Source organism: Micromonospora sp. LOL_013, from assembly GCF_048060315.1.
Lineage (GTDB): Bacteria > Actinomycetota > Actinomycetes > Mycobacteriales > Micromonosporaceae > Micromonospora_E.
On the sequence record NZ_JBHMIQ010000008.1, the window covers coordinates 1 to 115,343 of the forward strand.

At 71.7% G+C, this 115,343-nt stretch carries 98 protein-coding genes and 2 pseudogenes (1 of these 100 running past the window's edge); 72 read left to right on the forward strand and 28 right to left on the reverse strand.

Annotation, left to right across the window (positions count from 1 at the left end; genetic code table 11):
* Positions 1 to 341: 341 nt before the first annotated feature.
* Positions 342 to 1,604, reverse strand: a complete 1,263-nt coding sequence (locus ACFHWS_RS07250) for an APC family permease (protein WP_416552434.1) — start codon at positions 1,602 to 1,604, stop codon at positions 342 to 344.
* Entirely contained in the window at positions 1,601 to 2,440 is an 840-nt protein-coding gene (locus ACFHWS_RS07255) for an SURF1 family protein (protein WP_416567865.1), read from the reverse strand. Before ACFHWS_RS07255 ends, ACFHWS_RS07250 begins: the two co-directional genes overlap by 4 nt.
* A gap of 127 nt (positions 2,441 to 2,567) precedes the next feature.
* Here ACFHWS_RS07255 and ACFHWS_RS07260 point away from each other — a divergent pair, with 127 nt between their 5' ends.
* The gene (locus ACFHWS_RS07260) at positions 2,568 to 4,130 is read left to right on the forward strand and encodes a cobyrinate a,c-diamide synthase (protein ID WP_416567866.1); all 1,563 of its coding nucleotides are present in this window, start codon (positions 2,568 to 2,570) and stop codon (positions 4,128 to 4,130) included.
* Here ACFHWS_RS07260 and ACFHWS_RS07265 read toward each other — a convergent pair.
* On the reverse strand, positions 4,110 to 6,173 hold the full coding sequence (locus ACFHWS_RS07265; RefSeq protein ID WP_416567910.1) for a transglycosylase domain-containing protein: 2,064 nt from the start codon (positions 6,171 to 6,173) through the stop codon (positions 4,110 to 4,112). The genes ACFHWS_RS07260 and ACFHWS_RS07265 overlap by 21 nt on opposite strands.
* Before the next feature lie 182 nt (positions 6,174 to 6,355).
* Here ACFHWS_RS07265 and cobC point away from each other — a divergent pair.
* The 3 genes and pseudogenes from cobC to cobA form a co-directional block, all read left to right on the forward strand.
* Positions 6,356 to 7,447 (forward strand): annotated as a pseudogene (gene cobC, locus ACFHWS_RS07270) (Rv2231c family pyridoxal phosphate-dependent protein CobC); the annotation flags it as partial.
* A 71-nt stretch (positions 7,448 to 7,518) separates the two neighbouring features.
* Positions 7,519 to 8,568, forward strand: a complete 1,050-nt coding sequence (gene cobT, locus ACFHWS_RS07275) for a nicotinate-nucleotide--dimethylbenzimidazole phosphoribosyltransferase (RefSeq protein WP_416567911.1) — start codon at positions 7,519 to 7,521, stop codon at positions 8,566 to 8,568.
* Positions 8,565 to 9,824: a uroporphyrinogen-III C-methyltransferase gene (gene cobA / locus ACFHWS_RS07280; RefSeq protein ID WP_416552440.1), complete on the forward strand. Its 1,260-nt coding sequence runs from the start codon at positions 8,565 to 8,567 to the stop codon at positions 9,822 to 9,824. The genes cobT and cobA overlap by 4 nt, the downstream gene beginning before the upstream one ends.
* A gap of 44 nt (positions 9,825 to 9,868) precedes the next feature.
* On the opposite strand, the gene otsB is transcribed toward cobA, so the two are convergent.
* Entirely contained in the window at positions 9,869 to 12,478 is a 2,610-nt protein-coding gene (gene otsB, locus ACFHWS_RS07285; RefSeq protein ID WP_416567867.1) for a trehalose-phosphatase, read from the reverse strand.
* On the reverse strand, positions 12,479 to 13,876 hold the full coding sequence (locus tag ACFHWS_RS07290) for an alpha,alpha-trehalose-phosphate synthase (UDP-forming) (RefSeq protein WP_416552444.1): 1,398 nt from the start codon (positions 13,874 to 13,876) through the stop codon (positions 12,479 to 12,481).
* 360 nt (positions 13,877 to 14,236) lie between these two features.
* Here ACFHWS_RS07290 and ettA point away from each other — a divergent pair, with 360 nt between their 5' ends.
* The 4 genes from ettA (at position 14,237) to ACFHWS_RS07310 (ending at position 17,947) form a co-directional block, all read left to right on the forward strand.
* The gene (gene ettA / locus ACFHWS_RS07295; RefSeq protein WP_416552446.1) at positions 14,237 to 15,913 is read left to right on the forward strand and encodes an energy-dependent translational throttle protein EttA; all 1,677 of its coding nucleotides are present in this window, start codon (positions 14,237 to 14,239) and stop codon (positions 15,911 to 15,913) included.
* Positions 15,914 to 15,995: 82 nt separating this feature from the next.
* Positions 15,996 to 16,415 (forward strand): acyl-CoA thioesterase, encoded by a 420-nt coding sequence (locus ACFHWS_RS07300; protein ID WP_416567912.1) that lies wholly within the window; start codon positions 15,996 to 15,998, stop codon positions 16,413 to 16,415.
* The gene (locus ACFHWS_RS07305; RefSeq protein ID WP_416567868.1) at positions 16,412 to 17,185 is read left to right on the forward strand and encodes a hypothetical protein; all 774 of its coding nucleotides are present in this window, start codon (positions 16,412 to 16,414) and stop codon (positions 17,183 to 17,185) included. Before ACFHWS_RS07300 ends, ACFHWS_RS07305 begins: the two co-directional genes overlap by 4 nt.
* Before the next feature lie 129 nt (positions 17,186 to 17,314).
* A complete protein-coding gene (locus ACFHWS_RS07310) occupies positions 17,315 to 17,947 on the forward strand; it encodes a YbjN domain-containing protein (protein ID WP_416552450.1) in 633 nt (210 codons plus the stop codon).
* Positions 17,948 to 17,954: 7 nt separating this feature from the next.
* On the opposite strand, the gene ACFHWS_RS07315 is transcribed toward ACFHWS_RS07310, so the two are convergent.
* The 3 genes from ACFHWS_RS07315 to ACFHWS_RS07325 form a co-directional block, all read right to left on the reverse strand.
* Entirely contained in the window at positions 17,955 to 18,485 is a 531-nt protein-coding gene (locus ACFHWS_RS07315) for a globin (RefSeq protein ID WP_416552452.1), read from the reverse strand.
* Between the two features lie 19 nt (positions 18,486 to 18,504).
* A complete protein-coding gene (locus tag ACFHWS_RS07320) occupies positions 18,505 to 19,953 on the reverse strand; it encodes an MFS transporter (protein ID WP_416552453.1) in 1,449 nt (482 codons plus the stop codon).
* Positions 19,954 to 20,219: 266 nt separating this feature from the next.
* Positions 20,220 to 21,320: a mechanosensitive ion channel family protein gene (locus ACFHWS_RS07325; protein WP_416552455.1), complete on the reverse strand. Its 1,101-nt coding sequence runs from the start codon at positions 21,318 to 21,320 to the stop codon at positions 20,220 to 20,222.
* Positions 21,321 to 21,587: 267 nt separating this feature from the next.
* Between ACFHWS_RS07325 and ACFHWS_RS07330 the strand changes: the two genes are divergently transcribed.
* On the forward strand, positions 21,588 to 22,124 hold the full coding sequence (locus tag ACFHWS_RS07330) for an HNH endonuclease (RefSeq protein WP_416552457.1): 537 nt from the start codon (positions 21,588 to 21,590) through the stop codon (positions 22,122 to 22,124).
* A 56-nt stretch (positions 22,125 to 22,180) separates the two neighbouring features.
* Here ACFHWS_RS07330 and ACFHWS_RS07335 read toward each other — a convergent pair whose 3' ends face one another.
* Positions 22,181 to 23,083 (reverse strand): class F sortase, encoded by a 903-nt coding sequence (locus tag ACFHWS_RS07335; protein WP_416552459.1) that lies wholly within the window; start codon positions 23,081 to 23,083, stop codon positions 22,181 to 22,183.
* A 174-nt stretch (positions 23,084 to 23,257) separates the two neighbouring features.
* Positions 23,258 to 23,776, reverse strand: coding sequence for a hypothetical protein (locus ACFHWS_RS07340; protein ID WP_416552461.1), 519 nt, complete (start codon positions 23,774 to 23,776; stop codon positions 23,258 to 23,260).
* Between the two features lie 214 nt (positions 23,777 to 23,990).
* Here ACFHWS_RS07340 and ACFHWS_RS07345 point away from each other — a divergent pair, with 214 nt between their 5' ends.
* From ACFHWS_RS07345 to ACFHWS_RS07355, 3 genes are read left to right on the forward strand one after another with little or no spacing between them, the layout of a single operon-like run.
* The gene (locus tag ACFHWS_RS07345) at positions 23,991 to 25,499 is read left to right on the forward strand and encodes an amidase (RefSeq protein WP_416567869.1); all 1,509 of its coding nucleotides are present in this window, start codon (positions 23,991 to 23,993) and stop codon (positions 25,497 to 25,499) included.
* A 26-nt stretch (positions 25,500 to 25,525) separates the two neighbouring features.
* The gene (locus ACFHWS_RS07350) at positions 25,526 to 25,822 is read left to right on the forward strand and encodes a hypothetical protein (RefSeq protein ID WP_416567870.1); all 297 of its coding nucleotides are present in this window, start codon (positions 25,526 to 25,528) and stop codon (positions 25,820 to 25,822) included.
* Positions 25,809 to 26,228, forward strand: coding sequence for a DUF5130 family protein (locus ACFHWS_RS07355; protein ID WP_416552465.1), 420 nt, complete (start codon positions 25,809 to 25,811; stop codon positions 26,226 to 26,228). The genes ACFHWS_RS07350 and ACFHWS_RS07355 overlap by 14 nt, the downstream gene beginning before the upstream one ends.
* Positions 26,229 to 26,268: 40 nt before the next feature.
* Here ACFHWS_RS07355 and ACFHWS_RS07360 read toward each other — a convergent pair whose 3' ends face one another.
* Positions 26,269 to 27,303: an NAD(P)-dependent alcohol dehydrogenase gene (locus ACFHWS_RS07360; RefSeq protein ID WP_416552467.1), complete on the reverse strand. Its 1,035-nt coding sequence runs from the start codon at positions 27,301 to 27,303 to the stop codon at positions 26,269 to 26,271.
* 786 nt (positions 27,304 to 28,089) lie between these two features.
* Here ACFHWS_RS07360 and ACFHWS_RS07365 point away from each other — a divergent pair.
* Entirely contained in the window at positions 28,090 to 28,350 is a 261-nt protein-coding gene (locus ACFHWS_RS07365; protein ID WP_416567871.1) for a hypothetical protein, read from the forward strand.
* Between the two features lie 341 nt (positions 28,351 to 28,691).
* Here the strand turns inward: ACFHWS_RS07365 and ACFHWS_RS07370 are convergent, their stop codons facing one another.
* Complete coding sequence (locus ACFHWS_RS07370; protein ID WP_416552470.1) at positions 28,692 to 29,165, reverse strand: hypothetical protein; 474 nt, start codon at positions 29,163 to 29,165, stop codon at positions 28,692 to 28,694.
* Position 29,166: 1 nt separating this feature from the next.
* Positions 29,167 to 30,423 (reverse strand): helix-turn-helix domain-containing protein, encoded by a 1,257-nt coding sequence (locus ACFHWS_RS07375; RefSeq protein WP_416567872.1) that lies wholly within the window; start codon positions 30,421 to 30,423, stop codon positions 29,167 to 29,169.
* 548 nt (positions 30,424 to 30,971) lie between these two features.
* Between ACFHWS_RS07375 and ACFHWS_RS07380 the strand changes: the two genes are divergently transcribed.
* Positions 30,972 to 31,337, forward strand: a complete 366-nt coding sequence (locus tag ACFHWS_RS07380; RefSeq protein WP_416567873.1) for a hypothetical protein — start codon at positions 30,972 to 30,974, stop codon at positions 31,335 to 31,337.
* Positions 31,331 to 31,954: a GNAT family N-acetyltransferase gene (locus ACFHWS_RS07385; protein WP_416552758.1), complete on the forward strand. Its 624-nt coding sequence runs from the start codon at positions 31,331 to 31,333 to the stop codon at positions 31,952 to 31,954. Before ACFHWS_RS07380 ends, ACFHWS_RS07385 begins: the two co-directional genes overlap by 7 nt.
* 103 nt (positions 31,955 to 32,057) lie before the next feature.
* Here ACFHWS_RS07385 and pepN read toward each other — a convergent pair whose 3' ends face one another.
* Positions 32,058 to 34,610 (reverse strand): aminopeptidase N, encoded by a 2,553-nt coding sequence (gene pepN / locus ACFHWS_RS07390; RefSeq protein WP_416567874.1) that lies wholly within the window; start codon positions 34,608 to 34,610, stop codon positions 32,058 to 32,060.
* A 220-nt stretch (positions 34,611 to 34,830) separates the two neighbouring features.
* Here pepN and ACFHWS_RS07395 point away from each other — a divergent pair, with 220 nt between their 5' ends.
* The 4 genes from ACFHWS_RS07395 (at position 34,831) to ACFHWS_RS07410 (ending at position 37,806) form a co-directional block, all read left to right on the forward strand.
* The gene (locus tag ACFHWS_RS07395) at positions 34,831 to 35,457 is read left to right on the forward strand and encodes a DsbA family protein (protein WP_416552477.1); all 627 of its coding nucleotides are present in this window, start codon (positions 34,831 to 34,833) and stop codon (positions 35,455 to 35,457) included.
* Positions 35,458 to 35,607: 150 nt separating this feature from the next.
* A complete protein-coding gene (locus ACFHWS_RS07400; RefSeq protein ID WP_416552479.1) occupies positions 35,608 to 35,841 on the forward strand; it encodes a hypothetical protein in 234 nt (77 codons plus the stop codon).
* A 232-nt stretch (positions 35,842 to 36,073) separates the two neighbouring features.
* Complete coding sequence (locus ACFHWS_RS07405) at positions 36,074 to 37,273, forward strand: DUF1015 family protein (protein WP_416552481.1); 1,200 nt, start codon at positions 36,074 to 36,076, stop codon at positions 37,271 to 37,273.
* Positions 37,274 to 37,338: 65 nt separating this feature from the next.
* Positions 37,339 to 37,806, forward strand: coding sequence for a ribose-5-phosphate isomerase (locus ACFHWS_RS07410; RefSeq protein ID WP_416552483.1), 468 nt, complete (start codon positions 37,339 to 37,341; stop codon positions 37,804 to 37,806).
* Positions 37,807 to 37,863: 57 nt separating this feature from the next.
* On the opposite strand, the gene ACFHWS_RS07415 is transcribed toward ACFHWS_RS07410, so the two are convergent.
* Both ACFHWS_RS07415 and ACFHWS_RS07420 read right to left on the reverse strand, forming a co-directional pair.
* Positions 37,864 to 38,166: a hypothetical protein gene (locus ACFHWS_RS07415; RefSeq protein WP_416567913.1), complete on the reverse strand. Its 303-nt coding sequence runs from the start codon at positions 38,164 to 38,166 to the stop codon at positions 37,864 to 37,866.
* A 221-nt stretch (positions 38,167 to 38,387) separates the two neighbouring features.
* Positions 38,388 to 39,647: a GNAT family N-acetyltransferase gene (locus ACFHWS_RS07420; RefSeq protein WP_416567875.1), complete on the reverse strand. Its 1,260-nt coding sequence runs from the start codon at positions 39,645 to 39,647 to the stop codon at positions 38,388 to 38,390.
* A gap of 114 nt (positions 39,648 to 39,761) precedes the next feature.
* Between ACFHWS_RS07420 and ACFHWS_RS07425 the strand changes: the two genes are divergently transcribed.
* The 3 genes from ACFHWS_RS07425 (at position 39,762) to ACFHWS_RS07435 (ending at position 42,326) form a co-directional block, all read left to right on the forward strand.
* Positions 39,762 to 40,388 carry a hypothetical protein gene (locus tag ACFHWS_RS07425; RefSeq protein ID WP_416552488.1) on the forward strand — a complete coding sequence of 209 codons (627 nt, stop codon included), beginning with the start codon at positions 39,762 to 39,764 and terminating at the stop codon, positions 40,386 to 40,388.
* 90 nt (positions 40,389 to 40,478) lie between these two features.
* Positions 40,479 to 41,387 carry a phosphatase PAP2 family protein gene (locus ACFHWS_RS07430; protein WP_416567876.1) on the forward strand — a complete coding sequence of 303 codons (909 nt, stop codon included), beginning with the start codon at positions 40,479 to 40,481 and terminating at the stop codon, positions 41,385 to 41,387.
* A gap of 48 nt (positions 41,388 to 41,435) precedes the next feature.
* Positions 41,436 to 42,326 (forward strand): hypothetical protein, encoded by an 891-nt coding sequence (locus ACFHWS_RS07435; protein WP_416567877.1) that lies wholly within the window; start codon positions 41,436 to 41,438, stop codon positions 42,324 to 42,326.
* Between the two features lie 27 nt (positions 42,327 to 42,353).
* Here the strand turns inward: ACFHWS_RS07435 and metH are convergent, their stop codons facing one another.
* Entirely contained in the window at positions 42,354 to 46,001 is a 3,648-nt protein-coding gene (metH, locus tag ACFHWS_RS07440) for a methionine synthase (protein WP_416567914.1), read from the reverse strand.
* Positions 46,002 to 46,347: 346 nt separating this feature from the next.
* Between metH and ACFHWS_RS07445 the strand changes: the two genes are divergently transcribed.
* From ACFHWS_RS07445 to ACFHWS_RS07465, 5 genes are all read left to right on the forward strand, one after another.
* On the forward strand, positions 46,348 to 46,878 hold the full coding sequence (locus ACFHWS_RS07445) for a hypothetical protein (protein ID WP_416552494.1): 531 nt from the start codon (positions 46,348 to 46,350) through the stop codon (positions 46,876 to 46,878).
* A gap of 114 nt (positions 46,879 to 46,992) precedes the next feature.
* Positions 46,993 to 48,093 (forward strand): exo-alpha-sialidase, encoded by a 1,101-nt coding sequence (locus ACFHWS_RS07450; protein ID WP_416552496.1) that lies wholly within the window; start codon positions 46,993 to 46,995, stop codon positions 48,091 to 48,093.
* Between the two features lies 1 nt (position 48,094).
* Positions 48,095 to 48,370 carry a ubiquitin-like small modifier protein 1 gene (locus ACFHWS_RS07455; RefSeq protein ID WP_416552498.1) on the forward strand — a complete coding sequence of 92 codons (276 nt, stop codon included), beginning with the start codon at positions 48,095 to 48,097 and terminating at the stop codon, positions 48,368 to 48,370.
* Positions 48,371 to 48,416: 46 nt separating this feature from the next.
* Positions 48,417 to 49,691, forward strand: coding sequence for an MFS transporter (locus ACFHWS_RS07460; protein WP_416552500.1), 1,275 nt, complete (start codon positions 48,417 to 48,419; stop codon positions 49,689 to 49,691).
* A gap of 100 nt (positions 49,692 to 49,791) precedes the next feature.
* The gene (locus tag ACFHWS_RS07465; protein ID WP_416552502.1) at positions 49,792 to 50,550 is read left to right on the forward strand and encodes a beta-ketoacyl-ACP reductase; all 759 of its coding nucleotides are present in this window, start codon (positions 49,792 to 49,794) and stop codon (positions 50,548 to 50,550) included.
* Positions 50,551 to 50,563: 13 nt separating this feature from the next.
* Here ACFHWS_RS07465 and ACFHWS_RS07470 read toward each other — a convergent pair whose 3' ends face one another.
* A complete protein-coding gene (locus ACFHWS_RS07470) occupies positions 50,564 to 52,189 on the reverse strand; it encodes a glycoside hydrolase family 43 protein (protein WP_416552504.1) in 1,626 nt (541 codons plus the stop codon).
* Positions 52,190 to 52,449: 260 nt separating this feature from the next.
* Here ACFHWS_RS07470 and ACFHWS_RS07475 point away from each other — a divergent pair, with 260 nt between their 5' ends.
* Genes ACFHWS_RS07475 through ACFHWS_RS07485 form a run of 3 tightly spaced genes read left to right on the forward strand, consistent with a single transcriptional unit; the run spans position 52,450 to position 55,565 of the window.
* A complete protein-coding gene (locus ACFHWS_RS07475) occupies positions 52,450 to 53,733 on the forward strand; it encodes an extracellular solute-binding protein (RefSeq protein ID WP_416552506.1) in 1,284 nt (427 codons plus the stop codon).
* A gap of 9 nt (positions 53,734 to 53,742) precedes the next feature.
* Complete coding sequence (locus ACFHWS_RS07480; RefSeq protein WP_416552508.1) at positions 53,743 to 54,672, forward strand: carbohydrate ABC transporter permease; 930 nt, start codon at positions 53,743 to 53,745, stop codon at positions 54,670 to 54,672.
* Positions 54,669 to 55,565, forward strand: a complete 897-nt coding sequence (locus tag ACFHWS_RS07485) for a carbohydrate ABC transporter permease (protein ID WP_416552510.1) — start codon at positions 54,669 to 54,671, stop codon at positions 55,563 to 55,565. Before ACFHWS_RS07480 ends, ACFHWS_RS07485 begins: the two co-directional genes overlap by 4 nt.
* Before the next feature lie 356 nt (positions 55,566 to 55,921).
* Here the strand turns inward: ACFHWS_RS07485 and ACFHWS_RS07490 are convergent, their stop codons facing one another.
* A complete protein-coding gene (locus ACFHWS_RS07490; RefSeq protein ID WP_416567878.1) occupies positions 55,922 to 56,929 on the reverse strand; it encodes a sigma-70 family RNA polymerase sigma factor in 1,008 nt (335 codons plus the stop codon).
* Positions 56,930 to 57,052: 123 nt separating this feature from the next.
* Between ACFHWS_RS07490 and ACFHWS_RS07495 the strand changes: the two genes are divergently transcribed.
* The 6 genes from ACFHWS_RS07495 (at position 57,053) to ACFHWS_RS07520 (ending at position 66,388) form a co-directional block, all read left to right on the forward strand.
* A complete protein-coding gene (locus ACFHWS_RS07495; protein WP_416552514.1) occupies positions 57,053 to 57,697 on the forward strand; it encodes a maleylpyruvate isomerase family mycothiol-dependent enzyme in 645 nt (214 codons plus the stop codon).
* Between the two features lie 450 nt (positions 57,698 to 58,147).
* Entirely contained in the window at positions 58,148 to 58,930 is a 783-nt protein-coding gene (locus ACFHWS_RS07500) for a hypothetical protein (RefSeq protein WP_416552516.1), read from the forward strand.
* A 456-nt stretch (positions 58,931 to 59,386) separates the two neighbouring features.
* Positions 59,387 to 60,748, forward strand: coding sequence for a Rieske 2Fe-2S domain-containing protein (locus tag ACFHWS_RS07505; protein ID WP_416552518.1), 1,362 nt, complete (start codon positions 59,387 to 59,389; stop codon positions 60,746 to 60,748).
* Positions 60,741 to 62,273: a glutamine synthetase family protein gene (locus ACFHWS_RS07510; protein WP_416567879.1), complete on the forward strand. Its 1,533-nt coding sequence runs from the start codon at positions 60,741 to 60,743 to the stop codon at positions 62,271 to 62,273. Before ACFHWS_RS07505 ends, ACFHWS_RS07510 begins: the two co-directional genes overlap by 8 nt.
* A gap of 12 nt (positions 62,274 to 62,285) precedes the next feature.
* The gene (locus ACFHWS_RS07515; protein WP_416552522.1) at positions 62,286 to 63,740 is read left to right on the forward strand and encodes an aldehyde dehydrogenase family protein; all 1,455 of its coding nucleotides are present in this window, start codon (positions 62,286 to 62,288) and stop codon (positions 63,738 to 63,740) included.
* 101 nt (positions 63,741 to 63,841) lie between these two features.
* Positions 63,842 to 66,388: an aminotransferase class V-fold PLP-dependent enzyme gene (locus tag ACFHWS_RS07520; protein WP_416552524.1), complete on the forward strand. Its 2,547-nt coding sequence runs from the start codon at positions 63,842 to 63,844 to the stop codon at positions 66,386 to 66,388.
* Here ACFHWS_RS07520 and ACFHWS_RS07525 read toward each other — a convergent pair.
* Complete coding sequence (locus ACFHWS_RS07525) at positions 66,324 to 67,079, reverse strand: GntR family transcriptional regulator (RefSeq protein ID WP_416552526.1); 756 nt, start codon at positions 67,077 to 67,079, stop codon at positions 66,324 to 66,326. The two genes, ACFHWS_RS07520 and ACFHWS_RS07525, sit on opposite strands and share 65 nt — an antisense overlap.
* A 308-nt stretch (positions 67,080 to 67,387) precedes the next feature.
* On the opposite strand from ACFHWS_RS07525, the gene ACFHWS_RS07530 reads away from it, so the two are divergent.
* The 14 genes from ACFHWS_RS07530 to ACFHWS_RS07595 all read left to right on the forward strand — a co-directional run bounded on the left by ACFHWS_RS07530 (position 67,388) and on the right by ACFHWS_RS07595 (position 83,873).
* Entirely contained in the window at positions 67,388 to 69,409 is a 2,022-nt protein-coding gene (locus tag ACFHWS_RS07530; RefSeq protein WP_416567880.1) for a primary-amine oxidase, read from the forward strand.
* A 181-nt stretch (positions 69,410 to 69,590) separates the two neighbouring features.
* Positions 69,591 to 71,237: an ABC transporter substrate-binding protein gene (locus tag ACFHWS_RS07535; protein ID WP_282231900.1), complete on the forward strand. Its 1,647-nt coding sequence runs from the start codon at positions 69,591 to 69,593 to the stop codon at positions 71,235 to 71,237.
* 30 nt (positions 71,238 to 71,267) lie between these two features.
* Positions 71,268 to 72,137, forward strand: coding sequence for an ABC transporter permease (locus tag ACFHWS_RS07540; protein ID WP_416552530.1), 870 nt, complete (start codon positions 71,268 to 71,270; stop codon positions 72,135 to 72,137).
* On the forward strand, positions 72,134 to 73,186 hold the full coding sequence (locus ACFHWS_RS07545) for an ABC transporter permease (RefSeq protein WP_282231899.1): 1,053 nt from the start codon (positions 72,134 to 72,136) through the stop codon (positions 73,184 to 73,186). Before ACFHWS_RS07540 ends, ACFHWS_RS07545 begins: the two co-directional genes overlap by 4 nt.
* A 7-nt stretch (positions 73,187 to 73,193) precedes the next feature.
* The gene (locus ACFHWS_RS07550) at positions 73,194 to 73,886 is read left to right on the forward strand and encodes an alpha/beta hydrolase (protein WP_282231898.1); all 693 of its coding nucleotides are present in this window, start codon (positions 73,194 to 73,196) and stop codon (positions 73,884 to 73,886) included.
* Entirely contained in the window at positions 73,883 to 74,956 is a 1,074-nt protein-coding gene (locus ACFHWS_RS07555; protein ID WP_416567881.1) for an ABC transporter ATP-binding protein, read from the forward strand. Before ACFHWS_RS07550 ends, ACFHWS_RS07555 begins: the two co-directional genes overlap by 4 nt.
* Positions 74,953 to 75,960 carry an ABC transporter ATP-binding protein gene (locus ACFHWS_RS07560; RefSeq protein ID WP_416552535.1) on the forward strand — a complete coding sequence of 336 codons (1,008 nt, stop codon included), beginning with the start codon at positions 74,953 to 74,955 and terminating at the stop codon, positions 75,958 to 75,960. The genes ACFHWS_RS07555 and ACFHWS_RS07560 overlap by 4 nt, the downstream gene beginning before the upstream one ends.
* On the forward strand, positions 75,957 to 76,721 hold the full coding sequence (locus tag ACFHWS_RS07565) for an amidohydrolase family protein (protein ID WP_416552537.1): 765 nt from the start codon (positions 75,957 to 75,959) through the stop codon (positions 76,719 to 76,721). Before ACFHWS_RS07560 ends, ACFHWS_RS07565 begins: the two co-directional genes overlap by 4 nt.
* A complete protein-coding gene (locus tag ACFHWS_RS07570; RefSeq protein ID WP_416552539.1) occupies positions 76,718 to 77,173 on the forward strand; it encodes a hypothetical protein in 456 nt (151 codons plus the stop codon). Before ACFHWS_RS07565 ends, ACFHWS_RS07570 begins: the two co-directional genes overlap by 4 nt.
* A gap of 56 nt (positions 77,174 to 77,229) precedes the next feature.
* Positions 77,230 to 78,042 carry a creatininase family protein gene (locus ACFHWS_RS07575; RefSeq protein ID WP_416552541.1) on the forward strand — a complete coding sequence of 271 codons (813 nt, stop codon included), beginning with the start codon at positions 77,230 to 77,232 and terminating at the stop codon, positions 78,040 to 78,042.
* Positions 78,043 to 78,086: 44 nt separating this feature from the next.
* A complete protein-coding gene (locus tag ACFHWS_RS07580; RefSeq protein WP_416552543.1) occupies positions 78,087 to 78,719 on the forward strand; it encodes a cyclase family protein in 633 nt (210 codons plus the stop codon).
* Between the two features lie 5 nt (positions 78,720 to 78,724).
* The gene (locus ACFHWS_RS07585) at positions 78,725 to 80,290 is read left to right on the forward strand and encodes a gamma-glutamyltransferase (RefSeq protein WP_416567882.1); all 1,566 of its coding nucleotides are present in this window, start codon (positions 78,725 to 78,727) and stop codon (positions 80,288 to 80,290) included.
* Positions 80,290 to 82,251, forward strand: a complete 1,962-nt coding sequence (locus tag ACFHWS_RS07590; protein ID WP_416552547.1) for an FAD-dependent oxidoreductase — start codon at positions 80,290 to 80,292, stop codon at positions 82,249 to 82,251. The genes ACFHWS_RS07585 and ACFHWS_RS07590 overlap by 1 nt, the downstream gene beginning before the upstream one ends.
* Positions 82,248 to 83,873, forward strand: coding sequence for an amidohydrolase (locus ACFHWS_RS07595; protein WP_416567883.1), 1,626 nt, complete (start codon positions 82,248 to 82,250; stop codon positions 83,871 to 83,873). Before ACFHWS_RS07590 ends, ACFHWS_RS07595 begins: the two co-directional genes overlap by 4 nt.
* A 76-nt stretch (positions 83,874 to 83,949) precedes the next feature.
* On the opposite strand, the gene ACFHWS_RS07600 is transcribed toward ACFHWS_RS07595, so the two are convergent.
* Entirely contained in the window at positions 83,950 to 85,983 is a 2,034-nt protein-coding gene (locus ACFHWS_RS07600; protein ID WP_416552551.1) for a cellulose binding domain-containing protein, read from the reverse strand.
* A gap of 395 nt (positions 85,984 to 86,378) precedes the next feature.
* Here ACFHWS_RS07600 and ACFHWS_RS07605 point away from each other — a divergent pair, with 395 nt between their 5' ends.
* The 3 genes from ACFHWS_RS07605 to ACFHWS_RS07615 all read left to right on the forward strand — a co-directional run bounded on the left by ACFHWS_RS07605 (position 86,379) and on the right by ACFHWS_RS07615 (position 88,256).
* A complete protein-coding gene (locus ACFHWS_RS07605) occupies positions 86,379 to 86,504 on the forward strand; it encodes a hypothetical protein (RefSeq protein ID WP_255500449.1) in 126 nt (41 codons plus the stop codon).
* A gap of 169 nt (positions 86,505 to 86,673) precedes the next feature.
* Positions 86,674 to 87,744: a TauD/TfdA family dioxygenase gene (locus ACFHWS_RS07610; protein WP_416552553.1), complete on the forward strand. Its 1,071-nt coding sequence runs from the start codon at positions 86,674 to 86,676 to the stop codon at positions 87,742 to 87,744.
* Positions 87,745 to 87,842: 98 nt separating this feature from the next.
* Positions 87,843 to 88,256 carry a hypothetical protein gene (locus tag ACFHWS_RS07615; RefSeq protein ID WP_416552555.1) on the forward strand — a complete coding sequence of 138 codons (414 nt, stop codon included), beginning with the start codon at positions 87,843 to 87,845 and terminating at the stop codon, positions 88,254 to 88,256.
* 60 nt (positions 88,257 to 88,316) lie between these two features.
* Here ACFHWS_RS07615 and ACFHWS_RS07620 read toward each other — a convergent pair whose 3' ends face one another.
* Positions 88,317 to 90,563: a cytochrome P450 gene (locus tag ACFHWS_RS07620; RefSeq protein WP_416567884.1), complete on the reverse strand. Its 2,247-nt coding sequence runs from the start codon at positions 90,561 to 90,563 to the stop codon at positions 88,317 to 88,319.
* Positions 90,564 to 90,688: 125 nt separating this feature from the next.
* Positions 90,689 to 91,771 carry an NAD(P)-dependent alcohol dehydrogenase gene (locus ACFHWS_RS07625; protein ID WP_416552559.1) on the reverse strand — a complete coding sequence of 361 codons (1,083 nt, stop codon included), beginning with the start codon at positions 91,769 to 91,771 and terminating at the stop codon, positions 90,689 to 90,691.
* Between the two features lie 75 nt (positions 91,772 to 91,846).
* Here ACFHWS_RS07625 and ACFHWS_RS07630 point away from each other — a divergent pair, with 75 nt between their 5' ends.
* The 8 genes from ACFHWS_RS07630 to ACFHWS_RS07665 all read left to right on the forward strand — a co-directional run bounded on the left by ACFHWS_RS07630 (position 91,847) and on the right by ACFHWS_RS07665 (position 102,124).
* The gene (locus ACFHWS_RS07630; RefSeq protein ID WP_416567885.1) at positions 91,847 to 93,316 is read left to right on the forward strand and encodes an aldehyde dehydrogenase family protein; all 1,470 of its coding nucleotides are present in this window, start codon (positions 91,847 to 91,849) and stop codon (positions 93,314 to 93,316) included.
* Positions 93,313 to 94,491 (forward strand): PucR family transcriptional regulator, encoded by a 1,179-nt coding sequence (locus ACFHWS_RS07635; RefSeq protein ID WP_416567886.1) that lies wholly within the window; start codon positions 93,313 to 93,315, stop codon positions 94,489 to 94,491. The genes ACFHWS_RS07630 and ACFHWS_RS07635 overlap by 4 nt, the downstream gene beginning before the upstream one ends.
* Positions 94,492 to 94,681: 190 nt before the next feature.
* A complete protein-coding gene (locus ACFHWS_RS07640) occupies positions 94,682 to 95,701 on the forward strand; it encodes a zinc-binding dehydrogenase (RefSeq protein ID WP_416567887.1) in 1,020 nt (339 codons plus the stop codon).
* Positions 95,698 to 97,176: an amidohydrolase family protein gene (locus ACFHWS_RS07645; RefSeq protein WP_416552567.1), complete on the forward strand. Its 1,479-nt coding sequence runs from the start codon at positions 95,698 to 95,700 to the stop codon at positions 97,174 to 97,176. The genes ACFHWS_RS07640 and ACFHWS_RS07645 overlap by 4 nt, the downstream gene beginning before the upstream one ends.
* Positions 97,177 to 97,187: 11 nt before the next feature.
* A complete protein-coding gene (locus ACFHWS_RS07650; RefSeq protein ID WP_416552569.1) occupies positions 97,188 to 98,267 on the forward strand; it encodes a BMP family ABC transporter substrate-binding protein in 1,080 nt (359 codons plus the stop codon).
* Positions 98,268 to 98,316: 49 nt separating this feature from the next.
* Entirely contained in the window at positions 98,317 to 99,915 is a 1,599-nt protein-coding gene (locus ACFHWS_RS07655) for an ABC transporter ATP-binding protein (protein ID WP_416552571.1), read from the forward strand.
* The gene (locus ACFHWS_RS07660; RefSeq protein ID WP_416552573.1) at positions 99,915 to 101,213 is read left to right on the forward strand and encodes an ABC transporter permease; all 1,299 of its coding nucleotides are present in this window, start codon (positions 99,915 to 99,917) and stop codon (positions 101,211 to 101,213) included. Before ACFHWS_RS07655 ends, ACFHWS_RS07660 begins: the two co-directional genes overlap by 1 nt.
* The gene (locus ACFHWS_RS07665) at positions 101,210 to 102,124 is read left to right on the forward strand and encodes an ABC transporter permease (RefSeq protein WP_416552575.1); all 915 of its coding nucleotides are present in this window, start codon (positions 101,210 to 101,212) and stop codon (positions 102,122 to 102,124) included. Before ACFHWS_RS07660 ends, ACFHWS_RS07665 begins: the two co-directional genes overlap by 4 nt.
* Before the next feature lie 43 nt (positions 102,125 to 102,167).
* Here the strand turns inward: ACFHWS_RS07665 and ACFHWS_RS07670 are convergent, their stop codons facing one another.
* Entirely contained in the window at positions 102,168 to 102,686 is a 519-nt protein-coding gene (locus ACFHWS_RS07670) for a DUF421 domain-containing protein (protein ID WP_416552762.1), read from the reverse strand.
* 174 nt (positions 102,687 to 102,860) lie between these two features.
* Here ACFHWS_RS07670 and ACFHWS_RS07675 point away from each other — a divergent pair, with 174 nt between their 5' ends.
* Entirely contained in the window at positions 102,861 to 103,898 is a 1,038-nt protein-coding gene (locus ACFHWS_RS07675; RefSeq protein WP_416552577.1) for a sodium:calcium antiporter, read from the forward strand.
* A gap of 21 nt (positions 103,899 to 103,919) precedes the next feature.
* On the opposite strand, the pseudogene ACFHWS_RS07680 reads toward ACFHWS_RS07675, so the two are convergent.
* A pseudogene (locus tag ACFHWS_RS07680) lies at positions 103,920 to 104,942 on the reverse strand (aldo/keto reductase); the annotation flags it as partial.
* 167 nt (positions 104,943 to 105,109) lie between these two features.
* Here ACFHWS_RS07680 and ACFHWS_RS07685 point away from each other — a divergent pair.
* The 3 genes from ACFHWS_RS07685 to ACFHWS_RS07695 are packed head-to-tail and all read left to right on the forward strand — an operon-like array spanning position 105,110 to position 106,773.
* Positions 105,110 to 105,559, forward strand: coding sequence for a VOC family protein (locus tag ACFHWS_RS07685; protein WP_278170800.1), 450 nt, complete (start codon positions 105,110 to 105,112; stop codon positions 105,557 to 105,559).
* Complete coding sequence (locus ACFHWS_RS07690; RefSeq protein WP_416552581.1) at positions 105,547 to 105,957, forward strand: ester cyclase; 411 nt, start codon at positions 105,547 to 105,549, stop codon at positions 105,955 to 105,957. Before ACFHWS_RS07685 ends, ACFHWS_RS07690 begins: the two co-directional genes overlap by 13 nt.
* Positions 105,958 to 105,993: 36 nt before the next feature.
* A complete protein-coding gene (locus tag ACFHWS_RS07695; protein WP_416552583.1) occupies positions 105,994 to 106,773 on the forward strand; it encodes an IclR family transcriptional regulator in 780 nt (259 codons plus the stop codon).
* Here ACFHWS_RS07695 and ACFHWS_RS07700 read toward each other — a convergent pair.
* Positions 106,770 to 107,630: an IclR family transcriptional regulator gene (locus ACFHWS_RS07700; RefSeq protein ID WP_416552585.1), complete on the reverse strand. Its 861-nt coding sequence runs from the start codon at positions 107,628 to 107,630 to the stop codon at positions 106,770 to 106,772. The two genes, ACFHWS_RS07695 and ACFHWS_RS07700, sit on opposite strands and share 4 nt — an antisense overlap.
* A 101-nt stretch (positions 107,631 to 107,731) precedes the next feature.
* A complete protein-coding gene (locus ACFHWS_RS07705) occupies positions 107,732 to 109,045 on the reverse strand; it encodes a hypothetical protein (RefSeq protein WP_416552587.1) in 1,314 nt (437 codons plus the stop codon).
* 183 nt (positions 109,046 to 109,228) lie between these two features.
* Between ACFHWS_RS07705 and fdxA the strand changes: the two genes are divergently transcribed.
* The 7 genes from fdxA to ACFHWS_RS07740 are packed head-to-tail and all read left to right on the forward strand — an operon-like array spanning position 109,229 to position 114,771.
* Complete coding sequence (fdxA, locus tag ACFHWS_RS07710; protein WP_416552589.1) at positions 109,229 to 109,543, forward strand: ferredoxin; 315 nt, start codon at positions 109,229 to 109,231, stop codon at positions 109,541 to 109,543.
* The gene (locus ACFHWS_RS07715) at positions 109,540 to 110,520 is read left to right on the forward strand and encodes an NAD(P)/FAD-dependent oxidoreductase (protein WP_416552591.1); all 981 of its coding nucleotides are present in this window, start codon (positions 109,540 to 109,542) and stop codon (positions 110,518 to 110,520) included. Before fdxA ends, ACFHWS_RS07715 begins: the two co-directional genes overlap by 4 nt.
* Positions 110,517 to 111,449: a fumarylacetoacetate hydrolase family protein gene (locus ACFHWS_RS07720; RefSeq protein ID WP_416567888.1), complete on the forward strand. Its 933-nt coding sequence runs from the start codon at positions 110,517 to 110,519 to the stop codon at positions 111,447 to 111,449. Before ACFHWS_RS07715 ends, ACFHWS_RS07720 begins: the two co-directional genes overlap by 4 nt.
* Positions 111,449 to 112,636, forward strand: a complete 1,188-nt coding sequence (locus tag ACFHWS_RS07725; protein WP_416567889.1) for a hypothetical protein — start codon at positions 111,449 to 111,451, stop codon at positions 112,634 to 112,636. Before ACFHWS_RS07720 ends, ACFHWS_RS07725 begins: the two co-directional genes overlap by 1 nt.
* 12 nt (positions 112,637 to 112,648) lie before the next feature.
* Positions 112,649 to 113,446: an aldolase/citrate lyase family protein gene (locus tag ACFHWS_RS07730; protein WP_416552597.1), complete on the forward strand. Its 798-nt coding sequence runs from the start codon at positions 112,649 to 112,651 to the stop codon at positions 113,444 to 113,446.
* A 25-nt stretch (positions 113,447 to 113,471) separates the two neighbouring features.
* Entirely contained in the window at positions 113,472 to 113,849 is a 378-nt protein-coding gene (locus tag ACFHWS_RS07735; protein ID WP_416552599.1) for a cupin domain-containing protein, read from the forward strand.
* A gap of 7 nt (positions 113,850 to 113,856) precedes the next feature.
* On the forward strand, positions 113,857 to 114,771 hold the full coding sequence (locus ACFHWS_RS07740; RefSeq protein WP_416552601.1) for a ribokinase: 915 nt from the start codon (positions 113,857 to 113,859) through the stop codon (positions 114,769 to 114,771).
* Positions 114,772 to 114,896: 125 nt separating this feature from the next.
* Here the strand turns inward: ACFHWS_RS07740 and ACFHWS_RS07745 are convergent, their stop codons facing one another.
* Positions 114,897 to 115,343, reverse strand: partial view of an acetamidase/formamidase family protein gene (locus ACFHWS_RS07745; RefSeq protein WP_416552603.1) — the 3' end only. Its footprint extends 660 nt past the window's final position; the window shows 447 of its 1,107 coding nt (coding positions 661–1,107); the start codon falls outside the window, past its right edge — the gene reads right to left on this strand; the stop codon is at positions 114,897 to 114,899.

The following is a 115,343-nucleotide window of genomic DNA, read 5'->3' on the forward strand; positions in this document are numbered from 1 at the left end:
GGTCGTCGAACAGGTCATCGCGAACCTGAAGACCTGGAGAATCCTACACACCGACTACCGCAGACCGCTCGCGACCTTTACGGAAACGATCTCCTGTGTCATCGGGCTGCACTTCTACAGGATCGCCTGTGAATAGACCTCCAGGTTCTGCTCGGCATCTCTCTGCTCACCGTGGCATTTTCGCTACTGATGAGCGCTTTCTTGCTCTCGGTGGACCGTCCGGAACCAAGCGTCACGGTCGTCCCGAAACCATGACCATGGCCTCAATCTCTCGACTGGATAGAGCCTGATCCGGGTAAGCCAGGTAGCCTAACCCGCGACGTCCACGCGCAGGTTGTCGGTCAGCCTCGGGCGCGGACGCCGCGGCCGGCCCACCAGACGCCGACGCCGACAGCGAACACCATCAGCCCGGTGAGCACTGCCGTGCCGGGCAGGGTGGCGGCCAGCAGCAGGCAGCCGGCGATCCCGACGACCGGTACGGCCTTCGGCAGCGCGCCCTCGTCGCGGCGCAGGGTCAACGCGGCGGCGTTGGCCACCGCGTAGTAGACCAGTACCCCGAACGACGAGAAGCCGATCGCCTCGCGCAGGTCGGCGACGCAGACCAGGGCGACCACCGCGACCCCGACCGCGATCTCCGCCCGGTGCGGCACCTGACGGCGCGGATGTACGGCGTCCAGCCCGGCCGGCAGATGCCGGCCCCGGGACATCGCGAACACGGTCCGGGACACCCCGAGGATCAATGCCAGCAGCGCCCCGAGCGCCGCCGTGGCCGCGCCGACGCGTACCACCGGGGTCAACCAGCCGGCACCGGCCTGCGACACGGCGGCGGCCAGCGGTGCCGGCGCGTCGGCCAGCCCGGCCGGGCCCAGGGCCCGCAGCGCCGCGACCGCAGCCAGCGCGTAGACCGCCAGGGTGATGCCCAGTGCGATCGGGATCGCCCGCGGGATGGTGCGCCGCGGGTCGCGGACCTCCTCGCCGAGGGTGGCGATCCGGGCGTAGCCGGCGAAGGCGAAGAAGAGCAGCCCGGCGCCCTGCAGCACCCCCCAGCCGTCGACGGGTACGCCGCCTGCCCCGCCGACGACCGGCCCGGTGCCGCCGATCAGCCCGGCCACGACCACCGCCGCCAGCACCACCAGCACGACACCGACGATGATCCGGGTGGCCAGCGCCGACCGGTGCACGCCGAACAGGTTCAGCGCGGTGAGCGCGACCACCGCCGCGACCGCGACCGGCCGGGCGTATCCCGGGGCCAGGTAGCTGCCGACGGTGAGCGCCATCGCCGCACACGAGGCGGTCTTGCCGACCACGAACCCCCAGCCGGCGAGGTGGCCCCAGAAGTCGCCGAGCCGGCGTCGGCCGTACACGTAGGTGCCGCCGGACTCCGGGTAGCGGGCGGCCAGCCGCGCCGACGACATCGCGTTGCAGTAGGCCACCACGGCGGCGACGCCGAGCGCGGCGAGCAGCCAGCCGCCGGCGGCGGCCGCCGCCGGGGCGAACGCGGCGAACACCCCGGCGCCGATCATCGCACCGAGACCGACGACCACCGCGTCGCCGGTGCCCAGCCGGCGGGCCAGACCGCCGGGCGACGGGTCGGTCGGGCTCACCGTACGGCAGGCGAACGCCGGTCGACCGGGTCGGCATCGCCTCCGGTGGCATCGGCCCGGTCACCGTCACCGGCCGGCCGCCGCCGGTTGTGTGCCTCGCGCCGGGCCAGCCAGCCGAAGCCGACCAGGGTCATCGCCGCGAAGATCCACCACTGGGCCACGTAGCCGCCGTTCTGCCAGCTGTTCTCGTGCCGGATCGGTACGGCGACGAAGACCGGGTCGGCCGGCGGGTCCTGCTCCTGCAGCAGCACGTAGCCGCCGTAGATCGGATAGGGCAACTCTGTGGCGAGCACCGGGGTGGCGATCCGCCGGGTCTGCAGCGTGCCGTCCTGGCGGGTCACCGAGCCGGACATCGGCTCCGGCTGGCGCAGCAGCCCGGTCACGGTCACCTCGCCGGTCGGTGCCGGCGGCACCGGCGGCGCGACGGCGAGCCCGCTGTCGTCCGGCGGGATCCACCCCCGGTCGACCAGCACCGCGGAACCGTCCGCCAGCACCAGCGGGGTGAGCACCTCGTAGCCGACCCGGCTGTTCACCGTACGGCTGCGGACCAGCACGTCGTTGCCGCTGTCGTAGCGTCCGACGGCGGTCACCCTGGTCCAGGTCGCCGACTCCGGTGGCGCGTCGCCGGCCTGGCCGGGTGCCGGGCCGGGGCGGCCGGCGGCCCGGGTCAGCTCGACCGGGGTCTGCTGCCCGGCGGTGTCGATCCGGTCGTTGACCGCACTGCGTTGGTGGTAGCGGTCGAGCTGCCAGTTTCCCAGCTGAACCATCACCGCCGCAGCGGCCAGGGCCACCACGAGGTAGCCCAGCCACCGGGGCGTCAGCAGGAACCGGTACACATGGCGGAGACTACCGGGTATCGTCTTGCGGCTGTTCCACCGATGCCGCCGGTGGCGGTCCGGCCGACCCCACCTGGCGTCCGTCGCCCGGAACCGCCCGCCACCCGTACGTAAAGAGGAGTCGCAGATGCCGTCCCTGCCCCGCCTGGTGGTGAGCGCCCCCGCGTCCGGCCACGGCAAGTCGTCGGTGGCGATCGGCCTGCTGGCCGCGCTGCGGCACCGAGGGCTGAGCACTGCCGGGCTGAAGGTCGGGCCGGAACACACCGACGCCGCGTATCTGGGTGCCGCCGCCGGGCGGCCGGGCCGCAACCTGGACCCGATGCTGGTGGGCTCCGGGCGGATCGGTCCGCTGCTGGTGCACGGTGCGGCCGGAGCCGACATCGCCGTGGTCACCGGGACGATGGGGCTGTTCGACGGTCTCGGCAGCCGGCCGGACAGCCCGTCCACGGCGACCGTCGCCACCGCCGTGCGCGCCCCGGTGCTGCTGGCGGTGGACGCGGCGACGATGGGCCAGTCGGTGGGTGCGCTGGTGCACGGCTTCCGGGCGTACGACGAACTGCTCTGGCTTGGCGGGGTGATCCTCAACCGGGTCAGCTCGGCGCGGCACGAACAGGTGCTCCGTACCGCCTTGGACGAGATCGGCGTGCCGGTGCTCGGCGCGCTGCACCGGGGCGAACTGCCGGCGGGGGTCCCGCGCCCGGCCGGGGTGGTGCCGGTCGCGCATCACAACATCGACACGGTACGGCTGATCCGCCGGCTGGGTGAGGCGGTGGACGCGGCCGTCGACCTGGACCTGGTGCTGGCGATGGCCCGGTCAGCGCCGCCGCTGCCGGTGCCGGAGTGGACCGCCGGCGACGCGTTGGCCGCCGAGGCCGAGGCGGCCGGGGTGCCGCCGGCGCCGCCGCCGGCCCGGCGTCCGGTGATCGCGGTCGCCGGCACGGCTGAGCTGATCTACGGCTACGCGGAGACGGTCGAACTGCTCACCGCCGCCGGTGCCGCGGTGGTGCCGGTGGATCCGCTGCGGGACGAGTCGTTGCCGGAGGCGACGGCGGCGCTGGTGCTGCCCGGCGGGCTGCCGGAGACCTACCTGCCGGAGTTGTCGGCGAACCGTGCGTTGACCCTCGCGGTGGCCGACCTGGCCCGGTCCGGTCGGCCGGTGCTGGCCGAGGGGACCGGGCTGCTCTGGCTGGTCCGGGAGTGTGACGGGCGGCCGATGGGTGAGGTGTTCGACGCGGCGGCGTCGACCACCGACCGGATGATCGTCGGCTACCGGGAGGCGACGTCGCGGGCGGCCACCCCGGTCGCGCCGCTCGGTGGTCGACTGATCGGCTACAAGCAGCACCAGACGGTGGTTTCCCCGCGTGCCGGCCACACCCCCGCGTGGACGTGGGGCAACGGAGTGCCGGAGGGCTTCGTCTGGCGTCGGGTGCACGCCTCCCAGTTGACGCTGCACTGGGCGGGGGCACCGGAGATCGCCCGGCGATTGGTGGTCGCCGCCGCCGACGGCCGGCCGGGGGCGGGCGACGGCCGGGTCGGCCCGCCGCCCGGTGAGCCCGGCCCGCCGGTGCCGCCGCACCCGGCCGCACCGCACCCGGCCGCACCGCACCCGCCCGGGCCGCGGCCGCCGTCGGTCGGCGACGACGAGGACACCGAGCCGGTGCTGGTGGCCTCAGCCGACGATCTCGGCTGACGGCGGGGTGAACTGGCGTGGCGGCTTGCCCTTGAGGGCATTCTTCAACGTACCGGCGGCCGAGTCCACCGGCTTCTGCGACTGCCAGTCGCCGACCGCGTTGAACGGGTTGTCCGGGTCGGCGATGAAGCTGGCCACCGCGAGTTCCGGGGTGTATCCGGTGAACCAGGCGGACCGGGTGCTGTCGGTGGTACCGGTCTTGCCGGCAACCGGTCGCCCGACCGCCTTGGCGACCCCTTCGGCGGTGGCCCAGCCGCCACAGCCGCCAGCGGCCGGGCGGTCACCGACCGGGCAGCGGGCGGCGTCGGTGGCGGCTCGGGCCACGTCCGGCGAGAAGGCCGCCCGGCAGCGCGGGGCTGCCACCTCGACGTCGACCCCGGTCAACGCCCGGTAGGTGACCGGGGTGCCGTCCGGGTTCTCCACCGCCAACACCGGGGAGTCCTCGCAGTGGCTGCCGTCGGCGGCGATGGTGGCGTACGCGTTCGCCATTTCCAGCGGGGTCACGTCGGATACGCCGAGGGTGAAGGCACCCCACTTGCTGGCGTACTCGGGTGAGGCGTTGCGCCGGTCGACGTCGGTGCGCCAACGCAGCCCGAGCCGCTCGGCCATCTGCACCGCCTTCTCCGCGCCGACCTGCTGCAGCAGCCAGACGAAGTAGGTGTTGACCGACTTACCGAACCCGGACCACATGTAGTGGAAGCCGGCCATTGACCCGTCGGCGTTGCTCGGGCACCACCGTCCGCCGCAGCTGCTGCTGCCCTGGCCGCCGTCGTAGATGGAGTTGATCCGGTGCGGCGCGTTGAATCCGGAGCGCAACGGCATGCCGGCGTCCAGCGCGGCCAGCATGGTGAACATCTTGAAGGTCGAGCCGGCCTGGTACCCGGGCAGGTCGCCGCCGCCGAGCAGCGGTGTCACCGTGTTCGGGTAGTTGCCTTTGACCTTCTCCCGCAGGTTGGGGTTGGAGTGCTGGCCGTTGTCGGTCTGGTCGAGCGAGTAGACCCGGTTGACCGCCATCGCCTTGACCTGTCCGGTGCCGGGTTCGACCGCCACCAGGCCGTGCGCGAACGGACTGCCGATCGACTCCCGGGAAGTGACCTGTTCCTGGGCGACCTTCTGAATGCCGGGGTCGAGGCTGGTGACGATCCGGTACCCGCCGGTACGCAGGTTTGCCAGCCGCTCGGACGGGCTGTCGCCGAACGCCTTCTGACTCATCCACCAGGACTTGAGGTAGTCGCAGAAGAAGCCCCAGTCGTTGTGCTCCTGCGGCACCGACACGCACTCGTTCGGCGGGGTGCTCAGGTTGAGCCGGATCGGTTCGGCCTTGGCCTGCTCGGCCGCGACCGGGGAGAGGTAGCCCAGGTCGGCCATTCGGTCGATGACGTAGTTGCGCCGCTCGGTGGCTGCGGCCTGGTCCGATGTCGCCGGGTCGTACTCCGACGGTGCTTTGACCAGTCCGGCGATCAGCGCGGCCTCGCTGGCGGTCAGCGCCTTCGGGTGCTTGGAGAAGAAGATCTCTGCGGCGGCGTAGATGCCGTACGCCCGGTGACCGAAGTAGGCGGCGTTGAGGTACCGCTCCAGGATCTCCGGTTTGGACATCTGCTTCTCGAGCTCCATGGCGATCCGGATCTCCCGGATCTTGCGGCCGGGGGTCTGCGCCGTGGCCGCCTGCAGCTCCAGCGGGTTCTGGGCGGTCTGCTGCAGGGCGAGCCGGACGTACTGCATGGTCAGGGTGGAGCCGCCCTGGGACACCCCGCCGGCCTGCTGGTTGGCGACGAACGCCCGGGCGACGCCCTTCGGGTCGACGCCGGAGTGCTGGTAGAACCGGTTGTCCTCGGAAGCGACGATGGCCTGCTGGATGAACGGCGACATCTCGGTCAGCGGTACGTACCTGCGGTGCTCCTCGTAGAACATCGTCACCAGGGTCTTGCCGTCGGCGGCGTAGACGTACGACGTCTGGGCGGGCTGGGCGTCGCGCAGCTCGCTGGGAATCTGGTCGATCGCCCTGGTGCTGGCGATGACGCCGAGACCGGCGGCGGCGGCCATCGGGTACGCGGCGGCGGCGACCACGACACCGGCGATCAGACCGGCCCGGAGCAGTTGGACGAGGCGGCCACTGCGAGCTGGGTGGCGGGTGCGTTTCCTCACGGCCCAAAGCTAAGCCGAACATCCACATAAAGTGACCAAAAGGATTAAAATCATAAGACGAATCGTGTCACAAGCGTCACCCTTCGTCGATTTCGTCTCGCCCGCCCGGCATGATCGCCACCATGCAGGAGTACGATCTCGGGCACCACGGCGACGTCGAGGCCACCCCCGGCCTGATCGACCTGGCGGTCAACGTCCGGGTCGGCGAACCGCCGCGCTGGCTGACCGAACCGGTCTCTGCCAGCCTGCGCGATCTCGCCCGCTACCCCGACCAGCGGGCCGCTGTCACGGCCGTCGCCGACCGGCATTGCCGGCCCGCCAGCGAGGTGCTGCTCACCGCCGGTGCCGCCCAGGGCTTCGTCCTGATCGCCCAGGCGCTGCGCGACGCCCGCCACCCGGTGGTGGTGCACCCGCAGTTCACCGAGCCGGAAGCCGCCCTGCGCAACGCCGGGCACCGGGTCGACCGGGTGTTGTTGTCCGCCGACACCGGGTTCACCCTTGACCCCGGCCTCGTTCCGGCCGACGCGGACCTGGTGCTCATCGGCAACCCGACCAACCCGACGTCGGTGCTGCACCCCGCCGAGACGGTCGCCGCGCTCACCCGACCGGGCCGGGTCGTCGTCGTCGACGAGGCGTTCGCCGACACCACCTGCGCCGCCGGCGTACCGGGCGAACCGCAGTCGCTGGCCGACCGGCGGGACCTGCCCGGACTCGTCGTGGTGCGCAGCCTGACCAAGACCTGGGGACTGGCCGGGTTGCGGATCGGCTACCTGCTCGGCCCGGAGCCGCTGCTGCGCCGGCTCGCCACCGCAGCGCCGCTGTGGCCGGTCGCCACTCCGGCGCTGGTCGCCGCCGAGGTGTGCGCCAGCCGCCGGGCGGTAGGCGCCGAACGCCGGTTCGCCGCCGCGCTCGCCACCGAGCGTGCCCACCTGGTCCGACGGCTCGCCGAACTGCCCGGGGTCACCGTGGCCGGCACCCCGGCCAGCGCGTTCGTCCTGATCCACGTCGCCGGTGCGCAGCGGGTGCGGCACCGGCTGCGTGCGCAGGGCTACGCGGTACGCCGCGGCGACACGTTCCCCGGGCTGGGTGTCGACTGGCTGCGGATCGCGGTACGGGACACTGCCACCACCGACGCCTTCGTCTCCGTGTTGTCGACCACCCTGGAGGACTGATGCCCGATGGTCGTGGAGTACCGATGCCCGACGGTCCTGGCGGACTTGTGCCCGATCACCCGACCGGCTCGCTGATCGAGGCGACCCTGGCGCGGATCCAGCCCCCCGACGGCGACGCGATGACTCAGGCCCGGGCACTGCACGCCCGGCTGACCAAGCCGGCCGGCTCGCTCGGCGCGCTGGAGGAGCTGTCGGTGCGGCTCGCCGGCCTCGCCGCGGCCTGCCCGCCACCGCTGCCCGAGCCCGGCGCGGTGGCCGTCTTCGCCGCCGACCACGGGGTGCACCGGCAGCGGGTCACCCCCTGGCCGCAGGAGGTCACCGCGCAGATGGTGGCCAACTTTCTGGCCGGCGGCGCGGTGGTGAACGCCTTCGCCCGGCAGATGGGGGCCAGCGTCACCGTGGTCGACGTGGGCGTGGCCGCGCCGCTGGAGCCCGCCGACGGGCTGGTGTCGGCCCGGGTACGCCCCGGCACCGCCGACCTGTCCAGCGGGCCGGCGATGACCGTCGACGAGGCCCGTACCGCCGTCGAGGTGGGTATCCGGGTCGCCGGCGACCTGCACGACGGTGGCGCCGCCAGCCTGCTCACCGGGGACATGGGGATCGCCAACACCACCGCGGCGGCGGCCCTGATCGCCGGCTTCACCGGTGCGGCGGCGGCTGACGTCACCGGCCGGGGCACCGGGGTCGACGAGCCGACGTACCAGCGGAAAATGTCCGTGGTGGACGCCGCGCTGCGCCGGCACCGGCCGGACCCGGCCGACCCGGTCGGCGTGCTGGCCGCGCTCGGCGGGCTGGAACACGCAGCGCTCTGCGGCTTCCTGCTCGGCGCCGCCGCCCGGCGGATCCCGGTGATCCTGGACGGGGTCAGCGCGGTGGCCGCCGCGCTGGCCGCGGCGGCCCTGGCCCCGCACGCCACCGCCGCGATGGTGGCCGGGCACCGTTCGGTGGAGCCGGGGGCTACCGTTGGGCTGCGCCAGCTCGGCCTGCACCCCCTGGTCGACCTGGAGCTGCGCCTCGGAGAGGGCACCGGCGCCCTGCTCGCCTGGCCGATGGTGGCCAGCGCGGTCCGGGTCCTGCATGAGGTGGCCACCTTCGACGCGGCGGGAGTTTCCGAGAAGTGAATCTCTACCCACTGGGGCTGCGGCTTCACGGCCGGCGGGTGCTGGTGGTCGGCGGCGGCGCGGTCGCCACCCGGCGGGTGCCGGCGTTGCTGGACGCCGGAGCCGACGTGCTCGTCGTGTCACCCGAGCTGACCCCGGCTTTGCACGGCCTGGTCACCGCCGGGCGGCTGGGCTGGCGGCAGCGGCGGTTCCAGCCCGGTGACCTCGACGGGGTCTGGCTGGTCCAGGTCGCCGTCGACGACCCGGCGGCGGCGGCCGAAGTCAGCGCCGCCGCCGAGCCCCGGCGGGTGTTCTGCGTACGGGCCGACGACCGGACCGAGGCGACCGCCTGGACCCCGGCGGTGACCCGGCACGGCCCGGTGACCGTGGCGGTGCTCGGCGGCGGGGACCCGCAGCGGGCGGTCCGGGTCCGGGACGCGATCAACCAGCGGCTGTCCGACGGCACCATCCCGGTCGCCGACACCGCCGGGACGGCGTCGGCCACCGCCGGCCCCGCACCGACCGGCCGGGTGGTTCTGGTCGGTGCCGGCCCCGGCGACCCGGAACTGATCACCGTGAAGGGCCGCCGCGCGCTCGCCGAAGCCGACGTGGTGGTCGCCGACCGGCTGGTGCCCGGGCTGCTGCTGGACGAGCTGCCCGCCCGGGTCGAGCTGGTCGACGCCGCGAAGATCCCGTACGGCCCGGCTGCCGCCCAGGAGGAGATCAACCGGATCCTGGTGGACCGGGCCCGGGCCGGATCCGTCGTGGTCCGCCTCAAGGGCGGTGACCCGTACGTCTTCGGCCGGGGCGGTGAGGAGCTGCTGGCCTGCGTCGAGGCGGGCGTGCCGGTGTCGGTGGTGCCCGGCGTGAGCAGTTCGGTCGCGGCACCCGCCGCCGCCGGTATCCCGGTCACCCACCGGGGGGTGGCCCACGAGTTCTCCGTGGTCTCCGGCCACCTGCCGCCGGGGCACCGGCTGTCGCTCGTCGACTGGCCGGCGCTCGCCCGGCTGCGCGGCACCCTGGTGGTGCTGATGGGGCTGAAGAACCTGCCGGCGATCGCCGAGACGCTGCTCGCCAACGGCCGTGGCGCGGACACCCCGGCGGCGGTGGTGCAGGAGGCGACCACCGGCGCCCAGCGGGCGCTGACGTCGACCCTGGGTGCCGTGGCCGGCGAGGCCGCCGCCGCCGGGCTGCGGCCGCCGGCCGTGGTTGTCTTCGGCGACGTGGTCGGCACGCTGGACGTGCCGACCGATCGAGCCGACCGGACCGAGGACTGAGCGGTCTGGCGCGCCGGGGGAGCGGCGCGCCGGACCGACCCGGTTCAGAGCTTGAGCATGTCGTCCAGCAGCAGGGCGCACCGGATCAGCCCCAGATGGCTGTACGCCTGGGGATGGTTGCCCAGCCCGCGTTCGGCGAGCGGATCGTACTGCTCGGGCAGCAGGCCGGTCGGGCCGGCGGTGTCGATCATCTGCTCGAACAGCTCCTCGGCGTCACCGCGCCGCCCGGTGCGCAGGTACGCCTCGATCAGCCAGGCGGTGCAGATGTGGAATCCGCCCTCCCGGCCGGGCAACCCGTCGTCCCACCGGTAGCGGTAGACCACCGGGCCGCTGCGCAGGTCCGCCTCCACCTTGAGCACGGTGGCGAGGAACCGCGGGTCGTCGTCGGGCAGCAGCCCGGACAGCCCGATCCACAACGAGGAGGCGTCCATCTCCTCGTCGCCGTAGGCGACCGTGTATGCGCCAGCCTTGGCGTGCCAGCCGTGTTCCAGCACGTTGCGGCCGATCCGGTCGCGCAGCTCGACCCAGTCCGGCCGTTCGCCGCCGCCGTGCCGGCCCGCCATCCGCAGCGCCCGGTCCACCGTCATCCAGCACATGACCTTGGAGAAGACATGGTGCCGGGGAGCGAGCCGGGCCTCCCACAGGCCGTGGTCCGGCTCGTGCCAGCGGCGTTCGACCGCCTGCACCATCGCCTCCAGCACCCGCCACTCGTCGTCGTGCACGGCACCGCGGGCGTCGGCGACCACCGCGAGCAGGTCGGCGATCGGCCCGAACACGTCGAGCTGCAGCTGGTGGTTGGCCAGGTTGCCGACCCGCACCGGGCGGGAGCCGGCGTAGCCGGGGAGGGTGTCGATGACCGCCTCAGCGCCCAGTTCCAGACCCTCCACCGTGTAGAGCGGGTGCAACCGCTCCGGGTGGCCGCCGGTGCGCTCGACGCAGCCGTCCACCCAGCGCAGGAACGCCTCGGCCTCGGCCAGCGAGCCGAGGTCGACCAACGCCCGGGCGCTCATCGCCGCGTCCCGCAGCCAGCAGTACCGGTAGTCCCAGTTGCGTACCCCGCCGAGCTCTTCGGGCAGCGAGGTGGTCGCGGCGGCGAGGATCGAGCCGGTCGCCTCGTGGCACAGTCCCCGCAGGGTGAGCGCGCTGCGGGCGACCAGCTCCCGGCCGGTGTTCGGCAGCTGCAGCTGCCGGACCCACTCCCGCCACGGCTGTTCCGCGGTGGACTGGCGCTGCTGCACGGTGACGGTGTGGTGTTCCAGGCTGTGCGAGCCGAACCGCAGCTCCATGGTGAGCATGCCGTCGAGCGCGGCCAGGTCGACCAGGGCGCGGCCGGTTTCCCGACCGCCGTCGTCGATGACCTTCCACACCACCCCGGGGGAGTAGAGCGCCACCGGCTCGTTGGAGCCGAGCACCAGCAGCCCGTCACCGAGCGGCTGCAACTGCACGGCCACCTGGCCGAACTCTGGGCGCGGTGCGAACTCCAGCTGTGCCTGCCCGGTGCCGGTGAGCACCCGGACCAGGGTGGAGTCGGCGCCCGGTAGCACCGTGTCGCCGGCGGAGGACTCGGCCGGCGGGCGGTCCAGCCAGTCGGTGACGGTCAGCCCCGACCAGCGGGTCTCCACGGTCATCGTGCCGGGCCGGTAGCGCTGCCCCAGCGGGAACCCGCCGCGGGCCGGTGCGACGGCGAAGTGCCCGGCCGGTGCGCCGCCGAGCAGATCGGCGAAGATCGCCGACGAGTCCGGCTTGGGATGGCACAGCCAGGTCACCTTGGCGTCCGGGGTGAGCAGTGCGATGGTCCGACCGTTGGCCAGCATCGAGTGGCGCTCGATCGGCACCGCGTGCTCGCCGTAGAGCCAGTTGCGCCGGGTCTCCAACAGCACGCCGAGCACCCGCGCGGCGTCGATCGGTTCGGCGACCCGGAACGCTGCCCGGGTGTCGCCGTCGCCGATCTTGATGCCGACGTCCGGGCCGTGCAGGTTGGCGAAGGCGCTCTCGTCGGTGATCGAGTCGCCGATGAACAGCACGCCGCTGGCCGACGTCTGGGTGCGGATCTGGTCCAGGGCGGTGCCCTTGTCGGTGGCGACCACTGACAGTTCGACGACTTCCTTGCCCTGGGTGACGGTGACGTCGGGCCAGGCGGCCGGTCCAGTGTTGACCGCCGCGACGACCGCTTCGGCGACTGCCGGATCGGCGCCCCGGGTGTGCACCGCGACGCTGGCCGGTTTGACCTCCAGCCGTACCCCGGCCTGGTCCTTGATCAGCTGCCGTAGCTCCCGCTTGAGCTGGGAGTGCACCTGCAGTTGCTCAGGGGCCAGCCGTTCGACGAAGCCGATGTCGAACTCGGACCCGTGGCTGCCGACCAGATGGACCTCGCTGGGCAGCCGGGAGAGCGCGGCGAGATCGCGCAGCGCCCGGCTGGAGACCACCGCGACGGTGGTCTGTGGAAGCGCGGCCAGCGCCCGCACCGCCGCGACCGACTCCGGTAGCGGTACGGCCCTGGTCGGGTCCTCGACGATCGGTGCGAGGGTGCCGTCGTAGTCGCAGGCCACCAGCAGTATCGGCATCCGGGCGATCCGCCCGATCGCCGCGCGCAGCTCGGGATCGATCTGATCCGCGGCCGCGCGTACGTCCCCGTCAAGGACGGACGTTCTCATTCATTCCTCCGTCTCGGGCACACCGAGTTCTGTGAGGAAGGAGCGGGCCCAGTGGCCGACGTCATGGGTCCGCAGATGGCGCTGCATGATCCGCATCCGCCGCCGGGCCTCGGAACTGTCGACGTGCACCGCCCGCAACAGGGCATCCTTGACGCCGTCCGGGTCGTGCGGGTTGCACAGGAACGCTTGACGCAGCTCCGTTGCCGCGCCGGCGAACTCACTGAGCACGAGGGCACCGCCGGTGTCGGCGCGGGCCGCGACGTACTCCTTGGCCACCAGGTTCATTCCGTCTCGCAGTGGTGTCACCATCATCACATCGGCCGCGCGGTAGAGCGCGGCGAGTTCACTGCGACTGTACGACTGGTGCAGGTAGTGCACGGCGGGCACACCAACCCGGCCGAATTCACCATTAATCCGGCCAACTTCGCGCTCAACCTTGACCCGAAGTGCCTGGTAGTGCTCGACCCGCTCGCGACTGGGGGTGGCAACTTGCACCATAACCGCATCCGGAACTGTCAGCTTTCCGTCAGCAAGAAGTTCCCGGAACGCTTTCAGCCTGAGTTCGATCCCCTTGGTGTAGTCGAGCCGGTCCACCCCGAGGATCACCGTCTTCGGATCCCCCAGCTCGGCGCGGATTTGCTTGGCCCGCGCCTCCACCGACGCGTCGTGGGCCATCCGCTCCATCTCCGGAACGTCGATCGAGATCGGGAAGGCACCCGCCTTGACCTTACGGCCGTCGACCTGGATCATCTGGCCCTCGTACCGCAGCCCGAGCAGGTGGCGGGCCAGCCGGACGAAGTTCTGCGCGGCCAGCCGCTGCTGGAAGCCGACCAGGTCGGCACCGAGCAACCCGCGCAGGATCTCGGCGCGCTGCGGCATCTGCATGAACAGCTCGATCGGCGGGAACGGGATGTGCAGGAAGAAGCCGATCCGCAGGTCCGGGCGGATCTCCCGGAGCATGGCCGGCACCAGCTGCAGCTGGTAGTCCTGCACCCACACCGTCGCGCCCTCGTCGGCGACCTCCGCTGCCGCCTCGGCGAACCGGGCGTTGACCACCCGGTAGGCCTCCCGCCAGCGGCGCTTGAACGCCGGCGTCTCGACCGCGTCGTGGTACAGCGGCCAGATGGTGGCGTTGGACTGACCTTCGTAGTAGCGTTCCAGCTCTTCGGCGCTCAGCGGGACGGGGTGCAACCGGATGCCTTCGAGGTCGAAGGGCTCCGGTGCCGCACCGGCGCCACCGGCCCAGCCGACCCAGGTGCCCTGGTGCGCGGCGAGCACCGGGTGCAGGGCGGTCACCAGACCGCCGGGGCTGCGCCGCCACTGGCGACCTTCCGGCGTGGTCACCTCGTCCACCGGCAGGCGGTTGGCGACCACTACGAACGAGCTCCGAACCGTCACGTTCCGTACACCTCCGGTGATTACGGGACCGCCATGAGCGTACTGTGCGGGCCAGGCGGGCGGACTCCCGTCCCCCTCTTGGTGCCCAGCTGATCAGGACATCGAAACCCGGCCGGGCGCAATGAGGCAGGTAACACCGGCGCGAAGATCCCGGCCGTCCGGTGGGGTGAGGTGCGGCTGGGGCGTCGGACCTGTCAGGATTGACAACGGCGTACGCACCGATCGGACCGTCGTACCGAGCACGACCGCGTACCGCGTACCACCCGCAGCCGCTCCGGTCGGTGCCGGCGGCCGGTGCGCGGAGGTCGTGACCTGCCCGTACCGACGGGTCCCACGAGAGTTCTGGAGGTAGGCCGCACCGTGGCCCAGTTCATCTACGTCCTGGAGAAGGCGCGCAAGGCGCACGGCGACAAGGTCGTGCTGGACAACGTGACGCTCAACTTCCTGCCGGGCGCCAAGATCGGTGTGGTCGGCCCGAACGGCGCCGGTAAGTCCAGCCTGCTCAAGATCATGGCGGGCTTGGACCGGCCGAGCAACGGCGACGCCCGGCTGATGCCCGGCTACACCGTCGGCATGCTCGCCCAGGAACCACCGCTCAACGACGCGAAGACGGTGCTCGGCAACATCGAGGAGGCGGTCGCCGAGACCAAGGCGAAGCTGGAGCGGTTCAACAAGATCGCCGAGCAGATGGCCACCGACTACTCCGACGAGCTGATGACCAAGATGGGTCAGCTGCAGGAGGAGCTGGACCACGCCGACGCCTGGGACATCGACTCCAAACTCGAACTCGCGATGGACGCGCTGCGCTGTCCGCCGCCGGACGCCGAGGTGACCCAGCTCTCCGGCGGTGAACGCCGCCGCGTTGCGCTGTGCAAACTGTTGCTGGAGGCGCCGGACCTGCTGCTGCTCGACGAGCCCACCAACCACCTGGACGCGGAGAGCGTGCACTGGCTGGAGCAGCACCTGGCCAAGTACGCCGGCACCGTGATGGCGATCACCCACGACCGCTACTTCCTGGACAACGTCGCCAACTGGATCCTCGAGCTGGACCGTGGCCGGACCTATCCGTACGAGGGTAACTACTCCACGTACCTGGAAAAGAAGGCCGCCCGGCTGGCGGTCGAGGGTCGTCGCGACGCCAAGCTGAAGAAGCGCCTCGGCGAGGAACTGGAATGGGTCCGGTCCAACGCCAAGGCGCGCCAGACCAAGTCCCGGGCCCGGCTGGACCGCTACGAGGAGATGGCCAGCGAAGCGGAGAAGACCCGCAAGCTGGACTTCGAGGAGATCCAGATCCCGCCGGGGCCGCGGCTGGGCAACACCGTCATCGAGGCGGTGAACCTGAAAAAGGGCTTCGGCGACCGGGTCCTGATCGACGACCTGAGCTTCTCGCTGCCGCGCAACGGCATCGTCGGCATCATCGGTCCGAACGGCGTCGGTAAGACCACCCTGTTCAAGACGATCGTCGGGCTGGAGCAGCCGGACAGCGGCCAGGTCCGGGTCGGCGAGACGGTGCAGCTGTCGTACGTCGACCAGAACCGCTCCGGCCTGGACAGCAGCAAGACGGTCTGGGAGGTGGTCTCCGACGGGCTGGACCACCTGATGGTTGGCAAGGTCGAGATGCCGTCCCGGGCGTACGTGGCCGCGTTCGGCTTCAAGGGCCCCGACCAGCAGAAGCCGACCAAGGTGCTGTCCGGTGGTGAACGTAACCGGCTCAACCTGGCGCTAACCCTGAAGATCGGCGGCAACGTCATCCTGCTCGACGAGCCGACCAACGACCTCGACGTGGAGACGCTGTCCAGCCTGGAGAACGCGTTGCTGGAGTTCCCCGGCTGCGCCGTGGTCATCTCCCACGACCGGATGTTCCTGGACCGGGTCGCCACGCACATCCTGGCCTGGGAGGGCGACGACACCAACCCGGCGAAGTGGTTCTGGTTCGAGGGCAACTTCGAGGCGTACGAGAAGAACAAGATCGACCGGCTCGGCGCGGAAGCGGCCCGGCCGCACCGGGTGACCTACCGCAAGCTGACCCGTGACTGATGCGGCACTGGCCGGGGGCTCGTCGACGACCGGCGAGGTCCCGGCCGCCGGCGGTGGTCAGCGCTACACGTTCCACGCCGCGCTGCGCTGGTCCGACCTCGACGCGTACGGGCACGTCAACAACGCCCGATTCCTGACGCTGTACGAGGAGGCCCGGGTCGCGTTGATGTTCTCCGGCGGGCGGGCCTGGGGCGTCGGTTCGTTCGCCGACGGGGTGCTGATCCACCGGCACGAGGTCGACTACCTGCGCCCGGTCGACTACCGGATGGGCCGGTCGACTGCCGACCAGGCACCGGCCGTCCGGATCGAACTCTGGATCGAACAGGTCCGGCCGTCGCGGTTCACGGTCGCCTACGAGATGTTCGTCGGCGACCTGCTGGTCAGCCGGGCCCGTTCGGTGCTGGTGCCGTTCGACCTGGAGCAGGGGCGGCCGCGCCGGCTGACCGAGGCGGAGCGGGCCTTCCTGCTGCCGTACGTCCGACCGGCCGCCACCGAGGCATGATGGCCGGCCGTACACCCCGGGCTGACCCGGCGTCGGGGGGTCACCGGCTGACCGGGCTGACCGACGCCGGCGCGTTCCTGGCCCGGCTGGTCCGGCTGGACCCCGACGCACCGGTGCGGCTGCGGTCGGCCGGCCGGGACCGCACCGAGCTCTGGGCCCGCCTGCCGTGGGCGGTCCTGGTGCAGCGGACCGTGGCGGGGCCTGGCCCGGGGGACGCCACGGTGTCCGCGGCAGAGCTGCTGGCCCGGCTGACGGCGGTCTCCACCGCGTTGCCGCCGCGCCGGGACAGCGTGTGGCGGTGGCCGTTGCCGCCCGGGCCGTCGCGGGCCGTCGAGGTGGTGCCGGCGGCCGATCTGCGCCGGGTCGCGGTGGCGGCGGCCGGCACCCTGCGGGCAGCCGAGACGCAGGGCGTCGGTGGCCGGGCGGTGGGCCAGCGGGCGGTACGGGACGCCCTGCTCGACCACGTGGCCGTAGTGGTGACCGACGACGGTCCGACCGGCGGGCGGATCGAGATCCGCCAAGGGCTGGTGCAGGCGGTGGCCCGGATGGGCTTCCTCGGCACGACCGAGGGGCCGGTCGGTCGGCCGGAGCCGGTCGACTGTCGGGACCGGACTGACCTGCCGGGCCGCCCTGCGGATCCACCTCAATCGGTGGTACGGGTCAGGACAGTAGGTAATTGGGTAGCGCTTGACGCGCCGTTCGGGGTTGCCTGGACGAAAAAAGTTAACGATCTTGCGCTCACGCCTACGATCACTCAGCCGAAAGTATGATGCTCCCTCATCCCTCTGGTTCAGGGGGTCCGTTGGGGGGGTGCTTAGGAACGGCTATCCGGGTACCGTCGGGCCTCGGATCCGACGCAACGTAGGCACCCGGATCCGCTGGGGAGTGAGGTGCGGATAATGCCATGGTGGTCGTGGCGCTCCGGTCACGTAGATGGCGGCGAGCCGGATGCCCGAAGCAGGACCGGAGTGGACAGCGGTGTCCGGCTTGGCCCGCCTGCGCCACGAACGCCGGAGCAGACGCCCCGGTCGTCGACCGAACTCGGGCCGACCAGGCCTGTGGGGCCGTCCTGCCCGATGCCGTCGGCGGCTGCGGGCAAGGAGCTCTCGCCGCAGGTGGTGCCGGTGACCCTCCGTCGCATCGGCACCGCACTGGACATGTTGGACATTCGGTATCTCGCGGACGGTGACGGCAGCCTGCTGGCGATGTGGGAGCGGCACGCTGTCCTGTTCACCCTCGAAGGGCCGGAGGACGAGATCCTGGTGGTCCGCGCCCGACCGCACTCCACCGTGCCGCCCGACTGGGCCGACCGTGCCTACCGGGTGGTCAACGAGTGGAACCACACCAGACGGTTCTGCAAGGCGTACGTCGGCGACCCTACCGACCGGGGCCAGTTGCCCATCTACGCCGAGCTGCAGGTCCCGCTCGCTGCCGGAGCCAACGACGCGCTGCTGGTCGAGCTGCTGGACTGCGGAGCGGCCGTGGCGACCGGTTTCGTCGACTGGCTGCACGACGAGGGCGCCCTGCTCTGACGGCCGGTCAGCCGCTGGCCAGGTCGCGCCGGGGCGGATCGGACGGGTCCATCTCGTTCACCATGAAGTAGGCGGCACGCTCCAGGTAGTCCCAGAGCATCCCGGCGAGCTCCGGATGCAGATCCAGCCGGTCGACCGCCCGGCGCATGTGGGTCAACCAGGCGTCCCGCTCCGCCGGACCGATCCGGAACGGTGCGTGCCGCATCCGCAGCCGGGGGTGCCCACGCTGCTCGGAGTACGTGCCGGGGCCGCCCCAGTACTGCATCAGGAACAGTGTCAGTCGCTCCGCAGCCGGCCCCAGATCCTGCTCCGGGTACATCGGGCGGAGCAGCGGATCGGTGGCGACGCCGGCATAGAACTCGTCAACGAGCCGGCGGAAGGCGGGTTCGCCGCCGATGGCGGCGAAGAAGGTCGGGGCGGGACCGCCGGCTGCGGGCGCCGCGCCGGCCGAGTCGTTGGCAGGATCTGACGCTGTCACCACTCCATCCTGCCAGCCGGTCCGCGCCCGGCGGTCCCCGGTGCGGCATGGTGCGGGCATGGTGGGCGCCAGCGCGGGCTCAGGCGCTGCCGACCTCGTCGGCCTGCTGCGTGTCACGGGCCTGCGGTACGGGGTTGCCGTTGCTGGCCGCCGCGCCAGTGGAAGAGCCGGCGGAAGTGCCCGGTGTCTCCGTTGTGGCGGCGGTCCCTGTGCCGGCTGTGCTGGAACCACCGCCGGTCGCGACACCGGGAGCGGCTGCGACGGCGGCGATCGCCGCGTCGAAGCGCTCCTCGGCCGGCCACCGCAGCAGCGCCAGGGAGATCACCACCGCACCGGTCATGCTCCACACCCCGACCACCGTCGGGATGTCGAACCGGTCGGCGAGCAGGCCGGTGGCCAGCACCGCGGCTCCCTGGCCGACCTGGATGCCGGTTGCGATCACGCCGAACGCGCGGGCCCGGTAACCGTGCGGCAACGCCTGGACGAACAGCCCGTTGGTCACCGGCAGCAGACCGGCCACCGCGAAGCCGCAGACCCCGGCGAGCACCGCCACCACCGGCGGAGACGGGTCGAGCAGAGTGGGGACCAGCGCCAGCGGGGCGATCACCGCGAATGGCCGGATCAGTCTGCGTCGGCGGCCCGGACGGACCAGCCGGCCGATCAGCAGCCCGCCGACGATGTAGCCGGTCGGACTCGCCGCCATGATCATCGCCTGGGCGAGACCCCGCTCGGAGTCGGTCACTCCCGGCTCGGCCGCCCAAGCGGCGGCCAACCCCTCTGGCACGATGGCGAACAGCGGGACCGTCCAGACCAGGATCGCGATGGCCCGCAGCACGTCGGTACGCCACACCAGTTGGAAGCCCTCGGCGGTCTCGCGGAGCAGGTGTTGGCGGCGGTCCGGGGTGGTGGCCGCCGGCCGGGCCCGGACCCCGAGCCGGATCACCAGGGCCGAGACGGCGAAGGTGGTCGCGTTCAACAGCAACGCCGCCCGTGGGTTGACGGAGGCGATTGCCGCGCCGGCGATGTAGCCGCCGACCTGGGCGAGCTGGCCGGTGCTGGCGATCAGCGACAGCCCCACGATCAGCCGGTCACCGGTCAGCACGGTGGGCATCAGCGCGGACCGGGCGGCCTGGTTCGGCGGATTCGCCAGGGTGGTGCAGAACAGCAGACTGATCATCGCCCAGACCGGCAGACCGGGGGTGGCGACCACGGCGATCAGGGCCATCCGGATCAGATCGGTGGTGATCATTACCCGGTGGTACGGGTGCCGCTCGGCGACCGTGGTGAGCAGCGGGCCGCCGATCAACCAGGGCAGGAAGCTGACCGCGAAGGCGGCGGCCGACAGGGCCACCGACTCCGTCTCCCGGTAGACCAGGACGGTGACCGCTGCCTTCGCGATGTAGTCGCCGATCCAGGACAGCGCCACCGAGACGAAAAGAAAGCGGAACTCACCCGCCGCGAACACCTCACGGAAGGTCGCCGGACTCCCGGCGGTTTGTGCCTCGTCGGACACGGACGGCGCCTCCATCGTTCTCGGCGGCACCCGCTCGTGGCGGGTGCTACCGGGGAACGTCCCGGACGTACGGCTGAGCGAAGTGGTGGTGACACTCCGATGACACTCGTCCCGGATCATGCCCGATCGGGTGACATCTGGCTAGTGTGAACGGCTGGTTTGTCGTCACTCCGACTAAACATTCGGATGACAACCAGACCGCCATACGGTGCATAGTCCCTGCTAGTCGGCCGAGGTGTACACGTCGTCCCGGTACTCGGACACGCCGTCCCGGTGATCGGTCAAGTCGTTCCGCCCTGGCCGGGCTCCTCCTGCCCACCTCCCGACCCGCGGGTGACGAACATCCGCCCGGCTACGATCTGTGCCGAGATCCCGGAGGTGTGCAGTGCCGCGGCCAGTTGACGGCGCAACTCGCGGCCCACCACGAACTGCCCCTCGGAGGTGGTCTTGGCGACGGTACGGATCACCGCGCCGTCGACCGTGACCTGCTCGACGCCGAGCACGTCCGGCGGCTCCACGAAGTGACCGGCCATCTCCTCGTCGGCGGCCACCCCCAGGGCAGCGGTACGCAGCACCGCAGTGGCCTGCTCGGTGTCGGCGAAGCCGACCGGCATGTCGACCACCACCATGGCCCAGCCCTGGCTCTTGTTGCCGACCCGGATGATTTCCCCGTTGCGGATGTACCAGAGCACGCCCCGGGCGTCCCGGACCGTGGTGATCCGCAGACCCACCGCCTCGACCACGCCGGTGGCCTCGCCCAGGTCGACGAGGTCGCCGACGCCGTACTGATCCTCCAGCAGCATGAACAGCCCGGCGAGCAAGTCCTTAACCAGGGTCTGCGCCCCGAAACCCAGCGCGATACCGGCGATGCCGGCGCTGGCCAGCAGCGGTGCCAGGTTGAAGCTCAGTTCGCCAAGCACCAGCAGTACGGCGATCCCGAATACGGTCGCGCTCACCGTGCTGCGCAGCACCGAGCCGATCGCCTCGGCGCGTTGCCGCCGCCGTTCCGGCATCACCACCGTCCCAGCCGGCGGTGTCCGTTCCCGCAACGGCCGCAGGATGGTCGGCCCGGCGACCGTCGAGGTGCTGGTCACCAACCGGCGGATGGCCCGATGCAGCAGGTACCGCAGCACCACCGCCACCACGACGATCAGCACGATCCGCAGGGGTTTGACCAGTAGCCAGAAGCTTCCCTCCGCCAGCCACGGCAGCCCGGTCCAATCGAGCACCTGGCTGCAGACCGGGTCGTCGTCGGGGCACACCGGGCTCACCGAGGGCTGCGGCTCCGGTTGAGCCCACTGGTACGGCGGGTCGGTCGCCGCTGCCCCGGTCGCCGGGTCGGGAGGCTCGGGGTCAGCGCGGGCGGGCAATCGTGCGGTCACCGTCAATTCGTACCGTACCGCCCTGCCCGGTCGGCGGCCGACCTACACCGTCGGCCTGACCAGGCGAAACAGGTCAGCGACCAGCCCTCGGCCGAACGCCCGAGGGGTCAGGCCCGAATAGTACGTGCATTTGGGTCATCTATCGGGGACTATTGGCGCACGGGCGCTGGCGATTCGCCAGCGCCGGTCGCGGTCCGACCGTCGGTCCGCGTCGAGTCGTAGTCGGCACTAGGAGCGGGCGGGAACACGACCGAGAGGGTGAGCGGGATGCCTGACATACGACCCGCGGTGGGCTCCGGTTCGTTGGTGCTCAACGCGACGTATGAGCCGCTGTGTGTCGTATCCGTACGCCGGGCCGCGATCCTGGTCCTGTCCGCCAAGGCGGTCTGCGTCGCCGACGGCGAGGGCATGCTGCACAGTGCCCGGCACTGTCTGCCGGTGCCGTCGGTGGTGCGGCTCACCCGCTACGTGCGGGTGCCCTACCGGACGCACGTCGGCCTTTCCCGCCGGGCGATCTTCGCCCGCGATGGCTGGCGGTGCGCGTACTGTCGGGGCCCGGCGGAGACCATCGACCACGTCTTTCCCCGCAGCCGTGGTGGCCGGCACATCTGGGAGAACGTCGTCGCCGCGTGCGCCCGCTGCAACCACAGCAAGGGCGACCGGACCCCGGCCGAGCTGGGCTGGCGGCTGCCATCCCCGCCGGCCGCCCCGAGGGGCACCGCCTGGCGGGTGCTCGGGCACCGTGCGCCGGATCCGCGCTGGGCCGACTGGCTCGACCTGTCCGAGTCCGAAGCCGCCGCCTGAGCCGGCTGGGCGCTGTCTTGAGCAGGCCGGTCCGCCGCCCGAGCCGGCTGCGGAGGTCAGCCGTGCTGGGCGCCGATCAGTGACGCGAAGACGACGACGTTGTCCGCGTACCCGGTGGAACCCCCGACCCACTGGCCACCGCAGGTGATCAGCCGCAGCCCGGGGTGACTGAAGTCGTCGTACACCCGATCCACCGGCAGGGACGACTTGTCGAACTGCTCTACCGAGGTGACCTCGAACAGCGCCACCGACCGGTCCATCCGGCGGACCTGGATCTGCGCGCCCGAGTGCAGCGTGGCGGCCCGGTGGAACACCGACGGACCGGTACTGGTGTCGACGTGGCCGACGATGACCGCCGGGCCGTTCTCGCCCGGCGTCGGGCTGGCCACGTACCACCCGGCCTCGTTGTGCCGGTTCAGTTCCGGAACCGCGATCGTGCCGTCCTCGGCCAACCCGACGTCGTGCACCGCGGCCTGCAGGTTCAACGCCGGGATGGCGAGGCTGACCGGGTCGCTGGCACCCAACGGCGGGTGCGTCTCGGGCGTCGCGCGGTGCGCTCCGGGCAGCCACTGCCCGAGCGGGGTGCCGGTCACCCGTTCGAAGCCGAACCCGGCGACGAAGACGCCCGCCACGATCAGCACCAGCGCGACCGGACTCCACCGTGACGGCGCGTCCGGACGCCCCCGGTAGCCACCCACCGCCACCCGCTGGGCGGCAGCCGTCTCGGCCCGGCGTCGACCCGGGCGCAGCGACCCGAACCCGGGCCAGCCCCGCCGTTGCCGGGGTGGGCCGTGCGGTGCACGACGGTTGGCGGCGGGCCCGTTGACGCCACGGTGACCGGCGACACCCGGCACCGCGGCCACCCCGCGCAGCGGGGCACGGGCCACCCCGCGGGCCGTGCCGGGGATCGCCGGGTACGCTGCTGCGTCCGTCGGCTCATCCGCCGGCGGATCCCCCACTTCGTCCGTCGGCCAATCTGGCGGTGTCGGCCTCGGCTGACCGTAGGTCGAAACCCGGGGTGCCACCGTGTGCGCCGTGGTACCCGCCGCCGTTACCTGGGTCAGGAACGGAAGCACCCAGCCGCCCGGGCGGCCGCCAGCCGGGGTAGGACGGACCATCTGGCCGCCCGCTGGTCACGCGCCGGAGTCGGCGCGTCGACGGCGCATCGCGAACAGCCCGATCCCGGCGCCCAGCCCGATCGCGACGATACCGCCGACCAGCAGGGCCGAGCCGCCGGAGCCGGTGCTGGCCGACGCGGTGCCGCCGCCTCCGGCGTCCGGGCCTCTGGTCGGGTGCGCCGTGCCGGTCACGGTCAGGGTGGTTGTCGCCGTGTTTCCGTTCTGACACTGCAGGTCCACCGGGTAGCGCCCGGGCCGCTTGCTGCCGGGCACCGTCACTTGAGCGGTCAGCAGATCCTGGTCCGGCATCACGATCACCCGCCCGAACGCGTCCGACTCGACTGTTGCCTGGCTGGTGTTGTCGTCCCCGCAGCTGGCCCGGATGGTCACCCGGCCACCGGCGTTCACGGTGCTCGGATCGGCCTCCACGTAGGTGCTGCCCGCGTACGCCGGCGACGCGTCGACCCCGGCCGCCACCGTGCCGATCAGCACGGCGGCGGCGAGCCCGGCCAGCGTGCGGACCGGATGGCTCACTCCTGGCATGATCTCCCCCCGACTACGCTCCGGCCGGCCGGCGATGCCGGCTGTGTCGGCGGCGACCGGTGTGCCGTGCCGACGGCCGGAGCCCGCTCGCCCGACTTCCCGTCCCGACGCCGGCTATGCCTCCCCCTCCCGGGTGAACCAGCGCCCGGTCAGGTCACCCGTACCTGGCCGCTGCGGCCGGCTAGTGACCTGCCAAAATCGGTCAATGTCGCAGATCCATGATCTGACCGCGTTGGAGCAGGCCGCCGCGATCCGCCGGGGCGAGCTGAGCGGCAGCGAGATCATTGAGTACTACCTGGCGCGGATCGAAGCCCTCTCGGACACCGTCGGGGCGTTCGTCACGGTCACCGCCGACCACGCCCGGGAACAGGCCCACGCCCTCGACCGGGTCCCGCCGGGCACCCGGACCCGGCAGCACCCCGGCCCGCTGTACGGCGTACCGGTGGCCATCAAGGACCTCACCCTCACCGCCGGGGTCCGCACCACCTTCGGCTCGGCGGCGTTCGCCGACTACGTGCCGAGCGTCGACGCGGACGTGGTCCGCCTGCTGCGTGCCGCCGGCACCGTCAGCCTCGGCAAGACCACCGCCGCCGAGCTGGGCTGTTCGCTCTACACCGAGGGGGAGGTGGCACCGCCGGCGCGTAACCCGTGGGACCTGGCCAGCACCGCCGGCGGCTCCAGCGGGGGAGCGGCGGCGGCGGTGGCCGCCGGGCTGGTGCCGTTCGCCCAGGGCTCCGACGGCGGCGGTTCGTGCCGGATCCCGGCCGCCCTCTGCGGCCTGGTCGGCTACAAACCGACCCGGGGGGTCGTCTCCGGCGGCCCGCTCGGCGCCGGCGGGTTCGGCCTGCCCAGCCACGGACCGATCGCCCGGACCATCGCCGACGCGGCCGCGATGCTCGACGCGATGGCGGTGCCGGTGCCCGGCGAGCCGTACCTGGCGCCGCCCCCGCCGCCCGGCGGCTACCTGGCGGCGGCCCGTCGAGCGGACCCCGGACGGCTGCGGATCGGCCGGTTCACCACCCCGATGCTCGCCGACGAGCCGGTGCACCCGGACTGCCGGGCGGCGGTGGACACGGCGGCCGCGCTGCTCGCCGACGCCGGCCACGAGGTGGTCGACGTCCCGGCGCCACTCGGCCCGGACCTGTGGCCACTGTTCGAGACCGTCTGGTACGTGCTCGCGCTGGCCCCGGTGCCGCCGGAACGGGAGGCGCGGCTGCTGCCGTTGACCCGGCTGCTGCGTCGCCGGGGCAACGCGGTCAGCGCCGCGACGCTGGTCGCCACCCTGGCCGAGCTGCAGGTCCAGGTGCGCCGGGCGATGCACGCGGTGGTCGGGCTGGACCTGCTGCTGTGCCCGACGCTGAGTGCCCCGCAGGCACCGGTCGGCTGGTTCACCGAAACGGGTGACCCGGCCGAGGACTTCGACCGGCAGCGGCGCTTCTCGCCGTACTGTGCGGTGTTCAACGTCACTGGGCAACCGTCGGTGTCCGTCCCGGTGGCGCAGAGTGCGGCCGGGCAGCCGGTGGGAGTCCTGCTGACCGGCCGCAGTGGCGCGGACGCCACCGTGCTGGCCACGGCCGCTCAGCTGGAGGAGCGGACCGGCTGGCCCGGTCGGCACCCGGAGATCTGGCGGGCCGGGCCCTCCGCTACCGTGAAGGCGTCTGAGCCGGAACGGGCTGGCGGTGTGGCCAGGTCCACCACTCCAGACATCCGCTGAGTCCCTTGAACCGATGCCGGGGGGCGTTGAGATTGTCTGTTACCAACACGGTGCTCTTCTTCGTCGTGATCCCGGCGGTCATCGTGCTCGTGGTGGCCGGTCTGGCGATGATCGGCGGGCGCGGCGGCGCGGACCGCCGCTACCGGCCCGGCCGGCAGTTCGACTTCAGCCCGGTCTGGTACGTCTCGTCCGGCGACCGGTCGACCGGGACCCCGGCGGCGGCGCTGCCGGCCGGCACCGAGCCGGCGGCGATCGAGGCGGCCACCCCCGGCGGCGGGCAGCCCCGCCCGGGCGCGACGGGAGGCGCAAGTGACCGTTGGTGAGCAGGCCCACGAGCAGTCCAGCGAGTCCACCCGGACGAGCGCGACCCTGCCGGGACCGTTCGGCACCCGACAGTTGCTCCGGCTCGACGAGGCATTGCGGCTGGCCGACTCGGCCACCGGTCTCGCGTTCAGCATCTACGTCGGTGAGCTGGAGGAGCCGACCCGGGAGTACGCGGTGACGCTGCACCGGCAGCTGGCTGACCCGGACGACGCTGTGCTCATCGCCGTGTCGCCGAACCAGCGGGTGCTGGAGGTCGTGACCGGTGCCGAGGCCCGTAAGCGGATCCCGGACCGGGACGCGAAGCTCGCCGCGCTGTCCATGGTGGCCTCATTCGGCGGCGGTGACCTGGCCGGCGGCCTGGTCAGCGGGATCGACCAGCTGGCGTCCCGGGCCGGCCGCGCCTGACAGATCCAGCCTTACGGGACCTCCCAGTCACCCTCGCCGGTCAGGGGACCAGCACGGCACGGCCGTGGATCTTCCCGTCCCGCAACTGCTGGTACGCCTGCACCGCCTCGGTCAGCGGGAAGGTCTGCACCTCGGCGCGGAGCAGGCCCTGGCGGCCGAGCGCGATCACCTCGGTCAGGTCGGCGCGGGTGCCCCAGAACGGGATGACCGCGCTGGTCTCCATCGGCACCGGCGGCGGGCCTTCGACGGTCGCCTCGATCCGCAGCGTACCGCCGCCGAGGCCGACCATCGTCAGATGACCGCCGGTCGACACCACCTGTCGGGCGGTGTCCAGGGTGGCGTCCACGCAGACGAAGTCGAGCACCACGTCGGCGCCGTCCGGGGCCGGGCCGGTGAGCTCGCGGATCTGGTCGACCGCTGTCGGGCCGGCCTGCACGGTGTGGTGTGCGCCCATCCGTTTGGCCAGCCGCAGCGCGGCGTCGCTGGTGTCCACCGCGATGATCGTGACGGCGGTGGTCACCGCCAGGATCTGCACCGCCATGTGGCCGAGGCCGCCGACCCCGATCACCACCGCGTGGGTGCCGGGCCGCAGCGCGTCCCGGCCGAGGGAGATCGCGTGGTACGGGGTGAGCCCGGCGTCGGTCAGCGGTGCCGCCTGCACCGGGTCCAGCCCGCCGAGCGGCAGCAGCCGGTCCGCCGGCACCACCACGTGGTCGGCGAGCCCACCGTCGCGGCTGATGCCGACCCCGCCGACCGGTACGGTGCGGCACTGGTTCTCCAGCCCGCGCAGGCAGGCCCGGCAGCGACCACAGCCGATGATCCCGTACACCGCCGCAGTGTCCCCTTCGGCCCATCCGGTCACCCCCGGACCGAGCTGGGCGACCCGGCCGGCGATCTCGTGGCCGATGGTCATCGGGGTCGGGAAGACCCCGGCGGGGGAGTCGAGGATGTGCAGGTCCGAGTGGCAGGCGCCGACCGCCGCCGTGGCCAGCAGGATTTCGCCCGGGCCGGGCTTCGGTGTCGGCACGTCGACGAGTTCGAGGGTGCCGGGCGCGGTGAGTTGGATGGCACGCATACCCACAGCGTCGGCCCGGCCCGCGCACTGCGTCCGCCGAACCGCCCCGGGTCACCCGCCGAGGCTGAGCCGCCCCCGTCCCGCCTGCAGGCAGCTGCGGTTTGGGTCGGTAGAAGTTCTCGGAGGTGCTGGGAGCGCTGGGAGCTTCAAGATCACCTAACGGCCCCACCCGCCTTACTCGTCGTAAATCGGGCTGCCGCCGGTGCAGCCCAGTTCGCCGGACTACTCACTGACTGCGCAAGGCCGGTGGGCAGAGATGTTCACCAGGATGTTGACGTGGGTGCAGCTGCAACCTGCAGTAGCTGCAGGCGATGCCGGAGGATAGGTATTCGATGGGTACAGGAATAAGTGAGGGCGAAGGGAATTGTCAGCGGAGGCGGCGCTAGTGGTAACAAGATGGTCTTTCAGGATTGGCACGATGTAATCCGTCTCTTTGGCGCATATCCAAGAACGCCGTGATTCCTTGGAACTTCCACGTCGGGTCACGCATCCTAATGTATACTGAATCCTAGTTGCTCGGAAAGGTGTCATATGGTAGCCGGAGGGCGAATGAGGCTCGCAGCGACAGTAGGTCTATCTGCGGCAGGGCTGGTGGCCGTCGCCACCTTCTGGGCGCAAGACGGGGGCGATGCGGCAGAACTCCCTCCGCCTGTCACTGCGGGTCCAGCCCACTGCCCTCCGACCAGAGACGTTTCCTGGAGGCCCGCGCTGTCATCGACTAGGGGTGGGGATTTACTTCCGCTCGCGCCTAGGAGAGCTTTGCTTTGTGTCTATCCTGCTCCGGGCGTGGACGCGGTCTCTCAGTTGTCGGAGACTCATGTGATCGAGGGAGCGGCCGCACGAGAGGCTGTTGCCTATCTCAATAGCCTGCCATCCGATACTGGTGATGAGGTCTTTTGCTTTGGGGCGGAAACAGCCATGTACACGACGGTTTTCGATTATGCCGAAGGTCACGCAAGCGTGTCGATCGGTTGCGGCGTCGAGTACGCCGGGGGGGGTGCGCCCGGAAGTGAATATCAAGAAGCTGGTTCGCTATTGGTTCGCTGAATAGTGTAGATTCAATCCAAATCTACCAGTTGTGTGACGGCGAGTCGATCCCTCGGCTCTGCGACCGATTGACCCCGCCGTTCAATCCGTTACCAGGGGAGTAGGCTGCGTTTGTAGAAGAGTTGGCCAGCGGCTCGGTCGTCGAAAGAAGTATGGCCAGCCAGGCGAAGGTGCTGGCCGCCTTACAGGGGTATGGCCGGCTTTTCCGCAGGCGAGGCGGTGTTGGCCCTGCCGGGGATGTCGTTGGGTTGGTTCCGGTGATCACTGCAGCTCGCTGGCGAACCGAGGCCACGCCGATACCCACCGCCGTTTCCTGGCCACACGCCCGCTGCCAGCGAGACTCAGTCACGATGGGTACCGGGTGGCCAGATGACTGTCACTGGGACGCCGTTGTTTTCGGCGTAGGCGACGACGTCGGCGGTTCCGCCGTAGCTTCGGGCGGGCATGCCGTCCCAAACGGCGAAGAGCTGATCCGATTGGTCGACCATCAACTCGCTTGCGGCCATGTGGGCAGTCGAGTCGGAGATGTGGTAGTCGCAGCGGTGGACAGCTACGGCCTGGCTGATCAACTTGTCGTACGCAGCATGGGCGTGCTCGGGTAGTCCGTCGCGGTACTCCTGGGCGGGGACGACGACTTCAAGCTGACCGCCGTGCCGGAGCACCGCCTCGGCAAAGAGTTGATCGGCTCCGTCGGCGAGGCAGGTTAGGCCGACGATTTCCTCCTTGACTTCGGACAGCCTCATGTTCAAGGTTTCGGTGACCTTGGCTGTGACTTCGTCGTTCAGTCCGCGATGTCCGGTGATGGCAATCCGCAACTTAGCGATCCTCCTGGTATCTTCCGTAGAGTCGTTCGTCCAGATCGAGCGTCAGTTTTCCGGCCCGTCCTCCGAGGGATTCGCGGAACCGCGAGACTGATTGGAGGATCTTCTCTGACTCGTACTTCTTGCCTGCGTCGAAAGCCTCACAGGCGATGTTGCATGCCTCGTCGAGGCGTCCAGACTTCGCCAGGATCTGGGCTCGTAGGACGTCTGATAGGGCTTTGGTCTTCGGACTCTGGGCTGGACCGCTGGCTGCTATAGAGAGCGCCCGGCTGGCCAGGCTTGGTTGATCCAGCTTGCTTGCGACTTGCGCTCGAAACGACGCCAGTTTTTGGTGATCGAAGCGGAAGATCCAAGGCCAGACAGGTTCATCGTTCCGGGCCTTCGCTAGGCGATCCTCGGCGTGGTTCAAGAGGTGCAGCGACTTTTTGTCGCCAGCCTCAGCGAGCGCGAGTGATTCGATCGCGTCCATCCAGACTGTGGAGATGGCGGGCGCTGAGCGGGGAAGGGCGCGGCGAGCGGATGCGACGATCTGGACGGCTTCGCGTGCGTCGCCGCAGTTCGCTGCGAACTGGCCCAGGCCAGCCTGCATGTATGCGAGTAGCAGCGGGTGTCCAGACCGATCTGCCGCGTGGACCGCGAGTTGGTAGTGTCGGCGGGCGTTGGCTCGGTCGTCGACATCCACGTACAGCCAGGCGGTCAGCCCGGCGGTTTCGCTGAGCACCGAGTAGAGCTGGCGGGTGTGCACAGGTGAGCGTTCGTTCCGCGATGCGAGTTGGCGGATGAGCGCGAGGTGTGCGCTCACCGGCGGAAGCAGGCTACGCGCAGGCATGCGCTGCTCCAGCCTGCGGTAGGTGGTCGAGGGGATGGTCAGTAGTTGCTCGTCGTCGCGTGATTCGAGGGGAACGCCTCCAGCAGCTGTGCCGACCAGGGCAACCCGCGTGGCTGCTGCGGCTGCGGCGACGAATTGGCGGCGGTTCGTGTCACTCTCCTGTTCATCCAGCAAGCCGGCCAGAGATCGAGGTATCCCCAGGCCGTCGCAAAGTGCCCGCACGGTGCGAAGCCCCGGATCTCGGCTCCGTCCGGTGAGCAGGCGGGAAACGTGTGGCTGCGATATGCCAACGGCTTGCGCGATCTCCGTCTGCGACACCCGAGTTTGGGTCGTGACGACCTGAAGGACGGTAGCCCAGTCGCCGGCCTTCAACGCCTGGCGGACATCTACTCGCTCCAGGATCTCGGGTGGCAGCTTGATCATTTGCTCATGCCTGCGCAGCTCGGCGTTGGTTCCTGCTCTTGCATCTGTCCCTCCTGCGGTGCTGCGCGTCCGTCCGCTAGGAAAGCGAACCGGACCTCCTCTACTATGCCGCTTCCGTGTCGGAGGCGTATGCCTGAAGGTATAGATCTTGATTCCTATGCCGCTGGGAGTGGCGCTGACTATCTGTGATCGTCAAGCTGCGTGTCGTCGCGATCCGCGACAGGACAACTCAGACGATCAGGAGCACGCCGATTGGCCACGGCCGCACCGGCGTGGTGGGGAGGATCAAGAGTGTTGACCTTGGTAGGAGTCGTGTTGGCGGCGCTGGGCGGGTTGTGCGTCGGCTTCTTCACGTTCCGGGTGAAGCAGCGGTGGTGTCCGGTGTGTGGGGCGACGTTGCGGTGTCCGGAGTGTGCGCCTCGGCATTCGATGCGGTTCAGCCCGACGGGCCCGTCCGGCGTGCCTGGTTCGGCGGGTGCTGGTCGGGCTGGTGCTGTGGGGCGGGCGGCGGTGGATGCGGCTCGGGTGAACCGTGGCCGGTGGTCGCGGTGAGGGCAGAGTTGCGGGAGTTGGCCGCCGCTGGTGGTGGGGTGCTGGTGGTCCGGCATGACGGGCGACCTGGGGTCGGCCGGGGCGCGGGTGCGGCGTACCGCGATGTGCCCGGCGCGGAGCCGGCGGCCGACAGCGGCGGTGGTGGTGGTCATGTGGCGGTGCGGCCGTCGTGGTCGTGTGCCGGTTGCGGCGAATCGTGGCCGTGTCTGGTGGCGCGGGTCGAGTTGGCGGGGGTGTTCGGGCCGGTCGCGTTGGCGACGTACATGGTTGAGCGGATGACCGAGGCGGCGTTCGACCTGCCCGACGTCACCGCGGCCGAGTTGTTCGACCGGTTCCTGGTGTGGACGTGGCGGCCATGCTGACCGTACGGCCGGCGACGGCCGCCGACGTGGAGCCGTTGGCGGAGTTGTTGGCGCAGTCGTGTGTGCTGGACCCGGTGGTGTCCTGGCTGATCGGCGACCATGCGCTGCGCTATCTGACGATGCACCGGTTCTTCACCGCCGAGCTGGAGTTCGCCGTCCGGCACGGGATCGTCGACGTGGTCGGGCACTGCGACGGGGTAGCGATCTGGTACCCGCACCCGTTCGACCGGCTGCTCGGTGCGGAGCATCAGCGGCGGCGGTTGCGCGCCTGCGGCGACCGGCACGGCCCGTACGCGCACTACACCTTCACCGCCGGCCGCGTGGAAGCGACCGGCCGACACCACCACCTGGCGTTCCTGGCGGCGGCACCCTGGCTGAGACGGCAGGGGATCGGGTCGGCGCTGCTGGCCGCGCACCACACCCGGTTGGACCGGATCGGCATGCCGGCGGTGGTCGAGGCGAGCAGCCCACGCTCCCAGGCGTTCCACCTGCGCAACGGCTACCGGATCGTCCGGGTGGCGCACCTGCCGGCCGGCGGACCGCCGCTGTGGGCGATGCGCCGGGGCGGCGCACCACCCGACCAACCACCCCTGGCCGCCGCACTGCGCGTCGGCTGACCAGGTGACCCGAGGTCCTGCATCGAGGTGAGGCTGAGACACCTCAAATCTGCGTCGTAAGGTGTCTCAGCCTCACCTCGATGATGCCCGGGACGGGAGTCGCTCAGCGGGCGGCGGCCGTGTCGGTGGCCCGTGCGGTCAACGCCCGGACCACCCCGTCGCGGCCCTCGGCGACCAGCCGGCGCAGCGGAGCCGGGTGACCCTCGCCGGCCAGCCATTCGTCCGTCGCCGCGACGGTTTCCTCGGAGACCAGGTACGCCGGGTAGGCGAGCGTGACGAACTCCTGCGCCGGCTCGCTGTCCCGGGTGGCCCAGATCCGGCCCACCACGTCGAAGTACGCCGTCCGGTACGGCTCGGTCAGCTCCACCTGCGTCGAGTGCTGGAAGCCTTGCAGCAACGCCCGGTGCTGCCAGTTCGGCAGGCTGTCCGGCCCGGTCAGCTTGGCCCAGATGGCGGCCTTGTTGGCCGGGTCCGGCAGCAGGGCGCGGGCCAGCGCTGCCTCCCGCTCACCGCTGGCGGTCCGGTCCCGGGCCAGCTCCGCGTCGATCTGCTCGCCGGTGGCGGCACCGTTGGCGGCCAACGACTGCAGCACCGTCCAGCGCAGCTCGGTGTCGATGGTCAGCCCCGGCACCACATCTGCCCCGTCGAGCCAGCCACGCAGCACCGCCAGGTCGCCGTCGGAGCGGGCCGCCGTGGCGTAGCTGCGCGCCCAGGCCAGCTGGAAACCGCTGCCCGGCTCCGCCGCCTGCAGCGCCGTCCGGGCGGTACGGGCCAGGTCGGCCCAGCCCTGCGCCGCCCAGCCCGGCTCGGCGTAGAACGTCAGCGTGTTGGTGGCCTGCCGCAGGGTCGCGGTCACCAGGTTGATGTCGGTCTCGTTGGGCAGCCCGGTGAGCACCAGGGCGACGTAGTCGCGCGCGGCGAGTTCCCCGTCCCGGACCATGTCCCAGGCCGCCGCCCAGCACAGTGCCCGCGCCAGCGACGACTCGAACGCGCTGATGTGCTGCACCACGTTGGCCATTGACGCCGGGTCGAGCCGCAGCTTGGTGTAGCTCAGGTCGTCGTCGTTGAGCAGCAGCACGTCGGCGGCGGGCAGCCCGGCCAGCCCGGTCAGCTCGGTGCGCTCACCGCTGATGTCGACCTCGACCCGGTGCCGGCGGACCAGCCGGCCGTCGGTCAGGTCGTAGAGACCGACCCCGATCCGGTGGGTACGCAGCGTCGGGTGCCCGGCCGGTGCCTCCTGAAGCACCGTGACCTGCTGGTAGGTGCCGTCCGGGCCGACCGACAACTCCGGCCGCAGCGTGTTGACCTGGGCGGTCTCCAACCACTGGGCGGCGAATTTGCGCAGCTCCCGGCCGGAGGCGGCCTCCAGCTCGGAGAGCAGGTCGTCGAAGGTGGCGTTGCCCCAGGCGTGCCGCTGGAAGTAGGTGCGCAGACCGGCGAGGAAGGGCTCCAGACCGACGTACGCGACGAGCTGCTTGAGCACGCTGGCGCCCTTGGCGTACGTGATGCCGTCGAAGTTGACCTCGACCGCCTCCAGGTCCGGCATCTCGCAGTAGACCGGATGGGTGGAGGAGAGCTGGTCCTGCCGGTAGCCCCAGTTCTTGCGGACCGACAGGAAGGTGGTCCAGGCGTCGGTGAACCGGGTCGCCTCCGAGTTGCACCAGTGGCTGGCCCATTCGGCGAACGACTCGTTCAACCACAGGTCGTTCCACCAGCGCATGGTCACCAGGTTGCCGAACCACATGTGGGCCAGCTCGTGCAGCACGGTGTTGGCCCGCTGCTCGTACTCGAAGTCGGTCACCTGGGAACGGAAGATGTAGTGCGCCTCGGCGTGGGTGACCGCGCCGAAGTTCTCCATCGCACCGGCGTTGAAGTCCGGCACCCAGATCTGGTCGTACTTGGGCAGCGGGTAGCGGACCCCGAACTGGGCCTGGAAGAAGTCGAAACCCTGCGCGGTGATCAGGTGCAGGTCGTCGACGTCGAGGTGCTCGGCCATGCTGGCCCGGCAGAAGTAGCCCAGGTCGACGCCGTCGTGGCTGCGTCGCACCTCGTGGTACGGGCCGGCGCACAGCGCGGTGATGTAGGTGCTCATCCGGGCCGACTCGGCGAAGTGGACGGTCTTGGTGTCCGGCCCGGCCGGCTCCTCGGTGGCCACCGGCATGTTCGAGATGACCCGCCAGTGGGCCGGCACGACAGCGTGCCAGGTGTAGACGCTCTTCAGGTCGGGCTGGTCGAAGCAGGCGAACACCCGCTGCGCGTCCGCGGTCTCGAACTGGCTGTACAGGTACGTCTCGCCGTCGACCGGGTCGAGGCTGCGGTGCAGCCCCTGCCCACTGGCCGAGTAGATGAAGTCGGCCTCGACGACCAGCGTGTTCTCCGCAGCCAGGCCCGGCAGGGCCAGCCCGGACTCGGCCGACCAGCCGGACGGGTCGAGTCGCTGGCCGTTCAGCGTCGCCGAGTGTAGCTGGTCCGCCGCCACCTCGATGAACGTGCTGGCTCCGGGCTCGGTGCAACGGAAGGTGACCGTTGTCGTCGAGCGGAACACCCGGTTGTCCGTTGCGCTGCCGGCGGCGGACAGGTCGAGGTGGATGTCATACCCGGTCACGTCGAGCAGGCGGGCGCGTTCGGCCGCCTCGACCTGGGTCAGATTGCGCACTCCAGCCACCGTGTGCCTCCGTCCAATCGTTCAACCGCCGACGTCGACGTCGGCGGCGTCGGGGACAGCTGGGAATGACCCCGTTCGGCCAAGTCTTTCACGTCGTGGGGGCCTGGCGAGGCCGGCCCAGATCCTGGACTTGGTGGGTTGGGGCGCCGTCTGGCGAGGTGACCCGGACAATGGCGGCGGACAGCCGCCGGACAAAAAGAAGGAGAGTCTGATGTCGGACCGTCAGACCGTGGACATGTACTTCGATCCGTTGTGCCCGTGGGCCTGGATCACCTCACGTTGGTTGTTGGAGGTCGAACAGGTCCGGCCGGTCGACGTGCGGTTCCGGGTGATGAGCCTGGCCGTGCTCAACGAGGGCCGTGACCTGCCGGAGAGCTACCGGAAGCTGCTCGACGGGGCCTGGGGGGCGGTCCGGGTCGCCGTCGCGGTCCAGCAGGACCACGACGACGCTGCGGTACGGGCGCTCTACACCGCGCTGGGCAACCGGATCCACCTGGAGAAGCAGCCGACCGCACCGGAGCTTTACACCGCCGCGTTGACCGAGGCCGGGCTGGACCCGGCGCTGGCCGCCGCCGCCGACGATCCGGCCTGGGACGGCCCGCTGCGGGCCAGCCACGCCGCCGGGATGGCCCCGGTCGGGATGGACGTCGGTACGCCGGTGATCCACGCCCCGGGCCCGGAGGGTGCCGGCCCGGTCGCGTTCTTCGGCCCGGTGATCACCCCGGTGCCGCGCGGGGAGGCCGCAGGGCGGCTCTGGGACGGTGTGCTGCTGGTCGCCGGGACGCCGGGATTCTACGAGCTGAAGCGGTCCCGCGAGGTGGATCCCACGTTCGACTGACCAATTTGTCGGTGTCGGCGACGAGTTCCACGTCGCCCGGCGTGTCGCTGCGCGGCGCACGTGACGCGTCCCAGGCCACGTCGTTGCCCAGGATGTTCACCCCGCCGGCCCGGTAGGAGACCGGGCCACACCGACGCATCGGAGGTCAACATGCTGGTCGACATCGACTCCGACTACTGGGATCTGCCCGTGCTGCGCGAGGCGATCGCAGCCCAGGTCTGGGGCGCGCCGAGTGACGGCAGCCGGCACCGGCGGGAACCGTCGGTCCACGAGGCGGAGCGGGTGCCGGTCGCCGTACCGTCGGGGCTGCCGGCGTCGACGGTCGGCACGGTCCCAGCGGCCCGGTCCGGCGGCCGGCACCGGCGCCCGACCCCGGTCGGGTGATCCGGTCCGGCCGGTCACTGCGACCACCGCCGTCGACAGCGGCCCGGGCGACCGGGCCGCTGTCCGTTCCACTTGCCGGGGCCCCCGGGCCCCCGGGCCCCCGGGGCCCCCGGGCCCCGGGCCCCCGGGCCCGCGTCCGTCGGGCCGGTCCGGCGACCAGGTCGGCGTCCATCCGGTGGACACGGCCGATGTATCGGTCGTCACAGCGGACCCCGCCGGTAGCGTCCGCGCCATGACGGTCGTTCACCCGATTCCCCGCGCCTGGATCACCACCGGTGAGACTGGTGCGCAGAACTACGACGAGTTCGCCGACGACGCCGAGATCACCGCGATCATCGGGGCGAATCCCCGTAGCGCGCTGGCAGTGGAGATGCCGCACCGGGCGCCGGACAGCCTCGGCCGGTCGTTTCTCGACTGCCTGCCGTCGGCCGCCCGACGGCTCGCCGAGGCCCGCGCCGACGGTAGCTACACGCCGGCCGAGCAGGTCGCCGTGCTCTACCGGATCACCGAGCCGGCCAGCGACGCGGCTGCGTACGGCCTGTTCGTTATGGTCGACACCGACCAGATCTCCACCAGCGCCGACGAACCGGGCCTGGTGATCCGCAACGAGGACGTGTTCATCGCCAAGGTCCGGGAGCGGGTGGCGCTCGCCGAGGCGGTCGGACATCTGCTCTCCCCGGTGCTGCTGCTGCAGACCGGGCGCGGCGACGAGCTGCACGCCGCGCTCGCCGAGGCGGCGGAGGCCGCCGGCGCTCCGGCCGCGACCGATCTGGACCAGGCCGGCCGTACCCATGCAATCTGGCCGGTCGGTCCGGGAGAGCTGCAGCAGCGGCTCTGTGCCCTGGCCGGTGGCGGTGAGCTGGTCGTCGCCGACGGCAACCACCGCAGTCTGGCCGCGCAGACCGGCGGCCTGTCCCGGTTCCTGGCCGTGGTCACCACTCCCGCGTCGGTGGCCATCCAGCCGTACAACCGGCTGGTCAGCGAACTGACCCTGAGCCCGGACGAGACGCTGGCCGGGCTGCGGGCCGCCGGTGCGGCGGTGGCCGCGCTCGACGGCGCGCCGACGGTTCCGGATGTCGGCGGCGAGGTACGGCTCTACCTGGCCGGAGGCGGCTACCAGGTCACCCTGCCTACCAGCGGCGGTGACCGGGTGGACAACCTCGACCACGCCCTGGTGGAGCGGGTGCTGCTGCGCGGTGTGCTCGGCCTCGACCCGGGCGACAAGCGGATCACCTACGTCGGCGGCGACTACCCGGCCAGCTGGCTCACCGGCGAGGTCGACGCCGGTCGGGCCGAGCTGGCCGTGCTGATCGCCCCGGTCACCGTCGACGATTTCGTCGCGGTGAACCTGGCCCGGCAGAAGCTGCCCCGCAAGAGCACCTGGTTCACCCCGAAGGCGCGCGGCGGCCTGGTGCTGGCCGAGATCGGCTGAGCCGTTACGCGGGACCGGCTGACCCGGCTGTACGGCCTACCTGCCGGCGCTGAGAGACTGCGGGTATGCGCGTCTACCTGGCAGCCGACCACGCCGGCTACGAGCTCAAGGTGCATCTGGTCAACCACCTCGTCAAGCAGGGGTACGAGGTGACCGACGTCGGGCCGCACGAGTTCGACCCGGACGACGACTACCCGGCGTTCTGCCTGCACGCCGGAACCCGGGTGGTCGCCGACCCGGGCAGCCTCGCAGTGGTGATCGGCGGCTCCGGCAATGGCGAGCAGATCGCCGCCAACAAGGTGCCCGGGGTGCGGGCGGCCCTGGCCTGGAACCTGGAGACCGCGCAGCTGGCGCGCACCCACAACGACGCCAACGTCGTCGCGATCGGCGCCCGTCAGCACACCCTCGACGAGGCGACCACGCTGGTGGAGGCGTTCCTGGCCACCGGTTTCTCCGGCAACGACCGGCACGCCCGCCGGATCGCCCAGGTCGCCGCGTACGAGGTCGACCGGGAGTTGCCCGCGCTGCCCTGACCAGGGACGCCACGCGCTGCGTTCCAACGTCCGGTGGTTCGCGGGGAACCGGCCGGTTCACCGCTCCCGGCGGGGCAGTTCCTCCCGGGGTACCCAGTGCCGGCGGACGATGGTCAGGGTCTCCTCGGCCCGGGCGAGGTCGTCCTCACTGGGGCGGGACGCGTCCCGCGCCCGCAGCGCTGCCGAGGTGCTGACCTGCGAGGTGCCGGAACCGACCAGTCCGCGCAGGCCACGGTCGGCTTCCCGGTCGTCGCCGCCGGACCCGCCGCCGGCGGAACGGCCCGACGTCTGCCGGCGCTGACGGTGCGTCGGCGGTGGCTCCGGGACGCGCTGCGACGGCTCCGGAGCACGCGGTCCCAGTGGCTGCGGGCGCGGCCCCGGCCCTGGTACCGGCCTGCCGTCCGGCTCCGGAGTGCTCGGAGTGCTGCCCGGCTCCGGCGTACCGTCCTGCTCCGGGTCGTGCACCTCAGCGGTGCTGGCGCTGGCCGGTCCGCTGTCGGGGCGTCGCGGCGGGCCGCCGTGCCGGTGCCGTCGCCTGCGCCGTTCGAAGTCCGCCATCCGCCGACCGTACCGCGACCGGCTCAGAAGATCTCGATGCCGGCGGGGGCACGGTCCCAGCCGAACGCGGTGTTGGCCTCGGCCACCGCACCGTGGCGCAGCTCGCGCACCCGGCCGGCGTCGGCCAGCGACCGCAGCGACGGGCCGCCCAGGTACACCGCCGCCAGATCGGCGACCCCGCAGGCGAGGTCCGCCGGTTCGTCGGTGGGTACGCAGCGGGCCTGTTCCCGGCCGCCGGTCAGCCGCCAGCGGCCGGAGTTCTCCGGCAGCAGCGGATCGGTGACGTCGACGACCACGTCGACTCCGGTGGCGTACCGACGGGCGGACAGCGCCGCCGCGACGTCGACCAGCCGCACCCAGAGGCTGTCGGCGAGCGCTGCACCGAGTTGCCGGGGCTCGTCGACCAGTTGGAACAGCGGCTCGTCCAGCGCCGCGAACCGGAAGGAGAGCGTCCGGCTGAGGTCGATGCCGGTGAGGAACCGCCACAGGGCCCGGTATCCGTCGACGCTGCCGGCCACCGCCTCGGTCACCCGTACCCGGCCCTTCGGCCCACGGGCGTCCCAGTCGCTCACCGTGCGCCACAGGGCGTAGCCGTCCGGGCCGGTCGGACCGTCGTGCAGCACCACCCGCAGCGCGGTCTGGCCGGATCGGCGGGCCGGGCCGTCGGCCAGCACGTACCGCCACCACCGGTCGTCCCGGCCGGACCAGCCGGGACGATTGGGGCGCAGCCGTTCGTACACCGCCGCCAGCTCGGGCCGCAGCTGCCCGGGGTCGCCGACGCGCAGCGACCCGACGCCAGGGCCAGCGGACAGGTCGGCACCCGCGCCCGGGCCGGTCGGGTCGAGCACCCGGGTCTCCCGCAGGTCGACATCCAGTTCCAGCCGCTGTGCGGCCATCCCGTAACCGTACCGCGGGTAGATGCGGCCCTCGCTGGCCCACAGCACCGCGACCGATTCGCCGCCGTCGCGTAGTTGGCGCAGCTGGCGGTGCATCAGCCGGGTCAGCAGCCCGCGCCGACGGTCGGTCGGGGCGACCACGACCATGGAGACGTGGGCGGCGGGCAGCATCGCGCCGGGCACGGTCAACTCCCTGGTGTACGCCCCCGCGTGCCCGACCATCCGGTCGCCGTCGGTGACCACCAGCGACCGGTCCGACTCGAAGACGTCCCGCTCGACGTGGTGCAGGTCCGGGTCCGGGTTCTGGTGGAAGGCCGCCAGCAGCAGCTCCATCACTGGGTCGAAGTCCTGCGGCACGCCGGCCCGGATCGGAAACGGTGCATCCATCTGCTCTGTCTAACCGATCGGTGGCGGGGTCGGCGAGTCATTTGCCGGCTCGCTACTCTCGGATGTGAGCGTCTAAATGGTACGGGGGTCCGCCCGCACCCGTGGGGAGGAAAGATGGCAGATCGGCATACACCCTGGGCCGAGCGGACCGTGGAGGTGCCGCCGCAGCGTACGGTCCCCGGCGCAGCGGACGCGGACCAGCCGACGACACCGGACGCGGACCAGCCGACGACACCGGGTGTCGCCGGCCTTTTCCGGCGTGGGGTGGCGCAGGTCGGCCGGGGCGGGCCGCCGCCGACCGCCGAGTTCACCGCGTCGCACGAGCCGACCGGCACAGGCTGGCCGTCGGAGGTCGGGCCGGGCTGGTCGGACGGCCGGATCCGGCCGCCCCGGCCACCGCTGAGTCAGCAGCTCGCCCAGCTCCGTCGTGGCGGCGAGTGGAGCGTGCTGGGTGGCTTGTTCGCCTTCGTCTGTTGGGGGGTCTGGGCCATCTCCGCCCGGGGGGACCTGGCCAGCCCGGTGCTGACCTTCGCGCTGACGATGCTGGTCGGGGCGGGTCTGTTCGCGCTGTGCCGGGTGATCGGCCGGGTGGTGCTGGAACGCCAGCTGGGTCGGGTCCGGCACGGTGCCCGTGCCTCGCACATGGTGACCGGGGCGTACCTGATCGTCGTCGGGTTCGCCTACCTGCGGCAGACCGAGTGGGTGGTCAGCGTCTGGAACTGGTTCGCTGGTTGGTTCTGAGGTGCTGAGCTTCCGGGTTCCTGCGTTGTGACCGAGCGCGGGACGTTCTGACCGAGCGCGGGAGCCGGGCCGGGCGGCTACCGTGACGGCATGCGCAGTCGCGGCGCGGTGTTCCTGGGCGTCTGGTGCCTTCTGCTGGCCGCCGGCCAGACCGCGGCCTTCGGCGTGGTCTGGTGGGTCTTCGTGCGGACCTGGCGCGGCCAGTGGCTGGACACCATCGCGCTGACCGGCAACTCGATTGGCCAGGACGAGGCGTACGGGCCGGCGAACACCGTGCTCGGTGTGGTCTCGGTGGCCTCGCTCGCCCTGGCCACCGGGGTGATCGGGTTCATCGCGCTGATCCGGGGCCGGGTCCTGCTGGCGGTGGTCGCCACCGGGGTGATCGCCGGCTCCAACCTGACCACCCAGTGGGTCAAGTACGCCGTCGCCCGGCCGTCGCTCGGGGTCGATCCGGTCGACGCGAACTCGGCCAACAGCCTGCCCAGCGGGCACACCACGGTAGCCGCCTCGGTCGCGGTGGCGCTGGTCCTGGTACTGCCGGCGGCGCTGCGCGGCATCGGGGCCCTCGCCGGTGCCGGCTACGCGGCGGCCGCCGGGGTCGCCACCCTGTCCGCGGGCTGGCACCGGCCCAGCGACGCGGTGGCGGCGCTGCTGGTCGTCGGGGGGTGGGCGGCGGCCGGGATGCTCGCACTCACGCTGGCCCGGTCGCCGGACGACGAGCTGCGCCCGAGCGGACACCACCCGATGTCGCTGGCGCTGCTGCTGCTCGCCGGGGTCGGACTGCTGGCGGCGGCCGGGGCCGCGATGGCGGTGACCGACCAGGTGACCGGGCTGCCGCTGGAGGCGCTGAGCCGTCGGCGGCTGTTCGTGGCGTACGCGGGCAGCGCGGCGGGGATCGCCGGCACGGCAGCGGTCACCATGGCCCTGGTGCTGGGGACGGCCGGCTACGCCGTACCGGCCTCGGCGTCCACCGGCCCGGATCCGGCGGGTGGGAATTGAACCGGGTTGGGGTGGAACCGATCGGGAACAAGTGACGTCTCAGCAGACATGACGATTCTTCGAGGCGTACGGGCGGCGGCCACCGCCGCCTCCCTGTTGCTGCTCACCGCCGCGTGCGGACAGAACCCGGGCACCGACTCGTCCACCGGCGGCACCGCCGGCGGGTCGTCGCTGCCGGCCGACACGCTGGTCCTGCGGGTGGACCACACCGGCGGTTTCACCATGCCGGCGGCGTTGCTGACCCGGCTACCGGTGGTCAGCGTGTACGCCGACGGCCGAGTGATCACCCAGGGCCCCACTATCCTGGTCTACCCCGGTCCGGCCATGCCGAACCTGCAGGTGCAGACAATCAGCGCGGAGCAGGTCGACGAGCTGGTCAAGCAGGCGCTGGCCGCCGGGGTCGGCACCGAGCAGGACCTGGGCCGGCCGCCGGTGGCCGACGCGACGTCGACCCGGTTCACGGTGCTGACCGACAACGGCGTCGAACAACTCGAGGTCTACGCGTTGTCCGACGACGCCTCGGGTGACGCCGGGCTGACCGACGAGCAGATCGCCGCCCGGGACAGGCTGCGGGACTTCGCCGACTCGCTCACCGAGCTGTCCGGCGGTGTCGGCGCGGCACCGGAGGACTCCGAGCCGTACGTCGCGCACGCGATCGCCGCGGTCGCCGAGCCGTGGGTGGCGGTTGACGAGCCCGTCGACGCCAGCCAGCCGGAGGTGGCCTGGCCCGGCCCGGAACTGCCCGGCGAATCGCTGTCCGAGACGCTCGATCTCGGCTGCGTGACGGTCACCGGTGAGGCGTTGGAGGAGTTGCGGTCCGCAGCGGCGGACGCGACGACCGCCACCCCGTGGACGTCGGCGGGGAAGCGGTGGACGGTGACCCTGCGCCCGCTGCTGCCGGACGAGACGGACTGCTCGGACCTCACTGCCGCGGGCTGACTCCTCCCCAGCCCGCGCGGTGCGGTTTCAGTCGGTCTCGTAGCCGAGGTTGGGGCGCAGCCAGCGCTCCACCTCGGCGAGCGGCATCCCACGCCGGGCCGCGTAGTCCTCGGCCTGGTCCCGGCCGATCCGCCCGACGGTGAAGTACCGCGACGCCGGGTGGGCGAAGAGCAGGCCGCTGACGCTGGCCGCCGGGGTCATCGCTCCGGACTCGGTCAGCTCGATGCCGGCCCGCCCGGCGTCCAGCAGGTCGAACAACTGCGACTTCTCGCTGTGGTCCGGGCTGGCCGGGTAGCCCAGCGCCGGCCGGATTCCCCGGAACCGCTCGGCGTGCAGGTCGGCCACGTCCGGGTCGGCGTCCGGCTCGTACCAGTCCCGTCGGGCCCGCAGGTGCAGGTGCTCGGCGAACGCCTCGGCCAGCCGGTCTGCCAACGCCTTCACCATGATCGCCCGGTAGTCGTCCTGAGCGGCCTCGTATCCGGCGGCCAGCTCCTCCGCGCCGTGCACGGCCACCGCGAAGCCACCGAGGTGGTCCCCGGCCGGGGCCACGTAGTCGGCGAGGCAGCGGTTCGGCCGCCCGGCGGGTTTGGTGGTCTGCTGGCGCAGCATCGGGATCCGTACCGGCTGGTCGGTGTCGGTGCCGCCGCCCGGCGGGTCGGCCTGTCCGGCGGCGATGACCAGGTCGTCGCCCTCGGAGTGGGCCGGCCAGAAGCCGTAGACGCCGTGGGCCCGCAACGAACCGTCGGCGATGATCTGGTCGAGCATCGCGTTGGCGTCGTCGAACAGTTCACGGGCGACCGGCTGCTCCAGGATCGCCGGGTACTTGCCCTTGAGCTCCCAGGCGAGGAAGAGGAACTGCCAGTCGATCATCGGCCGCAGCTCGTCGAGGCCGGGCTCGACGTACCGTACGCCGGTGAACGCCGGCACCGGCAGATCCTCGAAGGACACCGGCTCCGCGTTGGCCCGGGCCTGGGCTAGGGTGAGCAGCGGCTGCCGTCGGTTGGTGTGCTGCTCGCGCAGCCGGTCCTGCTCGGCCCGGTTGTCCCTGTCGAACTGCTCCACCCGGTCGGCGCTGAGCAGGTCGGAGACCACCCCGACCACCCGGGACGCGTCGAGCACGTGCACGGTGCTCCCGTCGTACGCCGGTGCGATTCGCACCGCGGTGTGCTGCCGGGAGGTGGTGGCCCCGCCGATCAGCAGCGGTAGTTTCAGCCCACGCCGCTGCATCTCCCCGGCGACGGTGACCATCTCGTCCAGCGACGGGGTGATCAGGCCGGACAGCCCGACCGCGTCGGCGTTCTCAGCGACCGCGGTGTCCAGGATCTTCGCGGCCGGCACCATCACCCCGAGGTCGATGACCCGGTAGTTGTTGCAGCCCAGCACCACCCCGACGATGTTCTTGCCGATGTCGTGCACGTCGCCCTTGACGGTGGCCAGCACCACGGTGCCCGGCCCGCGTTCCCCACCGCCCTCGGCAGTGGTCTCCTGCCCGGCCGGTGCGTTCTCGGCGTCCTGCCGGGCCTGTTCCTTCTCTGCTTCCAGGAACGGTTCCAGGTAGGCCACCGACCGTTTCATCACCCGGGCGCTCTTGACCACCTGCGGCAGGAACATCTTGCCCGAGCCGAACAGGTCACCGACGACCTTCATGCCGTCCATCAACGGCCCCTCGATCACGTCGAGCGGCCGGGCCGCCAGTTGGCGGGCCTCCTCGGTGTCGGCCTCGATGAAGTCGACGATGCCGTGCACCAGCGCGTGCGACAGCCGGCCGGCGACCGGGGCGTCCCGCCAGGACAGGTCGACGGCGCGCTTCGTGCCGGAGCCGGAGACGGTGCCGGCGAAGGTCACCAGCCGGTCGGTGGCGTCCGGGCGGCGGTCGAACAGTACGTCCTCGACCAGCTCCAGCAGGTCGGCCGGGATGTCCTGGTAGACGGTGAGCTGCCCGGCGTTGACGATGCCCATGTCCAGCCCGGCCCGCACGGCGTGCAGCAGAAACGCCGAGTGCATAGCCTCGCGGACCACGTCGTTGCCCCGGAACGAGAACGACAGGTTGGAGATGCCGCCGCTGGTGCGGGCACCCGGGCAGCGCTGCTTGATCAGCGGCAGCGCGTCGATGAACGCCTTGGCGTACCCGTTGTGTTCGCTGATCCCGGTGGCGACGGCCAGCACGTTCGGGTCGAAGATGATGTCGGTGGGGTCGAACCCGGCTTCCCCGGTGAGCAGGTCGTACGCGCGGGCGCAGATGTCGACCTTGCGTTCGGTGGTGTCGGCCTGGCCCAGCTCGTCGAAGGCCATCACCACCACCCCGGCCCCGTACTCGCGGATTTTGCGGGCCTGGTCGAGGAAGACCTCCTCGCCCTCCTTCAGGCTGATCGAGTTGACCACGGCCTTGCCCTGTACGCACTTGAGGCCGGCCTCCAGCACGCTCCACCGCGAGCTGTCGATCATGATCGGGATCCGGGCCACCTCGGGCTCGGTCGCGATCAGATTGAGGAAGGTCACCATCGCCTGCTCGCTGTCGAGCAGGTCGGCGTCCATGTTGACGTCGAGCAGGTTCGCCCCGCCCCGGACCTGGTCCAGCGCCACGTCTACGGCGGCCTGGAAGTCGCCGGCCTCGATCAGCCGGCGGAACTTCGCCGACCCGGTCACGTTGGTCCGCTCACCGATCATCACGAACCCGGTGTCCGGGCCGATCTCGAACGGCTCCAGCCCGCTGAACCGGCTGGTCCGCGCCGGCTGCGGCACCGGCCGCGGTGCCTTCCCGGCGACCGCCTCGGCGATCCGGGTGATGTGCGCCGGCGTGGTGCCGCAGCACCCGCCGACCAGGTTGACCATTCCGCTGTCGGCGAAGTCGGCCAGCATCGCGCCGGTCTCGTCGGGGGTCTGGTCGTACCCGCCGAACGCGTTCGGCAGACCGGCGTTCGGGTGGGAGGCGACATAGCTGTCGGAAATGCGGGCCAACTCGGCCACGTGCGGGCGCATCTCCTCCGCGCCGAGCGAGCAGTTCACCCCGACGACCAGCGGCCGGGCGTGCTCGACGGAGCGCCAGAACGCCTCGACGGTCTGCCCGGACAGGGTCCGCCCGGACAGGTCGACGATGGTCACCGAGATCCACAGCGGCAGCTGCGGCACCACCTCGCGGGCCGCCGCGATCGCCGCCTTCGCGTTCAACGTGTCGAAGATCGTCTCGATGAGCAGCAGGTCGACGCCGCCCTCGGCGAGCGCCGCCAGCTGCTCGGCGTACGTTGCCTTCACCCGGTCGAAGGTGACGGCGCGGTAGGCCGGATCCTCCACCCGGGGCGACAGCGACAGCGTGACGTTGAGCGGGCCGACCGAGCCGGCCACGAACCGGCCGCCGAACTCGTCGGCTGCCTGCCGGGCCAGCTGCGCGCCGCGCAGGTTCATCTCCGGCACGTACGCCTCCAGACCGTAGTCGGCCTGGGCGATGCTGGTCGCGGTGAAGGTGTTGGTGGTGGTGATGTCCGCGCCGGCGGCCAGATACTGCCGGTGAACGTCGAGGATCACGTCCGGGCGGGTCAGGTTGAGCAGGTCCGGGTCGCCGGTGACGTCGCGGGGGTGGTCGCCGAACCGGTCGCCACGGTAGTCGGCCGGGGTGAGACCGGCACCCTGCAACATGGTGCCCCAGGCACCGTCGAGCACCGCGATCCGCTGACTCAGCAACTCCCGCAGCGCCCGCTCGCTGTCGCTGGTGCGTGACAAATGCTTCACCTGACACCTCCGCTGGTAGCTCGGAGGCGCCCTTGTCTGGTGGTCACGCCCAATCAGGGGCCGTGATCGTGGCCGAGCGTGGCGGGCTTCTCGCGGCCCGTCGCAGCGCCTCTCGACCTCGTGATGATCCTACCCGTGGCCCGGTCCGGTCACCCGGCTGATTCTAGCCGGCCCGGTCGGACACAACAGTGACCAGGCTGTTGCGGTCTTCGCACACCTGTCGGGTAGCTTCGGTGACCGGCTCCGCCGCCAGCGGACGCCGGCAGCCATCCGGACCGACGGGAGATCTATCGACATGGGCAGGAAGACGGTGTACGTCTCCGATTTCAGCGGTGCCGTGCTGGACTCGGCGGACGAGCTGGTACGGATCGTCGTCCTCGAACATCCCGACCTGGTCGCCGGTCCGGTGCGGCTGGAGGCCCGGCCGGACGAGGTGGAGAGCATTGACGACGCGGCGCTCGACGTCGCCGTCGTGGAGATCCACGACGGACAGGGCGATGGCGAACCGCGTCGGGTGGTACTGACCGCCAGCGAGTTCGACTCGCTCGCCACCGACGCGCCGATGGCCCAGCTGCTGCGTACCGCAGAGCGGGTCAAACCGGCTAAGACCAGCCGCAAGGCCGTCGAGCGGGTGGACTACGCGACCCTGGAGCACGCCGGCAAACCACACCGAGGCAAGACCACCGATGAGGAGGCCCGGCTGGTCCGCGACCACCTCGACGAGATCAACAAGCGGTTGGCCGACGAAGGGCTGCGCCAGATCGACCCGGCCGATCCCGACCACGCCGAGCGGTACGGCTTCGCCCGCTCGGCCGATCCCGACTGACGCCGGGCTCGCCACCCCAGCTGACCTGACCTGAATTGTCGGTCCGCCTCGGCATACTCCGGTTCCGGCCGGCGACGTCGCCGGCCGGTTACCAGAGGTGACCAGGAGGAATCGATGGGGACACCGCATACCGGGGCGCTGCTCGCGATCGGCACGGAGAAGGGTCTGTTCCTCGCGACCAGCACCGACGACCGGCGCGGCTGGCAGGTCAGCGGCCCGCACTTCCCGATGACCGCGGTGTACGCGGTGGCGATCGACAAACGCCGGGCGGCGCCCCGGCTGCTCGCCTCGGTCGCCAGCTCGCACTACGGGCCCAGCGTCGCGACCAGCGACGACCTCGGGCACACCTGGTCCGAGCCGGAGCAGCCGCCGGTCGCCTTCCCGGCCGGCACCGGGGCCACCCTGGAACGGGTCTGGCAGCTCACGCCGGCGTCGGCCGCCGAACCCGACGTGGTGTACGCCGGCAGCCAACCCTCGGCGCTGTTCCGGTCGACCGACGGCGGGGCCAGCTTCGAGCTGGTCCGGCCGTTGTGGGAGCACCCGCACCGGCCGCAGTGGGAGGCCGGCTTCGGCGGCCAGGCGATCCACACCGTCCTGCCCGACCCGCGGGACCCGGCGGCCATGCTGGTCGCCATGTCCACCGGCGGCGTCTACCGTTCCGCCGACGCCGGGGCGAGCTGGGCACCCGGCAACACCGGCATCCGCGCGTACTTCCTGCCCGACGAGTGGCCCGAGTTCGGCCAGTGTGTGCACAAGGTGGCCCGGGACGCCGTCGACCCGGACCGGCTGTACGCGCAGAACCACCACGGCGTCTACCGCTCCGACGACGCCGGCGCCACCTGGTCGTCGATCGCCGACGGCCTGCCCAGCGACTTCGGCTTCCCGATCGCCGCCCACCCGCACCGGTCCGGGGTGATCTACACGTTTCCGCTGGTCGCCGACTCGCGGCGGTTCCCGGTCGACGACCGGTGCCGGGTGTTCCGGTCCGCCGACGCCGGCGCCACCTGGCAGCCGCTCACCGTCGGGCTGCCGCAGCATCCGTACTATCCGGCGGTGCTGCGCGACGCGCTGACCACCGACGACGCGCCGACCGCCGGGGTCTACTTCGGCACCCGTAGCGGGGACGTGTTCGCCAGCCGTGACGAGGGCGACTCCTGGCAGCCGGTCGCCACCGGCCTGCCGGACGTGCTCTGTGTCCGGGCCGCGGTGGTGTGACATGGTGGTGCTGCTGGTGCCGGGCGCGCTGCGGGCGGACAGTGGTGGGCAGGCCCGGCTCACCATCGACGCGGACGGCACGCTGCGGGCGGTCCTCGACGAGGTGACCCGCCGTTGGCCGCGACTCGCCCGCCGGATCCGCGACGAGCAGGGCCAGATCCGGCGGTACGTGAACATCTACGTCGACGGTGCGGACCACCGGCACAGCGGCGGCCTGGACACCCCGGTCTCGGCCGGTGCCCAGGTACAGGTGGTCCCGTCGGTCGCTGGCGGGTGACCCGGCACACGTCACTGCGGGCGGCGGCACGGGGCATGATCCACGGGTGCCCAGTCTCCTGATCGACCTCGGCCCGTTGCGGGCCAGCGCGCCGTACCGCCGGATGTGGCTCGGTGCCTCGCTGTCCGGCATCGGCACCAGCCTGACCACGGTGGCGGTCGGTCTGCAGGTCTACGACCTCACCGGCACCACGTTCCACGTCGGCCTGGTCGGGCTTTTCGCGCTGGTGCCGCTGGTGGCGTTGGGCCTGTACGGCGGCGCGGTGGTCGACGCGCACGACCGGCGGCGGGTGGTGGTCGCCACCTCCACCGGCCTGCTCCTGGTCGGGGTGGGTTTCTCCGGGCAGGCGCTGTTCGACGTCGGCAGCGTCGGGCTGCTGTACGGCCTGGTCGCGGCGCAGAACGGACTGTTCGCGATCAACAATCCGGCCCGTACCGCGATCGTGCCGAGGCTGCTGCCGATCGGCTTGCTGCCGGCGGCGAACGCCTTGTCCAACCTGTCCATGGGTGTGGCATACACGGCGGGGCCGCTGCTGGCCGGGGTGCTGGTCGGCTGGTGGGGCTACCCCGGGACCTACCTGATCGAGGTGGCGTTGGTCGCGGTGGCCCTGGCCACCCTGGTGGCGTTGCCGTCGATCCCACCGGAAGGCGAGGTCCGCCGGGCCGGGCTCGCCTCGGTCTGGGAAGGCCTGCGGTTCCTCGGCACCCGGCCGAACGTGCGGATGACGTTTCTGGTCGACCTGGCGGCGATGGTGCTGGCCATGCCCCGAGTGCTGTTCCCGGCGATCGGCGCGACCGCGCTCGGCGGCGGGGCCACCACGGTGGGGCTGCTCACCGCCGGCATCGCCGGCGGCACCATGGCGGCGAGCCTGCTCTCCGGGCCGCTGGATGCGGTGCGCCGGCAGGGCCTGGCGGTGCTGGTGTCGGTGGCCGGCTGGGCGGTGGCGATCACCGTGTTCGGGTTGATCGTCGTGGCGGCGCCAGGGCCGGGGCCGGGCGGTGGCGCGCATCCGCTGCTCTGGGCGGCGGTGGCGGTGCTGCTGCTGGCCGGCGCGGCGGACGCGGTCAGTTCGGTGTTCCGGATGACGATCCTGCAGGCGGCGACGCCGGACGCGTTGCGCGGCCGGCTGCAGGGGGTGTTCATCGTGGTGGTCGCCGGTGGCCCGCAGCTGGGCCAGCTGGTGCTCGGCACCACCGCGCAGCTGACCGGTGAGGCGGTCGCGGCGGTCGCCGGTGGCCTGGCCTGCCTGGTGGTGCTGGCGGCGCTGGCCCGCCACCAGCCGACGTTCGCCCACTACGACGCCCGGGATCCCACCCCGTGAGCGGACCCCCGGCACCGGGCACAATGGTCTGCGCCGACCCGAGGGTCCGCACCGGCGAACACCCCCGCCGGTTCACCCCAGCGCCGAAGGAGCCGCTTCAATGGACAGATTCGCCGACCGGGTCGCCCTGGTCACCGGAGCCGCGCAGGGTATCGGGGCAGCCACCGCCCGGCGGTTGGCCGCCGAGAGCGCCACGGTGGCGGTGGTCGACCTGACCGCCGAGCGGGCCGGTCCGGTGGTCGACGAGATCGTCGCGGCCGGCGGCAGCGCGGTCGCGGTCGGCTGTGACGTGACCGACCCGGTCGCCGTCGACGCGATGGTCGACCAGACGGTCGACGCGCACGGGCGGCTCGACATCCTGGTCAACAACGCCGGGATCACCCGGGACAACCTGTTGTTCCGGATGCCGGCCGACGACTGGGACGCAGTGCTGCGCACCAATTTGTCCAGCATGTTCCACTGCTGCCGGGCGGCGCAGCGGCACATGGTGCCGGCCCGCTACGGCAAGATCGTTAACCTGAGCAGCCGGTCGGCGCTGGGCAACCGTGGCCAGGTCAACTACGCCGCCGCCAAGGCCGGCGTGCAGGGGCTCACCGCCACCCTGGCGATCGAACTGGGGCCGTACGGGATCAACGTGAACGCGGTCGCACCCGGCTTCGTGGCGACGTCGATGACCGCGGCGGTGGCCGCCCGGATCGGGGTCGACCCGGACGAGCACCGCCGGCAGGTCGCGGAGCAGACGCCGCTGCGCCGAGTCGGCCAGCCGGCCGAGATCGCCTCGGTGATCGCCTTCCTGGCCAGCGAGGACGCGTCCTACGTCAGCGGGCAGACGCTGTACGTCAACGGTGGTGCCCGGTAAACCGGCCCGCCGCTCACAGCTCCCGGTAGGTGGCGTGGTCGAAGTCGGCGTACCCGCCGTCGTTGCCGATGTCCTGCACCCAGAGCCCGACGAACGCGCCGGTGAAGCCCCATGCCTCCGGCTCGCCGTCGGTCATCCGGGCGGCGTACTCGTCGGACAGGATGGTGGCGTCCAGCTCGACCGGCAGCTCGCGCCAGTGGTCGCCCCGGTGGTAGCCGAACCGCAGCACCGGGCCGCCGAACACCACCCGCAGCCCGAGCCGCGCGATGTCGGTGACGTCGACGCTGACCTGCGGGTGGGACTGTCGGCGGCCGCTGTCGCAGCTGAGCAGCTGCAGCACCTGGCGACCGTCGTCGGCGCGGGTCAGGTAGGCGTAGTGCCAGTTCTCGGTGTTGTAGTAGCCGGTGACCCCGGCGAGCTGGCGGGGGGTGGCCGCGCGGAACTCGACGAGCGTCTCAAAGACGCAGTTCGGTGCGGTCACCCGGCGGGCGACCAGGCTGGGACGTTGCCGTCCGACCGGGGACTGGCCGCCGACGATCCGCAGGTGTGACGGGCGGCTGGTCAGGTCGGTCCAGTCCGGCCCGGCCGGTCGGCGCAGGGTCGACCAGCGCGGGCCGAGGGTCGCGGTGTCGAAGTGGTCGGTGGACGGCTCGGCAGGCCAGGGGTGCGCCGGCAGGTCAGGGGCGGGCACCTGCTCGGCCGGGATCTGGCCGGCGACCCGCGGCCAGCCGTCGGCGGACCAGTAGATCCGCTGGATCGCGGTTTCCCGGCCGAGGACGCACCGCCCGAGTGGGGTGTAGGGCCGACCGACCAGGTGGGCGAGGTACCACTCGCCGCGCTGGGTCTGCACCAGGCTGCCGTGCCCGGCCTTCTGCAGGGTCAGTTCGGGGCGACCGGCCGAGGTGAGCATCGGTCCGGCCGGGTCGGCCTCGTACGGCCCGAGCAGGGCGCGGGACCGGGCGACCGTCACTTGGTGCTCCCAGCTGGTGCCGCCCTCCGCGGTGACCAGGTAGTACCACCCGCCGTGCCGGTAGATGTGCGGGCCTTCGGTGAGCCCGGTCGGCGTACCGGTGAAGATGGTGACCGGGTCGCCGACCAGCCGCCGGGCGTCGCGGTCGTAGCGCTGGATCTCGATGCCGCCGAACCGGTCGCGCCCCGGCCGCCAGTCGGCGGTCATCGCCAGCAGCCAGGTGCTGCCATCGTCGTCGTGGAACAGCGACGCGTCGAAGCCGTGGGCGTGCAGCGGCACCGGGTCGGACCACGGGCCGCCGATCGACGGGGCGGTGATCAGGTAGTTCTGCGGGTCCCAGTAGCCACTGGCGAAGCTGGCAACGTCGCTGTAGACCAGGTGGAACAGTCCGTGTGCGTACGTCAGGTCGGGTGCCCACACCCCGCACGAATCCCCGGCACCGGTCAGGTCCAGCAGCCGTCGTTCGGTGAGGATCCCGTCGAGCGGGCGCCAGTGCACCAGGTCCCGAGAGTGGTGCAGGGTCACTCCCGGGTACCACTCGAAGGTCGACGTGGCCAGGTAGTAGTTGTCGCCGACGCGCAGCACCGACGGGTCGGGGTAGAACCCGCGCAGCACGGGATTGGTGATAACCCGGGCCGAGGTGGCCACGTCGGTCGTGTCGGTCGGCATCGGTGGTCCTCCGGGCTCGGCTCTCGGAAGCTTCGGCAGGTTTCCGGAAAGTATGCCACCCGTAGAGGCTTCTGTGGTCCGTTGGCGACGGTCGCTGTTTGGAGATCGGGTCTTGACCGGGCGGTAACGCCGTCGTAGCGTGCGCAACGTCACCAGTTCATTGGCGTTACGCAGGTGAAATTTTCGGTGACACTGGTCGATTGCTCGGCATCCAGCGGTGGGTGGGGACCAGGCCCGCTGCTTACCTGAGGGGACGGCACATGGCGACACCGATCCACCTTTCCCGCCGTACGCTGCTGAGCCTCGCCGGCCTCGGAGCCGGCGCGGTCGCGCTCGGCGGGTGCGGCGACTCCGGAAGCGACAGTGCGGGCATCGAGTGGTGGCACATCCAGAACACCGACCCGATGCTGCCCGTCTGGGCGGCGTTCGCCGAGGAGTTCCAGGCGCAGAACGAAGGCGTCGGCATCACCATCACCCCGCTGGAGAACGAGGCGTTCAAGGCCAGGCTGACCACGGTCACCCAGGCCGGCGACCCGCCGGACATCTACCACACCTGGGGCGGTGGCGTGCTTCGGCAGCAGGTCGAGGCCGGGCTGTGCCAGGACATCACCGACGCGGTCGCCCCCTGGCGGGATATCCTGCAGCCGGCCTCGACGCTGCCGTACGAGATCGACGGACGACTTCACGGCGTCCCGTTCGACATCGGCATGGTCGGCTTCTGGTACAACAAGGCACTGTTCGCCGACGCCGGCATCACCGCGCCGCCGCAGACCTGGGCCGAGTACCTCGAGGTCGTCGGCCGGCTCAAGTCCGCCGGGATCACACCGATCGCGCTGGCCGGCGGCGAGAAGTGGCCCGGCCACTACTACTGGGCCTATCTCGCGATGCGCATCGGTGGCATCGAGGCGCTGAGTCAGGCCGCCGAGGACGACGATTTCACCACCCCGGCGTTTATCGGCGCCGGCGAACGGTTGGCCGAACTGGTCGCCCTCGAACCGTTCCAGCAGGGTTTCCTCGGCGCGTCGTACGGGGAACCCGACGGCCAGGCCGCCGCGATGGGCAATGGCGACGTCGCGATGGAGCTGATGGGCCAGTGGGCCCCCGTCGTCCAGGAAGAAGCATCAGGTGTGGAGGGCGGGCTCGGAACCGACCTCGGTTTCTTCCCGTTCCCGGCGGTCGACGGCGGTCAAGGATCGGCGTCCGACGCGTTCGGTGGCGGCGGCGGGTTCACCATCGGCCGCGACGCCTCGCCGGACGCGATCCGGTTCCTGGAGTTCATCAGCCAGGTGGACAAGCAGCGCCGGGCCGCCGCAACCGGCGCGATCCTGCCGGTCACTATCGGTGCCGAGGACGCGATCGAGGACCCCAACCTCGCTGCCGTCGCCGATACCCTGGCCAACGCCAGCAACTTCCAGCTCTACCTGGACCAGGCGTACGCCCCGGCGGTCGGCCAGGAGGTCAACGACCGGGTCGCCGAGCTGATCGCCGGGCAGATGACCCCGGAGCAGGTCGCCGAGGCCGTCACCGTTGTCGCGCAGCGCTGACCGGCGACGATGGACCGCAGCCTGAGACGTCGCCGGATCAGCGACCGGATCACCATCGCCCTGTTCCTGCTGCCGGCGCTGGTGCTGTTCGGCGCGCTGGTCGTCGCCCCGATCCTGGTCGCGGCGTACACCAGCATGTATCGCTGGAACGGGTTCGGCGGCGTACCTACCGACTTCATCGGACTGGACAACTTCGTCCGGCTGCTCGACGACCCGGTCTTCATCGGAGACCTGCGACGCGGAGCCCTGCTGGTGGTGCTGTCGGTCACCGTCCAGTTGCCGCTGGCGTTGGGGCTGGCCCTGCTGCTGAACCAGAAGCTGCGCGGCCGGGCGGTCTACCGGGTACTGTTCTTCGCCCCGTACGTGCTGTCCGAGGTCATCACCGCGGTCCTGTTCACCATGGTCTTCAGCCCGAACCGGGGCCTGGCCAACCACGTGCTGGGCCTGATCGGGCTGGAGAGCCTGAGCTCGACATGGCTGTCCGACCCGTCGACCGTGCTGTACTCGGTGTTCCTGGTGATGACCTGGAAGTACTTCGGCTTCCACATGATCCTGCTGCTCGCCGGCAGACAGAACATCCCCCGGGAACTACACGAGGCGGCAGCGACCGACGGTGCCGGCGGCTGGCAGATCTTCCGGCATGTCACGCTGCCGCTGCTGGCCCCGACCATCCGGATCTCGATGTTCCTGGCCGTGATCGGCAGCATCCAGCTGTTCGACCTGGTTTGGGTGCTCACTGGCGGCGGCCCGCTGAACGCGTCCGAGACCATGGCGGTGACCATGTTCCAGTACGGGTTCCGGCGCTTCGAAGTGGGCTACGCCAGCGCGATCAGCATCGCGATGTTCCTGATCAGCCTGACCTTCGCGGTCCTGTACCAACGCTTCGTCCTGCGCCGCGATCTCGAAGGAGCGATGACCACCATGGGGGACCAGCGATGAGCGCCCCGACTCGGACCCCGCGGACCCGGCCGGAACGGGGAAACCAGGGTGGCAGCCCGACGTCGCGGCCGCCCGGCCCCGCGCGGGTCCTGTCGCTGCACGCCGTCTCGATCATCGTGGGGCTGATCATCGTCGTCCCGATCGCCTTCGCGCTGCTCGGCGGGTTCAAGGACAACCGCCAGCTGTCCACCGACCCGTTCGGTCTGCCGTCGCCGTGGATTCCGGACAACTACCTCGAAATTCTCATCTCCGGATCGTTCTGGCGGCAGTTGTTCAACAGCACGCTGATCGCGCTGGCCACTGCGGTGATCGTGGTCGGGGTGGCGGCGCTGGCGTCGTTCGTCTTCGCCCGGTACGCGTTCCGGGGTCGCGAACTGCTGTTCCTGTTCTTCACGATCGGGCTGATGTTCCCGTTCGCGGTCGCCATCCTGCCGCTGTTCATCCTGCTGCGCACCATGGGTCTGCTGGACCATCCGCTCGGGGTGATCCTGCCGCAGGCCGCGTTCGGCCTGCCAGTGACGATCATCATCCTGCGGTCGTTCTTCCGGGCGATACCGGGTGAACTGGAGGAGTCGGCGATCCTCGACGGCTGTACACCGTTCGGCTTCTTCTGGCGGATCCTGCTGCCGATGGCCCGGCCGGCGATCGCCACCGTGTCGGTGCTCGCCATCGTGACCAGCTGGAACAACTTCATGCTCCCGCTGGTGGTGTTCAACGACCCGAACTGGTGGACCATCCCGGTGGGTGTGCAGCAGTTCCAGGGCCAGTACGCCGACGACAGTGCCAAGGTACTGGCGTACGTCGTGCTGGCGATGGTCCCGGCGCTGGCCTTCTACTCGATCGCCGAACGTCAGCTGATCGGCGGCCTCACCGCCGGTGCCACCAAAGGCTGACCGGGCGACCCGGATGACCGCCGCGCAGGCGGCCCTGGCGCTGCAACGCGGAATCAACGCCAACCGGTACGTGCCGGAATCGCCGGCATCCTGTCCGTACCGCCGCGGTTGGAGTGCCGCTACCAGGCCCTGCCGGTCCGGGTCGAGCTGGACAACTCCGTCCCCGGCCTGGAGATCTGTGCGACCTCCCACCCCGACCGCGACCGGCATCTAAGCGCCGACGCTCAACCAGCCGAGGCACTCACCCTCTCCGGCCCGCAGGGCGAGCGTGCCCACCTGTCTTCCGTTTCCGCGATCCGTCGGCGGAACTCACGACCGTTGGCTCCCGGTACAGGTACTCCGTCTCGCGTCAGTCGTCATCGTCTGGCTTGACCGACCCGCGCCACCGGACCGTGAGTGTCCCGCGACGGTCGCTGCCGGAACAGCGTCAACAGTCGATCGGCGTCGAGGTACGTGGTGATACCAGTGACCTGGCCGTCCAGCACGTCGAGCAGGACCAGGGCGAACGGTGCGTGCCCGGTCGAGCCAGGCCGGGTCTGCCAGAACGCCGGGGAGCCGTTCGCGGCGGTCGGCAGCAGCCGTGCACCGGCACAGCCCGACCGGGGGTCGAGCAACGCGGTCCGGATGTGCTCGCGACCCCGCAGCGACCACCGGAACGGCGGCATGGACATCGTGGCGTCCTCGCGCAGCAGGGCGACGAGGGCCGAGACATCATGCTGCTCGAACGCCGTGCAGTAGCGGGTGAGCAGGTCGCGTTGCCGGCTGTCGGACGGTCGCAGCGGTTCCCCCGGGTCGGGGGCGGCGGTGCGCAGCGTCGCCCGCGCCCGTTGCAGCGCGCTGGTCACCGACGCGACGCTGCTGTCCAGCAGCTGCGCGACCTCGTCGGCCCGCCAGCAGAGCACGTCGCGCAGGATCAGCACCGCCCGCTGCCGGGGCGGCAGGTGCTGCAGCGCGGCGACGAACGCCAGCCGCAGCGACTCCCGCTGCAGCACCACGCTCTCCGGGGACGCGTCGACTGGCACGACCAGGTCGTCCGGGACCGGCAGCACCCAGGCCCGCTCCGGTACGGGCGGGCCGAGGCCGCCACCGGCCTGCGCTGCCGGGTCGATTTCCATGGTCAACGCCCGCCGCTGCGCGCTGCGCAGCATGTCGACGCAGACGTTGGTCGCGATTGAGTAGAGCCAGGTGCGCAGCGAGCCGCGCCGCCCGTCGTACCGGTCGAACGAACGCCAGGCGCGGACCAACGTCTCCTGGACCGCGTCCTCGGCCTCGAAACCGGAGCCGAGCATCCGGTAGCAGAAGCCGGTCAACTCGACGCGGAACGGCTCCAGCCGTTCCGCGTCGCTGGTCGAGGTCGGTGCCACCCGCCCGACGATACGGGCCACCGCCAGGCCGGGCAGATCCGGCGACGACCGATGAGTTCCGCCGGCCCACGCCGTACACCCTCGGAGGGCGCGATTGTCGCGTCGGTCACGGAGGGACGAATCATGGAATACACCGACGAGGTACGGGCAGCGGTCGTCGCGCACCGCCGCGACCTGGTGACGCTGCTCGCCGAACTTGACCCGGGTCAGTGGGACGGGCCGACGCTGTGCGCCGGCTGGCGGGTACGTGAGGTGGTCGCCCACATCACCATGGCCTTCCGTACCTCACCGGGCCGGATGATGCTGGACCTGGTCCGCGCCGGTGGCCGGTTCGACCGGATGGCCGACCGCAGCGCACGACGCGACGCTGCCGCCATGTCGCCCGAGCAGTTGCTGGCCGCGTTGCGGGACAACGTCACCCACCCGTGGACACCGCCCGGCGGCGGCCCGGCCGGGGCGCTCGCCCACGAGGTCATCCACGGTCTGGACATCACCGTGGGACTCGGGCTCGGCCACCGGGTGCCGCTCGACCGGCTGTCCCTGGTGCTGGTCGGGCTGCGGCCCCGCAGCATCGCCTACTTCGGCACCGACCTGACCGGCGTCCAGTTGCAGGCCACCGATCTCGACTGGCGGCACGGCACTGGAACGCCGGTGCGTGGGACGGCGCAGGACCTGCTGCTGGTCTTGTCCGGCCGTCGCCTCCCGCCGGGCCGACTCGTCGGCGACGCCGCCGACCGGTTCACCGGCCGGTCGGCAAACCGGCGCTGACCTGGTCGGCCCCCGGCCTTCGGCGAAGACGCCGGGACGGCGTAGCGCCTGCTTGAAGACGCGGGCGCTGACCGGGATGCCGTCCCGGTCAGGGCGGTCGCTGGCTTCGGCGCCGAGCGCCACCGTCTGCCACGCCAGGTCCGGTGTTGTCGCGGGAGTGCCGGTCGTCGGGGCGGGCGGCGACGAAGGTCCGGCCGGTAACAGCGGACCGGCTCACCGGGCCCGCCCTCGGCGCGCTGGGGGTGCTCGCGTTCAGCATGTCGCTACCCGCCACCAGGGTCGCCGTTCAACGACTCGACCCGTGGTTCGTCGCCCTCGGCGTCGTCGTCGGGTTCCCGCTGTTCACCTCGCTGGCGTTGACCACCCAGCCGTCGGCGCACGCATCTAGCGCCTGGTCTCGGCCCTCGACGAGGTCGGCTGCTGCTGGTCAGGTGGTGCCACAATGCGTCCATGAGCGACGGTATACGCGGGCTGGCGATGGTGCGTGCCGTTCCGTGGTGGACGGTGCTGCGGCTGGTGCTCGTCCTGCTGTGGCTGGTCGCTGCGACGACCGCCTGGTGGACAGCGCCCCGGCAGCACGACTACGACCAGGCGAAGGCGGACGTTGCAGCGGGTCGGGTGGTGGCGTACCAGTGGGGTGACAGCTGGGGCCAGAGTCGACGCGGATGGTTCGACGTCGCCGAGCTGCGGTCGTCCGGTCAGCTCGGCCCGCTGTTCGGCTGGCGTACCGCCGACGGCCGGGTGCGCTGGACCAACACCGCGACCTTCGGTGCGGTGACCGCTGCCGCTGCCGCTGCCGACGGCGGCAGCAGCTACGCCGGCCCGGGTGCCGCCGCCCTGGCCCGCGACCTGCGCGCCGCCGGCCTGGAAGAGCGGGTCGGCGGCGTGCAGACCTCGGTCAGGATCGGTACCCAGATCGGTTTCGTGCTGCTCGTGACCTTCCTGGTGGTGCTGGTCGGTGGGCCGGCTCCGGCGCTGGGCACCCGGTGGTACTGGTTCTGGCTGGTCTTCCTGGCCCCGTTCGGGCTCGGTCTGCTGTGGTGGCTGGGTCTGGAGCGTCCGTGGTCGGGCAGGGCGGCGGCGTTGCCTGGCGTGGTCGGCGTCGACCGGCGTCGGTACCCCGGCGTTCTCGGCTTCGCGTTCGGGCTGCTCGCGGCCCTCGGGATCAGCCTGCTGACCATGGTGCTGCACATTGTGCTCGGCGACTGGTGGGCGCCTCGGCCCGGCGGTTAGCGGCGGAGTGATTTCGCCGGTAGCGGTCAGGGAGTCAGGACGACCGGCGACGGTGCCGGACTCGGCAAGCCGCAGCGCGGCGAGGACCTGGGCCAGGTCGGCCCCGCAGCCGGGTTCGGAGCCGATCCTTGACCTCTAGGCGAGGAGGATGTCAACCAGGACGCTCTCCGGCAACTGTCGCCGAGCCGCTTCCGGTGAGGTTCCTGCGGTAGTGCATGGTGCGCTGTCGTGCGTAGGCAGGTACTGCGCTCGATGCTGGGATGCTGGCCGAGGCGTCGGGCGTCCCGCGCGCCGGAAGCGGCGGTCGCCGCCGGCGTGAGTGACCTCGCGGTACGACGGGGCAGAAGCGCTGATCGTCGGTGGAAACCGGGATGCTGCATCTATCGCTCTGCCGACATCTGTGCCAGGATTGGATCCAATGCACGCTTGATAGGATGCCTAGCTGGGAGGGGTGCCATGCTGCGGCGCGAGGAGAACGAGCGAATCACCCGCTCCGGGCCGGGCACGCCGCTCGGTCGGCTGATGCGCGCGTACTGGCAGCCGGCGGCGCTGGTGTCGGAGATGGACCCGCAGCGGCCGGTCAAACCGGTCCGGCTGCTCGGCGAGGACCTGGTGCTGTTCAAGCAGGCCGACGGCGGCTGGGCGCTGGTCGGGCGGTTCTGCGCGCACCGGGGCGTCGACCTGGCGTACGGCCGGCACGAGGACGGCGGGCTGCGCTGCCTCTACCACGGTTGGCTGTACGGGCCGGACGGGCGCTGCCTGGAGCAGCCGGCCGAGCCGCCGCACAGCACCTTCGCCAGCAAGGTGCGCATCCCCAGCTACCCATGCGTCGAGCGCAACGGGATCATCTTCGCCTACCTCGGCGAGGGCGACCCGCCGCCGATGCCGCACTACGACTGCTTCCAGGCCCCCGACGAGTACACCTTCGCCTTCAAGGGGCTGTGGGAGTGCAACTGGCTGCAGGGCGTCGAGGGCGGCATCGACCCCAGCCACGTCTCGTTCCTGCACCGGTTCATCGACGAGGATCCGCGCGACGTCTACGGCCAGCAGTTCAGCGAGGAGGTCGCCGGCACCGGGCAGAAGCTGTCCAAGCTGGTCGGCGACGCCTACCGGCCGGACATCGAGGTCGAGCAGGCCGAGCACGGCCTGCGGGTGTACGCGCTGCGCCAGCTCACCGACGAGATCCGGCACGTACGCATCACGAACCTGGTCTTCCCCAACGCGTTCGTGGTGCCGTTCGGCAACGACAAGGTCTTCTGCCAGTGGCACGTGCCGATCGACGACCACCACCACTACTGGTACATGATCTTCTACGACTTCGCCGAGCCGACCGACAAGCAGACCCTGCTCGCCCAGCGGCTCGACGAGGTCTCCCTGCCGGACTATCGGCCGCTGCGCAACCGGGCCAACAACTGGGGCTTCGACCCGGCCGAGCAGCGTGACCTGACCTACACCGGGATGGGCCTGGACATCAACGTCCACGACCAGTGGGCGGTGGAGAGCATGGGCCCGATCCAGGACCGCACCGTGGAGCGACTCGGTGTCTCCGACCGGGCGGTCACCGCCAACCGCCGGCTGCTGCTGCGCGCGATCGACGCGTTCGAGGCCGGTAACCCGGTCCCGGCCCGCCCAGCCGACGAGGCCGCCGCCGCCGAGCTGACCGGCCCGCTCGCCGTCGACACCGTCGCCCCGACCGACAGTTGGGAACAGACCTGGCGTGAGCGCGAGGCACAGCGGCGGGCCGGCTCCCCGTGGGCCAGCGATTCGGCCCGGTCGGCGGTCGGCGGTCCGACGCGGTCGGCGGCCGGCGATGCGTAGCCTCGACGAACGGCCCGTCGCCGACGGTGGGGACGGCCGCCGCGCCGTGCCGATGCTCGCCGCCGACCGGGGCGGCTTCATCGATCGTCACGGACTGTGGACCGACACCCAGTACGCCGCCGCCGGCCAGCTGCGCCGGGTCGTCGACGAGCTCGGGATCGAGCTGATCCGGTTCTCCTTCGCCGACCAGCACGGCGTGCTGCGCGGCAAGACGTTGACCCGCGAAGCGGCCGCCACGGCACTGCGGTCCGGGGTGACCGCGCCGTCGTCGCTGCTGCTCAAGGACCCGTCGGGTGCGTCGGTATTCCCGGTCTTCGCCGCCGACACCGGCGTCGGGGTGGACGGGTTCGCCGGTGCCGGGGACATCGTGCTGGTGCCCGACCCGACCACGTTCCGGGTGCTGCCGTGGGCGCACCGGACCGGCTGGGTGCTGTGCGACCTGCGGTTCCCCGACGGTGCCACGGTGCCGTTCTGCACCCGTGGCCTGCTGCGCACGCAGCTCGACCGGCTGGCCGCCGCCGGGTACGCGATGACCGTCGGCGCCGAGCTGGAGTTCCACGTCTTCGCCACCGACGGTCCTACCGACGGCGGGCTCGACGACGACCAGGTGGGCCGGCCCGGCGCCCCTGGCCAGGCCAGCGGCACCCGGCCGCTGAGCCGGGGTGCGCAGCTGCTGCACGAGGACGGGCTGGACCGCGCCGACGAGGTGGTCCAACTGCTGCACCACGGGCTCACCCGGCTCGACCTGCCGCTGCGATCCCTGGAGCTGGAGTTCGGGCCGAGCCAGTTCGAGATCACCATGACCGCCGGGGACGCGGCGGTCGCCGCCGACCAGGTGCTGCTGGCCCGCTCGGCGATCCGCCAGCTCTGCCGCCGGCACGGCTACCACGCCACGTTCATGTCCCGCCCGGCTGGTGCCCAGACCGCCTCCACCGGCTGGCACCTGCACCAGTCGCTGCGTGAGCTGGCCACCGGCGCGGCGGCGTTCGACCCGACCACGCCGGGGGAGGCGCTCTCCCCGGTCGCTGGGCACTACCTCGCCGGTCTGCTGGAGCACGCCGGCGCGGCCGCCGCCTTCGCCACCCCGACGGTCAACGGCTACAAGCGCTACCTGCCGTTCTCGCTCGCCCCGGACCGGGTGGCCTGGGGCGTCGACAACAAAGGGGCCATGGTCCGCGCCGTCGGTGCCGGCTCCGACACTGGGGTACGGCTGGAGAACCGGTGCGGCGAGCCAGCCGCCAACCCGTACCTGTATATCGCGTCGCAGCTGGTCAGCGGCCTGGACGGGATCGACCGGCGGCTCGCCCCGCCACCGGCGGTGCGGGATCCGTACGCCGCCGACGCGCCCCGGCTGCCGGACTCGCTCGCCGAGGCGCTGACCGCGCTGGAGGCCGATCCGGCGTTCACCGCCGCGCTCGGCGCCCCGGTGATCTCCTGGTACGCGACGCTCAAGCGCCGCGAGTTCGCCCGCTACCTCGCGCACGTCTCCGACTGGGAGCAGCGCGAGTACTTCGATCTGATCTGAGGGAGTAGCCCGATGACGTCGTCTGTCGCCCCGCTGGCCGACCTGGAGCCGTTTCACGTCGACGGCGAGTGGATCGCCCCGGGCGGGCGCGCGCTGATCGAGGTGCGTGACCCGTCCACCGGTGCGGTGATCAGCCGGGTCGCCCAGGCCACCGCCGACGACGTGGACGCGGCGGTGGCCGCCGCCACTCGGGCGTACGCCGACCGCCGGTGGAGCGGGCTGGCCCCGCTGGAGCGCACCCGGGTGCTGCACCGGCTCGCCGACCTGATCGAGGCGCACCTCGAGGAGTTGGCGGTGCTGGAGACCCGGGACAACGGCAAGCCGATCGAACGTTCCCGGGCCGACACCGGCGCGGCGGCCCGGGCGTTCCGGCACTTCGCCGGGGCGACCAGCCGGCTGACCGGCACCGTGGTGCCGATCGACGGCGGCGGTCACCACGTCTACACGGTGCTGGAGCCGGTCGGCGTGGCGGCGCTGATCCTGCCGTGGAACTTCCCGATCATGACCGGCTGCTTCAAGATCGCCCCGGCGTTGGCCGCCGGCTGCCCGATCGTGGTCAAGCCGGCCGAGCAGACCCCGCTGACCATGTTGCGGGTGGCCGCGCTGGCCGCCGAGGCCGGCGTACCGCCGGGGGTGTTCAACGTGCTCACCGGCGACGGCGAGGTCGGCGCGGCGCTGGTCGCCCATCCTCAGGTGGCGAAGGTGTCCTTCACCGGCTCCACCGAGGTGGGTCGGCTGGTGATGGCCGGGGCGGCACCGACGATGAAGCGGCTCACCCTGGAGTTGGGCGGCAAGAGCCCGAACATCGTCTTCGCCGACGCCGACCTGGACGCCGCGGTGCTGACCGCGATGCGGGCGTCGTTCGGCCACTCCGGGCAGATGTGCACCGCCGGCAGCCGGCTGCTGGTGCAGCGGTCGATCCTGGACGAGATGACCGAGCGGCTGGCGGCGGCGACCCGCCGGGTGCCGCTGGGCAACGGACTGGACGGCGGGGTGACCGTCGGCCCGCTGGTCTCCGAGGAGCAGCGCCAGCAGGTGCTGTCGTACATCGAGACCGGCGTGCGGGAGGGCGCCACGGTCGCGGTCGGCGGCGGGGTGCCGGACCGGCCCGGCTACTTCGTCGAACCGACCCTGTTCACCGGGGTACGCAACGACATGGTGATCGCCCGGGAGGAGATCTTCGGGCCGGTGACCGGGGTGATCGCCTTCGACGACGAGGACGAGGCGGTCGCGATCGGCAATGACACGTCGTACGGGCTGGCCGCCGGGGTGTGGACCCGGGACCTGTCCCGGGCGCACCGGATGGCGGCCGCGCTGCGGGTCGGCACGGTCTGGGTGAACACGTATAACATCTTCGACCCGGCGTTGTCCTTCGGCGGGGTCGGGGACTCCGGTCTGGGCCGGGACCTGGGCGACGAAGCCCTGCATTCGTACTGCGAGCGCAAGGGCGTCGTCGTCGCGCTTTGACCGGCGGTGCCGGTCCGGTCGGTGGCACCTCGCCGGACCGGGCACCGCCCCGATCACCGATGGGATCCATCTTGAAAGACACTGCATCCCAGACTGGACCGGTGGGCGCGGTCGCGGAACCCGCCGACCCGGCGCCCGCACCGCTCGACCCGGCGGCGCTACGGGCCGTCACTCCCGGCGCGACCCTGGCCCACCACCTCAACGCCGCCGGCGCCGCACTGCCCAGCCTCGCCGTCCTCGACGCGGTCATCGACCACTTGCGGCTGGAGTCGCGGCTCGGCGGCTACGAGGCGGCCGAGGCCGCAGCCGAGCGGACCGCCGACGTCTATCACCTGGCCGGCCGGCTGATCGGCGCGACCGGGGAGGACGTCGCCCTGGTGGAGAGCGCCACCGTCGCGTGGCACCGGGCGATCGACGCGCTGCGTCTCGGCCCCGGTGACCGGATCCTCGCCTCCGCCTCCAGCTACGTCAGCTCCGCACTGCACCTGCTCGAGCTGCGCCGCACCCGGGGCATCAGCGTCGAGGTGCTGCCCACCGACGACTCGGGCGGCGTCGACCTGGACCAGTTGGAGCAGGCACTGCGGCAGCCGGCCGCGCTGGTCACCGTCGCCCACGTACCGACCTCGTCGGCGCTGATCGAACCGGTCGCGCAGATCGGCGCCCGGGTCGCCGCGGTCGGCGTGCCGTTGCTGGTCGACGCCACCCAGTCGGTCGGCCAACTGCCCGTCGACGTCGGCGCGATGCGCGCCGACATCCTGGTCGCCACCGGTCGCAAGTTCCTGCGTGGACCGCGCGGCACCGGGCTGCTCTACCTCGACCCGACGCTGCGCGAGCGCGCCCGGCCATTGACCCCGGACGTGCGTGGTGCCCGGTGGACCGGAGACGAGGAGTACGACCTGCTGCCCGGCGCCCGACGGTACGAGACCTGGGAGGCGTCGCACGCGCTGCGGCTCGGCCTGGGCGCCGCGCTTACCGAGGCGCTCGCCCTCGGCGTCGACGCCATCTCGGCGTACGTCAGCGGCCTGGCCGCCCGGTTGCGGGCCGAGCTGGCCGAGCTGCCCGGGGTGACCGTGGTCGACCCGCCGGCGGCCGGCGGCGGCATCGTCACCTTCGTCCGCGACGGCGAGGAACCGACCACCACGGTACGCACGTTGCGCGCCGCCGGACTGCACCTGGTCGCCGTGCCGGCCAGCCACGGCCAGTGGGACCTGGGCCGGCGCGGCCTGCCGGCGGTGGTCCGCGCCTCGGTGCACGTCTACAACGACGACACCGAAGTGGACGCGCTCCTGGCCCGACTGGCCCGTCCGACGGCCACCGGTGTGCCGACCCTACCGTCCGTGCCGACCCCACCGTCCGTACCGGCTGTTTCGGAGGCTGCGCCTCCGCCGTCGGCTGTGCCCACGGCGACGACGGCCGCGCCGGGCCCGGCTCCCGCGCTGCAGACCGGTGCAGACCGCCGGGCCGAGGTGATCGTCGTCGGTGCCGGCGTCCACGGTCGCAGCGCTGCCTGGGCGCTCGCCGCGCGGGGCGTCCGGGTGATTCAGCTCGACCGGCTGCCGGCCGGGCACACCGAAGGATCGTCACACGGACGGACCCGGATGATCCGCCGCGCCTACCCGTCGCCGGTCTGGGACGACCTGGTGGACCGCGCGTACACCGGTTGGCGCCAGCTGGAGCAGGCCGCTGGTCGCCGGTTGGTGAGCACCGTCGGGGGCCTGTACGCGCGACCGGCCCGGACCAGCAGCACCCTGCGTGGGCCGGATTGTGTCCTGGTCGACGCCAACCAGGCCGCCGGCATCGCGCCGGGGCTGGTGCTCGGCGCCGACATGGTGGCCGTACACGATCCGGCGGCCGGCGTGATCGACGCCGCCGCCGTGATGGACGCGCTGGCCGGGCTCGGCCGGACCGCCGGGGTGCACCGCCGCGACGGCTGCCGGGTAACCGGTTGGCATCCGGACGGTGCCGGGGTCCGGGTGCACACCGACTCCGGTGACTTCCTCGCCGACCGGCTGGTCATCTGCGCCGGACCGTGGACCGCCGACCTGGTGCCGGAGTTCGCCGGCCGGCTGACCACCGTGCGGATCGTCAACATCCACATCGGCTCGTCAACCCCGGCGTTGCTGGCCCCACCGGCGCTCGGCCCGTTCTCGGTCGAGGTCCCCGGCGTCGGTCTGCTCTACGGCATCCCGGCGTACGGTCCGGACGCCGTCAAGGTGGGGTTCGACCACGGGCCGGTTGACGACCTGAGCCGGGCACCCGGGCCGGTGACCGCCGCCGAGCGGGCCGAGCTGCTCTCTGTCGCCCGTCGGTTCCTGCCGGCCGCCGACGGCCCGGTCACCGCCGAGCTGGCCTGCCGTTACACCATGGCACCGGGCAACCGGTTCGCGGTCGGTGCGCTGCCGGCGCATTCGCAGGTGTTGATCGCGGTGGCCTGTTCCGGGCACGGGTTCAAGTTCGGGCCGGCGATCGGCACCGCGCTGGCCGACCTGGCGACCGGGGTGCCCCGGCCGGATCTGGAGTTTCTCGCTCCGGAGGCGATGGGGGTCGCCGGGGTGCCACCCGGGGACTGGGCCGCCGACCGGGTCAACCCCGGAACACCGTCGCCGATCGCCGCTCGTACCAGCGAGCCAACTGCTCACCGGCGCTGATCACATGGGCCTGCATCTCGCGCCGAGCGCGTTCGCCATCCTCCGCGGTGAGCGCGGCGATGATCCGTTCGTGCTCGTGGAAGTTGTCGTCGCGGTGCCGCGGATTGTCCTGCAGCACGAGTGCCGAGACGTTGCGCGGGAACGCCTCGTTGATCTCCTTGATCACCCTGGCCAGCCAGTCGTTGCCGGCCACCTGGTGGATGAGGGTGTGGAACCGGTCGTTGGCGGTGTTGGTGGAGCCGGCCAGGGCCACCCGGGCGCGGGCGACCCCCGGGTCGTCGTCGACCCGTCGCTGCGGGATGCTGCCCCGGGCGGCCTGCTCGGTACGCCGCAGCAGCGAATTGGCCTCCCGCAACTCGTGCAGGACGTCGTCGGTGATCCGGCTGACCGCCCGCTCGCAGGCCAGCGCCTCCAGCTCCGCACGGACCTCGTAGGCTTCCCGGACCTCCCACGGCGCCGGGACCCGGACCACTGCCCCACGGTGCGGCACCACCTCGATCAGCCCGCCGGTCTGCAGCTGCCGCAGCGCCTCCCGGACCGGGGTGCGGCTGACTCCGAGGAGCTTGGCCAGCTCGGCCTGGCGCAGTTGGGCGCCGATCGGGATCTCACCGGACATGATCTTGGCGCGGATCTTGGCCGCGGTGGCGTCGACGAGGGCACTGCTCGTGGTTTCCGTCGAGCTGACTGGCATGCCCGGTGCCCCTGTCTGATCGGTGTGCGGCCCAGCCGGCCGGGTTCCGGCCCGGCTGCCATCGTCTCCACAGTGGTGCGATGTGAGTGTCACGATAGCAAGCCGGCCGGCGACCCTGCGGGTCCCGTACATTTCGCTTTGGATCCTGGTTTTGGATCCAATGATCCTACGGTAGTATCCGAGACTACCTTGGCCAGGGAGTTCTTAGGAAGCACCGGCCCGCCGCAGCCACCACGACGCGACGCAGACCGACCCCAGACGAGCCGGACCGCATCGGAACGACTCCCGCGACGGCGACAGGAGCAATCGTGAGCGCGTGCCACCCCAGCCCGGACGGGCGCAACCACCGTAACCATCCGCTCGACCCACCCAGCCCGGCGGAGATCGCCCGGGCCGTCGCCGTCGCCCGCGCCGACGGTCGGCTCGGCGAGCGAACCCGGTTCTGGGGGGCCACGCTGGACGAGGCGCACGCCCGGGCCGTCCTGGCCGGCGCGGCCGCGGCCGGGGAGGTCCGACTCGGACTGGTGGCCATGGACCATGCCGCCGGCACCGCCTGGGAGATCGACGTCGCGCTGGCCGTCGGGAGCCGGGACGACGGTGCGGCGTCGAACCACGCTGCAGGCGACGGTGCCGCCGACCGCTGCCTGGACTGGCGTCCGCTCGACCCGCGTCGGCCCGGCATCACCTCCGAGGAGGCCCGCGCGGCCGCCCAGGCCTGCCGGCAGAGCCCGAGGTTCCGCGAGGTGCTCGCCAAGCGGGGCATCCACGACGTCTCCCTGGTGGTGGTCGACGCCGAGTCGATGGGCGGCTTCGAGCCGAAGCGGTACGCCGACCGGCGGCTCACCTGGGGCACCGTCTGGCACCGAGTCAACGAGGGCGACAACGGTTACGTGCGCCCGGTGCAGGGCGTGGTGCCGATCATCGACATGGCGACCATGGAGGTCCTGGAGGTCGAGGACCACGGCGTGGTGCCGATCTCGGACGAGGCCGGCCCGCTGGAGGCCGAGGCCTGGCCGGCCCGGCCCGGGCTGCGGCCGTTGGACGTCGTGCAGCCCGACGGTCCGAGTTTCGACGTCGACGGCTGGCAGGTCAGCTGGCAGGGCTGGCAGCTGCGGGTCGGCTTCACCCACCGCGAGGGCCTGGTCCTGTACGACCTGGAGTTCCAGGGCCGGCCGGTGGTCAAGCGGGCCGCCTGCAACGAGATGTACGTGCCGTACCTCGACCCCAACTCCACCCAGTACCGCAAGAACTTCTTCGACTGGGGTGAGTACGGGGCCGGGCCGTTGACCAACTCGCTTGCCCTCGGCTGCGACTGCCTCGGCGTCATCTACTACTTCGACACCGCCTACCTCGGCGGCGACGGCGACCCGGTGACCATCCCGAACGCGATCTGCATGCACGAGGAGGACCACAGCATCCTCTGGAAGCACAACGACCTGCGGCGCGGGGTCAGCCAGGTGCGCCGCTCGCGTCGGTTGGTCATCTCCAACTTCCAGACCGTGGCCAACTACGACTACGGCTTCTACTGGTCGCTCTACCAGGACGGCCGGATCGAGCTGGAGGTCAAGTTGACCGGGATGCTCTCCGCCTCCGGCATCGCTGACGGCGACGAGGTGCGCTACGGCCGGGTCGTCGCGCCGAACGTGCAGACGCCGACCCACCAGCACTACTTCGGGCTACGCCTGGACATGGCGGTGGACGGACCGCGCAATCGGCTGGTCGAGGAGCACGCCGAGGGCGAGACCGACCCGGCACTCGACCCGTACGGCAACGCGGTACGCAACGTGCGTACCCCGCTGCTGCGTGAGTCGCAGGCGGCGCGCCGCACCGATCCGTCGTCGGCCCGCCGCTGGCGGGTGGAGAGCACCACCCGGACCAACCGGTTCGGTGAACCGACGGCCTATCGGCTGCTGCTGCCGAACACCACCCGGTCGTTCGCCCGGCCGGACTCGGTGATGGCCCGCCGCGCACCGTTCATCCACCAGCACCTGTGGGCCACTCCGTACGACCCGCAGGAGCAGTTCCTCGGTGGCCGCTATCCCAACCACGCCGAGCCGGGCGACGACGGTGTGCAGGTCTGGCAGCGCCAGGACCGGTCGATCGACGGTGTGGAGCTGGTGCTGTGGCCGGTGCTCGGCACCCACCATTTCCCGCGTCCCGAGCAGTGGCCGGTGATGCCGGTGGACGCGATCCACATGATCCTTGAACCGGACGGCTTCTTCGACCGCAATCCGGCGATGGACGTTCCGGATCCGGCCACTGCCCGCGGCGCGGGCAGTGCCTGCTGCGCCACCGGAACAGACGGAACAGACGTGGTGCCGGCCGACTGACCCGGCCGGTACGTCGGCCACCGCGCCGGCCATGGGGGAACCTGTCCATTCTCGACATCCCGACACCAGACGTTCACAATCGCGATACGGACCCGAATCGGGTACCGCAGATGATGGTTTTGGATCCAATCCAAATGAAATTTCATCCATCTTCGTCCCATACCCTGCCGAGGAGCGCACTATGTCGGACGATCCCCGCAACCTCCCGCAGAACCTGATAACCCGTCGCGCGATGCTGCGTGGCACCGGACTGCTCGGCCTCGGCTTTGGCGCCAGCAGCCTGCTCGCCGCCTGCGGCGTCGCCTCCGACGGCAGCGAAGACGGCGACGACGGCACCAGCAGCGGCGGCACCCTCACGCTCGGCATCGACGCCACCAGCGCCGTCCACGACCCGGCCTTCTACACCTCACTGGGCGACTGGATGGCGGTCGACTGCATCTGCCGTGGGCTGACCTTCATCTCCTTCGAGACCAACGAGCCGCAGGCCGACCTCGCCGAGAGCTGGGAGATCTCCGACGACGGGCTGACCTACACCTTCACCCTCCGCCAGGGCGTCACCTTCCACGACGGCACCACCTTCACCTCGGCGGACGTGCTGGCCAGCCTCGGTCGGCAGTTCAACGAGGACGACCCGACGCTGCCCGAGGGGTCGTCCCGGCCGCTGCGCAGCCTCGGTGCCAACGTCGCCTCGCTGGACGCCCCCGACGAGTACACCGTGGTGATGGTGCTCAACAGTCCGGACGCCACCGTGCTCAACCGGCTCTCCGACATCGGCGGCCGGATCATCTCCTCCGCCGCACTCGCCGAGTACGGCGCCGACATCGGCAAGAACCTGGTCGGCACCGGCCCGTTCCAGTTCTCCTCGGCCACCGCCGGGCAGCAGGTGGTGCTGACCGCTTTCGAGGACTACCGCACCGGCCGGCCCAAGGTCGACCGGCTGGTGATGCAACAGGTCCAGGACCCCTCGACCATCGTCAGCTCGCTGCTCAGCGGCGACCTGTCCGCCACCCAGTTCACCCCGTACTCGGCGGTCGAGCAGCTGAAGGCCGACGACGCGGTGACCTTCCACGAGACGCCGTACAGCTTCGACGCGATGATGATGATCGACGCCCGGCGGATCCCGGAGCTGGAGGTGCGCCAGGCGATAAACCTGGCAGTCGACCGCGAGGCGATCATCGCCCAGGCGTTCTTCGGGATCGGCGCGCCACCCGACGGCTACACGATCCCACCGTCGCAGGACGGCCACGACCCGAGCCTGGCTGACCTGAGCCGGTTCGATCCGGACGAGGCCCGGCGGCTGATCGAGTCGGCCGGTGCCAGCGGCCGGCAGGTGGCGTTGATGGCGGCCAGCGACTCCTGGCACCCGCGGGCGGCGCAGATCGTCGCGCAGAACCTCACCGACATCGGGCTGACGGTCGTCACTGACTCGGTCGACCCGGCGACCTACTTCAGCCGGCTGCTCGACCCGGACGACGAGTTCCACGAGCTGATGATCTGGGAGCGCAACTCCTACATCCCGGACCCGGACAACATGATCGGGGCGATGGGCCTGCCATCCGGGGTGTACGGCGACTTCACCTCCGGATTCAACACGCTGCCCGGATCCGAGGCGTTCGCTGACGACCTGGCCGCCGCGAAGAACCTGCCCAACGGTCCCGAGCGCACCGCCGCGTACAGCGACATCCAGCGCCGGTTCGCCGAGCAGTACATGGTGCTGTCGATGCTGTGCTACTCGGCGAACCCGGTGGTGACCGGGGCGAACGTCGAGGGCGCCAACGTCGCCGCGCTCGGCAACCACCGCTGCTTCATGGAGAACGCCAGTGTCTGATCCGATCCGCACGGCCCGGCCGGGGGACCGGTGACGGTCGCCGGGGCGCGGCCGGTCGGGCGATGGAGAGCCGCCTTCGCGCGGCGCTCCATCGCCCGGTCCTGGCTGGCCACCGTCTCCTGGCTGGTGGTCGTCGGTTTCGTGCTGATGGCGACAATCGGGCCGCTGATGATCGGCGCCGACCCGGAGCGGCAGTCCAACGTCACCCTCGCCGGGTTCGGCACCGCCGGGCACCCGCTCGGCACCGACGATCTCGGCCGTGACTTCCTGGCCCGGCTGGTACACGGCGCCCAACCACTGCTGCTGGTCGCGTTCCTCGCCACCGTCCTGGCCGCGCTCATCGGCACCACCGTCGGCATGCTCGCCGGCTACCTCGGCGGCTGGGGTGAGCAGATCCTGATGCGGGTCACCGACGTCGGGCTGGCCTTCCCGTCGATGCTATTGATCATCCTGGTGGTGGCGGCCAGCGGACCCGGCGTACGCAGTCTGGTGGTCGGGGTCGGGGTCGCGCTGTCACCCGGCCTGGCCCGGCTGGCCCGGGCGTTGACCGCCCGGGAGGCCGCCCGCGACTACGTGCTCGCCGCCCGGCTCGGCGGCACCCGGTCGCCCCGGATCATGATCCAGGAGATCCTGCCGAACATCGCCGGCCCGCTGCTCGCCCAGATCGTGATGACCCTGTCGGTGGCCGCCGGATTTGCCGCCGGCCTGTCCTACCTGGGCCTGGGCATCCAGCCGCCCACCCCGGACTGGGGCTACATGGTGCAGGCCGGCCAGGAGTTCATCTACTCGGCACCCCGGATGGCGGTGCTGCCCGCAGCGTTGACGCTGGTCTTCGTGGTCGCCAGCAACTTCGTAGGCGACGACCTGCGCGACGCGCTGGACCCGAGGAGCCGCCGATGATCCGGCTGCTGCGCGGCAGGTCACTGCCGATGCTTACGGTCCGCCGGCTGGCCAGCGTGCCGGTGGTGCTGTTCGTCCTGGCCTCCCTGGTGTTCCTGGCCATCCGCCAGCTGCCCGGCTCACCGTCGTCGACCCTCGCGGCCAGCGGCACCCAGGGCCTCAGCGCCGAGCAGATCTCGGCCAACGAAGCCCGGATCAACGAGGCACTCGGCCTGGACCGGCCGATCTGGGAGCAGTACCTGCGCTACCTCGGCGATCTGTTCGGGCTGGATCTCGGGCGTTCCTTCTACGGCGGCAACAGCGTGCTGGACCTGCTGGGTGGTGCGTTGCCGGCGACGATCGAGTTGACCGTCGCGGCGATGCTGATCGCCATCCTCATCGGGGTCGTCACCGGGGTGATCGCCGCGCTGCGCAAGGACACCTGGGTGGACACCGCCACCCGGTCCATCGCCACGGTCAGTTTCTCGCTGCCCTGGTTCGCCCTCGGCGTACTGAGCATCGTGGTCTTCGGCGTGTGGCTGCGCTGGATGCCGGTGATCGGTCGGCTGCCCAGCCAGCTCGACTACCAGCCCACCACCAACTTCGTACTCCTCGACGCGATCCTGCAGGACCGGCCCGAACTGGTCGGGCCGTGGCTGCATTACCTGATCCTGCCGGCGACCACCCTCGCGTTGGCGATGGCCGGCTTCATCACCCGGATCGTGCGGGCCTCGGTGCTGGAGGTGCTCAGCGACGACTTCGTGCGGACCGCCCGGATGAAAGGGCTGCGGGAGCGGACCATCCTGCGCCGGCACGTGCTGCGCAACGCCGGCCTGCCCATCGTGACCGTGCTCGGTCTGCAATTCGGTTCGCTGCTCGGTGGCTCGGTGATCACCGAGACCGTCTTCTCGTACCCGGGCGTCGGCAACCTGCTGGTCAGCTCGGTGCTGCAACGCGACTACCCGGTGGTGCAGGGCGCCGCGCTGGCGATCGCGCTGCTCTTCGTGCTGGTCAACGCCGTAGTCGATCTGTTCTACCTGGTCCTGGACCCGCGCCTACGGAGAGGATGAATCCATCATGGATATCGTGCTGGTGCACGGTGCTGGCGGCACCCCGAGCACCTGGGCCCACGTGGCACCGTTGCTGCGCGCCGCCGGACACCGGGTACACCTGGTCACCAATCCGATGAACTCGCTCGTCGAGGACGTCGCCAACACCACCGCCGTGCTTGCCGACTGCACCGCACCGGTGCTGCTGGCCGGTCACTCCTACGGCGGGGCGGTGATCACCAACGTCGGCCGGGACGATCGGGTCGCGGGGCTCGTCTACGTCTGCGCCTTCGCCCCCGACGAGGACGAGTCGATCCAGGACATCATCGGCCGCTACCCGCCCGCCGAGGTCAGCCGGCACATGCGACGCGGTCCGAACGGCGAGTGGGCCTCGGAGCACAGCCCCGAGTACTGGGCGGAGATCGGCTGGGACGTGCCGGAAGCCGAACGGGACAACTTCGACGCCGACTCGCGCCCCAGCGCCGACGCCATCTTCGCGCAGCCCACCGGGGTGCCCGCCTGGCGCGACAAGCCGTCCTGGTACCTGGTCGCGGCACAGGACAAGACGCTGCGCCCGGACACCCAACGGGACATGGCGGCCCGCGCCGGCGCTGCCGTAGCCGAGATCACCGGCAGTCACTTCACCCCCCGGGTGTGGCCCCGTGAAGTGGCCGACCTGGTGGAGCAGGCCGCCGCCAGCATCACCGGAGCGCCCCGGTGACCTCCACCCCGACCGGCCCGGCCCCGACCGGCCCGGCCCCGGCCGGCCCGGCGGCGCCGGTGCTGTCCGTGCGCGGACTGCGGGTCGAGTTCGACGTACCGGCCGGTCGGCTGCCGGCCGTCGCCGGCGTCGACCTCGACCTGCACGCCGGTGAGATCCTCGCCCTGGTCGGCGAGTCCGGCTCCGGCAAGTCCGCCCTGGCGATGAGCCTGGTCGGGCTCAACCGGGCACCCGGCACGCACATCACCGGCCGGGTGGAGTTCGACGGGCGGGACCTGACCACCGCCAGCGAGGCCGACCTGCGCCGGGTCCGGGGCCGGGACATCTCGGTGGTGTTCCAGGACGCCCTCGCCGCGCTCAACCCGTTGCAGCGAGCCGGGGCCCAGGTCGCCGAGATGATCCGTACCCATCAACGGATCAGCCGGGCGCGGGCCTGGCAGCGGGCCGAGGAGCTGCTCGCCGACGTCGGCATCGCCAATCCGGCCCGCAACGCCCGCGCCTACCCTCACCAGCTCTCCGGCGGCATGCGGCAACGCGTCATGATCGCGATAGGGCTGGCGAACGACCCGACCGTACTGATCGCCGACGAGCCGACCACCGCCCTCGACGTCACCATCCAGGCCCAGGTACTGGCCACCCTCAAACGACTGCAGGCCGAGCACGGCACCTCCATCGTCCTGATCACCCACGACCTCGGAGTGGTCGCCGAGGTCGCCGACCGGGTCGCCGTCATGTACGGCGGCCGCATCGTCGAGCAGGGCACCCGCGACCAGGTGCTCTACTCGCCCCAGCACCCGTACACGATGGGGCTGCTCGACTCGGTGCCCCGGGTCGACGGGCCGGTCGCCGACCGGCTGCCGGCCATCCCCGGCAGCCCGCTCACCGGCGTCGACCGACCACCCGGCTGCGGCTTCGCCCCACGCTGCGCGTTCGCCCACGCCGACTGCGACACCGCGCCACCCGAGCTTGTCAACCGGTACGGCGAACCGGGCCATGTCGACGCGTGCCTGCTCGACGCGTCGGCCCGGCACACCGCCCGCACCCCGACAGCGGTCGGAGGTCGACCGTGACCAGCGTGCCACTGATCCAGCTGACCGGCCTGCGGGTGGAGTACCCGGGGCGCGGCGGTGATCCGGTCCGCGCCGTGCGCGACGTCGACCTGGAGATCCGCGAGGGTGAGACCCTCGGCCTGGTCGGCGAGTCCGGTTGCGGCAAGTCCACCCTCGGCCGGGCCGTCCTGCGGATCACCGAACCCACCGCCGGCAGCATCCGACTGCTCGGCCGGGAGATCACCGGCCTGCGCGGGGCCGTGTTCCGGCAGATCCGCGCGGATCTGCAGATGGTCTTCCAGGATCCGTTCAGCTCGCTCAACCCGCGGCGGCGGATCGCCGACAGCGTCGCCGAGCCGCTGCTGCGCGGCCGGGGGGCCAGCCGGGCCGACGCCAGCCGGGCCGTCGACGAACTGCTCGACCTCGTCGGGCTGGGCCGCGACGCCGGCCGACGCCGGCCGCACGAGTTCTCCGGCGGCCAGCGGCAGCGCATCGGCATCGCCCGGGCGCTCGCCCCGTCACCCCGGTTCATCGTCGCCGACGAGCCGGTGTCCGCACTCGACGTCTCCATCCAGGCCCAGGTGGTGAACCTGCTCGCCGACCTGACCCGGGAGCGCGGGCTGACCATGCTGTTCATCTCGCACGACCTTGGCGTGGTGCGGCACATCGCCGACCGGATCGCCGTCATGTACCTCGGCCAGATCATCGAGGTCGCCGACCGGGACACCTTCTTCGGCAGGCCGGCACATCCGTACAGCGAGGCACTGCTGTCGGCCGTGCCCACCCTCGACCGGAAGTCCGACCGGGAACGGATTGTGCTCGCCGGCGAGCTGCCTGATCCCGCTCACCCACCGGCCGGCTGCCTGTTCCACACGCGCTGCCGGTACGCCGTCGACCGCTGCCGCATCGAAGCGCCGGCGCTGCGACCGATCCACCCGGGCCGTACGGTCCGCTGCCATTTGCCCTTGGTGCCGGCTGACATTCCGGCACCGTCGACCGTCACCACCGGAGGCACAGCACAGTGATCATCGACGCATACAACACCACCCAGGACGTCCGGGGCAGGTCCGACTACCTGACCGGTGCCCGGCCGGGGCAGGCGCCGCCACCGTACACGCCGTTCGACCCGCGACGAATCCTGGACCGGATGGACGCCGCCGGGGTCGACATGGCAATGGTCTGCTCCCTGGCCCAGCGGATCGAGAACGACTTCATTATCGGCCTGACCAAGGCCCACCCGGACCGGCTGTTCGGCTTCGGGCAGGTCCGCCCGGCCGACGACGACGCGCTCGACGAGATCGCCCGGATCGCCGACGCCGGCCTCAAAGGGCTCAAACTGCACCCCAGCCTGCACGGCTACCACGTCGCCGACCACGGACTGCTCGACCCGGTCTTCGCCGCCTGCGCCGAACACGGCCTGATGGTGCTGATCAACGCCCTCGATGACGCGTTCTGCGCGCCGCTCGCGATTGAGGAGATCGCCAAGGGGCACCCGCAGGTGCCGACGATCATCGCCCACATGGGAGCGGTCTGGAACGTTCCCGAGGCGATCATCGTCGCCGAACGGAACCCGCACGTCTACCTGGAGACCTCAGCCACGCTGATCAGCGACGTCAAGCGGGCGTACGCTCGGCTCGGCCCGGAGCAGATCCTGCTGGGCAGCGAGTGGCCCGGCTCCGACTTCGACCTGGAACGGATGAAGATTGCCAAGGCGATCCCGGACGCCGCGGACCGGGCACTCGTCGAGGGCGGCAACATGGCCAGGCTGCTCGGGATCACCGCATGATCACCGAGGATGTCGCTCCGGTGCCGGCACCGGCCGGGATGACCCCGGGCGAGGTCGAGTTGCTCGACGTCGCCCAGCGGCTGCTGTCGAAGGTCTGGGTCGCCGGCCGGCACGAGGTCGCCACCGCGCTGCGCGCCCCGGACGGCACCATCCACACCGGCGTACACCTGGAAGGGTCCTGCCGGCGCAGCTCGATCTGTGCTGAAGGTGTCGCCCTCGGCGCGGCCCGCGCCGCGTTGCCCGCCGGGACGCCGCTCACCGTCGACAGCGTGGTCTCGGTGCAGATCAAGCCGGCCGGCCGGTTTCGGGTCATCGCCCCGTGTGGGGTGTGCCGCGAGCTGATCAGCGACTACAGCCCGCAGGCCCGGGTCTGGATCACCACCGTCGACGGCGCCGTCACCGCGATGGAGGCCATCGACCTGCTGCCGGAGAAGACTCGCCGGGCCTGGTGACCCGTCCACGTATCGCACCGCGCCCGACTCCGTCCATGTACCGAGAGAGGAACACCGTGTCTGAACCGTCCCGCACCGACCTTGACCGGGCGGCGCTCGCCGCCGAGCTCGGCGGCCCCGGCACGCCGGTCGCCTGGGCCGACCTGACCTGGCCCGAGGCCGGCCAGACGGCGACCACCGTCGACTCGGTGATCATCCCGGTCGGCGCCACCGAACAGCACGGCCCGCACCTGCCGCTCGCCGTCGACACGCTGATCTGCGACGCGGTCGCCCGTGACGTCTCCGCGCTCACCGGCGTGCCGGTGGTGCCCCCTATCGGGTACGGCGTCTCCGCCTCACACGGCGACTTCGCCGGCACCATCGCGCTGCGCCCGGAGACCCTGATCGCCGTCGTCGAGGACGTCATCGACTCACTGCACGCCAGCGGCGTCCGGCAGTTCATCCTGCTCAACGGGCACATCTGGAACAACGGCTCGCTCGACGTATCCGCCGAGAAGCTACGGGTACGCCACCGCGACTCACGGGTACGGGCGTTGGCCTACGTGACCATGTACCCCGGACCGGAGGTCGACGGCCACGTCTACCACGGGCGCGGGCTGATGCACGCCAACTACTTCGAGACCTCGGTGATGCTGCACCTGTATCCGGACCTGGTCCGGATGGACAAGGCCACCTCGCACCGCGACGTCGACTCGTTCTGGGACTACCGGATGGACCAGGTCAGTGACACCGGTGTGTGGGGCCGCGACGTCGCCGACGCCACCGCCGAGCACGGCCGGGCCGAGTTCGACCGCTGCGTGGCGACCACCGCGCGGGCTGTCGCCGCCGCCGTGCGCGAACCCTGGCCCGACCCCACTCACCGGCCCTGACTGTCCGTTCATCGGCCGACCAGTGCCGCGAAGGAGCACTCCGCGTGAAAATCTACGACATCACCCTGCCGATCCACCCGAAGATGCTGCACTGGGGCCGCAAACCTGAGGTGGAGATCGTCGAGTCGCTGGCCAACGGCGACGCCTCCAACGTCACCCGATGGCGACTCGGCGCGCACACCGGAACCCACGTCGACGCACCGGCGCACTTCGTCGACGGTGCCACCCCGATCGACGAGGTGGCGCTGGAGACCCTGGTCGGCCCGGCCGTGGTCGCCGACCTGACCGCCGTCGACGGGGACGTGTCCGTCGCCGACCTGGTCGCCGCCGGAGTTGCCGGTACCACCCGGGTGCTGCTCAAGACCAGCAACTCGGCCGGCCCGTTGCGCGAGACCGAACGCGCCGAATCCTGGGTCGGGCTCTCCCCGGAGGCCGCCCGCTGGCTGATCGACCAGCAGGTCGCGCTGATCGGCATCGACTACCTGACCATCGAGAGCCACCGGCGCACCGACACCTGGGACGCCCACCACGCGCTGCTCGGCTCCGGCGTGATCATCCTGGAGAACGCCGATCTGGACGCCGTGCCGCCAGGGGAGTACGAACTGGTCTGCCTGCCGACGAAACTGGTCGGCGCCGACGGGGCGTTCGCCCGTACCATCCTGATCCAGCGAGACTGACCTACATGTCGATCGAGATCGCGCTCGCCGCGCCACATCCGTCCGCGCTGGACGCCGCCGCCGACGTGGTGGCGGCCGGCGGCGGCGTCGTCGACGCCGCCCTCGCCGCCGCCGCGGCGCTCACCGTCGCCTACCCGCACCAGTGCTCGGCCGGCGGTGACCTGATCGCTCTGGTCCGCACCCCCGACGACCGAGTCCGGGCGGTGCTGTCGGTCGGCGCGGCTGCCGCCGGCGTCGACGTCGCGGCGCTGCGCGCAGCCGGGGACCGGATGCCTGCCGGCGGTCCGCTGACCGTCACCGTGCCCGGTGTCGTCGCCGGCTGGGCCGCGCTCGCCGATCTCGGCGGCCGGCTGCCGCTGGCCCGGGTGCTGGCACCCGCCGTCGAGTTGGCCGCCGGCGGCGTCCCGGTCAGCCTCGGCCTGGCTGCGGCGATCCTGCGCAGGCTCGATGTGGTCCGCGCCGATCCCGGCCTGGCCGCACTGCTGCTCGACGGCGACGGTACGCCGCTGCCGGCCGGGGCGGTGCTGCGCCAGCCGGCGCTGGCCCGCACCCTCGGCACCATCGGCGCCGACTGGCGCGACTACTACCAGGGCGAACTCGCCGATACGCTGACCGCCGGGCTGGCCGCACTCGGCAGCCCGCTGACCACCGCCGACCTCGCCGGGCACGCCGCCGAGCTGACTGATCCACTGCGGTACTCCGCCGCCCGTTCCCAGGTGACCTGGTCGGTCGCGCCGCCGCCCAGCCAGGGCGCCACCCTGCTGGCCATGCTCGCCGCCGCCGGCCGCACCGCCGACGGCGGCCCGGCGGCCGGCGGTGCCACCAGCGCCCGGCCCGCTGACGCCGCCGCGCTGACCACCGCGCGGACCGCCGAGCAGCGCCGCGACACCCTGCTCGGGGATCCCCGAGTCGGCCCGGTCGACCTCGACGGGCTGCTGCTGCGCACCGACCCGCCGACCGGACCGGTGCCGCCGCCCGGCCCGAAACCGGCCGGCGACACCGTCGCGGTCACCGCCGTCGGCAACGACGGCACCACCGTCACCCTGATCCAGAGCGTCTTCCAGACCTTCGGCGCCGGCATCTGCGAACCCGGCACCGGCCTGGTGCTGCACAACCGGGGGTCGGTGTTCAGCCTCGACCCGGCCCACCCCGGCCGGCTGCGCCCCGGTGCCCGGCCACCGCACACTCTCTGCCCGGCGATCGCCACCGGCCCGGACCGGGTCGTCGCGCTCGGCTGCCAGGGCGGCCGGGCCCAGCCGTGGATCCTGGCCCAGGTCGCCGCCGACGCGCTGACCACCGCCGACCCGGCCGGCCTGCTGGCCTGCCCCCGCTGGGTGATCGGTGCCCGCGACGTCGGCCAGGACCGGCCCAGCCTGCTGCTCGAACCCGACACGCCGGCCACCGACGCGCTGCGGGCCGCCGCCGCCGATCTCAACCTGCGGGTGGTGCAGTTGCCACAGCGCCACGACGACGCCGGGCACGTCCAACTGGCCCGGCTCACCCCCGCCGGCCTCGACGCGGCCAGCGACCCCCGCGCAGACGGCGCCGCCCGGGTGCTGCGGGGCCACTGATGGACTCCGCCGAAGCGGCCACTCTGCTCGCCGACCCGTACCGGCTCGGGCCGGTCACGCTGCGGTCCCGGATCGTCAAGGCACCCACCTCGACCGGTGCGGCCGACGCCGGCGGGTACGCCCAGCCGTGGCACCGGGACCACTATGCGCGGGTCGGCCGGGGGAGCGCGTTGACCATCGTCGAGTTCACCGCGATCGACGACGGGACCGCCCTTGGCTTCCCCGGCCATCTCAGCATCGCAAGTGATGACCACGCCGCCGCGTTGGCCCCGGTCGCCGAGCGGATCCGGGCCGGCGGTCGCGTCGCCGGGCTGCAAATCGCCCACGCCGGACGGCAGCGCACCCTGCCGGGGGAGGCACTTGCCGCGTCGGCGGTGCCCTGGCCCGCCATCGAACACCGGCTCGGCCTGCGCCCCCGCGCGATCACCGTCGACGAGATCGCCGCCGTCGTCGACGGATTCGGCCACGCCGCCGCCCGTGCTGCCCAGGCCGGCTTCCAGGTGGTGGAGATCCAGGCGGCCAACGGCTACCTGCTCGCCGGATTCCTCTCCCCGCACACCAACCGGCGCGACGACGACTACGGCGGCGGTCCGGCCCGGCGACGTCGCATCCTGCTGGAGGTGGTCGCCCGCTGCCGGGCCGCGCTGCCGGCCGAGGTGGCGCTCACCGTACGGCTGTCTGACCGCGACCACGAACCCGGCGGGCAGGATCTGGCCGAGACCGCCGAGTTGGTCGCCGCCCTGGCCGTCACCGGCCAGGTCGACGCGGTGCACGTGTCGTCGGGCAACCACGCCACGCGGGTACGCCAGGTGCCGCCGGCCGCCGTACCCCTCGGAGCCGCCTGGCGCTCGGCCCGGACCCTGCGGGCCGCCGGGCTGCCCACCATCGCCTGTGGTGGGATCACCGAACCGGCACAAGCCGCCATGCTGCTCCGCGACGGCACCGCCGACCTGGTCGCGCTCGGCCGGGCTTTCCTCGCCGACCCGGACTGGGCGGCCAAGGCGCTGGCCGGTGCCGCCGGACGGATCCGCCCCTGCGTACGCGGCAACGACGGCTGCCACGCCCGTGCCGCCCTGGTCGGTCGGCCGGTCGCCTGCACCGTCAACCCATCGCTGAGCCTGCCGCCAGCCACCGCGCCGCCCGCGCCAGAGTCGTCCGACCCGGTGCAACCGGACGCGCCAGTGCTCGTCGCCGGGGCCGGTCCGGCCGGCCTGGAAGCCGCGCACCGGCTCGCCGGGTCCGGACACCGGGTCCGGCTCTACACCGGCGGCCGGCTCGGCGGGGCCCTGCGGGACGCGGTGGACAGCGGGGTGCACGACAGCTTCACCCCGTACCTGCGCTGGTTGACCGACCGGCTTACGGCGAGCACCGTCGAGGTGATCGACGCCCCGTTGCACCCGACTGACCTCGGTAGACAGTGGGCCGGGCTGCTGGTCGCCACCGGCGGCGTGGCGCGGCCGCTGCCCGGCGCGGTGCCCGCGCTCGACGTGTTGCGCGGCCTGGTGCCGCTGCCCGCCGACGGTTCGGTGCTGGTGATCGGCGCCGGCCGGACCGGCACCAGCACGGCGGCGTCGCTGGCCCGGCGCGGTGCCGACGTCACGCTGCTCGGCGACACCACCCGGGTGCTCGACGACGAACCCCCCGACGACCCACCGACCTGGGCCGACCTGCTCGCCTCGGTCGGTGTGCGGACCGTGCTCGGCCACCGGGCCAGGGTTACCAACGACCAGGAGGTGCAGGTGGACGGAACGGTACTGCGGGCCGGGCTGATCGTCGCGGCGGTCGGTCGCGAACCCCACCACGACCTGTACGAGGCTGTCGTCGAGGTGGCCGCCGGCCGGCCAGTGCTGCGCTGCGGCGACGCGCTGCGCCCGGGGCGGCTGCACGACGCGGTGCACGCCGGGGCGCGGGCCGCCCGGACCGTGCACGAGGCCCTCGCCTTCCGGCAGGTGACCCGGTGACCGGCGGTGACCTGCTCGTTGTCGGCGACGTGCGGACGATGGATCCGGCCGGCCCGCGGGCCGAGTCGGTGGCCGTGCGTGCCGGGCGGATCGCGGCCGTCGGTGACCTGCGCGCCGCCCGCGCCGCCGTCCCCACCGGTACGCCGGAGCTCGCCCCGCCCGGCGCGGTGGTGCTGCCCGGCTTCGTCGACAGTCACGTCCATCTGATCTGGGCCGGCCGGGCCGCTGCCCGGGTCGGGCTGGACGACGCGGTCAGCGTCCGCGCCGTCTGCGACCGGATCAGCGGGTACGCCCGCCGGCATCCCACCCGCCGATGGATCGAGGCCGACGCCGGCTTCGACCCAGGTGATCTGGCCGAACGTCGGCTACCCAGCGCAGCCGAGTTGGAGGCCGCCGCCCCCGGTCGGCCGGTGCTGCTGGATCGCAAGGGCCACGACGGCATCGCCAACCTGACTGCGCTGCGGCTGGCCGGGATCACCGCCGACACCCCGGACCCGCCCGGCGGGCGAATCGACCGGTACCCCGACGGCACCCCGACCGGGCTGCTCGTCGAACATCCGGCGGTCGCCCTGGTCCGGGCGGTGGTCCCGGAGCCGGACCAGCGGACGAGGATCGACTGGATCACCGCCGGGCAGGCGGAACTGCTCGCCCACGGGATCACCACGGCCGTCGACCCGGCGGTGCCGGCCGCAGAGCTGGCCGCCTACGCGGTGGCCGGACGGGCCGGTGCGCTGCGGTTGCGTACCGTTGCGATGCCGTTGGGCGGCGACGACGTCAACGACGCGCAGCTTCGCCGTACCCTCGATGATTGTGACTTTGACCGGGCCACGCCGGGTCTGCTGCGCGCCGGGCCGACGAAGCTGTTCCTCGACGGCGGCGGCTCGCTCGGCACCGCGCTGCTGTCGGCACCCTGGCCGGGCACCAACGGCTACCACGGTAACCAGAGTCTGCGTACCGAGACGGTGCGGGCGCACTGCGCGGCGGCTGCGGCCCATGGGCGCGGCGTCGGTGTGCACGCGGTCGGCGACGCCGCGATCGACCTGACGCTGTCGGTCTTCGCCGAGGTCGCGGCCGGTACGCCAATCGCCGGCCTGGGTTTTCATCTGATCCACGCCTATCTCGGTCCAGGGCCGGAGGCGATGGCGACCGCCCGGCGGCTCGGCGTGTCGGTGTCGGCGCATCCGGCGCTGCAGTGGGCGTTCGGGCTCAACCTGATCGACCGGCTCGGCGAGCCGGCGGCGGCCGCCGCCAACCCGCTTCGCTCATGGTTGGACGCGGGCGTGACGGTCGGGGGCGGCTCGGACGGCCCAGGGCCGCCGATGTCGGTGCTGCACGGCATCTGGCAGGCCCGTACCCGTCGGGTCCGGGGCCGTGACGAGCCGCTCGGTCCGGACCAGGCCCTCTCCGCCGCCGAGGCCTTGGCGCTGTTCACCACCGGCGCGGCGCAGGTCGCCGGCAACCCGCAGGCCGGCTGGGGCGGCGGGATGCTCCGGGTCGGCGAACCGGCGGATCTGACCGTGCTCGACGTCGATCCGCTCACCCCGGACGCCGACGTGCTGACCGCTGGCACCGTGCTGGCCACCATCGTTGCCGGCGAGGTCCGGCACACCGCCGCAGACTGACCGGCTGTTGCGCCTTCACCCGGCCGGGGTTCGGCCGGCACCGCTGGCCCGAGGGCCACCGGTGCCGGCCGGTTGATCAGGCGAATGCGCAGGCGGTGCCGTTGAGTGTGAACGAGGACGGTCGCCCGGTGTTTCCGGTATGGGTGGCCTGGAAGCCGAAGTCGACTGAGGAGTTCGGTGCGATCGTGCCGTTGTAGGAGACGTTGCTGGCTTTGACCGGTCCGCTCAGCGGGGAGTAGGTGGCGTTCCAGCCATTCGTGATGGTCTGCCCGCTGGGCAGCGTGAACGCCAGCGTCCATCCGTTGACCGTCGTAGTGCTGGTGTTGGTCACGCTGATGGCCGTGGTGAGCCCGGAGTTCCAGGCGTTGACCGTGTACGTGACCCGGCATCCTGTCGTGGGTGGTGCGGTGGTGGGTGGTGCGGTGGTGGGTGGTGCGGTGGTGGGTGGTGCGGTGGTGGGCGGCGGTCCGCCGTTGCCTCGTACCAGGACGCCCACCCCAACCGGGCCGAAGCTCAGCCCGGTGGCCGGGTCGGTCGCGGTGTAGGTGAAGTTTGCCAGCCCGCTGTAGTTCGTCGCCGGGGTGAAGCGGGCGGTGCGGCCGTCACCCAGCAGGGTGACCGTGCCGTTGCGACCGGAGGCCGCGGTGAAGTTCAGGTTCGATCCGCCGTTGAGGGCGCGCAGGTCCACGTCCACGGAACCGTTCCGGTCGACCACAGCGTGGCCCTCAGCCAACCAGTTCAGGTAGTTCTCGAGCATCGTGTAGCCGGCCGCGTCGGTGTTGTTCCGGTCCGCGGCGTTGCTCGGGTTGAGCCCGAGGGCCTGCTCCCAGTAGTCCGGCATGCCGTCACTGTCGGTGTCGGTGGGCGCCGGCTCCGAGACGAGAGTGGGCCAACCGCCGACGTCAGAGACGTTGTTGATGATTCTCCCGTTTTGCTGGCGGACGGAGTCGATGATTCGTCTGTCGACCGAGTCGCGACGCCACGGCATTGCGCCGCCCTGAGCAAGCACTCGCGCGTATGCCGCGCCCGCGGAATCGGTCGTTACCGGCGGGACGGGCCACTCGTTGCCGTGTTTGGTGTAACTGCCGCAGAACATTCCCCACCCGGTGTCGCTACCGTCGACCCGGCCGTTCCTGTTCAGGTCGATCATGTTGCCTGACTGGTAGTTCTGGAGACTACCGCCGCTGTCCATGGCACATGTCTCAGTCGAGTTCGGCCCGGCCACGAGGTAGTTGTTGACGTAGTTCAGCTCGATCCGGCCGTCGTCGCTGCCGCTGTAGCCGGCGGCGTAGCCCCAGTTGGAAAAAACGTTGTTGCGCAGGTCCAGCCGGAAACCGGGGTCTGGGGCGTCGGTACCCGGACGCGGGTTGCGGCTGACGTTGTTCGCCCACAGGTTGTGGTGCCAGGAGTACGTGGTGTCGTGTGCGGAGGCGATGATGCTGCCGAAGCCGTGGTTGGCGCGGTTCAGCGCCTCAGAGATGATCGTGTTTTGTACCGTCAGATCTTGAACATCGCGACTTGCCGAAATCACCTCGTCCGATCCCCATGACGCGGATACGTGGTCGATGATGATGTTGCGGCCAGACGAGATCCACATGCTGTCGCGCGAGTCGTTCGCCCCGGTGCGCAGCCGGATGTGACGGATCACCACATCATGTGCGCCGTTGCCGATGCCGATGGTGTAGTTGCGGATCGCGATCCCATCGCCGGGCGCGCTCTGGCCGGCGATCGTTATGTTCGACTTGTTGATCCCGAGGTTTGAGTTCAGTGCGATCGTGCCAGAGACCTTGAACAGAATCGTCCTACCGCCGGCCGGCGCGCTGTCGATGCCGGCCCGTAGCGACCCGGCGCCGCTGTCAGCGAGTGTGGTCACGTAGTAGACGTCACCGCCACGGCCGCCTTTGGCGTTGGCTCCCGCTCCCTCTGCCCCGGGAAAAGCGGGTGGGACTGCCGCCGCTGCGGGTTCCGAGTCCGCCGCTGCCACAGCGCGTGACGCGAGGGTGGACTCAGCGCCCAGCGCCGGACCGACAGTGACCACCATCGCTGCCACTGTGAAGACTGCCCACCGCCGGCTGCGCCGGCGGACCGACAGGATTTCACCTGCTTTCATCCTTGCCTCCTCTTGGGGTGTGCAAACAGGAGATCGGGATGCATCGAGGCATCCTGAGGCGGGCTCCAGTGGAGCGCCCCGGTGGACGAGCCATGATCGTCCACCGTCCCGTCATGAGTGGCTGTCCGGTCGCGGCCTCGGCTGACCGGCATCGTCGCCATGAATATTCAGATATGCATGAATATCGATGTGCGCGGCTAAGGGTAGCCTTTGTTGGGGTGGATGTCAAGGTAGAGGCGGTCCGTCAAGATCTCCGCTTGGTGTGGGTTCCCTGCGCGGCCTGCGTCTGGATGGATCCTCATGCGCTGTCGTCTTGCGAGATGGCGTCTCTGTTGACGGTTGATGGGTGCTGGCCTAGGCTGGAGACCACGACCAAACAGCCGCAGGAGACCGCCATGATCCGAGTTCCGCAAGGTGCTGGATTGCTGGTGCGCGGTTACGAGGAGCCGCTGCGGGTCCACCCGCCGCGTGAGGGCATGCGCCCCGGGACCGCTGCCGGGGACCCGCAGACCCCGTTCTGATTGTCGAGTACGCCCGACCGTCGCACCCCGGCACCTGACACACGCCGTGGACACGGCGGGCACGCCACCCCTGTCCTGACCGAACCGGTCCGCGCACGCCACCACGCGTAGTACCCGGGACACCGGCCGACTCTTCCATCAGAACCGACGACCCTCGGAGCGCATCATCATGACGACCGCAATCGACCTGGCCCCGATCTCCGGCCCGTCCGCCTGGCGCGGCGACGAGCTGAGCGAGTCCACCGAATGGATCTACCACCTCAGCGACGCCGAGCGGACCGAGTTGGAGACCGTCGGGCGCAAGTTCGTCGCCGACGACCCCGACCTGCGTACGGTGACCGCCGCCGACTACCCGCTGCCGGTCTGCGCCGGCCTCAACGCCGAATGCGCCCAGCAGATGGACTCGGGCCGCGGCTTCATCCTGGTGCGCGGGCTGCGCACCGAGGAGTACGGCGACACCCTCGCCGGCGCGATCTTCTTCCTGATGGGGCTGCACCTCGGCGTACCGATGGGGCAGAACCAGATGGGTGACGTGCTCGACCACGTCATCGCCACCTCCAACAAGACCCTCGACGACCCGTCGGCGCTGCCGTCTCGGGTGCGTGACCGGCTGCCGTTTCACTCCGACAGCTCCGACGTCGTCGCGCTGATGTGCCTGCGCGCCGCCAAGGACGGCGGGTCGAGCAGCCTGGTCAGCGGCACCACCATCTACAACGAGATTTTGCGCCGTCGGCCCGACCTGGCCCCGCTGCTGTTCGAGCCGTGGCACTGGGACTGGTACAAGCAGGACCACGACGCCCCGGCCAAGACCTACCTGTCACCGATCTGCAGCTACGTCGACGGCGTCTTCAGCACCTACGCCGGCAGCTCGATGATCTTCTCGGCGCAGGACTACCCGGAGGTACCCCGGCTCACCGAGGCCCAGATCGAGCTGCTGCACCTCTACGACGAGATCGCCCAGGAGCCGGGCCTCGCGCTGGACATGGACTTCCAGCCCGGCGACGTGCAGTGGCTGCTGAACTATGCCGCTCTGCACTCGCGGACCGGCTACGTCGACTACCCGGAGCCGGAGCGTCGACGGCACCTGCTGCGGCTGTGGCTCAAGCGCGACGTCGGCCGCCCGCTAGTTGACGGATTCGGTAAGAACGTGGTCACCGACCGCAGCGCGGCGGCCGTGGTGCCAGGTGGCCGGTTCAAGATCGCCGAGGCCGCTGAGCCGAACTTTGAGTGGGGCAGCTGACCTCACCCGCCGATACGTGGACGGCCCGCCGCGCTCCAAAGTCGTAGCGCAGCGGGCCGCCCGCATTCCCACTCCCGCTGACCAGCACACTGGCGGGTATGAATTTTCGCCAGACGTACGAGTCGGCTGCGTCGACCTACGCCGAGCTGGTCCATCGGGTGCCGGCCGACCGCTGGACCGGTCCAGGACTCGGTGAATGGTCCCTTGCTGATCTCGTCGGCCACACGGTCAGTGCGGCGCTACGTCAGGTGCCCGAGGTGCTGGCCACGGCCGGGCAGGCCGTACTGCCCACCACCGGGCCGGTGCCCGCGCCGGCCACTGCGCCGACGGTCGGAGTCGCCTCGCCGGAGGCCTACTGGGCGGCCCGGTTCGGCGTCCCGGCCGAGGCGCTGGCGGCGGCGGTGGCCGCGTCGTCGGCGAGTTCGCGGCACCGGCCCTCGCCGAGACGGCCGCGCAGGCAGCCCGGCTCGCCGCCGTCGTGGGTGACGGACCGCTGGTGCTGCGAGCGCTGACCGGCCGAGGCACGTTGCCGCCGGGCTTCGCCGTCGTGTAAGTCCGGTATTTCCCAGGGGTCAGAGGTCGAGCACCAGGCGGTCGGAGCTGCACCGGCCGACGCAGATCATCATGCTGCGGCCGGCGGCCCGTTCGCCCTCGGTGAGCAGCGAGTCGCGGTGTTCCGGCGTACCCGCCAGTACCCGGGTCTCACACGCCCCGCAGTAGCCCTTCTCACAGTCGTAGGTCAACCCGGGCACGGCCTCGCGCAGTACCGCGATCATTCGCTTGTCCTTCGGCACCCGCAGGGTCACCCCGGTGCGGGCCAACTGGACGTCGAACTCGGTGTTGGCCGCCGGGTCGAACGCCACCTCCAGGTCGTCGCCAGCGGCAAAGCGCTCCACGTGCAACTGCCCGGTGCGTCCGGCGTCGGCACACACCTGCTCCACCGCGTTGATCATCGCGCCGGGTCCGCAGCAGTAGACGGCGGTGCCGTCGCCGACGCCACCGATCAGCCCGGCGAGGTCGGGCAGCCCGGCCTCGTCCTGCGGCAGCAGCACGGCCCGGTCGCCAGCGAGGGCGGCCAGTTCGTCGGCGAAGGCCATCGAGACCCGGCTGCGGCCGCCGTAGACGACCCGGTACGGTGTGCCGCGTCGGACAGCTTCGCGGACCATGGCGAGGATCGGGGTGATCCCGATCCCGCCGGCCAGGAAGAGGTACTGGTCGGCGTCGACCAGCGGGAAGTGGTTACGCGGGCCGCGTACTGTCAGCGTCGTGCCGGCGGCGGCGACGGCGTGCAGCTCGACGGAGCCGCCGCGCCCGGCGGTCTCCCGCAGCACGCCGATCCGGTAGCCGCCGGTGTCGGCGGGATCGCCGCAGAGCGAGTACTGCCGGACCCGGCCGGACGGCAGCCGCACTTCCAGGTGGGCGCCGGGTGCCCAGGCCGGCAGCGGTGCGCCGTCGGCGGCGGCCAGCCGTACCTCCAGCACCTCGTCGGCGGCCCGGGTGACCGCCGCGACGACCAGTTCCCGGTCGCCGCCGGGGCGGGTGAGCGCCGGGGCGCCGCCGGCCGCCGCGTCGGCGGCGCGGCGGCCGGCGGTGAACACGGCCGGGATGGCGTCCCAGCCGGTCTGGTTGCCCTTGGTGGGGTAGCCGACGAGACCGTCCTCGACGACCTGGTAGTCCGGCAGCCGGGTCAGCACCTGGGTGATCATTTCGCGGAACATCAGCCGGGCCAGGTGGGCGCCGGCGCACCGGTGGCTGCCGATGCCGAAACTGAGGTGCCGGGTGGCGTCGCGGTCCAGCCGGACCTGCTCCGGCTCGGGGAAGACCGCCGGATCGTGGTTGGCGGCGACCCAGGGGATCAGGATCCGTTCGCCGGCGCTGACCGGGCAGCCGCCGACCTCGGCGTCGGCGCGTGCGGTGCGGGCCATCGACTGGGACGGCGCGAAGACCCGCAGGAACTCCTCGGTGGCGCCGTCGAGCAGGTCGGGTGAATCGATCAGCCGTTGCCGCTGCTCCGGGTGGCGGCTCAGGTGCACCAGGGTGGAGCCGGTCAACGAGGTGGTGGTGTCCACCCCGCCGGCGATCAGCAGGCCGATGACGGAGACCAGTTCGTCGACGCCGAACAGTTCGCCGTCGGGTCGGCGCTGGGCGACCAGGTAGCTGACCGCGTCGTCGGCCGGCTCGGCGCGCCGGGCGTGGATCAGTTCCCGGATCCGTTCGTCCATGTATGCCAGGCCCTGGCCGCCCCGGATGGCCCGTTCGCTGCCGGGCAGGGCGGCGAAGATGTCGTGGATCGGCTTGGCCAGCTTGGGCCATTCCGCTTCGGGGAAGCCGAGCCAGTCCAGGGTGACGGCGGCCGGCAGCGGGTTGGTCAGGTCGCGGACGAAGTCGACTGAGCCTTCGGTGACGAAGTCGTCGATGATCCGGGTGGTGTGCCGGGCGATCATCGGGGCGAGTTTCGCGACTGCGTCCTGGGTGAGCAGCGGGTTGATCAGGTCGCGGTAGTCGCCGGCGGCCGGCGGGTCCAGCTCGATCGGGTACTGCTCCAGGCCGGGCCCGCGCGGGATGACGATGGCGGTGCCGTCGCCACCGGCGGTGGCGCGGGCCGAGGAGAAGGTGTCGTCGTCGCGGGCGACGCGGACCACGTCGGCGTACCGGGTGGTGTAGACGAAGCCACCGTGCGCGTCGGTCCGGCCGACCGGGCACTTTTCCCGGTACGCCCGGTAGTAGCCGACCGGGTCGGCGTTGCACTCGGCGGAGTGGTGGTCGAACGGTGCCGCGGACTGCGGGTCGGACGGACCCGCGATACGAGATTCAGTCATGGCGGGCGAGCTCCACATGTGCTGACTGCCGCGCGGTGTTTCCCAGCCGCGCCACTGGGTGTCTGGAGCCGAGGGTAATCCCACTCACATGGCGAGACAACGTTTCGCAGTGGGACACGGTCGGGTCAGAGCGTCAGGACGGCCTTGCCGACGGTGCCGGAGCGTACCGCCGTCACCGCATCGTTGATCTGCTCGAACGGGTAGTAGCTGAGCAGCCGGTCCACCGGGAACCGGCCGGCGGTGTGCAGGTCCAGCAGCCTCGGCAGGAACACCTGGGGCAGGCTGTCGCCGCCGATGATCCCGGTGACGCTGCGCCCGTTGAGGATGCTGCGCCAGTCGAAGCTCATCCGTTCGCTGGGGCCGACCCCGACGACGCCGCACCGACCCAGCGGGCCGAGGGATTCGACCGCGGTCCGCAGCACCTCCTCGCGCCCGGTGGCGTCGATGGCGAAGTCGAAGCCGTACGGGGCGATCGCGGCGAGCAGTTCCTTGGCGTCCCCGGCGCGCGAGTCGACGCCGTGGGTGGCGCCGAGGAGCCGGGCGGTGTCCAGCTTGTCGGCGTTGACGTCGACCGCGGCGATCGTGGTGCAGCCGGCGATCCGGGCGGCCAGGATCGCCGCGACGCCGACCGAGCCGGCACCGAAGACGACGATCGACGACCCGACCGGCGGGCGGAGCACGTTGAGCACCGCGCCGGCCCCGGTGCCGAAGCCGCAGCCGAACGGCCCGACCAGCCGCAGGTCGATCTCCTTGCTGATCGGCACCACGGCGCGGGCCGGGGCGACCACATGGCTGGCGAACGACGACTGGCCGAGAAAGTGTCCGTTGACCGGTTCGCCGTCGCGCGACAGCGCGCTGCTGCCGTCCGGGCGGCGGCCGGCGAAGTTGACCGCGTCGAAGCTGCGGCAGTACGCCGGGCTGCCGGTCAGACAGAGCGGGCAACTGCCGCACGAGGTGAAGCTCATCGCCACGTGGTCGCCGGCCGAGACCCCGGTGACCCGCTCGCCGACCTGCTCGACCACGCCGGCACCCTCGTGGCCGAGCACCGCCGGGGTGGGAAAGAAGTTGGCGAACTCCAGGTCGGTGCCGCAGATACCGACGCTGTGTACGCGTACCAGCACCTCGTCCGGCCCGGGTCCGGCCAGGTCGAGCTCCTGCAGGGTGAACGGTGCACCCGCGCTGTCCAGTACCGCCGCCGTGACCCGCACGCAAATCCTCCCGGTGTACTCACAAAGCGAGACTGCATCTTGACATGCGGAACATGGAGGGTCAAGGATTCCACCATGGCTGACCTGGACATCCCCGCTGCCCGCCAGCTGATCGACGGTGCCTGGGAGGCGGCCGCCGACGGTGGCGAACTTCCGGTGCTCGACCCGGCGACCCGGCAGAGCATCCAGCCGGTCGCCCGGGCCCGCGCCGGCGACGTGGACCGCGCCGTCGCCGCCGCCCGTCGGGCAGCCCCCGGCTGGGCCGCGACCTCGCCGAGCGAACGCGGCGCCGCGCTGCGCCGGTGGGCCGACCTGATCGCCGCCCACGTCGAGGAGCTCGCCGCCCATGAGGCCCGTGACGTGGGCAAACCCCGTTCTGGCGGGCGGCTCAACATCTACATCGCGCAGGGCATCGTCGACTACTTCGCCGGCGCGGCCGACAAGCTGACCGGGGTCACCCTGCCCACCCGTACCCCTGACTACTTCGGTTACACCCGCCCGGAGCCGTACGGCGTCTGCGCGGTGGTGATCCCGTGGAACGTGCCGTCCGTGCTCACCGCCGCGAACGTCGCCCCGGCGCTGGCCGCCGGCAACACCGTGGTGCTCAAGCCGTCCGAGATCGCCCCGCTCGCCCCGTTCGCCCTGGCCGAGCTGGCCCGGCGGGCCGGGCTGCCGCCCGGGGTGCTCAACGTGGTGACCGGGCTCGGCCCGGAGGCCGGCGTGGCGCTGACCGGCCATCCGGACGTCGACCACATCAGTTTCGTCGGTTCGACCGGCACCGGCCGGGCGGTGATGCGGGCCGCCGCCGAGCACCTGGTCCCGGTGAAGCTCGAACTCGGCGGCAAATCGCCGAACGTGGTCTTCGCCGATGCGGACCTGGACACCGCCGTCCCGGCGATCGTCGCCTCGATCACCGAGAACGCCGGCCAGAACTGCTATGCCGGCTCCCGGCTGGTGGTCGAGGAGTCGGTCCGGGCGGAGGTGGTCGAGCGGGTGGCCGCCGCGATGGCCGAGATCCGGGTCGGGTCGTGGGAGCAGGACCTGGACATGGGTCCGCTGGTCAGCCAGGCCCAGTACGAACGGGTCCGGGGGTTCCTGGCCGAGGCGCCGGGCGCCGGGGCGCGGCTGGTCACCGGCGGGGAGTCGGCCACGGCCGCGTTCGGCGACGGCTGGTACGTGGCCCCGACCGTGTTCGACGGCGTCAACGAGACGATGCGGTTGGCCCGCGAGGAGATCTTCGGCCCGGTCCTGGCCGTGCAGGGGTTCCGGACCACCGAGGAAGCGGTGTCGATCATGAACGGCACCGACTTCGGCCTGCTCACCTGCGTCTGGACCTCCGACGTGTCCCGGGCGTTGCGGGTGGCCGGCCAGGCCCGCAGCGGCCAGGTGGCGGTCAACCAGTTCCACGATGTCGGGGTGATCGGGTTCCCGTTCAACATGCAGAAGGAGAGCGGGTTCAGCCGCGGCGGCGGGTATGCGGCGCTGCGCGAATACACCCAGGAGAAGGCCGTCGCGGTCCGGCTGCTCGATCGAACGTCGACGTGACCGGGGCGGCCGACCTTCCGGTGCCGGCCCGGCCCCGGCTGGCCGTCGCCGCCGAACCGACGCCGGCCCAGTTCGCCCAGTGGCTGACCGACCTCGCGTTCGGCGGTGCCGGCTGGCCGGTGCTGCTGGCCCGGCTGGCCGAGGCCACCGGCCGTGACTGCCGGTTGGTTGCCGAGACCGGCGAACTGCTGGCCGCCAGCGGCAGCGCCAGCGGCAGCGCCGTCGTCGACCCGGAGGCGCTGCGTGGCGACCGGGTGCGGTGTGCCGACGGCTGGCTCGGCCGGTCGGTGCCGGTCGGATCCGGCGGCCGGCGGCTGGGCGCCCTGCTGCTGGCCGAGCCGGTCGGGACCGGCCAGCTCGACTACGCCCGGTCCGCGGTCACCGCGTTGCTCATCGAGGCGGTACGCCGGGAGCCGCCGCAGTCGCCGGCGCCGGTGGGGGCCGACGGGCTGCTGCGGGCGCTGCGGGACGGTACGGGTGACCGGTCCCCGGCCGGCCAGGCGAACCTGGTGCGGGCCGCAGCGGCGTACCGGTGGCGGCTGGACCAGCCACACGCGGCGGTGGCGCTCGGCTACACCGGCGCTCAGCGCCGCCGGTGGGCGTCGGCGTTGACCTGGCTGGACCGGCCGGTGCTGGCCGACGGGCGGCTGGGCTGGACCCTGCTGCAGGGCGACGCCGAGCGGGAGGTGGCTCGGCTGCGCAGCCGGTTGGAACAGATTGTCGGTGCCGGTCAGGTCCGGGTGGCCGGCGGCCGGTCGGTGACCGGCCCCGCCGCGACCCCGGACTCGTTCCGGGACGCCCGGCTGTTGCTGCGGCTGCTGCTGCACCGCAGCCCGGCGGCAGAGCTGACTGAGCTGCCGTTCGAGCGGGCCGGTCTGGCGCAACTGCTGCTGGCCGTGCCGCAGGACCGGCTGCGCTGGTACGTGGACCTGCACCTGGGGCCGATCGCGCAGCGGGACGACCTGCTCCGCACCCTGGACCACTGGTTGGCAACCGGGGGAAGCAGGCAAGCTGTGAGTGAACAACTACATTTGCACCGTAACTCCGTCGGCTACCGGGTGGGTCTGATCAAGCGGCTGCTGGGGGTGGACCCGTTGCATCCGTCGACCGCTGCGGTGCTGCGTACCGCGCTGGTCGCGCGGGAGCTGCTGATCGCCATCGCTGATGGCGGGTAACCGCAGGTCGATGGCGACTTCCGCCCGGTTGCGCCGGCCTGGATCACAGGCACGTTACGTAGCTGAGCCAGTTTCGGTCGAGGCGTTGACAGGCCGCCGGAGCGCAGGCAGAGTACGTCGCTAAGCAGCACGAATCACAATGCAAGACGGCATATTGTTTGGTAGACCGGTGGAGGTCAGTGTGCGAGCGATGGTTCAGACCGACTTCGGTGGCCCCGAAGTCGTGCGGCCGCGCGCCCTGCCGGACCCCGAGCCCGGCCCGGCCGACGTCGTCGTCGCCGTCCGCGCCGCCGCGCTGAACCGTCTCGACCTGCTCCAGCTGCGCGGGCCCGGTCTGCTGCCCGGCTTCACGCTGCCGCACGTCGCCGGCATGGACGTCGCCGGACAGGTGGTCGCCGTCGGCACCGAGGTCGGCACGCTGCGTACCGGCGACCGGGTCGTGCTCGACCCCACCATCGGCTGCGGGCACTGCCCCGCCTGCGTCGGCGGCAACCCCGGCTACTGCCGTACGCTGCGCGTCGTCGGCGGCAACCGCCCCGGCGGCTTCGCCGAGTACGTCGCCGTACCGGCCGCCGTCGCCCACCGGGTGCCCGACCACGTCGACCTGGCCGACGCCGCCGCACTGCCCACCGCCTGGAGCGTCGCCTGGCACGCCCTGCACCGGGTCGGCGCCCTGCGCCGCGGCGAATCCGTCGTGATCCAGGCGGCCACCAGCGCGGTCAGCATCGCCGCCATCCAACTCGCCCGTGCCAGCGGTGCCTGGGTGATCGCGGTGGCCCGCAGTGAGGCCAAACGGGCAGCCGCCGTATCGTTCGGCGCCGATGTGGTGCTCGACCTGAACGACCTGACTGCCGCCGGGGTTCGGGAACACACCGGCGGGCACGGCGCCGACCTGGTGCTGGACCACGTCGGGGCGGCCACCTGGGAGAGTTCCCTGGCCAGCCTGCGTACCGGCGGCCGGCTGGTGCTGCTCGGCAACACCAGTGGCGACCAGGTCAGCCTGTCGCTGGCCCAGGTCTACCACCAGGGCCTGCGCCTGCTCGGCGCCGGCGCGTACGCACCAGCCGACTTCGCCGCGATGCTCGACGCCTACTTCACGGGCGGGCTGCGGGTGGTCCGGGGCACCGAGTACCCGCTCGCAGATCTGCCTGCGGCGTACGCCCGGTTGGAGTCCGGTGACCTCGTCGGCAAGATCCTGATTCGGCCATGACCGCGCCCACGCCTGCGGCCCCGACCGCCGCCTTTGAAACCGGCACCGCCGCCCCCGCAGACCTACTTGTCGTCGACGCTGACATCGTCACCATGGCCCCCGGCCGGGAGGTGGTCACGGGCGGCGCGATCGCGGTGGTCGACGGCCGGATCGCCGACATCGGCCCGACCGGCGCGCTGCGGGTCGCGTACCCGCAGACCCCGGAGCTCGACGCGGCCGGCTGCCTGGTCGTCCCCGGCCTGGTCAACGCCCACCAGCACACCACCGCCGACCCGCTGATCCGCAGCGGCATCCCCGACGACGTCCCCGCCCAGCAGGCGATCTTCGACTGGATCGTGCCGCTGCACGCCGCCGTCACCGGCGACGACGACGAACTCTCGGCCACCCTCACTGCCGTCGAGGCGCTCAGCTACGGCGTCACCACCCTGCTCGAACCGGGCACCGTGGCGCATCCGCTGCGGGTCGCCGCCGGGCTGCGCGCCGCCGGCATCCGGGGCCGGGTCGGCCGCTGGGGCTGGGACACCGCCGACGCCCCGTACTCGATGCCGGCCGCCGACACCCTCGCCGCGCAGGCCGAGACGGTCACCGCGCTGGCCGGCGACCGGCTGGTCACCGGCTGGGTCACCCTGGTCGGCCACGACCTGGTCAGCGACGAACTGTTCACCGGTGCCGCAGAGCTGGCCGAGCGGCTCGACGTGCCGATGACCTGGCATCTGTCGCCCAGCGCCGAGGACCCGGCCGGGTACGCCGTCGCTGGCCGCCCCCGCCCGGTGCTGCACCTGCGCGACCTCGGCGTGCTCGGCCCCCGTCTGCTGCTCGGGCACGCCGTCTGGCTCGACGACGACGAACTCGACGTTCTCGCCGGCAGCGGTGCCGCCGTCGCCTCGTGCCCCGGTGCCTACCTGCGACTCGGCCAGGGCTTCACCCGGGCGGGCCGGCACACCGAGCTGCGGCGGGCCGGCGGTCGGCTGGCGTTGGGCTGCGACTCGCACAACGCTGGCGACACCCCGGACGTGTGGCGGGCCGCCCGGCTGTTCGCCGGGCTGGACCGTGACCGCGGCGCGGCCGAGCCGCTGCCCGCCGACGAGATCTTCGCCCTGGCCACCGTTGACGGCGCCGACGCCGTCGGGCTGGGGCGGTTGACCGGTTCGATCGAGGTCGGCAAGGCCGCCGACCTGGTCGTACTGGACACCCGCACCATCGCGTGGACCCCGCGCGGGGACCTGGCCACCCAGCTCGTCTGGGGCGCGGCCAGCCACACCGTGCGGGACGTACTGGTCGACGGCCGGTCGGTGGTCCGGGACCGACGGATCACCACCGTCGACGTCGACGCCCTGCGGGCCGAGGTCGCGTCGCGCGGCGCGGACCTGCTCCGCCGGGCCGGCATCGACATCCCGCATCGCTGGCCTGCCGTGCCGGCGACCGAGTACCGCGCGCACCGGACCGGACCGGCCGGCGCGACGCCTTCAAGGTGAAAGGAACAGCTGTGACAATAAGGATCGGAAAGGGTGCGGCGGCGCTGCTCGCCGGCGCCGTCAGTCTCGCCCTGGTCGGCTGCGCCGACAACGACGCCACCGCGCCGGATCCCGCCGGCTCCGAGGGCGGCGGCACCGTCATCGCCGGCCAGCCGGACGTCAACGGCGACGGCAAGGTGCTGATCGGGGTGCTCAGCCCCGGTGACATCAATGACAACGGCTACTACGAGAGCTTTGTCGCCGAAGCCGAGCGGTTCGCCAACGAGCAGGGCTGGGAGGTCATCAAGCGGGGTTCGGTGCCGCCGACCGAGGCGCTCAGTTCGGCCCGGGCGCTGTGCCAGCAGGGCGTCGACATGGTGGCGCTGGGCGCCTCCGAGCTCAAGGACGCCATCCCTGCCTCCGAGGAGCCGGCCTGCGAGAACGTTGCCTGGTACGTGCCGTCGTCGGAGAACATTCCGCAGACCCCGGAGATCGTCATCTCCAGCGACGACCCGAACCAGAGCATGCTCGCTGCGGGGTACGCCACCGGTCTGCTGATGGAGGAGAACGGCGACACCAAGGCCGGCTTCGTCACCGGCTTGGAGGTCGACTTCGCGATCAACGCCGCCCGGGCCTTCAAGGCCGGCATCCGGATGGTCGTTCCCGACGCCGACCTCGTCATCACCTACACCGGTGACTTCAACGACTCCGCCAAGGCCCGGGAAGCTGTGCAGGCGCAGATCGACCAGGGCGTCAGTGTGGTCTACCCGTACCTCGGCGGGGCCACCGACGCCGCAGCCGAGTTGGCCAACGAGGGCGGTGCGCTCACCCTCACCCCGGGTACCGACCGGTGCGACTCGACCGAGCCGGAGTTCGACATCTCGGTAATCTTCGATCCAGGTGCCTACTTCGCCGCCGCGCTGACCCTGTTCGCCGAGGGCGAGCTGGAGATGGGCACCACCAAGGTGTGGCAGATCGGCGTCGACCCGTACCCGGCGATCAAGATCTGCGACCCGACGGCAGAGCAGACCGAGCGGATGGAAGCCTTCGTCACCGACGTGGCTGAGGGCAACATCGACACCGCCGCCGAGGTGGAGCGGCTCGGCGGCTGACCCGCCACCGCCCCGCACTCGGAATCCCCTGCCTGACCCGACTAGCGAGGTGGAACGGACTGTGCACACCGACGGCCATACGGCGCCGGCGCTCACCCTGCGCGGAGTGAGCAAGCGCTACGGTCCGGTCGTCGCCTGCGACGCCGTGGATCTTGCCGTACGACCCGGCGAGATCCACGGCCTCCTCGGCGAGAACGGGGCCGGCAAGTCGACCCTGATGAAGATTCTGCTCGGGCTGGTGCACCGGGACGCCGGCAGCATCCTGCGCGACGGCGAGCCGGTGGAGATCGACACCCCGCAGCGGGCGGCCGATCTGGGGCTGGGCATGGTGCACCAGCACTTCAGCCTGATCGACCCGCTCACCGTCTGGGAGAACGTCATCATGGGCGACAGCGGCCGGGTCGACAAGGGCGCGGCCTGCGCCCAGGTCGGGCAGGTCGCCGAGCGGTACGGTCTGCCTATCGACCCGATGGCGCGGGTGGACCGGCTGTCCGCCGGAGAGCGGCAACGGGTAGAGCTGATCAAGTGCCTGCGCCGCGACCCGTCGGTGCTGATCCTCGACGAACCGACCTCAGTGCTCACCCAGGCCGAGTCGGCCGAACTGTTCACCGTGCTGCGCCGGGTGGTGCAGGCGGAGAACCGGGCGGTCATCCTGATCAGCCACAAGCTGGCCGAGATCATCGCGGCCACCGACCAGGTCACCGTGCTGCGCCGGGGCGCGGTGGTCTTCCACGGGCCGACCGCACAGACCACCCCGCAACTGCTGGCCCGGCAGATGGTCGGCCGGGAGGTGTCGCTGCGGGCAGAGAGCGCCGCGCTGGGCATGTTGCCGGTCGAACGCTCCGGCGACCAGCCGGTGGAGCCGCCGGCTGCGGTACCGCCCGATCAGCCGGCTGCCGGCACCCCGCCGGCGCTGCGGCTGCGCGAGCTCACCGTGCTCCTCGGTGAGCTGCGGATCCTCGACAAACTTGATCTCGATGTTGCACCGGGGGAGATCGTCGGCCTGTACGGCGTCGAAGGCAACGGCCAGGCCACCCTCGGTGATTTGCTCTCCGGGCTGCTGGTGCCCGACTCCGGAACGGTCGAGATCGGCGGCGAGCCGGTCGACCTCGACCGGGCTGGCGCGCTGCACACCGCCGGACTCGGCATCGTGCCCGAGGACCGGCACCGCTCCGGCGTGGTGCTGGACATGACCATCGCCGAGAACCTGGTGATGAAGTCGCTGGCCGGGGTCTCCGGCACCGGCGGGGTGCTCAGCCGGCGGCGGATCCAGCAGATCGCCCGGCAACGGATGACCGAGTTCAACATCATCGCCCCGTCCCCGGACACCCCGGTACGCAGCCTCTCCGGCGGCAACCAGCAGCGGGTGGTGCTGGCCCGGGAGCTGTCCGCCGGACCCAGGGTGCTGATCGCCGCCCAGCCCACCCACGGGCTGGATGTCGGCGCGATCGAAGACATGTACCTGCGGCTGCGGCAGGCCGCCGCGGAAGGGGTGGCGGTTTTGCTGATCTCCACCGAGCTCGAAGAGGTGATGGCCCTGTCCGACCGGGTGGCGGTGATCTCCTCGGGCCGGATCGTCGGCGTGCTCGATCCCGCCGAGGCCACCGCGGAACGCCTCGGGATGCTGGTCGGCGGGGTGAGCCACTGATGGCCACCTTGACCGGTGCGGACCCGGCCGGCCGGCGGCTGCTGGCCCGGCTCACCCCCGGCCCCGGCGGCTGGCAGGTCACCGCGGCGACGGTGGTCACGGTCGCCGTCGCCCTCGGCCTGTCCGCGTTGCTGATCGCGGTCACCGGCGGCTCGCCGAGCGCCTCGGTGCAAGCGCTGTACCAGGGCAGCATGGCCAGCCCGCGAGCCTGGAGCAACTCGCTGCTCTACGTCGCGCCGCTGCTGCTGGTCGCGGTCGGCGCGTGCGTGAGCGCCCGGTCCGGCTTCTTCAACATCGGCCAGGAGGGCCAGGTGCTGATCGGGGCGCTGGCCGGTGCCTGGGTCGGCCTGCGACTCGCCCTGCCCGGGCCGCTGCTACTGGTCGTCGTGCTGCTCGCGGCCCTGCTCGCCGCTGGCGGCTGGGCCGGACTGAGCGCGCTGATGTACCGCTTCCGAGGGGTCAACGTGGTGGTCAGCACGCTGCTGATGACCTTCCTGGCCCAGCAGCTGTTGGCGTTCGCGGTCAACACCCCGTGGCTGCTGCAGGAGTCCCGGCTGGGCACCGGGGTGGTCTCGCCGCAGTCCAACCCGCTGCCGGAGAACGCCCGGCTCGCCTCCCTCGGTGAGTACCCGAACCTGCAGGTCAACGGAGGGCTGATCCTGGCCGTCCTGATCGCGGTGGCGATCAGCCTGGCGATGACCCGGACCCGGTGGGGGTTCCGGCTCAAGATGCTCGGGCTCAACCCGGTCACCGCCCAGCACGCCGGGGTCCGGGTCGGCGCCCTCGGTGGGATGGCGCTGGCCATCTCGGGAGCCTTCGCCGGCCTGGCCGGCGCGCTGCTGCTGACCAGCCCGATCGGCAGCCACCGGCTGCAGCCGGGGATGTCGTTGAACCTCGGCTGGGATGGCCTGCTGGTCGCCCTGGTCGGCCGGAACAATCCGCTGCTGGCCATCCCGGTGGCGGTGCTGTTCGGCGTGTTACGCGCCGGTTCCAGTTTTCTGGCCGCCACCGGCGTGCCGTCGTTTCTGGTCGACGTGGTCAAAGCGCTGCTGGTGCTGGCGTTCGTGGCGCCACCGGCGGTGATCGCCCTGCTGCGCCGGCGGCGGGCCGGCGGTGAGCCGGCCGGCACCCCGCCGCCGACCGGTGGCCTGCCGACCCCAACCCCGTCGACAGGGGAGCCGGCACCACCGGGTGCCGAGGTGCCGGCGATCGACGTGCCGGAGGCGGCCGGTAGTGGGTCAACCGGTAGCGGATCGGCTGGAAACGAGAAGACCACCATGGAAGGCAGGCCGGCATGAGCGCCGCCGACAACATTGCCACCATTCTGTCCAGTGGGGCGCGGCTGACCATCCCGTTGGCCTTCGCCGCCTGCGGCGAGTACGTGGCGCAGCGCGCCGGCACGCTGAACATCTCGGTCGAGGGCATGATGCTCGGCGCGGCGTTCGGCTCGGTCGCGGTCGCCAGCGCCACCGGCAGCGCCACCGTCGGGCTGGCCGCCGGCGCACTGGTCGGCGTGCTGGTCGCCGTGCTGCACGCCAACCTGTCGCACCGGGCCCAGATCAACACGTTCGTCGTCGGTCTGGTGCTCAACGCGCTGGTGCTCGGCCTGACCAGCTACCTGATCACCATCAGCAGCTTCACCGGGCATCAGGTGTGGCGGGTGGACATCCCGGTGCTGCGCGACATCCCGATCATCGGACCGATGCTGTTCGTACAGCGTTGGCCGGCGTACCTGCTGCTGATCGCGGTCCCACTCACCTGGTGGCTGGTGGAACGCAGCCGGTGGGGCCTGGAGCTGCGGGCGGTCGGGGAGAACCCACAGGCCGCCGACGTCAGCGGAATCCGGGTCAACCACCGGCGCCGGCAGGCGCTGCTGTTCTGCGGCCTGCTCGCCGGGCTCGGCGGTGCATACCTGGCGGTCGGCGAGGTCGGCTCGTTCAACCAGAACATGACCGCCGGCCGTGGTTATCTGGTGATCGCCGCAGTGATCTTCGGCGCCTGGCGGCTCGGCCGGACCATGGTCGGCTGCGCGGTGTTCGGCCTCGCCGACGCGATGCGGCTGGCGCTGCCGGCACTCGGGGTGACCATCAACTCGCAGCTGCTCATCGCCGCGCCGTACCTGTTGGCGCTGCTGGCCATGCTGGTGTTCGCCACCCAGCACCGGGAACCGAGAGCGCTGGCCAAACCATTCCAGCGCGGCACCACCTAGTCGGGCGACCTGACTACCGGCGTCCCGGTGTCGCTGGCCCGGCTCAGCGCGTCGCTCCGCACGTGACATCTTCCAACGCGGTACCGTCGCCCATCTGCCGACGGGTGATCACGCTGAACGAACCGTCGGTCTCCAGCACCACGGCGGCCACCTGGGCGATGTCGCCGACGCCCTGTGCCCGGACCGCCTGCCAAATTTCGTTGTCGGTGACCCGTTGGCGGCGCATCGACGCGGTGAGCAGTTCTCCATCGTGGAGCAGCAGCGTCGGGGTGGACTTCAGCGCGGACCGGAGCGGAGCCCACCGTACGGACAGCCAGCTCGCGGCGAACTGGAGAGCCACCAACAGGATCAACGCCGCCGCGCCTTCGGCGAACGAGACGTCGCCGGAGAGCAGGATGGTCGCCAGAGTGGAGCCGAGCGCGACCGTGACGACCAGGTCGAAGGCGTTCAGCTTCGCCAGGGTCCGTTTGCCGGACGCTCTGAGTACGCCGACGAGAAGGACGTAGGTCAGGACACCGACAGCGGTGACTCGCCACAGGTCATCTGGATTGTCGAGTAACATCCTGCTCAAATACCCGCGACGCCCCGGGCTACCCCGTCGACCGGATCACGGGCGAATGATTCGCTGCGGCGGTGATCGGGTAACGGGGGCGGTCATGGGACGTGAACGGACGAAGACGGCTCGGTCGTGCCCACCGTCACCGGGCCATCCGTCACGAGGCGACGGCGAGCGACGGTGACCGGCTCGGCCTGGCCGCTGGCGCCGAGCATCGCGGCGCTCGCGGTCGCCCTGCTCGTGATCGTCTTCGCCGGCAAGTCGCTGGCGGCGACCGCCGACACCCTCGCCGACCGGACCGGGATGGGCGAGGCCGTCGCCGGAGCGCTGCTGCTCGGCGCGGTCACCTCGCTACCCGGCATCGCCACCACCGCGATCGGCGCATGGCAGGGCGACGCCCAGTTCGCCATCGCCAACCCGATCGGTGGCATCGCCGTACAGACGGTCTGGCTGGCCATCGCCGACCTGCTCTACCGGCGGTCGAACATCGAACACGCGGCCGCCTCGCTGGAGAACATCATGCAGGCGCTGGTGCTGGTGGCGCTGCTCTGCCTGCCGGTCGTCGCCTACGCCACGCCCGGCCTGACCCTCGGTTGGGTGCATCCGGCGAGTCTGCTGATCCCGGTCCTCTACCTGTACGGGCTGCACCTGATCCGCCGGCTGCGACAGAACCCGATGTGGCGGGCCGAGCAGACGTCGGACACCCGGCAGGACGTACCGGACGACCCCGACGGCGACGCCGAGGGTGCGCCCAGCACTCGCCGGCTGTGGTGGCGGCTGGCCGCGCTGGCCGCAGTGGTCGGTGGCACCGGCTACCTGATCGGGCAGGGTGGCCTGGGGGTGATCGCGGCGACCGGGCTGCCCAGCGGTTTCGTCGGGTTCACCGTCACCACGGCGATCACGTCGTTGCCGGAACTGGTCACCCTGATCGCGGCGGTCCGGATCGGGGCGTTGACCCTGGGGATCGGCAACATCCTCGGCGGCAACGCCTTCGACTCACTGATGATCTTCCTCGCCGACACGGCGTACCGGCCGGGGTCGGTCTACGCCGACGCGGCCTCTGCCGGTCTGCTTCTCGCCGGATCGACCACGCTGCTCACCGTGACCCTCGCCGCCGGCCTGATCATGCGCGAACGCCGGGGTGTCGGCTTCGAGGGCATCGCCATCCCGGTGGTCTACCTGGTCACGGTGGTGCTGCTGCTCATCCGCGCCGACTGACCCGCCGCCGGTCGGTCGGTCCCGGCGGCGCAACCCCGGGTCGGTGAGCGCCGGCGGCCGGTAGCCGGCGTCGGCGGGGTTGACGTTGTGCCCTGGCGGCACCAGCTCGTCGATGCGGTCCAGCACCGCGGCGGGCAGCCCGGTCAGCTCCCCGGCGCCGAGCTGGCTGCGTAGCTGCGGGAGGGTGCGCGGGCCGACGATGGCGCCGGTCACCGCCGGGTGGCTCAGCACGAAGCCGAGAGCCAGCTCGATCAGGGTCAGCCCGGCCTGCGCGGCCAGCTTCTCCAACTCGCCGACCACGTCAAGTTTGCGCTGCCGGGCTGCGGCGTCACGGAAGTCGAAGTGGTCGGCGTTGCGTCCGGCCCGTGAGTCGGCGGGGACCTCGGCGGAGCGGTACTTGCCGGTCAGCCAGCCGCCGTTGAGCGGGCTGAAGGCGAGCACCCCGAGTCGGTGCCGCTGGCAGGTCGGCAGCACGCCGGCCTCCACCCCCCGCGCCATGATCGAGTACGGCAGCTGTTCGGTGGTGAACCGTTCCCGCTGCCGTCGCTGGGCGACCCACTGCGCCTCGACGATCTCCTCGGCGGGGAACGCCGAGGAGCCGATCATCAGCACCTTGCCCTCGCGGACCAGGTCGGACAGCGCACCGAGGGTCTCGTCGATGTCGGTGCCCGGGTCGGGCCGGTGCACCTGGTAGAGGTCGATCCGGTCGGTGCCGAGCCGGCGCAGGCTGGCTTCGACCGCCTGCCGGATCCAGCGCCGCGAGTTGCCGCACCGGTTGCGGTCGTCCCCCATCGGTTCGTGGAACTTGGTGGCCAGCACGACGTCATCGCGCCGTCCACGCAGCGCCCGGCCGAGGATCCGCTCGGATTCGCCGTGCGCGTACACGTCGGCGGTGTCCACGACGTTGATTCCGGCGTCGAGTGCCTCCCCGACGATCCGCCGGCACTCCTGCTCGTCGGTGTTGCCCCAGGCACCGAACATCATCGCGCCGAGGCAGAGCGTGCTCACCTCGACGCCGGTGCCGCCAAGTCTGCGGTACTGCATCAGAACCTCCCGCCGCCAGCCTGGCACCCGACCACCGACGCTGGCACCGTTGACGCGGCTCGAAGGCCGATCGCCGGGTTTGTGTCCCCGGCACATGGATCCCGGCTACGGTGCCGAATAGCCTGGTAGACGCGCTGCAACAGACATTTCGGCAACTGGAGGTTCCTGTGGCGACCGGCCTGACCCACGCCCGATGGACGCACGTGGCACTGCCCACCGGCGACCTCGACAAGGCCATCTCGTTCTATACCTCGCTCACCCCGCTGGTGGTGGTGGAGCGCTTTGCCGACGCCGACGGCGAAAGCGTCTGGCTCTCCAACGACAAGCAGGTTGAGACGCCGTTCGTGCTGGTGCTGGTCTCGTTCAACAAGGACAAGGGCGGCCAGTTGGGGCTGCTGCACCCGTTCGCGCACATCGGTATCGAGGTGCCGAACCGGTCCGACGTCGACGAGATCGCCGAACGGGCCCGTGAAATGGGCTGCCTGCACTGGGAGCCGCGGCAGATGCCGCCGCCGGTCGGCTACATCTGCGCGTTGAAGGACCCGGACGGCAACGTCATCGAGATCTCCCACGACCAGCAGGTGTTCGACACCGTACGGCGGCTGTGGGGGAGCTGACCGGCGGACGCACCCACGACGCGGTACGGCGGTACCTGGCCGCGCTCAATGCCGGGGACGCCGACGCGGTCGCCGGCTGCGTCAGTTCCGGGTTCGTCAACGAGCACACCGCCGCGCTGGGCCGCACCGTCACCGGCCGGGCCGCTTACCGCGCCCGGCTGGACGGATTCCTGGCCGAGTTCGCCGACCTGCACTACGAGGTAGAGGATCTGCTGATTGACGGCGACCGGGCAGCGGTGGCGTACCGGATGTCGTTCCGGCTGGTATCGGCCGGCCGCGCGCCGGTGAGCATCCGGGGCATGTTCCGCTTCCGGGTGGACGCCGACGGGTTGATCGCCCGCCGGGTCGACTATTGGGACAGCGCCGAGGTGCGCCGACAGATCACCGCCGCCGGCTGATCCCGCCGGTGACGTAGAGCTCGGTAGAGTGGTGCCGTGGTGGTCACGGGTCGGGCGGCGGGTGCAGCGAGCGAGGTGACCGGCGATGGGCCGGCCATCCAGACGGTGCAGCGCGCCGCGACGATCCTGCGGGCATTCACCGTGGAGCGGCCCCGGCTCACCCTGGCCGAGTTGACCGCCGACCTGGCGGTCAGCCGGGCCACCGCGCACCGGTACGCACGGGCGCTGCGCGCCGCGAACCTGCTGCGGTTCGACGTCGCCACCGCCACGTACACGTTGGGGCCGCAGATCCTGGCCATGGAGGCGGCGGCCCGCGCCGCGCTGCCGATCGTCACCGTCGCCGAGCCCTACCTCGATCGGCTGACCCGCGACACCAACCAGACCTCGGTGCTGAGCATCTGGAACGGGGAGGCGCCGACGGTGGTCCGGTGCCTGGACAACACCAGCGGCGACGTGCGGCTCAGCGTGCGTACCGGCTCGCCGTTGGAGCTGACCCGTTCGGCCCAGGGTCGGGTGTTCTGCGCGTACCTGCCGCCCGCCGAGAACCCGGTGGTGGCGCGGCAGCTGAGGCTGTCCGCCGCGCTGCGGGAGGTGGTCGCGCAGGTCCGCCGCGACGGCGTCGCGGTCAACTCACCGGAGGATTTCGGGGTACGGGTGATCGCCGCACCGGTGTTCGAACGCACCCAGGTCGTCGCCGCGCTCGCGGTGCTCGGCACCAGCGTGGCGCTGGCCGGTGCGGCCCAGACCGCAGCCGTGGACCAGCTGCGGCAGGTCGCGGGGGAGTTGTCCGAGACGTTGGGGGCAATCGCCGGTTAACTCCGGCCGGTCCGTCCGTTGCCGCCCGGGTGGTGGCCGTTGCGTCCGGTGCCACCCGGCTGCTGGTGGCCGTTGCCGGCGACGCTGCCCAGTTCGGCGGTGACCACGGCGGCGGCGCGTTGCAGGGCGGCGGCCAGCGGACTGTCGGTGCCCTCCGGCACCGACGTGGTGGTGCCGACGATCGCCATCGCGGCGATCAGTGTATGGCCCCGGAAGATCGGCGCGGCGATGCTGCGTACCCCATTGACCGACGGCGTGTTGGCGGAGATGCCGGTGCGGCGGATCTTGTCGACCTCATGGCGCAGCTCGGCCGAGGCCGCCAGGTCGGCGGCCAGCCCGGGGACGTCCTCCGCCGGCAGGAACGCGCAGAACACCCGACCCTGGGCGGACTCGGTGCGCGACAGTCGGGATCCGGTGCGGACGCTGACCCGGATCACCCGGTCGGTGTTGTCGTCGGCGCGTACCACCACCGCCGTGTCGCCGTCCCAGACGCTGAGCACCACGGTCTCGTCGACCTCGCGGACCAGCTGCTGCATGTGCGGGCCGGCGATGCTGATGACCGGCATGGCGGCGCGGGCGGCGGCGGACAGGGTGAGGATCTGCGGGCCGAGGGAGTAGAGGCCCTCGCGTTCGTCGTAGCGCAGCAGGTTGCTCTCCCGCAGCGCCTTGGTGTAGCGGTGCGCGGTGGCTTTACTGGTGCCGAGGCTGGCGGTGAGCTCGTTGAGGCTCAACCGGGGGCGGGCGGCGGTGAACGCGTTGAGGATCACCGCGGCGCGCTGCACGGTCTGGATCGCCGGGGTGCTCGGCTCGGCGAGCACCGGGGGGCTCACCTCGGCGGGAGAGCTGTCGTCCGCCATCTGGCTTCCTTATCTGGCTTCCTGGTCGGAAGCGGCGGGGCGTGCGCACCGGACGGGGGTAGGTGCGGGCGGCCGGGACGCGTACGGAAGGTGAGACAGCATCATGCCATACGGTACCCTGTGCTGTCGATGGTGCCGGTGTGCCGTATCGCGATGTCCGCATAAATGCCGGCGAACGTCCGCAGATCGGCCAGCGCGTACCGGTCCCGTCGGGGATCGGCGGGATCGGCACCCCGGCCGGGCGGTCCCAGCCGTACCGTCGGCACGCCCCGACCGCGCAGCACCACCCCGTCGGTCGAACCGGTCCAGCCGAGGACCGGCCGCGGCTGTTCACCGTACGCCGCCGTCCAGGCGTCGTACGCGTGCCGGGCGATCGACGCGTCCGGTGCCGTCGCCGCAGCCGGGTGAACCAGCTGCCCGTCCACCGAGACCAGGCACTCGGCCAGCGGGGTGCCGACGGTCGCGGCGGTGACGGCGGCCTGCACCTCGTCGCGGATCAGTGCCGGATCGTCACCGGGCACCGTCACCAGGTACAGGTGCACGTCGAGCCGGCCCGGCAGCAGATCCGGCTTGGCCGGCTGGCCGGCGCGTACCGCACCGATGCCGACCTCGGCGCCGACCGCAGCGGCCGGATCGGCCCGGGCAGCCAGGTGTCGTCGCCGGAAGGCCTCCAGTGCCTCGATCACCACGCCGAGATGGGTGATCAGACCGCCGGGCGGCACCGCGTGCTCGCGGGCCAGCACCGGATGGAACCGGCTGGTCAGCCGTACCCGCAGGTAGAGGGCGCCCGGTTCGGCGGTAAGCACGCCCGGCGGGCTGGTCTTGGCCAGTACCGCCGCAGCCGGCAGCGGATGCCGGTCCAGGTGCCGGGCGACACCGCCGGGCTGCTGCCGGGTCACGGCGCCGGCATCCCCGCGCTGGTGCGACAGGTGGTACCGGTGGGTCCCGGCGGCGGCCAGCAGCAGGGTCAGCCGGTGCGGCCGGTCGGCCGCCCGTAGCGCCTCGGCGGCCGCGATGAAACCGACCAGCGCGGTCGCTGCGGCGGCGCGGGCGACCCCGAGGCCGAAACCGTCGACCAGGGTGTCGCCGCCCGGCCCGAGTGAACGGTGTAGTCCGCCAGCTGGACCGGACGAGCCGGTCACCGGTTCGTCGAAGTCCGGGTCGCCGGTGAGCGAGGTGTCCAGGTGGGAGCAGATCAGCAGCTCGGGCGCGTCGCCGTGGCCGGCGGTGACCACGAGATTGGCGCTGCACGGCAGCTCGGTGGTCGCCGGCAGCCGGTCGACCTGCCAGGTCAGCTCCGGTCGGCGGGCAGCGCCCCAGCCGGCCAGCCGCTCGGCGGTGGCCAGCTCCTGCCCGTACGGGGTCGGCCCGGCGGTCAGCACCGTCAGGGCGTCAACGATCCGGTCCTCGCTCATCGCCTCATCCCATCACTCCCGTGACAGTTATCCAAGATGACGTCTCGCATGTTGACATAGCCAGGGTGGGGTCTCTAGCGTGACGTCACATCAACGACGCCGCTGTCCAACCAGATAACCGCAGGTCGCAGAGGCGCGAGGCGCGAGCAGAACGGCGAGAGGCCCACTGATGCGGGAGGACCGATGACCTACGTGGTCACCGACGAATGCGTGGACGTACAGGACCGCTCCTGCGTCGAGGAATGCCCCGTGGACTGCATCTACGAGGGCGACCGGATGATGTACATCAACCCCGACGAGTGCGTCGAGTGCGGCCGGTGCGAACCGGTCTGCCCGGTCACCTCGATCTTCCACCTGGACGACCTGCCGGCCGACCAGGCACATTTCGGCCCGATCAACGCCGAGTTCTTCAGCGATCTCGGCGCCCCCGGCGGCGCACGCAAGATCGGCCGGGTCGGTCGCGACCACCCGGCCGTCGCCGGGAGCACCGACTCATGACCGCCGAACACGACGTCGACCTGGCCATCATCGGCGCCGGCCCGGCCGGCCTGTACGCCGCCTACTACGCCGGCTTCCGTGGGATGAGCGTTGCGATCATCGACTCGCTTCCCGAACCGGGCGGACAGATCGCCGCTCTCTATCCTGAGAAGGACATCTACGACATCGCCGGCCTGCCAGCGATCAAAGGCCAGCAGCTCGTCGACGACCTGCTCACCCAGGCCGCCACCGCCAAACCCACCTTCCTGCTGGGCGAGAGCGCCGTGGAGCTGACCAACGCCACCGACCACGTGCAGATCGGCACCGACACCGGCAGCCGGGTACGCGCCAGGGCGGTCCTGCTGACCGCCGGGATCGGCACCTTCACCCCGCGCGAGCTGCCGGTCGGCAGCGACTACCTCGGCCGTGGACTGCGCTACTTCGTGCCCCGGCTGGAAGAACTCGCCGGACAGCAGGTCGTCGTGGTCGGCGGCGGCGACTCCGCCGTCGACTGGGCGCTGGCCCTGGAGCCGTACGCCGCCAACGTCACCCTGGTGCACCGCCGGCCGCAGTTCCGCGCCCACGAACGCAGCGTCGAGCAGTTGCACGCCTCCACCGTTCGGGTGGTCACCCCGTACGAGGTCAGCGGCATCGCCGGCGACCCGCAGCTCACCTCCGTCACGATCAGCGAGGTACGCGGCGACGGGCGCGAGGAGCTGCCCGCCCAGGCGGTGGTGGCCGCCCTCGGCTTCATCGCCGACCTCGGCCCGATGCAGCAGTGGGGGCTGGAGATGACCAAACGGCACATCACCGTGGACCGGTCGATGCGGACCAACCTGCCCCGGGTCTACGCCGCCGGGGACGTCACCGACTACCCGGGCAAGGTGCGGCTGATCTCGGTCGGCTTCGGCGAGGCCGCCGCCGCCGTCAACAACCTGGCACCGCTGGTCAACCCGGCGCTGAGCACCGTGCCCGGCCACTCCTCGGACGCCGCGTGAACGCCCCGACCGGTCTGCAGCTGCTGGCCACCCGGCACGGACTGGCCCGGATCTGCGGCGACGGCACCGCCGAGCTGCTCGACCTGCCGTACCGCGACGTCGCCGAGCTGCTGCGGGCCGGTGCCGGCCTGACCCCGGCCGCCGACGCCCCGGCCCGCGACCGGCTGCCGCTGGCCAGCGTCACCGCCGAGCTGGTCGCCCCGCTGGGCAGTACCAGGGCGGTGTGGGGAGTCGGCCTCAACTACCACTGCAAGGCGCGGGCAGCCGGCCGGGCCGTCCCCACCGAACCGGTGCTCTACCTCAAGTCGGCCAGCGCCGGCTCCGGCCCGGACGCCACCGTGGCGCTGCCCAGCTCGATCAGCGCCCAACCCGACTACGAAGGCGAGATCGCGCTGGTCATCGGGGCCCGGATGCACCGTACGCCGGCCGACCAGGCCTGGTCGCACGTCGCCGCGATCACCGCCGCAAACGACCTGACCGCCCGGGACGTGATGACCGCCTCGGCCAACCCGACGCTGGCCAAGAGCTTTCCCGGATTCGGCGCGCTGGGCACGTCGGTGCTGGACATCGCCGCCGTCGCCGACCGCGACGCCATCGAGGTGCGGACCACCGTCAACGGTGAGGTGCGCCAGCAGGCCACCATCGCCGACCTGATCTTCCCGGTGCCGCAGCTGCTCGCCTGGATCACCCGGTACGTGGTCCTGGAACCGGGCGACGTGGTGCTCACCGGTACCCCGGCCGGCACCGGCCAGGACCGGGGCTGCTTCCTGCGCCCCGGCGACCTGGTCGAGGTCTCGGTCGGCGGGGTGCTGCCGCTGCGTACCCGGTTCTGCGCTGAAAACCCCGACGGTGATCCCGCTGAGACCTCCGATGAAACCCTCGACGCGGTGGCGCCGTCCCCTCCTTCGCACAGAAAGTCCGCTGACTGATGACTGAGAATCCTTCCCGGTACGACCTGGTGCTGGCCGGCGGTGAGGTCTTCGACTCCGCCACCGGCGCCAGCCAGGTCGCCGACGTCGCGGTGACCGGCGACCGGATCGCCCGCATCGCCCCCGGCCTGGCCGCCGACGCCCGCGAGGTGGTCGACTGCGCCGGCCGGTACGTGCTGCCCGGCCTGGTCGAGGGACACACCCACATCTTCGCCGAGGTGTCCAAGGTGGGTGCCCCGCCGGACGAGGCGCACCTGCACCGGGGCGTCGTCGCCGCCTGCGACGCCGGCACCGTCGGCGCATCCACCTTCGCCGCCTTCGAGCGGTACGTCGCCGCCCCGGCGAAGCAGCGGCTGGTCAACTTCCTCAACGTCAGCGTGCTCGGGCTGATCGACTTCCGGTTCGGCGAGCTGATGAACCCGGACACCCTGGTCCCCGAGGACGCGCTCGCGGTCGCCGCCGCCAACCCGCACCGGGTCCGCGGCTTCAAGATCCGGCTCTCCGAGGACGTCGTCGGGCACAACTGGCGGCCGCTGCTCAAGCGTTCGCTGGAGCTGTCCGCCGAGGCCGGCCTGCCGTTGATGATCCACATCGGGGAGACCCCGGAGCCGTTGCCGGCCGTGCTGGAGATGCTGCGCCCCGGCGACGTCGTCGCGCACTGCTACACCGGCAAGCCGTACGGCATCCTGGCCGACGGCACCGTGCTGCCCGAGGTGTACGCCGCCCGTGAGCGCGGTGTGCTGTTCGAGTCGGCGCACGGCAAGAGCAACCTCAGCTTCAAGGTGGCCGAACCGGCGATCGCGCAGGGCTTCTACCCGGACGTGATCACCTCGGACACCTCGGCCCGCAACTGGCGCGGCCCGGTGTTCGACCTGGTCACCAGCATGGCCAAGCTGCGCGCGCTGGGCATGACCATGGAGCAGATCGTGCCCCGGGTGACCAGCGCCCCGGCCCGGCTCACCGGCCTGTACGCCGAAGGCTACGGCAGCCTCGTCGAAGGCGGCCCGGCGCACGTCACCGTGCTCGCCGACGCCGACGAGGCGGTGCTGCCCGACGCGGCCGGCAACCAGATCACCGCCCCCCGGCTGGAGCCGGAAGTGGTGCTGCTGGCCGGCGAGCGGGTGCCGACCGTACCGTGGCGTGGCCTGCCCGCCGACCAGGCCGGTGCCGCCGGCCGGGCCAGCTGAGGGCGGACACTGATGCGCACCGGGGTGCACACCGGCCGGGCCGCGCTGCGCGAGCGGCTGCGGCGCGGCCGGCGGGTGGTCGGCACCTTCCTGAAACTGCCCGGCACCGACGCGGTCGAGCTGGCCGCCCAGGCCGGCTTCGACTTCGTCGTGGTCGACCTGGAGCACTCCGGGTTGGACGAGCGGACCGCCGCCGGGCAGCTGCGGCACGCCGCACTGCTCGGCCTGCCGGCCCTGGTCCGGCTGGCAGCGGTCGACCCGGCGCAGGTCAACCGGCTGCTGGAGGCCGGAGCCGCCGGGGTGCAGCTGTCCACCGTACGCGCCCGCGCGCAGGTCGCCGCGCTGCACGCCGCCGTGCGGTACGCGCCGGTCGGCCGGCGCAGCATCAGCCTCGCCCACCCGGCCGCCGGCTACGGGTCCGGCGGGCTGGACGCCTACCTGGCCGCCGAGGCAGCCGACCCGCCGCTGCTGGTCGCCCAGATCGAGACCGCCGACACCGACAACCCGCTGCCCGACCTGCTGACCGGCCCGGACGGCAGCTCCAGCGTCGACGTGGCGTTCGCCGGCACCACCGACCTGGCGGTCAGCCTCGGCCTGGCCACCACCGACGACCAGGCACCGCTGCTGCGCCGGGTCGGTGAGATCGCCGACGCCGCCCGCGCCGCCGGGGCCACCCTGGGTGGGTGGGCACCGGCCGCGACCGACCAGACACTGCGCCGGTACGGACTGGCCGGGGCCGGCTACCTGGTCGCCGGCTCCGACCTGCAGTTGCTCGGTGCCGGCCTGCGCCATCTCGCCACCGACAATTGAGCCAGCCCTCGAAGGGAGCCCGGACGTGCTGAACCCGCAGCTCTACCGCACCTCGGTCAACTGGGACGACATCCCTGCCACCGACGTACGCCCCGGCGTGCGACGCAAGGTGTACGCCACCGACGAGGTGGTGCTCGCCTGGCACGAACTCGCCGTCGGGATGGACCTCAACCCGCACACGCACGACGACTTCGACCAGCTGGTGATGATCCTCGGCGGCCGATGCAACTACTACGTAGACGGGGTGCCGCACGACATGAGCGCGGGTTCGATGCTGCTGGTGCCGCGCGGCGCCGAGCACTACGTCGAGCCGACCGAAGGGCCGTGTATCAACCTGGACGTGTTCGCCCCGCCGCGCGCCGACTTCCTGGCGCACGCCTGGCGTCCCGCCGCGCAGGACTGAGCCAGCGATGACCGACATCGTGGTGGTGGGCAGCCTCAACGTCGACGTGGTGGTGCCCCTCGACGAACTGCCCGCCGCCGGGCAGACGGTGCTCAGCGCCGCCGACCATTCCCGGGCCGGCGGCGGCAAGGGCGCCAACCAGGCGGTGGCCGCCGCCCGACTGGGCCGGTCGGTGGCCATGGTCGGCGCGGTCGGCGAAGACCCCGAGGGGGAGTGGCTGACCGGGCTGCTGTCCGCCGAAGGCGTCGACACCTCGGCGGTGCTGCGCGCACCCCGCCCCACCGGGCAGGCGATCGTGCTGGTCACCGCCGACGGCGACAGCACCATCGCGGTCAGCTCCGGGGCCAACATGTGGCTCGCCCCGGAGCACCTGCGGCCGTACGCCGACCTGGTCGGCGACGCCGCGGCCGTACTGCTGCAGCAGGAGGTCGACGCGGCGGTGGTGGCCGCAGCGGTGGCCGCCGCCCGCGGCCTGGTCGTGGTGAACCCGGCACCGGCCCGGCCGATCGACGCGGCGACGCTGGCCCGGGTCGACGTGCTGGTGCCCAACCGGGGTGAACTCACGGCGCTGGCCGGTGCCGACTCGTCGGTGTCCGGTGGCGGGACCGGCGATGTCGCCGCGCTGGCCGCGATGGCCCGGTCGCTGCGCACCCGGGGGCCGGTGGTGGTGACCCTCGGCGTCGACGGTGCCCTGGTGGTGACCGCCGACCGGGAGCATGTCGTGCCGGCCGAGCAGGTCGACGCGGTGGACGCCACCGGTGCCGGGGACACGTTCTGCGCGGCGCTGGCCGACGCGCTGCTCGACGGTGCGGCGATCGACGACGCGGCCCGCTGGGCGAGCCGGGCGGCGGCGGTGACGGTCACCCGGCCAGGTGCGATGGCCAGTGCCCCACGCCGGGCCGAGGTGCTCGCCGTCGGCTAGGTGGCCAGCCCTGGTCGGTCTTTGGTAGCCGGTCGGCGCCGGTGACCCCGGTCGGCGTCGGAACAGAGCGCGCCGACCATACGTCACGGACGGGAGTGCCGAGGTGCCGCGACGCGCAGGTATGGTCAGTTCTGGGGCGGGAAGTCGGCCTTGCGGATCAGGCAGTGCACGCCCTTGACCGCGTCGACGACCTGGCTGACCTCGAAGTCTGCGGCGGCGCTCAGGTAGGCCAGGGCGGTGTCGCGCGGCATGCCCCGGGTGCGGGCGAGGAAGTTGACCGCGGCCCGGACCGCCCGGCGCATCGCCTCGTTCAGGTCGGCGTCCAGGCCGACCGGGATCCAGTGGGTGTCGGTCTCGGCCAGCGGGGCCTCCCCGGCGCCGACCAGCAGGGCGGCCTGCGCCGCCGGGATGACGCTTAGCCGCAAAGTGGCCCGCAGCGGTGCCTCCAGCGCGGTGAGCGCCACCTCGCCGTCGCCCTGGGCGTAGTGCGGGTCACCGGCGTAGAAGCCGGCACCGGGCAGTTGCACCGGCAGGTAGAGGCTGGAGCCGACCTGCAGTTCGTTGATGTCCAG

Bases quoted from the DNA above. Each gene is read 5' to 3' on its own strand.
- ACFHWS_RS07260 (WP_416567866.1), top strand. From the start codon at position 2,568: ATGCCGTCCCTGCCCCGCCTGGTGGTGAGCGCCCCCGCGTCCGGCCAC.
- ACFHWS_RS07265 (WP_416567910.1), bottom strand. From the start codon at position 6,173: ATGGCCGCCGCCGCCGGTCTCGGCGTCATCGCCAGCACCAGGGCGATC.
- otsB (WP_416567867.1), bottom strand. From the start codon at position 12,478: ATGAGAACGTCCGTCCTTGACGGGGACGTACGCGCGGCCGCGGATCAG.
- ACFHWS_RS07305 (WP_416567868.1), top strand. From the start codon at position 16,412: ATGATGGCCGGCCGTACACCCCGGGCTGACCCGGCGTCGGGGGGTCAC.
- ACFHWS_RS07310 (WP_416552450.1), top strand. From the start codon at position 17,315: ATGCCATGGTGGTCGTGGCGCTCCGGTCACGTAGATGGCGGCGAGCCG.
- ACFHWS_RS07315 (WP_416552452.1), bottom strand. From the start codon at position 18,485: ATGCCCGCACCATGCCGCACCGGGGACCGCCGGGCGCGGACCGGCTGG.
- ACFHWS_RS07320 (WP_416552453.1), bottom strand. From the start codon at position 19,953: ATGGAGGCGCCGTCCGTGTCCGACGAGGCACAAACCGCCGGGAGTCCG.
- ACFHWS_RS07330 (WP_416552457.1), top strand. From the start codon at position 21,588: ATGCCTGACATACGACCCGCGGTGGGCTCCGGTTCGTTGGTGCTCAAC.
- ACFHWS_RS07345 (WP_416567869.1), top strand. From the start codon at position 23,991: ATGTCGCAGATCCATGATCTGACCGCGTTGGAGCAGGCCGCCGCGATC.
- ACFHWS_RS07360 (WP_416552467.1), bottom strand. From the start codon at position 27,303: ATGCGTGCCATCCAACTCACCGCGCCCGGCACCCTCGAACTCGTCGAC.
- ACFHWS_RS07375 (WP_416567872.1), bottom strand. From the start codon at position 30,423: ATGATCAAGCTGCCACCCGAGATCCTGGAGCGAGTAGATGTCCGCCAG.
- ACFHWS_RS07385 (WP_416552758.1), top strand. From the start codon at position 31,331: ATGCTGACCGTACGGCCGGCGACGGCCGCCGACGTGGAGCCGTTGGCG.
- ACFHWS_RS07395 (WP_416552477.1), top strand. From the start codon at position 34,831: ATGTCGGACCGTCAGACCGTGGACATGTACTTCGATCCGTTGTGCCCG.
- ACFHWS_RS07400 (WP_416552479.1), top strand. From the start codon at position 35,608: ATGCTGGTCGACATCGACTCCGACTACTGGGATCTGCCCGTGCTGCGC.
- ACFHWS_RS07405 (WP_416552481.1), top strand. From the start codon at position 36,074: ATGACGGTCGTTCACCCGATTCCCCGCGCCTGGATCACCACCGGTGAG.
- ACFHWS_RS07410 (WP_416552483.1), top strand. From the start codon at position 37,339: ATGCGCGTCTACCTGGCAGCCGACCACGCCGGCTACGAGCTCAAGGTG.
- ACFHWS_RS07420 (WP_416567875.1), bottom strand. From the start codon at position 39,647: ATGGATGCACCGTTTCCGATCCGGGCCGGCGTGCCGCAGGACTTCGAC.
- ACFHWS_RS07425 (WP_416552488.1), top strand. From the start codon at position 39,762: ATGGCAGATCGGCATACACCCTGGGCCGAGCGGACCGTGGAGGTGCCG.
- ACFHWS_RS07430 (WP_416567876.1), top strand. From the start codon at position 40,479: ATGCGCAGTCGCGGCGCGGTGTTCCTGGGCGTCTGGTGCCTTCTGCTG.
- ACFHWS_RS07435 (WP_416567877.1), top strand. From the start codon at position 41,436: ATGACGATTCTTCGAGGCGTACGGGCGGCGGCCACCGCCGCCTCCCTG.
- ACFHWS_RS07445 (WP_416552494.1), top strand. From the start codon at position 46,348: ATGGGCAGGAAGACGGTGTACGTCTCCGATTTCAGCGGTGCCGTGCTG.
- ACFHWS_RS07450 (WP_416552496.1), top strand. From the start codon at position 46,993: ATGGGGACACCGCATACCGGGGCGCTGCTCGCGATCGGCACGGAGAAG.
- ACFHWS_RS07455 (WP_416552498.1), top strand. From the start codon at position 48,095: ATGGTGGTGCTGCTGGTGCCGGGCGCGCTGCGGGCGGACAGTGGTGGG.
- ACFHWS_RS07465 (WP_416552502.1), top strand. From the start codon at position 49,792: ATGGACAGATTCGCCGACCGGGTCGCCCTGGTCACCGGAGCCGCGCAG.
- ACFHWS_RS07470 (WP_416552504.1), bottom strand. From the start codon at position 52,189: ATGCCGACCGACACGACCGACGTGGCCACCTCGGCCCGGGTTATCACC.
- ACFHWS_RS07475 (WP_416552506.1), top strand. From the start codon at position 52,450: ATGGCGACACCGATCCACCTTTCCCGCCGTACGCTGCTGAGCCTCGCC.
- ACFHWS_RS07480 (WP_416552508.1), top strand. From the start codon at position 53,743: ATGGACCGCAGCCTGAGACGTCGCCGGATCAGCGACCGGATCACCATC.
- ACFHWS_RS07485 (WP_416552510.1), top strand. From the start codon at position 54,669: ATGAGCGCCCCGACTCGGACCCCGCGGACCCGGCCGGAACGGGGAAAC.
- ACFHWS_RS07495 (WP_416552514.1), top strand. From the start codon at position 57,053: ATGGAATACACCGACGAGGTACGGGCAGCGGTCGTCGCGCACCGCCGC.
- ACFHWS_RS07500 (WP_416552516.1), top strand. From the start codon at position 58,148: ATGAGCGACGGTATACGCGGGCTGGCGATGGTGCGTGCCGTTCCGTGG.
- ACFHWS_RS07505 (WP_416552518.1), top strand. From the start codon at position 59,387: ATGCTGCGGCGCGAGGAGAACGAGCGAATCACCCGCTCCGGGCCGGGC.
- ACFHWS_RS07510 (WP_416567879.1), top strand. From the start codon at position 60,741: ATGCGTAGCCTCGACGAACGGCCCGTCGCCGACGGTGGGGACGGCCGC.
- ACFHWS_RS07515 (WP_416552522.1), top strand. From the start codon at position 62,286: ATGACGTCGTCTGTCGCCCCGCTGGCCGACCTGGAGCCGTTTCACGTC.
- ACFHWS_RS07525 (WP_416552526.1), bottom strand. From the start codon at position 67,079: ATGCCAGTCAGCTCGACGGAAACCACGAGCAGTGCCCTCGTCGACGCC.
- ACFHWS_RS07535 (WP_282231900.1), top strand. From the start codon at position 69,591: ATGTCGGACGATCCCCGCAACCTCCCGCAGAACCTGATAACCCGTCGC.
- ACFHWS_RS07545 (WP_282231899.1), top strand. From the start codon at position 72,134: ATGATCCGGCTGCTGCGCGGCAGGTCACTGCCGATGCTTACGGTCCGC.
- ACFHWS_RS07550 (WP_282231898.1), top strand. From the start codon at position 73,194: ATGGATATCGTGCTGGTGCACGGTGCTGGCGGCACCCCGAGCACCTGG.
- ACFHWS_RS07570 (WP_416552539.1), top strand. From the start codon at position 76,718: ATGATCACCGAGGATGTCGCTCCGGTGCCGGCACCGGCCGGGATGACC.
- ACFHWS_RS07585 (WP_416567882.1), top strand. From the start codon at position 78,725: ATGTCGATCGAGATCGCGCTCGCCGCGCCACATCCGTCCGCGCTGGAC.
- ACFHWS_RS07590 (WP_416552547.1), top strand. From the start codon at position 80,290: ATGGACTCCGCCGAAGCGGCCACTCTGCTCGCCGACCCGTACCGGCTC.
- ACFHWS_RS07600 (WP_416552551.1), bottom strand. From the start codon at position 85,983: ATGAAAGCAGGTGAAATCCTGTCGGTCCGCCGGCGCAGCCGGCGGTGG.
- ACFHWS_RS07605 (WP_255500449.1), top strand. From the start codon at position 86,379: ATGATCCGAGTTCCGCAAGGTGCTGGATTGCTGGTGCGCGGTTACGAG.
- ACFHWS_RS07610 (WP_416552553.1), top strand. From the start codon at position 86,674: ATGACGACCGCAATCGACCTGGCCCCGATCTCCGGCCCGTCCGCCTGG.
- ACFHWS_RS07615 (WP_416552555.1), top strand. From the start codon at position 87,843: ATGAATTTTCGCCAGACGTACGAGTCGGCTGCGTCGACCTACGCCGAG.
- ACFHWS_RS07620 (WP_416567884.1), bottom strand. From the start codon at position 90,563: ATGACTGAATCTCGTATCGCGGGTCCGTCCGACCCGCAGTCCGCGGCA.
- ACFHWS_RS07630 (WP_416567885.1), top strand. From the start codon at position 91,847: ATGGCTGACCTGGACATCCCCGCTGCCCGCCAGCTGATCGACGGTGCC.
- ACFHWS_RS07640 (WP_416567887.1), top strand. From the start codon at position 94,682: ATGGTTCAGACCGACTTCGGTGGCCCCGAAGTCGTGCGGCCGCGCGCC.
- ACFHWS_RS07645 (WP_416552567.1), top strand. From the start codon at position 95,698: ATGACCGCGCCCACGCCTGCGGCCCCGACCGCCGCCTTTGAAACCGGC.
- ACFHWS_RS07660 (WP_416552573.1), top strand. From the start codon at position 99,915: ATGGCCACCTTGACCGGTGCGGACCCGGCCGGCCGGCGGCTGCTGGCC.
- ACFHWS_RS07665 (WP_416552575.1), top strand. From the start codon at position 101,210: ATGAGCGCCGCCGACAACATTGCCACCATTCTGTCCAGTGGGGCGCGG.
- ACFHWS_RS07670 (WP_416552762.1), bottom strand. From the start codon at position 102,686: ATGTTACTCGACAATCCAGATGACCTGTGGCGAGTCACCGCTGTCGGT.
- ACFHWS_RS07700 (WP_416552585.1), bottom strand. From the start codon at position 107,630: ATGGCGGACGACAGCTCTCCCGCCGAGGTGAGCCCCCCGGTGCTCGCC.
- ACFHWS_RS07705 (WP_416552587.1), bottom strand. From the start codon at position 109,045: ATGAGCGAGGACCGGATCGTTGACGCCCTGACGGTGCTGACCGCCGGG.
- fdxA (WP_416552589.1), top strand. From the start codon at position 109,229: ATGACCTACGTGGTCACCGACGAATGCGTGGACGTACAGGACCGCTCC.
- ACFHWS_RS07715 (WP_416552591.1), top strand. From the start codon at position 109,540: ATGACCGCCGAACACGACGTCGACCTGGCCATCATCGGCGCCGGCCCG.
- ACFHWS_RS07725 (WP_416567889.1), top strand. From the start codon at position 111,449: ATGACTGAGAATCCTTCCCGGTACGACCTGGTGCTGGCCGGCGGTGAG.
- ACFHWS_RS07730 (WP_416552597.1), top strand. From the start codon at position 112,649: ATGCGCACCGGGGTGCACACCGGCCGGGCCGCGCTGCGCGAGCGGCTG.
- ACFHWS_RS07740 (WP_416552601.1), top strand. From the start codon at position 113,857: ATGACCGACATCGTGGTGGTGGGCAGCCTCAACGTCGACGTGGTGGTG.